This window comes from Tabrizicola thermarum (assembly GCF_003574395.1).
Classification (GTDB): domain Bacteria; phylum Pseudomonadota; class Alphaproteobacteria; order Rhodobacterales; family Rhodobacteraceae; genus Tabrizicola; species Tabrizicola thermarum.
In genome coordinates, this window is the sequence record NZ_QMJY01000018.1 from 1 (window position 1) to 110,168 (window position 110,168).

The 110,168-nt window shown below is 67.2% G+C and carries 111 protein-coding genes, 1 tRNA gene, 2 pseudogenes and 1 riboswitch (1 of these 115 running past the window's edge); of the genes and pseudogenes, 54 read left to right on the forward strand and 60 right to left on the reverse strand.

Translation table 11 applies throughout. From position 1 onward, the window contains the following. Positions 1-360 precede the first annotated feature (360 nt). Both D5084_RS08215 and hemC read right to left on the reverse strand, forming a co-directional pair. On the reverse strand, positions 361-1,065 hold the full coding sequence (locus tag D5084_RS08215; protein WP_128515045.1) for a hypothetical protein: 705 nt from the start codon (positions 1,063-1,065) through the stop codon (positions 361-363). Between the two features lie 166 nt (positions 1,066-1,231). After that, positions 1,232-2,170: a hydroxymethylbilane synthase gene (gene hemC, locus D5084_RS08220; RefSeq protein ID WP_128515046.1), complete on the reverse strand. Its 939-nt coding sequence runs from the start codon at positions 2,168-2,170 to the stop codon at positions 1,232-1,234. 92 nt (positions 2,171-2,262) lie between these two features. On the opposite strand from hemC, the gene hemE reads away from it, so the two are divergent. From hemE to D5084_RS08235, 3 genes are all read left to right on the forward strand, one after another. After that, on the forward strand, positions 2,263-3,306 hold the full coding sequence (hemE, locus tag D5084_RS08225; protein ID WP_128515047.1) for a uroporphyrinogen decarboxylase: 1,044 nt from the start codon (positions 2,263-2,265) through the stop codon (positions 3,304-3,306). Between the two features lie 4 nt (positions 3,307-3,310). Next, entirely contained in the window at positions 3,311-4,204 is an 894-nt protein-coding gene (locus tag D5084_RS08230) for a DMT family transporter (RefSeq protein ID WP_128515048.1), read from the forward strand. A gap of 93 nt (positions 4,205-4,297) precedes the next feature. Next, positions 4,298-5,020 (forward strand): BUD32 family EKC/KEOPS complex subunit, encoded by a 723-nt coding sequence (locus D5084_RS08235; RefSeq protein WP_128515049.1) that lies wholly within the window; start codon positions 4,298-4,300, stop codon positions 5,018-5,020. 87 nt (positions 5,021-5,107) lie between these two features. Here the strand turns inward: D5084_RS08235 and lpdA are convergent, their stop codons facing one another. From lpdA to sucC, 10 genes are all read right to left on the reverse strand, one after another. Next, positions 5,108-6,496 carry a dihydrolipoyl dehydrogenase gene (gene lpdA, locus D5084_RS08240; protein WP_128515050.1) on the reverse strand — a complete coding sequence of 463 codons (1,389 nt, stop codon included), beginning with the start codon at positions 6,494-6,496 and terminating at the stop codon, positions 5,108-5,110. An 85-nt stretch (positions 6,497-6,581) separates the two neighbouring features. Next, positions 6,582-6,977 carry an MAPEG family protein gene (locus D5084_RS08245; protein WP_128515051.1) on the reverse strand — a complete coding sequence of 132 codons (396 nt, stop codon included), beginning with the start codon at positions 6,975-6,977 and terminating at the stop codon, positions 6,582-6,584. Beyond that, positions 6,974-7,933, reverse strand: coding sequence for a glycosyltransferase family 2 protein (locus D5084_RS08250; RefSeq protein WP_128515052.1), 960 nt, complete (start codon positions 7,931-7,933; stop codon positions 6,974-6,976). Before D5084_RS08250 ends, D5084_RS08245 begins: the two co-directional genes overlap by 4 nt. A 3-nt stretch (positions 7,934-7,936) precedes the next feature. Beyond that, entirely contained in the window at positions 7,937-9,505 is a 1,569-nt protein-coding gene (locus D5084_RS08255) for a class I SAM-dependent methyltransferase (protein ID WP_128515053.1), read from the reverse strand. Between the two features lie 91 nt (positions 9,506-9,596). Beyond that, the gene (locus tag D5084_RS08260; RefSeq protein WP_128515054.1) at positions 9,597-10,196 is read right to left on the reverse strand and encodes a hypothetical protein; all 600 of its coding nucleotides are present in this window, start codon (positions 10,194-10,196) and stop codon (positions 9,597-9,599) included. 69 nt (positions 10,197-10,265) lie between these two features. Beyond that, positions 10,266-11,486, reverse strand: coding sequence for a 2-oxoglutarate dehydrogenase complex dihydrolipoyllysine-residue succinyltransferase (gene odhB, locus D5084_RS08265; protein WP_238382574.1), 1,221 nt, complete (start codon positions 11,484-11,486; stop codon positions 10,266-10,268). Positions 11,487-11,502: 16 nt separating this feature from the next. Next, entirely contained in the window at positions 11,503-14,475 is a 2,973-nt protein-coding gene (locus D5084_RS08270; protein ID WP_128515055.1) for a 2-oxoglutarate dehydrogenase E1 component, read from the reverse strand. Positions 14,476-14,538: 63 nt separating this feature from the next. After that, positions 14,539-15,423, reverse strand: a complete 885-nt coding sequence (gene sucD, locus D5084_RS08275) for a succinate--CoA ligase subunit alpha (RefSeq protein WP_128515056.1) — start codon at positions 15,421-15,423, stop codon at positions 14,539-14,541. A 27-nt stretch (positions 15,424-15,450) separates the two neighbouring features. Further along, complete coding sequence (locus tag D5084_RS08280; protein WP_128515057.1) at positions 15,451-15,804, reverse strand: hypothetical protein; 354 nt, start codon at positions 15,802-15,804, stop codon at positions 15,451-15,453. Then, on the reverse strand, positions 15,801-16,994 hold the full coding sequence (sucC, locus tag D5084_RS08285; RefSeq protein ID WP_128515058.1) for an ADP-forming succinate--CoA ligase subunit beta: 1,194 nt from the start codon (positions 16,992-16,994) through the stop codon (positions 15,801-15,803). The genes D5084_RS08280 and sucC overlap by 4 nt, the downstream gene beginning before the upstream one ends. A 266-nt stretch (positions 16,995-17,260) precedes the next feature. Between sucC and D5084_RS08290 the strand changes: the two genes are divergently transcribed. Further along, complete coding sequence (locus tag D5084_RS08290) at positions 17,261-18,586, forward strand: aminotransferase family protein (RefSeq protein WP_162302405.1); 1,326 nt, start codon at positions 17,261-17,263, stop codon at positions 18,584-18,586. Positions 18,587-18,644: 58 nt separating this feature from the next. Here the strand turns inward: D5084_RS08290 and D5084_RS08295 are convergent, their stop codons facing one another. Continuing rightward, the gene (locus tag D5084_RS08295; RefSeq protein ID WP_128515060.1) at positions 18,645-19,826 is read right to left on the reverse strand and encodes a hypothetical protein; all 1,182 of its coding nucleotides are present in this window, start codon (positions 19,824-19,826) and stop codon (positions 18,645-18,647) included. 120 nt (positions 19,827-19,946) lie between these two features. Between D5084_RS08295 and D5084_RS08300 the strand changes: the two genes are divergently transcribed. Then, positions 19,947-20,810 (forward strand): glycosyltransferase family A protein, encoded by an 864-nt coding sequence (locus tag D5084_RS08300; protein ID WP_128515061.1) that lies wholly within the window; start codon positions 19,947-19,949, stop codon positions 20,808-20,810. On the opposite strand, the gene D5084_RS08305 is transcribed toward D5084_RS08300, so the two are convergent. The 3 genes from D5084_RS08305 to mdh all read right to left on the reverse strand — a co-directional run bounded on the left by D5084_RS08305 (position 20,771) and on the right by mdh (position 23,284). Continuing rightward, the gene (locus D5084_RS08305) at positions 20,771-21,322 is read right to left on the reverse strand and encodes a class I SAM-dependent methyltransferase (protein ID WP_238382575.1); all 552 of its coding nucleotides are present in this window, start codon (positions 21,320-21,322) and stop codon (positions 20,771-20,773) included. The genes D5084_RS08300 and D5084_RS08305 overlap by 40 nt on opposite strands. Positions 21,323-21,432: 110 nt before the next feature. Further along, complete coding sequence (locus D5084_RS08310) at positions 21,433-21,666, reverse strand: hypothetical protein (protein WP_128515063.1); 234 nt, start codon at positions 21,664-21,666, stop codon at positions 21,433-21,435. Between the two features lie 655 nt (positions 21,667-22,321). Then, complete coding sequence (gene mdh, locus D5084_RS08315; RefSeq protein ID WP_128515064.1) at positions 22,322-23,284, reverse strand: malate dehydrogenase; 963 nt, start codon at positions 23,282-23,284, stop codon at positions 22,322-22,324. 154 nt (positions 23,285-23,438) lie between these two features. Between mdh and D5084_RS08320 the strand changes: the two genes are divergently transcribed. Both D5084_RS08320 and D5084_RS08325 read left to right on the forward strand, forming a co-directional pair. Further along, a complete protein-coding gene (locus tag D5084_RS08320) occupies positions 23,439-24,188 on the forward strand; it encodes a sulfite exporter TauE/SafE family protein (RefSeq protein ID WP_128515065.1) in 750 nt (249 codons plus the stop codon). A gap of 149 nt (positions 24,189-24,337) precedes the next feature. After that, the gene (locus D5084_RS08325) at positions 24,338-24,595 is read left to right on the forward strand and encodes an Ada metal-binding domain-containing protein (protein ID WP_128515066.1); all 258 of its coding nucleotides are present in this window, start codon (positions 24,338-24,340) and stop codon (positions 24,593-24,595) included. Here the strand turns inward: D5084_RS08325 and D5084_RS08330 are convergent. Continuing rightward, on the reverse strand, positions 24,547-24,858 hold the full coding sequence (locus D5084_RS08330; protein ID WP_128515067.1) for a hypothetical protein: 312 nt from the start codon (positions 24,856-24,858) through the stop codon (positions 24,547-24,549). The genes D5084_RS08325 and D5084_RS08330 overlap by 49 nt on opposite strands. 218 nt (positions 24,859-25,076) lie before the next feature. Between D5084_RS08330 and D5084_RS08335 the strand changes: the two genes are divergently transcribed. From D5084_RS08335 to D5084_RS08400, 14 genes are all read left to right on the forward strand, one after another. Then, positions 25,077-25,949, forward strand: a complete 873-nt coding sequence (locus D5084_RS08335) for an HpcH/HpaI aldolase/citrate lyase family protein (RefSeq protein WP_128515068.1) — start codon at positions 25,077-25,079, stop codon at positions 25,947-25,949. Positions 25,950-25,985: 36 nt separating this feature from the next. Continuing rightward, complete coding sequence (locus D5084_RS08340) at positions 25,986-26,555, forward strand: NnrU family protein (protein WP_128515069.1); 570 nt, start codon at positions 25,986-25,988, stop codon at positions 26,553-26,555. Positions 26,556-26,650: 95 nt separating this feature from the next. Continuing rightward, positions 26,651-26,854, forward strand: a complete 204-nt coding sequence (locus D5084_RS08345) for a DUF1737 domain-containing protein (RefSeq protein ID WP_128515070.1) — start codon at positions 26,651-26,653, stop codon at positions 26,852-26,854. Beyond that, the gene (locus D5084_RS08350) at positions 26,851-27,873 is read left to right on the forward strand and encodes a MaoC family dehydratase (RefSeq protein WP_128515071.1); all 1,023 of its coding nucleotides are present in this window, start codon (positions 26,851-26,853) and stop codon (positions 27,871-27,873) included. The genes D5084_RS08345 and D5084_RS08350 overlap by 4 nt, the downstream gene beginning before the upstream one ends. Before the next feature lie 209 nt (positions 27,874-28,082). Continuing rightward, complete coding sequence (sdhC, locus tag D5084_RS08355; protein WP_128515072.1) at positions 28,083-28,469, forward strand: succinate dehydrogenase, cytochrome b556 subunit; 387 nt, start codon at positions 28,083-28,085, stop codon at positions 28,467-28,469. An 11-nt stretch (positions 28,470-28,480) separates the two neighbouring features. Further along, positions 28,481-28,852, forward strand: a complete 372-nt coding sequence (gene sdhD, locus D5084_RS08360) for a succinate dehydrogenase, hydrophobic membrane anchor protein (protein ID WP_128515073.1) — start codon at positions 28,481-28,483, stop codon at positions 28,850-28,852. A gap of 10 nt (positions 28,853-28,862) precedes the next feature. Continuing rightward, a complete protein-coding gene (gene sdhA / locus D5084_RS08365; protein WP_128515074.1) occupies positions 28,863-30,665 on the forward strand; it encodes a succinate dehydrogenase flavoprotein subunit in 1,803 nt (600 codons plus the stop codon). Further along, positions 30,665-31,501 (forward strand): FkbM family methyltransferase, encoded by an 837-nt coding sequence (locus D5084_RS08370; protein ID WP_128515075.1) that lies wholly within the window; start codon positions 30,665-30,667, stop codon positions 31,499-31,501. Before sdhA ends, D5084_RS08370 begins: the two co-directional genes overlap by 1 nt. Beyond that, positions 31,498-31,821, forward strand: a complete 324-nt coding sequence (locus D5084_RS08375; protein WP_128515076.1) for a hypothetical protein — start codon at positions 31,498-31,500, stop codon at positions 31,819-31,821. Before D5084_RS08370 ends, D5084_RS08375 begins: the two co-directional genes overlap by 4 nt. Before the next feature lie 7 nt (positions 31,822-31,828). Continuing rightward, positions 31,829-32,665 (forward strand): hypothetical protein, encoded by an 837-nt coding sequence (locus D5084_RS08380; protein ID WP_128515077.1) that lies wholly within the window; start codon positions 31,829-31,831, stop codon positions 32,663-32,665. After that, positions 32,665-32,967 (forward strand): hypothetical protein, encoded by a 303-nt coding sequence (locus D5084_RS08385; RefSeq protein ID WP_128515078.1) that lies wholly within the window; start codon positions 32,665-32,667, stop codon positions 32,965-32,967. The genes D5084_RS08380 and D5084_RS08385 overlap by 1 nt, the downstream gene beginning before the upstream one ends. Then, the gene (locus tag D5084_RS08390) at positions 32,967-33,752 is read left to right on the forward strand and encodes a methyltransferase domain-containing protein (RefSeq protein ID WP_128515079.1); all 786 of its coding nucleotides are present in this window, start codon (positions 32,967-32,969) and stop codon (positions 33,750-33,752) included. Before D5084_RS08385 ends, D5084_RS08390 begins: the two co-directional genes overlap by 1 nt. 3 nt (positions 33,753-33,755) lie before the next feature. Continuing rightward, positions 33,756-34,535, forward strand: coding sequence for a succinate dehydrogenase iron-sulfur subunit (locus tag D5084_RS08395; RefSeq protein WP_128515080.1), 780 nt, complete (start codon positions 33,756-33,758; stop codon positions 34,533-34,535). A gap of 3 nt (positions 34,536-34,538) precedes the next feature. Continuing rightward, entirely contained in the window at positions 34,539-34,733 is a 195-nt protein-coding gene (locus tag D5084_RS08400; protein WP_128515081.1) for a hypothetical protein, read from the forward strand. Between the two features lie 44 nt (positions 34,734-34,777). On the opposite strand, the gene D5084_RS08405 is transcribed toward D5084_RS08400, so the two are convergent. From D5084_RS08405 to deoD, 4 genes are all read right to left on the reverse strand, one after another. Continuing rightward, positions 34,778-35,761 (reverse strand): aldo/keto reductase, encoded by a 984-nt coding sequence (locus D5084_RS08405; protein ID WP_128515082.1) that lies wholly within the window; start codon positions 35,759-35,761, stop codon positions 34,778-34,780. After that, positions 35,758-37,077 carry a serine hydroxymethyltransferase gene (gene glyA / locus D5084_RS08410; RefSeq protein WP_128515083.1) on the reverse strand — a complete coding sequence of 440 codons (1,320 nt, stop codon included), beginning with the start codon at positions 37,075-37,077 and terminating at the stop codon, positions 35,758-35,760. Before glyA ends, D5084_RS08405 begins: the two co-directional genes overlap by 4 nt. A gap of 60 nt (positions 37,078-37,137) precedes the next feature. Further along, positions 37,138-38,073: an NADP-dependent oxidoreductase gene (locus tag D5084_RS08415; protein WP_128515084.1), complete on the reverse strand. Its 936-nt coding sequence runs from the start codon at positions 38,071-38,073 to the stop codon at positions 37,138-37,140. 65 nt (positions 38,074-38,138) lie between these two features. Further along, positions 38,139-38,843, reverse strand: coding sequence for a purine-nucleoside phosphorylase (gene deoD / locus D5084_RS08420; protein WP_128515085.1), 705 nt, complete (start codon positions 38,841-38,843; stop codon positions 38,139-38,141). 70 nt (positions 38,844-38,913) lie between these two features. Here deoD and D5084_RS08425 point away from each other — a divergent pair, with 70 nt between their 5' ends. Continuing rightward, positions 38,914-39,717: a glycosyltransferase family protein gene (locus D5084_RS08425; protein WP_128515086.1), complete on the forward strand. Its 804-nt coding sequence runs from the start codon at positions 38,914-38,916 to the stop codon at positions 39,715-39,717. 7 nt (positions 39,718-39,724) lie between these two features. On the opposite strand, the gene D5084_RS08430 is transcribed toward D5084_RS08425, so the two are convergent. The 3 genes from D5084_RS08430 to D5084_RS08440 form a co-directional block, all read right to left on the reverse strand. Continuing rightward, on the reverse strand, positions 39,725-40,183 hold the full coding sequence (locus D5084_RS08430) for a hypothetical protein (protein ID WP_128515087.1): 459 nt from the start codon (positions 40,181-40,183) through the stop codon (positions 39,725-39,727). Next, positions 40,168-40,563, reverse strand: coding sequence for a hypothetical protein (locus D5084_RS08435; RefSeq protein ID WP_128515088.1), 396 nt, complete (start codon positions 40,561-40,563; stop codon positions 40,168-40,170). The genes D5084_RS08430 and D5084_RS08435 overlap by 16 nt, the downstream gene beginning before the upstream one ends. Before the next feature lie 70 nt (positions 40,564-40,633). Further along, positions 40,634-42,589 carry a methylmalonyl-CoA mutase family protein gene (locus D5084_RS08440; RefSeq protein WP_128515089.1) on the reverse strand — a complete coding sequence of 652 codons (1,956 nt, stop codon included), beginning with the start codon at positions 42,587-42,589 and terminating at the stop codon, positions 40,634-40,636. 185 nt (positions 42,590-42,774) lie between these two features. Here D5084_RS08440 and D5084_RS08445 point away from each other — a divergent pair, with 185 nt between their 5' ends. The 5 genes from D5084_RS08445 (at position 42,775) to D5084_RS08465 (ending at position 47,729) form a co-directional block, all read left to right on the forward strand. Beyond that, complete coding sequence (locus D5084_RS08445) at positions 42,775-44,133, forward strand: 1-acyl-sn-glycerol-3-phosphate acyltransferase (protein WP_128515090.1); 1,359 nt, start codon at positions 42,775-42,777, stop codon at positions 44,131-44,133. A gap of 106 nt (positions 44,134-44,239) precedes the next feature. Beyond that, positions 44,240-45,532, forward strand: a complete 1,293-nt coding sequence (gene ccrA / locus D5084_RS08450; protein WP_128515158.1) for a crotonyl-CoA carboxylase/reductase — start codon at positions 44,240-44,242, stop codon at positions 45,530-45,532. A gap of 117 nt (positions 45,533-45,649) precedes the next feature. Further along, positions 45,650-45,859, forward strand: a complete 210-nt coding sequence (locus D5084_RS08455; protein WP_128515091.1) for a hypothetical protein — start codon at positions 45,650-45,652, stop codon at positions 45,857-45,859. Between the two features lie 40 nt (positions 45,860-45,899). Then, complete coding sequence (locus tag D5084_RS08460; RefSeq protein ID WP_128515092.1) at positions 45,900-47,438, forward strand: ATP-dependent DNA helicase; 1,539 nt, start codon at positions 45,900-45,902, stop codon at positions 47,436-47,438. Between the two features lie 54 nt (positions 47,439-47,492). Continuing rightward, a complete protein-coding gene (locus D5084_RS08465; RefSeq protein ID WP_128515093.1) occupies positions 47,493-47,729 on the forward strand; it encodes an Lrp/AsnC ligand binding domain-containing protein in 237 nt (78 codons plus the stop codon). A 102-nt stretch (positions 47,730-47,831) separates the two neighbouring features. Here the strand turns inward: D5084_RS08465 and D5084_RS08470 are convergent, their stop codons facing one another. Then, positions 47,832-48,896, reverse strand: coding sequence for a quinone-dependent dihydroorotate dehydrogenase (locus D5084_RS08470; protein ID WP_435532670.1), 1,065 nt, complete (start codon positions 48,894-48,896; stop codon positions 47,832-47,834). Next, positions 48,890-49,228 (reverse strand): DUF952 domain-containing protein, encoded by a 339-nt coding sequence (locus tag D5084_RS08475; protein WP_128515095.1) that lies wholly within the window; start codon positions 49,226-49,228, stop codon positions 48,890-48,892. The genes D5084_RS08470 and D5084_RS08475 overlap by 7 nt, the downstream gene beginning before the upstream one ends. A 145-nt stretch (positions 49,229-49,373) precedes the next feature. Between D5084_RS08475 and D5084_RS08480 the strand changes: the two genes are divergently transcribed. Further along, entirely contained in the window at positions 49,374-50,873 is a 1,500-nt protein-coding gene (locus D5084_RS08480; RefSeq protein WP_128515096.1) for a bifunctional metallophosphatase/5'-nucleotidase, read from the forward strand. Positions 50,874-50,876: 3 nt separating this feature from the next. Here the strand turns inward: D5084_RS08480 and D5084_RS08485 are convergent, their stop codons facing one another. Continuing rightward, complete coding sequence (locus D5084_RS08485) at positions 50,877-51,476, reverse strand: LuxR C-terminal-related transcriptional regulator (RefSeq protein WP_128515097.1); 600 nt, start codon at positions 51,474-51,476, stop codon at positions 50,877-50,879. An 82-nt stretch (positions 51,477-51,558) separates the two neighbouring features. On the opposite strand from D5084_RS08485, the gene D5084_RS08490 reads away from it, so the two are divergent. Continuing rightward, positions 51,559-52,215 (forward strand): SOS response-associated peptidase, encoded by a 657-nt coding sequence (locus D5084_RS08490; protein WP_128515098.1) that lies wholly within the window; start codon positions 51,559-51,561, stop codon positions 52,213-52,215. 8 nt (positions 52,216-52,223) lie between these two features. Here D5084_RS08490 and D5084_RS08495 read toward each other — a convergent pair whose 3' ends face one another. From D5084_RS08495 to D5084_RS08530, 8 genes are read right to left on the reverse strand one after another with little or no spacing between them, the layout of a single operon-like run. After that, a complete protein-coding gene (locus tag D5084_RS08495) occupies positions 52,224-52,643 on the reverse strand; it encodes a RidA family protein (RefSeq protein WP_128515099.1) in 420 nt (139 codons plus the stop codon). A 10-nt stretch (positions 52,644-52,653) separates the two neighbouring features. Beyond that, positions 52,654-53,874: a flavin-containing monooxygenase gene (locus tag D5084_RS08500; protein WP_128515100.1), complete on the reverse strand. Its 1,221-nt coding sequence runs from the start codon at positions 53,872-53,874 to the stop codon at positions 52,654-52,656. A 13-nt stretch (positions 53,875-53,887) separates the two neighbouring features. Beyond that, positions 53,888-55,981, reverse strand: coding sequence for an oxidoreductase (locus D5084_RS08505; protein ID WP_128515101.1), 2,094 nt, complete (start codon positions 55,979-55,981; stop codon positions 53,888-53,890). A 3-nt stretch (positions 55,982-55,984) separates the two neighbouring features. Then, positions 55,985-56,743 (reverse strand): nitrilase-related carbon-nitrogen hydrolase, encoded by a 759-nt coding sequence (locus D5084_RS08510; RefSeq protein ID WP_354001217.1) that lies wholly within the window; start codon positions 56,741-56,743, stop codon positions 55,985-55,987. A gap of 54 nt (positions 56,744-56,797) precedes the next feature. After that, positions 56,798-57,814 (reverse strand): extracellular solute-binding protein, encoded by a 1,017-nt coding sequence (locus D5084_RS08515; protein WP_128515102.1) that lies wholly within the window; start codon positions 57,812-57,814, stop codon positions 56,798-56,800. A 17-nt stretch (positions 57,815-57,831) separates the two neighbouring features. After that, positions 57,832-58,632 (reverse strand): ABC transporter permease, encoded by an 801-nt coding sequence (locus D5084_RS08520; RefSeq protein ID WP_128515103.1) that lies wholly within the window; start codon positions 58,630-58,632, stop codon positions 57,832-57,834. Beyond that, entirely contained in the window at positions 58,629-59,552 is a 924-nt protein-coding gene (locus D5084_RS08525; RefSeq protein ID WP_128515104.1) for an ABC transporter permease, read from the reverse strand. The genes D5084_RS08520 and D5084_RS08525 overlap by 4 nt, the downstream gene beginning before the upstream one ends. Then, complete coding sequence (locus D5084_RS08530) at positions 59,552-60,610, reverse strand: ABC transporter ATP-binding protein (protein ID WP_128515105.1); 1,059 nt, start codon at positions 60,608-60,610, stop codon at positions 59,552-59,554. The genes D5084_RS08525 and D5084_RS08530 overlap by 1 nt, the downstream gene beginning before the upstream one ends. 78 nt (positions 60,611-60,688) lie before the next feature. On the opposite strand from D5084_RS08530, the gene D5084_RS08535 reads away from it, so the two are divergent. Next, complete coding sequence (locus D5084_RS08535; RefSeq protein ID WP_128515106.1) at positions 60,689-61,501, forward strand: response regulator transcription factor; 813 nt, start codon at positions 60,689-60,691, stop codon at positions 61,499-61,501. 488 nt (positions 61,502-61,989) lie between these two features. After that, positions 61,990-62,346, forward strand: coding sequence for a stage II sporulation protein M (locus tag D5084_RS08540; RefSeq protein ID WP_128515107.1), 357 nt, complete (start codon positions 61,990-61,992; stop codon positions 62,344-62,346). Positions 62,347-62,389: 43 nt separating this feature from the next. On the opposite strand, the gene sucD (D5084_RS08545) is transcribed toward D5084_RS08540, so the two are convergent. From sucD (D5084_RS08545) to D5084_RS08560, 4 genes are all read right to left on the reverse strand, one after another. Next, a complete protein-coding gene (gene sucD / locus D5084_RS08545) occupies positions 62,390-63,289 on the reverse strand; it encodes a succinate--CoA ligase subunit alpha (protein WP_128515108.1) in 900 nt (299 codons plus the stop codon). Between the two features lie 9 nt (positions 63,290-63,298). Beyond that, entirely contained in the window at positions 63,299-64,471 is a 1,173-nt protein-coding gene (locus D5084_RS08550; protein WP_128515109.1) for a malate--CoA ligase subunit beta, read from the reverse strand. 91 nt (positions 64,472-64,562) lie between these two features. Then, positions 64,563-65,501: an HpcH/HpaI aldolase/citrate lyase family protein gene (locus D5084_RS08555; protein WP_128515110.1), complete on the reverse strand. Its 939-nt coding sequence runs from the start codon at positions 65,499-65,501 to the stop codon at positions 64,563-64,565. A 4-nt stretch (positions 65,502-65,505) separates the two neighbouring features. Further along, entirely contained in the window at positions 65,506-66,705 is a 1,200-nt protein-coding gene (locus tag D5084_RS08560) for a pyridoxal-phosphate-dependent aminotransferase family protein (RefSeq protein WP_128515111.1), read from the reverse strand. Positions 66,706-66,858: 153 nt separating this feature from the next. Between D5084_RS08560 and D5084_RS08565 the strand changes: the two genes are divergently transcribed. Further along, positions 66,859-68,253, forward strand: a complete 1,395-nt coding sequence (locus tag D5084_RS08565; RefSeq protein WP_128515112.1) for a helix-turn-helix domain-containing protein — start codon at positions 66,859-66,861, stop codon at positions 68,251-68,253. Positions 68,254-68,457: 204 nt separating this feature from the next. On the opposite strand, the gene D5084_RS08570 is transcribed toward D5084_RS08565, so the two are convergent. Beyond that, complete coding sequence (locus tag D5084_RS08570; RefSeq protein ID WP_128515113.1) at positions 68,458-68,934, reverse strand: RrF2 family transcriptional regulator; 477 nt, start codon at positions 68,932-68,934, stop codon at positions 68,458-68,460. A 131-nt stretch (positions 68,935-69,065) separates the two neighbouring features. Here D5084_RS08570 and cydD point away from each other — a divergent pair, with 131 nt between their 5' ends. The 7 genes from cydD to D5084_RS08605 all read left to right on the forward strand — a co-directional run bounded on the left by cydD (position 69,066) and on the right by D5084_RS08605 (position 76,771). Then, on the forward strand, positions 69,066-70,706 hold the full coding sequence (cydD, locus tag D5084_RS08575) for a thiol reductant ABC exporter subunit CydD (protein ID WP_128515114.1): 1,641 nt from the start codon (positions 69,066-69,068) through the stop codon (positions 70,704-70,706). Then, a complete protein-coding gene (locus tag D5084_RS08580; protein WP_128515115.1) occupies positions 70,703-72,337 on the forward strand; it encodes an amino acid ABC transporter ATP-binding/permease protein in 1,635 nt (544 codons plus the stop codon). Before cydD ends, D5084_RS08580 begins: the two co-directional genes overlap by 4 nt. A 123-nt stretch (positions 72,338-72,460) precedes the next feature. After that, positions 72,461-74,071 (forward strand): cytochrome ubiquinol oxidase subunit I, encoded by a 1,611-nt coding sequence (locus tag D5084_RS08585; RefSeq protein WP_128515116.1) that lies wholly within the window; start codon positions 72,461-72,463, stop codon positions 74,069-74,071. Positions 74,072-74,076: 5 nt separating this feature from the next. After that, on the forward strand, positions 74,077-75,240 hold the full coding sequence (gene cydB, locus D5084_RS08590) for a cytochrome d ubiquinol oxidase subunit II (RefSeq protein ID WP_128515117.1): 1,164 nt from the start codon (positions 74,077-74,079) through the stop codon (positions 75,238-75,240). Positions 75,241-75,255: 15 nt separating this feature from the next. After that, positions 75,256-75,396 carry a cytochrome bd-I oxidase subunit CydX gene (gene cydX, locus D5084_RS08595; RefSeq protein WP_128515118.1) on the forward strand — a complete coding sequence of 47 codons (141 nt, stop codon included), beginning with the start codon at positions 75,256-75,258 and terminating at the stop codon, positions 75,394-75,396. Between the two features lie 76 nt (positions 75,397-75,472). Next, entirely contained in the window at positions 75,473-76,462 is a 990-nt protein-coding gene (locus D5084_RS08600; protein ID WP_238382578.1) for an SLAC1 anion channel family protein, read from the forward strand. A gap of 235 nt (positions 76,463-76,697) precedes the next feature. Then, positions 76,698-76,771: transfer RNA gene (locus tag D5084_RS08605), tRNA-Gly, on the forward strand. A 142-nt stretch (positions 76,772-76,913) separates the two neighbouring features. On the opposite strand, the gene D5084_RS08610 is transcribed toward D5084_RS08605, so the two are convergent. From D5084_RS08610 to fabA, 5 genes are all read right to left on the reverse strand, one after another. Further along, a complete protein-coding gene (locus D5084_RS08610; protein WP_128515119.1) occupies positions 76,914-77,666 on the reverse strand; it encodes a hypothetical protein in 753 nt (250 codons plus the stop codon). Between the two features lie 23 nt (positions 77,667-77,689). After that, positions 77,690-78,478 (reverse strand): enoyl-ACP reductase FabI, encoded by a 789-nt coding sequence (locus D5084_RS08615; RefSeq protein ID WP_128515120.1) that lies wholly within the window; start codon positions 78,476-78,478, stop codon positions 77,690-77,692. 11 nt (positions 78,479-78,489) lie between these two features. Next, positions 78,490-79,719: a beta-ketoacyl-ACP synthase I gene (gene fabB / locus D5084_RS08620; protein ID WP_128515121.1), complete on the reverse strand. Its 1,230-nt coding sequence runs from the start codon at positions 79,717-79,719 to the stop codon at positions 78,490-78,492. A gap of 65 nt (positions 79,720-79,784) precedes the next feature. Then, positions 79,785-80,216, reverse strand: coding sequence for a hypothetical protein (locus tag D5084_RS08625; protein WP_128515122.1), 432 nt, complete (start codon positions 80,214-80,216; stop codon positions 79,785-79,787). Beyond that, the gene (gene fabA, locus D5084_RS08630; RefSeq protein ID WP_128515123.1) at positions 80,213-80,722 is read right to left on the reverse strand and encodes a bifunctional 3-hydroxydecanoyl-ACP dehydratase/trans-2-decenoyl-ACP isomerase; all 510 of its coding nucleotides are present in this window, start codon (positions 80,720-80,722) and stop codon (positions 80,213-80,215) included. The genes D5084_RS08625 and fabA overlap by 4 nt, the downstream gene beginning before the upstream one ends. 89 nt (positions 80,723-80,811) lie before the next feature. Here fabA and D5084_RS08635 point away from each other — a divergent pair, with 89 nt between their 5' ends. Together D5084_RS08635 and irrA are read left to right on the forward strand one after the other, a co-directional pair. Then, positions 80,812-82,062, forward strand: coding sequence for an MFS transporter (locus tag D5084_RS08635; RefSeq protein ID WP_128515124.1), 1,251 nt, complete (start codon positions 80,812-80,814; stop codon positions 82,060-82,062). Between the two features lie 72 nt (positions 82,063-82,134). Continuing rightward, the gene (irrA, locus tag D5084_RS08640) at positions 82,135-82,560 is read left to right on the forward strand and encodes an iron response transcriptional regulator IrrA (protein ID WP_128515125.1); all 426 of its coding nucleotides are present in this window, start codon (positions 82,135-82,137) and stop codon (positions 82,558-82,560) included. 47 nt (positions 82,561-82,607) lie between these two features. Here the strand turns inward: irrA and D5084_RS08645 are convergent. Further along, positions 82,608-83,150, reverse strand: a pseudogene (locus D5084_RS08645) (fasciclin domain-containing protein). Positions 83,151-83,256: 106 nt separating this feature from the next. Further along, entirely contained in the window at positions 83,257-84,126 is an 870-nt protein-coding gene (locus D5084_RS08650; protein ID WP_128515126.1) for a glycosyltransferase family protein, read from the reverse strand. A 148-nt stretch (positions 84,127-84,274) separates the two neighbouring features. Between D5084_RS08650 and miaB the strand changes: the two genes are divergently transcribed. The 10 genes from miaB to aroA all read left to right on the forward strand — a co-directional run bounded on the left by miaB (position 84,275) and on the right by aroA (position 94,677). Further along, entirely contained in the window at positions 84,275-85,594 is a 1,320-nt protein-coding gene (miaB, locus tag D5084_RS08655; RefSeq protein WP_128515127.1) for a tRNA (N6-isopentenyl adenosine(37)-C2)-methylthiotransferase MiaB, read from the forward strand. A 227-nt stretch (positions 85,595-85,821) separates the two neighbouring features. Then, a complete protein-coding gene (locus D5084_RS08660; RefSeq protein ID WP_238382579.1) occupies positions 85,822-86,325 on the forward strand; it encodes an OmpA family protein in 504 nt (167 codons plus the stop codon). 5 nt (positions 86,326-86,330) lie between these two features. Then, positions 86,331-86,747, forward strand: a complete 417-nt coding sequence (locus D5084_RS08665; protein WP_128515129.1) for a hypothetical protein — start codon at positions 86,331-86,333, stop codon at positions 86,745-86,747. Between the two features lie 191 nt (positions 86,748-86,938). After that, positions 86,939-87,940: a PhoH family protein gene (locus D5084_RS08670; protein ID WP_435532671.1), complete on the forward strand. Its 1,002-nt coding sequence runs from the start codon at positions 86,939-86,941 to the stop codon at positions 87,938-87,940. A gap of 253 nt (positions 87,941-88,193) precedes the next feature. Further along, a complete protein-coding gene (gene ybeY, locus D5084_RS08675; protein WP_128515131.1) occupies positions 88,194-88,718 on the forward strand; it encodes an rRNA maturation RNase YbeY in 525 nt (174 codons plus the stop codon). Positions 88,719-88,736: 18 nt separating this feature from the next. Then, on the forward strand, positions 88,737-89,615 hold the full coding sequence (locus tag D5084_RS08680) for a transporter associated domain-containing protein (protein WP_128515132.1): 879 nt from the start codon (positions 88,737-88,739) through the stop codon (positions 89,613-89,615). 3 nt (positions 89,616-89,618) lie between these two features. Beyond that, positions 89,619-91,094, forward strand: a complete 1,476-nt coding sequence (gene lnt, locus D5084_RS08685; protein ID WP_162302406.1) for an apolipoprotein N-acyltransferase — start codon at positions 89,619-89,621, stop codon at positions 91,092-91,094. Positions 91,095-91,130: 36 nt separating this feature from the next. After that, positions 91,131-91,181: riboswitch (SAM-SAH riboswitch) on the forward strand. 6 nt (positions 91,182-91,187) lie between these two features. Further along, positions 91,188-92,354, forward strand: a complete 1,167-nt coding sequence (gene metK / locus D5084_RS08690; protein ID WP_128515133.1) for a methionine adenosyltransferase — start codon at positions 91,188-91,190, stop codon at positions 92,352-92,354. Positions 92,355-92,479: 125 nt separating this feature from the next. Next, positions 92,480-93,166 carry a tRNA (guanine(46)-N(7))-methyltransferase TrmB gene (gene trmB, locus D5084_RS08695; protein ID WP_128515134.1) on the forward strand — a complete coding sequence of 229 codons (687 nt, stop codon included), beginning with the start codon at positions 92,480-92,482 and terminating at the stop codon, positions 93,164-93,166. Between the two features lie 164 nt (positions 93,167-93,330). Then, entirely contained in the window at positions 93,331-94,677 is a 1,347-nt protein-coding gene (aroA, locus tag D5084_RS08700) for a 3-phosphoshikimate 1-carboxyvinyltransferase (protein ID WP_128515135.1), read from the forward strand. A gap of 32 nt (positions 94,678-94,709) precedes the next feature. Here the strand turns inward: aroA and D5084_RS08705 are convergent, their stop codons facing one another. The 7 genes and pseudogenes from D5084_RS08705 to ettA all read right to left on the reverse strand — a co-directional run bounded on the left by D5084_RS08705 (position 94,710) and on the right by ettA (position 101,613). After that, entirely contained in the window at positions 94,710-94,913 is a 204-nt protein-coding gene (locus tag D5084_RS08705; RefSeq protein ID WP_128515136.1) for a hypothetical protein, read from the reverse strand. Between the two features lie 58 nt (positions 94,914-94,971). After that, positions 94,972-95,886: an alpha/beta hydrolase gene (locus D5084_RS08710; protein WP_128515137.1), complete on the reverse strand. Its 915-nt coding sequence runs from the start codon at positions 95,884-95,886 to the stop codon at positions 94,972-94,974. 126 nt (positions 95,887-96,012) lie between these two features. After that, positions 96,013-96,333, reverse strand: coding sequence for a TIGR03792 family protein (locus D5084_RS08715; protein ID WP_128515138.1), 321 nt, complete (start codon positions 96,331-96,333; stop codon positions 96,013-96,015). Positions 96,334-96,602: 269 nt separating this feature from the next. Then, positions 96,603-97,520 carry an alpha/beta fold hydrolase gene (locus D5084_RS08720; protein WP_128515139.1) on the reverse strand — a complete coding sequence of 306 codons (918 nt, stop codon included), beginning with the start codon at positions 97,518-97,520 and terminating at the stop codon, positions 96,603-96,605. A gap of 237 nt (positions 97,521-97,757) precedes the next feature. Further along, a pseudogene (locus D5084_RS18990) lies at positions 97,758-98,833 on the reverse strand (IS30 family transposase). A gap of 253 nt (positions 98,834-99,086) precedes the next feature. Further along, positions 99,087-99,422, reverse strand: a complete 336-nt coding sequence (locus D5084_RS08730; RefSeq protein WP_128515140.1) for a DUF4342 domain-containing protein — start codon at positions 99,420-99,422, stop codon at positions 99,087-99,089. Positions 99,423-99,957: 535 nt separating this feature from the next. Next, positions 99,958-101,613, reverse strand: coding sequence for an energy-dependent translational throttle protein EttA (ettA, locus tag D5084_RS08735; protein WP_128515141.1), 1,656 nt, complete (start codon positions 101,611-101,613; stop codon positions 99,958-99,960). A gap of 127 nt (positions 101,614-101,740) precedes the next feature. On the opposite strand from ettA, the gene D5084_RS08740 reads away from it, so the two are divergent. Next, positions 101,741-102,343 (forward strand): nicotinate-nucleotide adenylyltransferase, encoded by a 603-nt coding sequence (locus D5084_RS08740; RefSeq protein ID WP_128515142.1) that lies wholly within the window; start codon positions 101,741-101,743, stop codon positions 102,341-102,343. A 25-nt stretch (positions 102,344-102,368) separates the two neighbouring features. Here D5084_RS08740 and D5084_RS08745 read toward each other — a convergent pair whose 3' ends face one another. Next, the gene (locus D5084_RS08745; RefSeq protein WP_128515143.1) at positions 102,369-103,244 is read right to left on the reverse strand and encodes a bifunctional helix-turn-helix transcriptional regulator/GNAT family N-acetyltransferase; all 876 of its coding nucleotides are present in this window, start codon (positions 103,242-103,244) and stop codon (positions 102,369-102,371) included. 139 nt (positions 103,245-103,383) lie between these two features. Between D5084_RS08745 and dacB the strand changes: the two genes are divergently transcribed. Then, a complete protein-coding gene (gene dacB / locus D5084_RS08750) occupies positions 103,384-104,865 on the forward strand; it encodes a D-alanyl-D-alanine carboxypeptidase/D-alanyl-D-alanine endopeptidase (RefSeq protein ID WP_238382582.1) in 1,482 nt (493 codons plus the stop codon). A gap of 146 nt (positions 104,866-105,011) precedes the next feature. Here the strand turns inward: dacB and D5084_RS08755 are convergent, their stop codons facing one another. Both D5084_RS08755 and D5084_RS08760 read right to left on the reverse strand, forming a co-directional pair. After that, positions 105,012-106,379, reverse strand: a complete 1,368-nt coding sequence (locus tag D5084_RS08755) for an alpha-glucosidase/alpha-galactosidase (RefSeq protein ID WP_274378880.1) — start codon at positions 106,377-106,379, stop codon at positions 105,012-105,014. Between the two features lie 9 nt (positions 106,380-106,388). Further along, a complete protein-coding gene (locus D5084_RS08760) occupies positions 106,389-106,622 on the reverse strand; it encodes a hypothetical protein (RefSeq protein WP_128515146.1) in 234 nt (77 codons plus the stop codon). A gap of 212 nt (positions 106,623-106,834) precedes the next feature. On the opposite strand from D5084_RS08760, the gene D5084_RS08765 reads away from it, so the two are divergent. Further along, positions 106,835-107,719, forward strand: coding sequence for a helix-turn-helix domain-containing protein (locus D5084_RS08765; protein WP_162302407.1), 885 nt, complete (start codon positions 106,835-106,837; stop codon positions 107,717-107,719). A 97-nt stretch (positions 107,720-107,816) separates the two neighbouring features. Here the strand turns inward: D5084_RS08765 and modC are convergent, their stop codons facing one another. The 3 genes in view from modC to modA are tightly spaced (at most 3 nt apart) and all read right to left on the reverse strand, a layout consistent with a single transcriptional unit that may run on beyond the window. Next, complete coding sequence (gene modC / locus D5084_RS08770) at positions 107,817-108,905, reverse strand: molybdenum ABC transporter ATP-binding protein (RefSeq protein ID WP_128515148.1); 1,089 nt, start codon at positions 108,903-108,905, stop codon at positions 107,817-107,819. Beyond that, entirely contained in the window at positions 108,902-109,570 is a 669-nt protein-coding gene (gene modB / locus D5084_RS08775; RefSeq protein WP_128515149.1) for a molybdate ABC transporter permease subunit, read from the reverse strand. Before modB ends, modC begins: the two co-directional genes overlap by 4 nt. 3 nt (positions 109,571-109,573) lie before the next feature. Next, positions 109,574-110,168, reverse strand: partial view of a molybdate ABC transporter substrate-binding protein gene (gene modA / locus D5084_RS08780; RefSeq protein ID WP_128515150.1) — the 3' portion only. 188 nt of this gene lie beyond the right edge of the window; only the last 595 of its 783 coding nucleotides appear in the window; the start codon falls outside the window, past its right edge — the gene reads right to left on this strand; the stop codon is at positions 109,574-109,576.

Here is a 110,168-nt window from a genome sequence, read left to right on the forward strand (position 1 = left end):
ACCATCCAGATGCAACCCCCGCCGATCCATCCCAAACCCCATCCCAACCTCAACTGTTGCGCTCCATTCTAGAGGTGAAGGATTGGCAAGGATTGCCGCGCGTGCCCCGGCGGCCGCCCCCTGCCCTCGGCGCCTGTCCACTGCGGGGGCCGGGAGGCGCCTCTGGATACGGCTGCGCGTTTTCGGAAAGGCCGCTCCGGGTGGTGAGTGAGGAGCCTCCGGCGGGAGTATTTGGGGAAAAGAGCAAGGGCGGGATAGTGGGGTCCGGTGGCCGCGGGCGGTCATGCCCGGGGCCCGGAAGGGTGGGGCGTGGGCCTTGGTCCCGTTGGATCGGGGCGGGGGCTGGCGATCTGCCCTGGCTCAGAACCCGATGGTCTCGATCAGTCTTGCGGGCTTGACCGGGACGATGCGTCCATCGGGCAGGGTGCGGGTTGCCCCACGCAGCGAGACGCGACGACCCGGCAGGCCGGCCTCGACGGCGAGGCGGTCGGCCTCGCTGACCCGGCGACCGGCGCAGGCGCCGTCCTTTTCCCACAGGGCACGGGTGATGGGACCGGCGACGACACTGGGGATGATCGCTTCGGACACGTCATTCTTCCGGACCATGTTCTGCGCGACAAGGGCCTTGATGGCTTCGGCCATGACGTCAGCGGATTCCGCGAATTTCATCCCCGCGATGTCGCGTTCCCTGTCGGTCGGCGTGCCGTCCTTGTTGCAGTTCCGCGCGATGAACAGCCAGTCATGCACCATGTAGGCCGGCGCATAGCCCCAGGGCGAGAAGCCCTTGAAGGCCTGGGCGATCCGGGGGATCGAGCCGCCGTCGGTATACATCATCTCGGGTCTGATCGACCTGACCGTGGCGGCGGGGTTCTTGCGCGTGAAGGTCAGTTCCTGCCCGGGGACGGGAACGAAGACGAAGGTGCCAGAGCCCAGGGCCCCGCCATCGTCGATCCACATCAGGAAGATGCGGCCGCTGAACTCTCCGGGGTCTGCCTTCTGGTAGATGTTCGGGCCGCAGGCGGTGATGACGGCGGCCGACACGAGAACAAGCAATTTCGCGCGCATGGGCTGAACACCTTTGGGAAACAATAGCCCAAAGCGTGCCAGAATGGCGTCAGTTTGCAAGCAATCAATGCAAGAATAGGGGCGCCCGACCATGCCATCCGGCGCGGAACGGGGGCGAACCGGGCGGCGGGTCTGGCGCGCCTGACCCTGCGGTCGCATTCAGGGGCTAGCCGAAGAACCCCGGTTCGGCGCGGTTGAGGAGGTCTTCGGCAAGGGCCTTGCCGATGGCGGTTCCATTGCTGACCGGGCCGCGTCTTTCCCCCGCGACGGAAGCCGAGCCGTCGGGGCGCAGGATCTCGCCGCGCAGCCAGAGTTGGTCGCCGTCGAGGATTGCAAGGCCCGCGATGGGGGTTTCGCAGGAGCCGTCGAGGGTGAGAAGGAAGCTGCGCTCGGCAGCGAGGCGGAGGCCGGTCGCCCGGTCGTGGATGGCCGACAGGAGGGCTGCGGTGCGGGGATCGTCCAGGCGGCGTTCGATGCCGATCGCTCCTTGCGCGACGGCGGGGAGCATTTCTTCGGGCGCGATGGCGGAGCGGGCGACCTGGGTCATGCCAAGTCGGGTGAGGCCGGCCATGGCGAGGAAGGTGGCATGGGCGACGCCTTCGTCGAGCTTGCGCATGCGCGTCTGCACGTTGCCGCGGAACTCCACCAGCTGCAGGTCGGGGCGGCGCAGGGCAAGCTGGGCGCGGCGGCGCAGCGAGGAGGAGCCGACGGTGGCGCCCTGGGGGAGGTCCGCGATCGAGGCGTAGCGGGGGGAGACGAAGGCATCGCGGACGTCGGCGCGGGGGAGGTAGCAGTCGAGGATCAGGCCCTTGGGCTGGATCGTCGGCATGTCCTTCATCGAATGGACGGCGATGTCGATGGAGGCGTCGAGAAGCGCCTCTTCGATCTCGCGGGTGAAAAGGCCCTTGCCGCCGATCTCGCGGAGCGCCTTGTCCTGGATCTGGTCGCCGGTGACCTTGATGACCACGATCTCGAAGGCGGCTTCGGGCAGCGCGAAGGCCGCCATCAGGCTGCGGCGGGTCTCGTGCGCCTGCCAGAGGGCGAGGGGCGAGCCTCGGGTGCCGATCTTCAGGGGACGTGCGGGGGTGGGCAGATCATCGCTCATGCGAGAAGGCTTAGCCCTGTCAGGCGCGGGTGACAACTCTTGACAAGCCGGGCGGGGCAGCGGACGCATGGGGCAAGACGAAAGGACCCCCGATGACCAAGACGATCCTGCGCGCGCTGAAAGGCGAGGTGCTGCCCACGCCCCCGATCTGGATGATGCGCCAGGCGGGCCGCTATCTGCCGGAATACCGCGAGACGCGTTCCAAGGCGGGGGATTTCCTGAGCCTCTGCTACACGCCGGACCTGGCGGCGGAGGTGAGCTTGCAGCCGATCCGGCGCTATGGGTTCGATGCGGCGATCCTGTTTGCCGACATCCTGCTGTTGCCGCAGGCGCTGGGGCCGAAGCTGTGGTTCGAGACGGGGGAGGGGCCCCGGATGGAGACGACGGATACTCCGGCTCAGGTGGCGAACCTGAAGCCCGTGGAGGCGATCCACGAGACCCTGGCTCCGGTTTATGAAACGGTGCGGATCCTGGCGCGGGAGCTGCCGAAGGAGGTGACGCTGATCGGCTTTGCGGGCGCGCCCTGGACGGTGGCGACCTACATGATCGCGGGGCGGGGGTCGAAGGATCAGGCGGCGGCGCACAGGCTGAAAGCCGAGGACCGGGCGACCTTTCAGGCGCTGATCGACAGGATCACGGAGGCGACGGTGGAATATCTGTCGGCGCAGATCGAGGCGGGGGCCGAGGTGGTCAAGCTGTTCGACAGCTGGGCCGGGTCGCTGAAAGGGCAGGATTTCAGGGACTTCGCCGAGGCCCCGGTGGCGAAGATCATCGCCGCTGTCAAGGCGCGGCATCCGGGCGTGCCGGTCATCGCCTTCCCGCGCGAGGCGGGGCAGGGCTATATCGGCTTTGCGCATCGGACCGGGGCGGATTGCGTGGCGATCGACAATTCGGTCAGCCCGGAATGGGCGGCGGCGAATGTGCAGATCGACGGCTGCGTGCAGGGAAACCTGGCGCCCGAGCATATGGTGACGGGCGGGCAGGCGCTGATCGCGGCGACGCGGCATGTGGTGAAGGCGTTTTCCAAAGGACCGCATATCTTCAACCTGGGGCACGGGATCACGCCGGACGCGCATCCCGACAACGTGCAGCTGATGATCGACACGGTCCGAGGAACGCCGGGCGGCGGGGCCTGAGATCTTGGGCTGGGTTCTGGCGACGCTGATTGCAGCGGCCGCCCAGACCGCACGGAACGCGACGCAGGCGAGCCTGACGCGGGCCATCGGGACCCTTGGGGCGACGCAGGTCCGGTTCCTGTTCGGGCTGCCGTTTGCGGTGCTGTTTCTGGCTCTGGTCGTGGGGTTCGGTGGCGGGGCGGTGCCGCCGCTGACAGTACCTGCCCTGGGCTTCACGCTGCTGGGCGCGCTGTCGCAGATCGCGGCGACGGCGCTGATGCTGGTCACGATGCAGTCGCAGAGCTTTGCGGTCACCACGGCCTGGATCAAGACCGAGCCGGTGCTCGTCGCGCTGATCGGCGCGGCGGTGCTGGGGGACCCTCTGAGCCCGCCGATGCTGATGGCGATCGTGATCGCAACCGCCGGGGTGGTGCTGATGTCGGTGACGCCCGGGACCGGGCGGGCCCTCTGGCGGGACGGCGGGTCTCTGCTTGCCGGGCTGCTGGCGGGAGCGCTGTTCGGGCTGGCGGCGATCGGGTTCCGCGGCGGCATCCTTGCGCTGCCTTCGGGCGAGTTCCTGGTCCGGGCAACGACGATCCTGGTGGTCAGCCTGGCGTTGCAGGCGGGTCTTCTGACGCTGTGGCTGGTGGCCTTTGATCGGGCGGCGCTGGCCGGGTCGCTTCGGGTCTGGCGGACCTCGCTGGGGGCGGGGTTTCTGGGGGCCCTCGCGTCGCAGTTCTGGTTCATCGGGTTTTCGCTGACCTCGGCGGCGAATGTGCGGACTCTGGCGCTGGTCGAGGTGATTATGGCCCTGGGCGTGTCGCGGGTGGTGTTCGGACAGCGGATCGGCGGGCGGAAGATCCTGGGGATGGCGGTCGTCGTGCTGGGCGTGGGGCTGCTGTTGCGCAGTCAGGTCTAGGCGTGGGACGGCGCCGTCACGCGGCCTTTGGCCCGGGATTTTGCAAATCCGTCATGCAGGCGTTACAGGGGGCGTAACCCGCTGGAGCGTCCCGTGTCCGATCCCCTGCTTGAGAAAGGCCTGCGCAAGGCCCTGGCCGAGCCAGCCGCGCGGGTGCGACGGCTGGCGCTTGCCGACGGGCGGGTGTTCTGGCTGAAGCGGGTGGAGCGGCTGCAGGGGCGGTTGCGGCTGCAGAAGGGCGATCCGGTCGAGGCCTTTCAGGCAGAACGCGAGGGGCTGCGGGCGCTGGATGCGGCAGGGCTGCCGGTGGCGACCGTCGCGGCGGAGGGGCCGGACTGGGTGCTGATGCCGGATGCGGGGCCGGTGCTGCCCGAGGTCGTGGCCGATGCGGGCCGGGGCGAGGCCGAGAAGCTGCGCGCCTTCGCCCGGGCGGGGCGCGCACTTGGCCTGTTGCACTGGGCCGGGATGGCGCATGGCCGGCCGGCGGTGCGGGATGTCTGCTGGGACGGGCGCGAGGCGCGGTTCATCGACCTGGAGCGATTCCGGCACGCGCGCCGGGCGGAGTTCTGGCAGGCGGCGGATGTGGTGATGTTCGCGCAGACGGCCTTCACGCTGTGGCCGGAAGAGCCGCGCTGGCTGGAGGCGGCGCTGGCGGACTATGCGGTATCGGCACCCGAGGGGGCGATGGGCGCGGCCCGGCGGCTGGCGCTGTGGCTGCGGCCGCTGGGCTGGCTGGCGGCGGGGCTGGCGCGGCTGAAGCCGGGAAGCCGGGAGTTGCGGGCGGTGGGGCTGACGCTGGCGCGGTTGGCCCGGTAGGGCCGCGCGAGGGCCGCGCTTCGATGACGACGCCACGCCTTGCTGCGGGTGGCGAGGCGTGACGTCGTTGCAGGACGAGCGGTCCGGTCAGGCGTGAATCGCGCCGTCGCCGCAGGCGAGCGCGGCTTCGCGGACGGCTTCGGACCAGGTCGGGTGCGCGTGGCAGGTCAGCGCCAGGTCCTGGGCCGAGGCGCCGAATTCCATCGCCACGCAGACCTCGTGGATCAGGTCGCCAGCGGCGGGGCCGATGATGTGGCAGCCGAGGATGCGGTCGGTGGCGGCATCGGCGATGAGCTTGACGAAGCCCTCGGCCTGGAAGACGGCCTTGGCACGGGCATTGCCCATGAAGGGGAACTTGCCGACCTTGTAGGCGCGGCCTTCGGCCTTGAGTGCTTCCTCGGTAAGGCCTACGTTCGCCACCTCGGGTGTGGTGTAGATCACGCCGGGGATCACGCCATAGTTCACGTGGCCGTGCTTGCCGGCCAGGACCTCGGCCACGGCCATGCCCTCATCCTCGGCCTTGTGGGCGAGCATCGGGCCCGCAATCGCGTCGCCGATGGCGTAGAGACCGGGGATGTTGGTCTGCCAGTGCGCATCGGTCTTGATCGTCCCACGGGGCCCCATTTCGACGCCGAGCGCCTCAAGCCCCAGGCCGGCCGTGTAGGGCTTGCGGCCGGTGGCGACGAGGACGATCTCGGCGTCGAGCGAGGCCTCCTTGTCGTCCTTCTTCAGCCTGTAGGCGACCGTCGCACCGGTTTTCGTTTTCGTCACCGACTGGACGGCGGCGCCGAGGACGAAGGTCAGGCCCTGCTTGGTCAGGATGCGCTGGAAGGTCCTGGCGACCTCGGCGTCCATGCCGGGGGTGATCGCGTCGAGGTATTCGACCACGGTCACCTGTGTGCCAAGCCGGGCATAGACGCTGCCCATCTCCAGCCCGATCACGCCCGCGCCGATGACGACCATGGACTTCGGGATCCTGCCCAGGGTCAGGGCGCCGGTGGAGGTGACAACGGTCGTCTCGTCGATCTCGACGCCGGGGAGGGAGGAGGCTTCGGACCCCGTGGCGATGACGATGTTCCTTGCGGTGTGGGTCTCGTCGCCGACCTTGACCTGACCGGGGGCGGGGATGGTGCCCCAGCCTTTCAGCCAGGTGACCTTGTTCTTCTTGAACAGGAACTCGATCCCCTTGGTGTTGCCGGATACGACATCGTCCTTGTAGGCCTGCATCTTGGCCCAGTCGACCTTGGGCGCGGCGCCGATCAGCCCCATCTTCGCGAAATTCTCGTGCGTCTCGTGCAGGAGGTGCGTGGCGTGGAGGAGCGCCTTCGACGGGATGCAGCCGACGTTCAGGCAGGTGCCGCCCAGCGTCTCGCGCCCTTCGACGCAGGCGACCTTCTGGCCAAGCTGGGCGGCGCGGATCGCGGCGACATAGCCTCCGGGGCCGGCGCCGATGATGATGGTGTCGAAATCTGCCATTTGGTCGGTTCCTTTGGTCTGGCCGGGGAACCGGGGGTTTCACACCCCCGGACCCCCGTGGGATATTTTCGGACAGATGAAACAGTCAGATGAGGCTGGCCAGGATCATCGTCAGGGTTGCGAAGAAGCCTACCGCCCAGATGACAGAGCGCCAAGGGCGCCAGCCGAGGGCATAGGCCGGGACGTAGAGGATGCGGGCGCCGAGGTAGGCCCAGGCGGCGGTCTGGGTGACTTGGGTGGACTGGTTGCCGAGCGTCACGACGACCACGGCGAGGGTGAAGAGGATCAGCCCTTCGAAATGGTTGTTCATCGCGCGTTGCAGGCGGCCGGTCATGACCGACATCTGGCGTGAGGGCGGGCGGTCGCGGGGGCTGGAGGTGTAGCCGGTGCCGAGCTCCAGGTTCGCGGGGATGGCGAAGAGGTGGAACTGCACGGCTTGCAGCAGGCCCGCGAGGGCGAGGGCGGTCAGTTCGGGGGTCATGCGGCGCCCCTTCTGGTCCAGCGGGTGAGGTTCTGTGGGGTCAGGCGGGTGGCTTTCGTGGCGGCGAACCAGTCGCGGCAGCGGGTCTCTGCTTCGGCCACGCCGGGAAGGGCGCGGAGGCGGGCGAGTTCGGCGGCGGTTTCGGGCCAGCGGGCGAGGATGGAGCGGTCCTGCGTGTCGTTCCGGTTGGCGATCCGGTGCCATTTCGAGCCGAGGTGGTATTTGTCGGACGGGGGCCCCATGCCGCGGCCGCGGTCGTTCTTCAACAGGAACACGTCGGTCGAGCGGATGGCGTAGTGGTTGACCTGGGCGCCGCCGCGCAGGGCGGTTTCCACGGGATGAAAGCGGGAGCGGGGCTTGCCGTGCAGGGGAGCGGAGGAGAGGGGCTCTCCGCCCGCGTTGACGGCAAGGGGGGCGTCGATCAGGGGCCGGGTCGGCATGTGGTCGGAGGCGGTGGCGAAGGCGCGGAAGCGGAAGAGCGACTTGAACTTGACGGTGGCGGGGTCGGGGGCGGCCTGGCAGGCGGTGAAGGCGGGGAGCGTCTCACCCGGCCAGTCGGCATGGCCGTTGTCGCCGAACAGATGCCAGGGCAGGGCGATGACATGGGCGTCCCCGGCCCGTTCGGTGATGTGCTGGACGGGGCCTGCGCCGGGGAGGATGTTCAGGAATTCGTCGCTGTCGAGATGGGCCAGCCAGTCGGCATCGGTGCTGGCCAGATGCGCCATGGCGCGGGCGATCCCGGCAGCCTGGGGCGGGGTGCCGGGGGGCAGGGGATTGAGAAGATGGGTGACTGCGCCCGCGTCGGCGAGGCGGTCGAGGAGGCTGTCGGAGCCGTCCGCGCAGTCGTTGGTGCAGACGACCACGGGGCCGAAGCCGATCACGCGGTGATAGGCGAGCCATTCGAGGAGGTGGATCCCCTCGTTCCGCATGCAGCTGACCAGTGCGATGCGGCCCATCCGTCAGCCCGCCTTGCGCACACGGGCGCGGTCGAGGGCGGCTTGCAGGAAGGCCTGGAAGCTGTGCTGGGCAGCGAAGGATGCAAGATTTTCGAAAACCTGCGCTATCTCCTGGGCCGTAAGCTGGGCTTCAAGGTTGAAATAGTGCAAGTCGGATTGCAGCGGAGGAGCGAGCGGCTCCGAGACCACGGGCTTGCCGCGCAGGTAGGCTTTCAGGAAACGGGGGTATTCGGAATAGGTGCCCTCGCGGAAGTGCAGGTTCAGGACGGCACCCTGTTTCGCGATCAGCGCGTCCAGCGGGCGTCCGAAGGTGCCGTGGGGGGCGACCTCGACGGGGCGCCTGGTCTGAAGGTCGGCAAGGAGAGCGCGACGGCGGTCGTTCAGGGCGCCGAAGAAGACCGGCGGGGCGGGTTGGAAATCGGGGGTGATGGGGGCTCCGGGGAAGATGTGCGGGCCGAAGAGGACCTTGGCCCGCAGGTCTTCGGGCAGGAAATCGTAGGCGGGGGCGTTGTCGGCGCTGAAATCCAGGAGCACGTCGTAGAAGGTCGCGTGCCGCAGGCGGAAGCGTTCCTTGGGGATGCGCCACATCGGCTGGCCCTGGCGGTCGAGGTATTGCTCGGTCTGGATACCGATCCTGACGCGACCCGTTTCGATGGGGCGGTCGATCACATGGACGCCGACGTAGACATCGACGGGTTCGGACAGCGGTGCGGTGATGCAGCGGGCGTGGTCGTTGCCGAAGTCGCGCAGCACGCGGTGGCCGGAGTAGAGGTCGACGTTGTGAACGGTGGTCTTCTGGATGTTCACCGGTTCGGCCGGGGGCGGCGGCTCGGGCGCGACGAGGGGTTTTTCGGCCGGGATGAAGTCGCGGGCGGCGGGGCGGAAGGTCTGGAAGCCGTCGTTGGCCAGTTTCACCGGATCGACGTAAGCGAAGCTGGCGTAGAACCTATCGACCCCATAGTCGGCCAGGGTCAGGTCTGTGTAGCGCCGCAGGATTTCGTCGTAGGCCCTGGTCAGCGCCTTGTTCTTCGGGTCGAGGTTCGAGACGATGACCAACCCGGTCGGCGCGCAGTCGAGGACCTGGATCGTCAGGTCGGGGCGATACTCTTGCAGGATCGGGATCAGCTTCCAGACGTCGCCCGTCCAGGCCCCGCGGGGAATGTTGTCGATCTCGCGCGTGGTCATGCCGTGACCGAAGGGGCAGCAATCGTGCATCGCGATGACGGAATTGGGGGTGCCTGCGGCTTCGGTGTTGATGAAGTCACGCAGGAGGTATTCGAAAAGGTGCATCCCGTCGAGGAAGCTGAAGCCGGGCTTGGCCTTCAGGGTCTTCAGGTGGCCGTCGGCGAAGAAATCGTCGCTGGTCTGCTGGTAGAGGTGCAGGTGCGGCTTGTTGCCGACGACGTCGTATCTGATGCGGAACTGGGGGTCGACGGCGATCGAGGGGCTGCGGGATTTCGCCAGGGACCGCCCGGTCTGCGAGCCGATCTCCAGATACCAGTCGAACCGCAGCTGCCGGTGCAGGGCGTCAAGGAAATCGCGGTAGTCGAGGCCCTTGGCAGGGATGAACATCAGGCGGCTCCGGTCCTGTGCCTTGCGGATACCGGAGGGCGGGGCGGGGCCGGTGTCAAGAGCGGGGGGCAGGGGATCGGCGGGGTGCGGGTCACTGGAAGGCCTGCGGGAGTTTGATGTCGAGGAGGGTGAAGTTGAACTCGAAATAGGTTTGCAGCCAGTCCGGGTGCGTGTCGCAGAGGCCCTTGACCTCGGCCCATGGCGTGTCCTCGGCGGGGATCAGGTTTTCGGGCCGTGCGGCGGTGGTGAAGGCGGCGAAGGCCTCGGGCGGGGTGTTGTGGGTTTTCAGGAGGGTGGCGGCGGCGGTGACATCGCGCTGCCAGTTTTCGGTGATCTGCCGGTGGGTGGCGGGGTCGAGGGCGGAGCAGGTGAGGAAGATGCGATGCTCGGCAATGGCCTGGGAGAGGAGGATGTCGGCGGCGGGGGTGCCGGTGGGGATGATCTGGGCCGTGGAGGGGGTGGCGAGGAGGAGAGTGGCGAGGATAAGGGCGACCCCGTCCCGGGCTTGCCCCTGCCTGACCCGGGCCTGACCCGGCGGGACCTGATGGGGTGGTGTCGCGCTGGTGGCGGAACGAGGCCCCGGCTCAGGGCCGGGGCGGGGTTCCGGCGGGTGGCCCGCCGCCCCCATCCCCTCGCCACGGAGGGGGAGGGGAGGCGCTTCGGGTGTGGCGGTGGGGGTGGGGTGGGGCATGTGGGGTCCGGGGTGCCGGGTGGGGGTGGCGTAGGGTGCGCTACAGCGCACCGCACGGCTCGGTGGCCCTCACAGGTCCATCAGCAGGCGACGCGGGTCCTCCAGCGCCTCCTTGACGCGCACGAGGAACGTCACCGCTCCCTTCCCGTCCACGATCCGGTGGTCGTAGCTGAGCGCCAGATACATCATCGGGCGGATGACGATCTGGCCGTTCACCACGACGGGGCGGTCCTGGATCTTGTGCATGCCGAGGATGCCGGACTGCGGGGGGTTGAGGATGGGTGACGACATCAGCGAGCCATAGACGCCGCCGTTCGAGATGGTGAAGCTGCCGCCCTGCATCTCGGCCATCGACAGCTTGCCGTCGCGGGCGCGCTGCCCAAGTTCGGCGATCTTCTTCTCGATCTCGGCAAAGGACATCCGGTCGGCATCGCGCACCACGGGGACGACGAGGCCCGAAGGCGTGCCGACCGCCACGCCCATGTGGACGTAGTTCTTGTAGACGATGTCCTGGCCGTCGATCTCGGCGTTGACCTCGGGGACCTCTTTCAGCGCGTGGCAGCAGGCCTTCACGAAGAAGGACATGAAGCCCATCTTCACGCCGTGCTTCTTCTCGAAGGCGTCCTTGTAGGCGTTGCGCAGGTCCATGATGCCGGACATGTCGACCTCGTTGTAGGTCGTCAGCATCGCGGCGGTGTTCTGCGCGTCCTTGAGCCGCCGGGCGATGGTGGCGCGGAGGCGGGTCATCTTCACCCGTTCCTCACGCGCGGCGTCTTCGGCGGGGACGGGGGCGCGGGGGAGGGCGGCGGGGGCCGGGGCGGGCGCCGCAGCGGCAGCTTGCGCGCCGGCGGCACCCGCGACGGTGCGGGCCACGTCTTCCTTCATGATGCGGCCGTCACGGCCGGTGCCCTGGACCTGATCCGGCGTCAGGCCCGCCTCGGCCATCGCCTTTTTCGCGGCGGGGGCGTCTTCCACGGATTTCGCGGCGGGCTCCTCCTTCCGCTCCTCCTTCGGCGCGGGTGCTTCGGTCTTCGCTGCCGTCGTCGCGGCGGCGGCACCTTCGGTCACGATGGCGAGGCGGGCGTTTGCCGCCACGGTCGTGCCTTCGGGCGCCAGGATCTCGGCCAGGACGCCGGACACGGGCGAGGGGACCTCGACCGAGACCTTGTCGGTTTCCAGCTCGCACAGCATTTCGTCCTGCTTCACCGCATCGCCGGGTTTCTTGAACCAGGTGGATACGGTGGCCTCGGACACGGATTCGCCAAGGGCGGGCACCATCACGTCAGTCATTTGTCTTCTCCGGTCTTCAGGCTGACAGGCCAAGGGCCTGGGCGACGAGGGTTTGCTGTTCTTGCTTGTGGCGGGAGGCGAGGCCCGTGGCGGGCGACGCGCTGGCCTTGCGGCCCGCATAGGACATCCGGGTGGTCTTGCCGCGGATCCTGGTCAGGATCACCTCGATCTCGGGCTCGATGAAGGACCAGGCGCCCTGGTTCTTCGGTTCCTCCTGGCACCAGACGAAATCGGCCTTCGGGAAGCGGGACAGTTCCTGGGTCAGCGAGATGCCGGGCACCGGGTAAAGCTGTTCGACGCGGAGGAGATAGATGTCGTCGAGGCCCTGCGCGTCGCGTTCGGCGAGAAGGTCGTAGTAGACCTTGCCCGAACACAGGATGACGCGCCTGATCTTGTCGTCGGGTTTCAGCTTCAGCGTGGAGTTGCCCTTCTGCGCATCGTCCCAGAGGACGCGGTGGAAGGTCGAGCCGTCGGTGAAATCCTCGGCCCGGCTGATGCACATCGGATGCCGGAGGAGCGACTTCGGCGTCATCAGGATCAGCGGTTTGCGGTAGGTCCGGTGCAGCTGGCGGCGCAGGATGTGGAAGTAGTTCGCCGGCGTCGAGCAGTTCGCCACGATCCAGTTGTCCTCGGCCGAGAGTTGCAGGAAGCGTTCGAGCCGGGCGGAGGAATGTTCCGGGCCCTGGCCTTCGAACCCGTGCGGCAGAAGGACGACGAGGCCCGACATCCGCAGCCATTTCGATTCGCCCGAGTTGATGAACTGGTCGAACATGATCTGCGCGCCGTTGGCGAAATCGCCGAACTGGGCCTCCCAGATCGTCAGCGCGTTCGGTTCGGACAGCGAATAGCCGTACTCAAACCCGAGGACGGCATATTCGGACAGCATCGAATCGATCACCTCATACCGCGCCTGGCCGGGGCGGATGTGGTTCAGGGGGTAGTGGCGTTCCTCGGTCGTCTGGTCGATCCAGCCGGAATGGCGCTGCGAGAAGGTGCCGCGGGTGCAGTCCTGGCCGGACAGACGGACGGGGAAGCCTTCCAGTTGCAGCGAACCGAAAGCCAGTGCTTCGGCCGTGGCCCAGTCGAAGCCCTTGCCGGTGGCGAACATTTCCTTCTTCGCTTCCAGCTGGCGGGCCACGGTCTTGTGCAGGTCGAAGCCTTCGGGCACGCGGGTCAACGCCGCGCCGATCTCGGCCAGGGTCTCGGCCTTGATCCAGGTCTCGCCGCGCTGATAGTTGTTGAGGTCCTTGGTCTGAAGGTTCTTCCAGCGGCCATCCAGCCAGTCGGCCTTGTTCGGCAGGAAGGACTTGCCGGCCTCGAATTCCTCGTTCAGGCGGGCCTGGAAGGCGGCCTTCATGTCCTCGATCTCGCCGGCCGAAATCAGCCCGTCGGCCACCAGACGTTCGGTGTAAAGCTGAAGCGTGGTCTTCTGCTTGCGGATGCGGTTGTACATCGCCGGGTTGGTGAACATCGGCTCGTCGCCTTCGTTGTGACCGAAGCGGCGGTAGCAGAAGATGTCGATGACCACGTCCTTGTGGAACTTCTGGCGGAACTCGGTCGCCACCTTGGCGGCATGGACCACGGCCTCGGGGTCGTCGCCGTTGACGTGGAAGATCGGGGCCTCGACCATGAGCGCGATGTCGGTGGGGTAGGGCGAGGTGCGGCTGAAGGCCGGGGCGGTGGTGAAGCCGATCTGGTTGTTGACGATGATGTGGATGCAGCCGCCGGTGCGGTGGCCCTTGATGCCCGACAGTTGCAGGCATTCCGCCACCACGCCCTGGCCCGCAAAGGCCGCGTCGCCGTGGAGAAGGATCGGCAGCACGGCGATGCGTTCGGCGGTGTCGTTCAGCTGGTCCTGCTTGGCGCGGACCTTGCCAAGGACCACCGGGTTCACCGCCTCGAGGTGGCTGGGGTTGGCGGTCAGCGACAGGTGGACCTTGTTGCCGTCGAATTCCCGGTCGGACGAGGCGCCGAGGTGGTATTTCACGTCGCCGGAGCCGTCCACATCCTCGGGCTTGTAGGAGCCGCCCTGGAATTCGTGGAAGATCGCCCGGTAGGGTTTCTGCATCACGTTGGCGAGGATGTTCAGACGCCCCCGGTGCGGCATGCCGATGATGATTTCCTTCACCCCAAGCGCACCGCCACGCTTGATGATCTGTTCCATCGCCGGGATCAGCGCCTCGCCCCCGTCAAGGCCGAAGCGTTTGGTGCCCATGTATTTGACGTGGAGGAACTTCTCGTAGCCTTCGGCTTCCACGAGCTTGTTCAGGATCGCCTTGCGCCCCTCTCGCGTGAAGGCGATTTCCTTGCCGTAGCCTTCGATCCGTTCCTTGAGCCAGGCGGCCTGTTCGGGGTCGGAAATGTGCATGTATTGCAGCGCGAAGGTGCCGCAATAGGTGCGCTTGAGGATGTCGATGATCTGCCGCATCGAGGCATGGGTCAGGCCCAGCACGTTGTCGATGAAGATCGGGCGGTCCATGTCGGCTTCGGTGAAGCCGTAGGAGGCCGGGTCAAGCTCGGGGTGGGACTTCTTCTCGGCCAGACCCAGCGGGTCGAGGTCGGCGGCGAGGTGGCCGCGAATCCGGTAGGCGCGGATGATCATCAGCGCGCGGATGGAATCGAGCACGGCGCGCTGGATCTGATCCTCGGTCAGCTGCACCCCGGCCTCGGCGGCCTTGGCGGCGATCCTGGCACCGGCGGCTCTCGCCTCCCTGGCGGGCGGCGGGGCGGCCCATTCGCCGGTCAGCGCGGCGGTCAGCTCGTCGGCGGGGGTCGGCGGCCAGTCGGCGCGCGCCCAGGAGGGGCCTTGCGCGGCGCGTTTGGCGTCAAGCTCGGAATCGCCGAGGGCACGGAAGAATTCGGCCCATTGCGGATCGACGGAGTTGGGGTCTGCCGCGTGGCGGGCAGCCAGCTGGTCGACGTAATCGGCATTGGCCCCGTCCAGGAAGGACGAGGCGGCAAAGGCGGCAGTGGGGGATTGGTCGGTCATGACGGGCTTCCTTGTGGGGCGGGGCGTCCCCCGCCGGGAAAGTGAGTCGGGGAGACCCCCGACCTACGCCTTGATTGCTTTCAGAACGGCTTCGCCAAGGCCCGCGGGGCTGTCGGCCACCACGATCCCGGCGGATTTCATCGCCTCGATCTTCGAGCCCGCGTCGCCCTTGCCGCCCGCGACGATGGCACCGGCATGGCCCATGCGGCGGCCGGGGGGGGCGGTGCGGCCGGCGATGAAGCCGGCGGTGGGCTTCCAGCGGCCGCGTTTTTTCTCGTCGGCAAGGAACTGGGCGGCGTCCTCTTCGGCCGAACCGCCGATCTCGCCGATCATGATGATCGAGTGGGTGTCGGGGTCGGCGAGGAACATCTCCAGCACGTCGATGTGCTCGGTGCCCTTGATCGGGTCGCCGCCGATGCCGACGGCGGTGGACTGGCCTAGCCCGACGTCGGTGGTCTGCTTCACGGCCTCGTAGGTGAGCGTGCCGGAGCGGGAGACGACACCGACCGAGCCCTTGGAGAAGATGGAGCCCGGCATGATGCCGATCTTGCATTCGCCGGGGGTCAGGACGCCGGGGCAGTTCGGGCCGATCAGGCGCGACTTCGAGTTGATGAGGGCGCGCTTGACCTTCATCATGTCGAGGACCGGGATGCCTTCGGTGATGCAGACGATCAGCGGGATCTCGGCGTCGATGGCCTCGAGGATCGAGTCGGCGGCGAAGGGCGGCGGGACGTAGATCGCGGTGGCGTTGGCGCCGGTCCTGGCGACGGCTTCGTGCACGCTGTCGAAGACGGGGAGACCGAGGTGTTCGGTCCCGCCCTTGCCGGGGGTCACGCCGCCGACCATCTGCGTGCCGTAGGCGATGGCCTGTTCGGAGTGGAACGTGCCCTGCGAGCCGGTGAAGCCCTGGCAGATGACGCGGGTGGATTTGTTGACGAGGACGGACATGGTTGTGTTTCCCAACTCAGAGCTGTTTCAGGGGGCTATAGTCAGTTCGACGCCAAGCCTTTCGGCGCGAGCGACGAGAACCATCGCCTGGACTGAATGAAGCCAATTCTTCCGATAAACGGCTAGCGCGTCAGGAGCATTCAACGCTCCGGAAGCCTCTAGCATTGCATCTCTTTCAGTGTGGCAGGCTGCAGAGAAAACCATTTCTGCCAGATCGAGCATGTTATCTTGTAACGGCTCTAGCTGCGTTGCCCAGTGAGCCAGGCATTGCGTCAGACTTTGGGTGGTTTCTTCAACTCGCAAGTCATCAGCTTGCACCGCCGGAGCCAACAAGCCCGCCAGAAGAGCACAAACCACAAGGCTGAACGGAAGGAGTCTCACCCCCGCACCGCCTTGACGATCTTCTGGGCCGCATCCGACAGGTCGTCGGCGGCGATGACGTTCAGGCCGGACTTGTTGATGATGTCCTTGCCAAGCTCGACGTTGGTGCCTTCCAGCCGGACGACCAGCGGGACCTTGAGGCCGACTTCCTTCACCGCGGCGATCACGCCCTCGGCGATGATGTCGCAGCGCATGATGCCGCCGAAGATGTTGACGAGGATGCCTTTGACGTTGGGGTCGGAGGTGATGATCTTGAAGGCCTCGGTCACCTTTTCCTTGGTGGCACCCCCGCCCACGTCGAGGAAGTTGGCGGGCTCGGCGCCGTAAAGCTTGATGATGTCCATCGTGGCCATCGCGAGGCCCGCGCCGTTCACCATGCAGCCGATCTCGCCATCCAAGGCGATGTAGTTCAGGTCGAATTTCGAGGCGGCGAGTTCCTTGGGGTCCTCCTCGGTCTCGTCGCGCAGGGCGGCGATGTCGGGGTGGCGGTAGATCGCGTTGCCATCAAAGCCCATCTTGGCGTCAAGAAGGCGCAAGGAGCCGTCCTTCAGCACGCAGAAGGGGTTGATCTCCAGCATGTCCATGTCCTTGTCCAGGAACAGCTGGTAGAGCTTCTTCACGATCTGGACGCATTGCTTGACCTGCGCTCCGGTCAGCCCCAGCGCAAAGGCCACGCGGCGGCCGTGGAAGTCCTGGATGCCCGTGGCGGGGTCGATGGTGAAGGTGTGGATCTTTTCCGGCGTGTCGTGGGCGACGTCCTCGATGCTCATCCCGCCTTCGGTCGAGGCGACGATCGAGATGCGGCTGGTCTGACGGTCGATCAGGAGGGCAAGGTAGAACTCGCGCTCAATGTCGGAACCGTCCTCGATGTAGATGCGGTTGACCTGCTTGCCGGCGGGGCCGGTCTGGACGGTGACAAGCGTGCGGCCCAGCATCTGACGGGCGAATTCGGCGGCCTCGCCGACCGAGCGGGCAAGGCGGACGCCGCCCTTTTCCCCGGCCTCGGGTTCCTTGAAATGGCCCTTGCCGCGGCCGCCCGCGTGGATCTGGGCCTTCACCACCCAGAGCGGGCCGTCCAGTTCGCCCGCGGCGGTCTTGGCGTCTTCGGCCTTCAGGACGACGCGGCCGTCAGAGACCGGGATGCCGTAGCTGCGCAGAAGGTCCTTGGCCTGGTATTCGTGGATGTTCATCGGGCGCCTCTTCTCGGCCGGGATTGTCAGGGGCGTTCTGGCACGGGTCGGGGCCGGTTCCAAACGGCAAATGCCTGTAATGCGGGGGAAATGCCGGGAAAATGATGGATGTGATCACGAGGTGGAAACGTGTGATCACGTGAGCGAAACGTGTGATCACATGATGGCGGTAACGCCAGATGCGGGGGCGAATCACCCCGGGCGTGGTCAGATTGACAAGGATCGGGCGGATTGCGAAGGCTGGGCGGCACTCAGAGGAGCCCGCCATGCCACGCCCAAGCGCCAACGACATCACGCAAGACCGGTTGCCGAAGATCAGCCACGGGCGCGGGGTCTATCTGTGGGATGTGGAGGGGCGGCAGTACATCGACGGTTCGGGCGGGCCGGCGGTGTTTTCCATCGGGCATGGCGACCCGCGCGTGAACGCGGCGGTGGCGGCGCAGATGGAGAAGGTGGCCTATGGCTACCGCTATCTGTTTTCCAGCGATCCGCTGGAGGAGATGAGCGACATGCTGCGCCGCTCTACCGGGCTGGCGGAGATGGTCTACACGACCTCGGGGTCCGAGGCAGTGGAAAGTGCCGTGAAGATCGCGTTGCAGTATCATTACGACCGGGGCGATCCGGCGCGGGTCAAATTCATCGCTCGGCGGCGGTCCTGGCACGGCAATACGCTGATGGCGACGGCGCTGTCGGGGTTCGAGGAGCGGCAGCGCGCCTTTGCCGGGGCCTTGCCGGTGGTCGGGCGGGTGAGTGCGGCCAATGCCTACCGGCTGCCGGAAGGGGTAAGCCGCGAGGGACTGGTTGCCCATCTGGCGGCCGAGCTGGAGGCAGAGATCCTGCGGCTGGGGCCGGAGACGGTGGCGGGCTTCATCTTCGAGCCGGTGGTGGGGGCTGCGGGCGGGGCCTTGCCTGCGCCCGAGGGTTACGCGAAGGCGGTGGCCGAGGTCTGCCGCCGCCACGGGGTGCTGGTGATCTGCGACGAGGTGATGTGCGGCTCGGGCCGGACCGGGGTCTGGCGGGCGTCGGAAGAGGACGGGATCGCGGCGGACATCATCACCGTGGCGAAGTCGCTGTCGGGGGGCTATCTGCCGCTGGGTGCTGCGATCTACAGCCGCGAGATCGCAGAGGTGATGGCGGCGGGGCATGGCGGGCCTCTGACCGGGCACACCTATACCGGGCATACCGCCTGTCTTGCGGCGGGTGTGGCGGTGCAGAAGATCGTGGCGGAAGAGGGGCTGCTGGCGCGCATCCGAGACAAGGGGCCGCGCTGGCAGGCGGAATTGCGGGCGCGGCTGGCGCATCTGCCGCAGGTGGGCGACGTGCGGGGGCGGGGGTATTTCATCGGGGTGGAAGTGGTGGCGGACCCGGCGACGAAGGCTCCGTTCGAGGCAAGCCTGGGGGTGAACGGGCGCATCCGGGCGGAAGGCCTGCGGCGGGGGCTGATCTGCTATCCCTCGGGCGGGAATGCGGACGGGGTGGCGGGGGATACGGTGATCCTGGCCCCGCCGTTCAATGCCAGCGATGCCGAACTGGACGAGATCGCGGACAAGCTGGTCGCTACGCTGGAGACGGTGCTGAACGGGTTGGCCTAGGAGCCGGAATTCGTGCGAATTCCGGTCCGATTTCCGCAGGAAATCGGCGCCCGGACGATCAGTTCAGGAAGACGGCAAACAGCATCGCATCGCCCTGGACGATGTCACTGAAGTCGCGCCAGGCCTGGCCGGACATCAGCGGGCCTTTCTCGGCATAGGGCAGCAGGCCCTCGCCCTGGATCCAGGTGATGAGGTCAACGGCGGGCGGGGTCTCGAAAGCCTTTTTCAGGTTGATCCCGGCCTCGGCCCCGAAGCGCCAGTGCGGGATGAGAAGCTCTCCCTTCAGCGCCTTTTCGGCGTTGGCCAGCACCGCCTGCCAGCGCGCGCCGGTGCCGGGCGGCATCCGCAGGCCAAGGCCGGAGGTGTGGGTATCGTTCGGCACCCATTCGCCGGTGTTGTCGGTTTCCAGCGTGACGAGCGACCAGAAGCGGCGGTTCTCCTGGATCATCGACAGGAAGTGGCCGTAGGCATCCTGGGCGAGGGCCTTGTCCGGGGTGTTCGAGAGGGCGCCCAAGACCATCGCGGCGCGGTCGACCTGGCGGCCGAACATCATGTCCATCGCGTTGTTCGGCGGCGTGGTGCCCCAAAGGGCATAGATCTGTTTCGACGAATCGAGGACGCGCTGGATCGCGGGTTCGGGGTCGTAGGCAAGCGCGGTGGAGGCGAAGCCGGAGAGGAAATGGGTGTAGGCGGCCAGCCAGGCGGCATCGGCGGTGTCGAAGGTGATGACCGGGTCTTCGACCGCGACGCCCATGCCCCGGCGGCCGCCGAGGGCCATGTCGGTGACTTCGGCGAGGTCTTCTCCCGCATCACGGGTGCCGTTGGCGTTGATGTCGAACCAGAGGTCGCTGACGCGGATCGGCAGGGCGAAGGGCTTGTCGCCCAATCGGGCCAGTGCCGCGCGTGAGGCCTCCATGTCGGCGTCGAGATTGCGGATCAGCGCGGTGAAATCGGCGGCCTGGAAGGGGATGGCGTCGGGGTTTTCCGGGATCGGCAGGCGCAGGATCGGCAGTTCCGACCAGTCGGCCTTGACCCCGGTCTTCCAGCGAAGTTGCAGGGCCTGTTCGATCCCGCCGAGGAAGTGGAGCCCGGCCAGGGCGAAGAGGTCCTCGTTGGTGGGCGAGGGCAGGGCTGCGAGGCGCGTCTCGGTCGCGGAAAGGCCGGTGCGAGCGATTTCCTCGGAGAGGGTCTCGGCGGCGGCGGGGGTGGCGAGGAGCAGGGCGAGGGCAAGCGTACGCATGGGGGGCCTCCTGTATCGGCGGGGGCGAGTGTGAAGTCGCTTGCGGATGGGCGCAAGTCGGGTTGCCCGGAACCTTCGGGTGATCTTTACCGGTTCGGGACGGCTGGCTAAAGGTCGGGGATGCGCCATGTCATCACACTGTCGACGATCCCGCCGCGCTTTGGCAGCCTTGGACCCACGCTGCTTTCGCTGCGAGCGCAATCTTCGCGGCCCGAGGCGATCGAGGTTTACATTCCGAAAGGCTATCGCCGATTTCCCGACTGGGGCGGCGGGTTGCCGGAGGTGCCCGAGGGGGTGAGGATCGTCCGCTCGGACGAGGATCATGGGCCTGCCACGAAGATCCTGCCGGCGGCGCAGGCCTATCGCGGGCAGGAGGTCGAGCTTCTGTATGTCGATGACGACCACGTCTACGGGCGGGACTGGGCGGCGAAGTCGCTTGCGCTGCGAAAGGCGCATCCCGAGGCTGTCATCTGCGCCGGGGCCACGACGGTCGACAGGTTGGGGGTGCGCTGGAAGGCGAAGGAGCCGCTGCCCCGAGCGGTCCTTGCGCCACCCCATGCGCTGCAACTCGGGTTCCAGCTGCGGCTTGCCCTGTTCCGGCTTCGCGGCGGCAAGGTGACGGCCAGGGCGCTTTTCCCGCGGTTCCGCAAGGTCGAAAGCTCGGGCTATGCCGACATCGCCGAGGGCTATGCGGGGGTCGGCATCCGGCCGGACTTCCTGGATGACGCGGCCTATGCGATCCCGGCCGTCGTCTGGGCGGTCGATGACGTCTGGCTGTCGGGTCACTATGCGCGGCGGGGCATACCGGTCTGGGCGGACAGGGAGCTGAACCTGGCGCGGGCGGTGCTGCAGTCGTCGCGGGCCGAGGCGTTGAACCGGGCGGTGATCGACGGGGCGGGGCGGGATGCGGCGAACCGGGCCTGCATCGACCACATGCGGCGGACCTACGGGATCTGGGGCGGGGTTGCGACCCAGAGCACCTGACCGCGCGGCAAGAGCATCGGGCTGCGGGTCGGGGTGAAGCCGGCGGACCGGATGGTACCGAGGACGCTGCTTTCCGGAACATGGTAGGGCGGGCGGTCGGGGTGGGTGACGACGCCGTCGGGTTGTCGCGCCGGGCCGGAGGCGTCGGAGAGGAACACAGTGAAGAGCACGCTTCGCATCAGCGGGAAGCGGCGGAGGTTCGTCAGCGCGGTGGCGAGGTCGGCGTGGGGGAGGTGGGTGAAGACGCCGAAGGCGATGGCGAGCGTGATCGTGTCGGGGATGCCGGGAAAGGCGAACCGGGCGTCCTCGATCAGGTGGTCTTCGGGGAGGCGCGCGGGGTCGGGGAGTTCGGTGAGCCGCCCGTGGCGCATCAGGGCGAGGGAGGCGTCGGTGCCCCAGTAGTGGCCGGGTCTGAGGTATGGGACGGCCTTGTGCCCCAGACGCAGCGCGCCGCAACCGATGTCGAGGAGGTGGTCCTCGGGGGTCATGCCCTGGCTGAGGAGGGCCTGCATCTGGACACGGGCGGTCTCGTCCCAGCGGCCACCGACGATGTCGCGGTGGCGGCCCCTGGCGATGGCCTCGTCATAGAAGCCGGGGGCGAGGTAGGGGGACTTAAGGCGGGTCAGGCCTTGTCGCCCTTCTTCGCGGCGGCGGCGGCCTTCATGCGGGCGAGGAGCTGTTCCTGGGTCTCGCGCGGGGGCTTGACCGCCTTGGGCGCGCCTTTCTGGGCGTGGTCGGGGCCGCGAAGGGTGCTGCGGGCACCCTTGGGGTTGCCGGATTTCGAGTAGTCCATGGGGTGGGTCCCTTCGGGGGTGGTCTGGCCCCTGGGGATGCCGGATTCGGGGGGCGGGGGCAAGGGGGCTTGTCGCGCGCCGCGCGCGGCGCGGTCAATGGGGCTAGGGAAATCAAGGGTTTGGGCGTGGGCATTTACCGGCTGTTAGGATTTCGACGGGCGCCTCCCACCCCCCTCCCCTCCCCACCGGGGGGGGACGCGCCTTGCCGTGCGGTTGGTTCCGGCGGTCAGGGGGTGCGCCTGGGCCCGGGGGAGGATGCCTCCGGCGGGAGTATTTGGGAAAAGAGCAAGAGCCGGTACGACGCGCCAGGGTTTTCCGAGGGCGCCGGGCGCCGCACCGGGCCCTGCACCGGGCATCAGCGGACCCGCATTGCGGCCTCCCCGCGACCTTCCCCTCCCCACCGGGGGAGGGGATTTGCCGTCCGGGTCTTCCTGGCGGTCATCTGGCGCGCCTGGCGCGTCGGCGGGATGCCTCCGGCGGGAGTATTTGGGAAAGGGCAAGGGCAGGCAGGGCGCAGCAGGGTGTTCCGAGGGCATCGGGAACCGCACCGGGCCTGTGGGGCAAGTCTTCGATGAGGGCCGGATCTGCGGGTCGGGTGGGGCGATCCGGTCGCGGCGCATCCGGGGGCGGCTGGTCGAGATGCCAGAGGATGCCGGGCATGAAAAAGGGCGCGCCGAGGCGCACCCTTGGGAGCCGGTCTGAAGTCCGACCTACAGATCAGGCGAGCGAGGGATCGATGCCCTTGCAGGCGGCGACGAGGCCCTTCACCGCATCGACCGACTTGTCGAACATGGCCTTTTCGGTGGCGTCGAGATTCACCTCGACCACACGCTCGACCCCGCCCGCGCCGAGGATGACGGGAACGCCGACGTAAAGACCGTCAAGCCCGTAGGCGCCCTTCACATGGGCGGCGCAGGGCAGGAGGCGTTTCTGGTCCTTGAGATAGGCTTCGGCCATTTCGACGGCCGAGGCCGCGGGGGCGTAGAAGGCCGAGCCGGTTTTCAGGAGGCCGACGATCTCGGCCCCGCCGTCACGGGTGCGCTGGACGATGGCGTCGAGTTTTTCCTGTGTGGTCCAGCCCATCGCCACGAGGTCGGGCAGCGGGATGCCGCCGACGGTGGAGTAGCGGACGGACGGCACCATCGTGTCGCCGTGGCCGCCGAGGACGAAGGCGGTCACGTCCTTCATCGAGACGTTGAATTCCAGCGACAGGAAGTGGCGGAAGCGCGCCGAGTCGAGGACCCCGGCCATGCCGACCACCTTGTTGTGCGGCAGGCCCGAAAACTCGCGCAGCGCCCAGACCATCGCGTCGAGCGGGTTGGTGATGCAGATCACGAAGGCATCGGGGCAGTTGGCCTTGATGCCCTCGCCCACCGCCTTCATCACCTTGAGGTTGATGCCGAGGAGGTCGTCGCGGCTCATCCCCGGTTTGCGGGGGACCCCGGCGGTCACGATGCAGACATCGGCGCCCTTGAGGTCGGCATAGGCATTGGTGCCGGTGAGGGAGGCGTCGAAGCCTTCGACCGGGCCGGACTGCGCGATGTCGAGCGCCTTGCCCTGCGGCGTGCCCTCGGCGATGTCGAACAGGACGACGTCGCCCAGTTCCTTGAGCGCGACGAGATGCGCAAGCGTGCCGCCGATCTGACCGGCGCCGATGAGGGCGATCTTGGGTCTGGCCATGGGTGCCTCCTATGGGGTGAATCGGGGGTTGGGTAGCCGCTTATCGGGCGTGAGTCCAGCACCGGAATGGGGTTCAGTATACCATGGTATGCGAAATTTTGCAGCTTTCGGTCGTCGGGTGGAGGCGTTAGCGGTAACGCCAGCGGAGGGCGGCATGGCGGATATCTGGTTCTGGCTGGCGGCGGTGGTTGCGGCGGCGATGGTGGGGTTGGGCAAGGGCGGGGTCCCGATCGTGGGGATGCTGGCGGTGCCGGTGATGGCGCTGGTGATGAACCCGATCGTCGCGGCGGGGATGCTGTTGCCGGTCTTCGTGGTGTCGGACGCCTTCGGGCTTTACGCCTATCGCCGGGAGTTCGACCGGCGGGTGCTGGCGATCGTGGTGCCGGGGGCGATCCTGGGCATCGGGATCGGCTGGGCCACGGCCTCGGTGGTGCCGGAGGCGGCGGTGACGTTGCTGGTGGGCGTGATCGGGCTGGCCTTTGCGCTGACCCTGATCCTGCGGCGTCCGGTCGGGGGCGCGCGGAAGCGGGCGGAGGTGGTGCCGGGTCTGTTCTGGGGCGCCGTGACGGGGTTCACGAGCTTCGTCAGCCACGCGGGCGCCCCGCCCTATCAGGTCTATACCCTGCCGCTGGGGATGCCGAAGGCGGTATTTGCCGGGACCTCGACGATTGCCTTCGCGATCATCAATGCGGTGAAGCTGGTGCCCTATTACGCGCTGGGCCAGCTGAACCCCGGCAATCTGAAGATGGCGGCGGTGCTGGCGGTACCGGCGGTGGTTGCGGTGTTCGCGGGCGTGCGGCTGGTCCGGCGGATGCCGGAAAAGCTGTTCTTTCAGGCCGTGACCTGGGCGCTTTTGCTGATCTCGCTGAAGCTGATCCGGGACGGGGTTTCGGGGCTGATCTGACCCGGATCCTGCGGGATCGGTGCTGGCCGGGCTGTGTCCGGTCGTCGGCCGTGCAATGCTGCCGGGGAGGGCCCGCCCCCCACCCTCTCCCTCCCCCACGGAGGGGGGAGGGGATCGAGATGCGCCGGGGCCTGGTCAGGAGTTTGCCGATGCTGCCCGATGCCGATGTGCTTTACGCATTGCTTGCCGCCCGGGACGGGCGCTTTGCCGGGCAGGCGTTCGTCTGCGTCATGACGACCGGGATCTTCTGCCGGATGACCTGCCCGGCGCGGACGCCGTTGCGGAAGAACGTGGCGTTCCGCGCGACGGTTGCGGAGTGCGAGGCGGCGGGTTTTCGCGCCTGCAGACGGTGCCGGCCTCAGGCGGGGTCGCCCCCGGCCGGGAGGTCTTCGGTCAGCGCCTCGTAGTTCGAGCCCGAGGCCATCAGGCACATCCGTCCGTCCGGCAGGGTCAGCGTGATGGACCAGGTGCCGGTGGCGTCGGAGGCGAAAAGCTCCATCACCGCGGCCTGACCGGCGATTCCGATCGAGCGGCGGGTTTCGCCGTAGCGGTCGGCGAGGAGGGCGGTCACCGCCTCGCGGCTGTCGCATTGCGGGGCGCCATGGGCGATGTCGGCGGCGGCGAGCATCGCGGCGAGGCCGAAGGAGAGGGCGAACATCTGCTGGGTCATGCGCGGGCCTTTCTGGCTTTGGGACGGCTCACAGGCTGCCGGGGGCCGGCTGACAGGCGGTTAACGGAGCGGACGGAGAGGGCGGCGGGACAGCGGCCGGGGAGGGCGGAACGGCCCTTCCTGCGGGGCAGGAATTTCTGCGCTGCGGCGAAAATGGGCTTGCCGTTTGTGTCCGATCCGTGCTTTCAAGCGCAAGAATGTTGCGCAGAGGTGAGTCGATGGCCAAGAGCCTTGCCCGTCCCTATCGGTCAGTCCTGTATATCCCGGCCTCGAAGGAGCGGGCGCTGGAGAAGGCGCGGGACCTGGCCGCGGATGCGATCATCTTCGATCTGGAGGATGCGGTGGCGCCGGAAGAGAAGGTCCGGGCGCGGGAGCTGCTGAGCGAGGTCCTGGCGGGCACGGACTATGGGCGGCGGGTGCGACTCGTGCGGGTGAATGGCCTTGGGACCGAGTGGGTGGACGGCGACCTTGCGGCGTTCCGGGCGCATCCGGGGGTGGATGCGGTGCTGCTGCCCAAGGTGAATGGTCCGGCGGATCTGGACGCGGTGGCGGGTCGGGTGCAGGCGCCTCTTTGGGCGATGATGGAGACGGCGAAGGGCTGCCTGAACGCGGGCGCGATTGCGGCGCATCCCCGGCTGGAGGGGATGGTGATGGGAACGAACGACCTGGCGAAGGAGCTGGGCGCGCGGCACCGCAGCGACCGGCTGCCGCTGATGGCGTCGCTGGGGGCCTGTGTGATGGCGGCGCGGGCGGAGAGCAAGGTCATCGTGGACGGGGTGTTCAACGCCTTCAGGGACGAGGCGGGCCTGCGGGTGGAATGCGAGCAGGGCCGCGACATGGGGTTCGACGGCAAGACGCTGATCCATCCCGCACAGCTGGACATCGCAAACGCGGTCTTTGCGCCGTCCGAGGAGGAGGTGGCCCTGGCCCGGCGGATGATCTCGGCCTATCGCGAGGCGCGGGCGCGGGGCGAGGGGGTGGCGGTGCTGGACGGGCGGATCGTCGAGAACCTGCATGTGGCCAGCGCCGAGGCGCTGATCGGCAAGGCCGAGACAATTGCGGCGCAGTCGATTGCGGCGGCGGCGGAATGACGGCAGTGTGGCGCCCGCAACCGATGGAGGGCAGCAATGACACTGATCGTTCTGGGACTGGCGCTGTGGTGGGGCGCGCATCTGTGGAAGCGGGTGGCCCCGGGGTCTCGGGCGCGGATGGGCGATCCGGGCAAGGGGCTGGTCGCGGTGCTGGTGCTGGCCGGCGTGGTGCTGATGGTCATCGGCTGGCGCGGCAGCGCCTGGCTGGGGATCGAGCCGGTGGAGACCGTCTTTGTCTGGGACCCGCCGCGGTTCCTGATCCACGTCAACAACCTGCTGATGCTGTTCGCTTTCTATCTGTATGCGGCCAGCGGCATGAAGACGCGGATCACCCGCGTCATCCGGCATCCGCAGCTGACGGCGGTGAAGACCTGGGCGGTGGCGCATCTTCTGGTGAACGGCGATCTGGCGGCGATCGTGCTGTTCGGCGGGCTTCTGGCCTGGGCGGTGGTCGAGGTGATCCTGATCAACCGGGCCGAGCCGCGCGGGCGGGTGCCGGAGCCTGCGCCGATGGGCAAGGAGATCGGGGCCGTCGTGGGCGCTGTCGTGGTGATGGGGGCGGTGATGCTGATCCACAACTGGCTGGGTGTGGCGCCCTGGGGCTGAGGTCGGACCGGGGGTTTCACACCCCCGGACCCCCGTGGGATATTTTTGGACAGATGAAAGACAATCCTGGTCGAATTGTCTGAGGTTTGGGGAAGATGAAGCTCTATCGGTTCCTGAGTGCGGATGACACGTCGGCCTTCTGTCACAAGGTGACGGCGGCCCTGAACAAGGGGTGGGAGCTGCATGGGTCGCCCGCTTACGCCTTCGATGCGGCCCACGGCGTGATGCGCTGCGGGCAGGCGGTGGTGAAGGAGGTGGCGGGAGACTATCACCCCGAGCTGAAGCTGGGCGAGCTATGAAGACCAATCCGGGGCGTTTCTTCGAGGATTACCGGCTGGGCGAGGTGATCCGGCACGCGGTGCCCCGAACAGTGGGTCAGGGCGAGCGGGCGCTGTATCATGCGCTGTATCCGGCGCGGGGGGCCCTGTATTCCTCGGACGAATTTGCGCGGTCGGTGGGGCTGAAGGCCAGCCCGCTGGATGATCTGGTGGCGTTTCACACGGTTTTCGGCAAGACGGTGCCGGATGTTTCGCTGAACGCGGTGGCGAATCTCGGCTATGCCGAAGGGCGCTGGCTGAAGCCGGTCTGGCCCGGGGATACGCTGCGGTCCGAGTCCGAGGTGATCGGGCTGAAGGAGACCTCCAGCGGCGCGACGGGGGTCGTCTGGGTGCGGACGAAGGGGCTGAACCAGCACGGGGACGTGGTGCTGGAGTACGTGCGCTGGGTGATGGTGCGGAAGCGGCGGCGCGAGGTGGTGATGCCGGTCGCGGTGCCGGAGCTGGCGCCGGTGGTGGACCCGGGGGCGCTGGTGGTGCCGGAGGGGCTGGACTTCAGCCGCTATGACTTTGACCTGGCGGGGGAGCCGCACCGCTGGGGGGATTACGCGGTGGGCGAGGTCATCGACCATGTCGATGCGGTGACGGTCGAGGAAGCCGAGCACATGCTGGCGACGCGGTTGTGGCAGAACACCTCGAAGGTGCATTTCGACGTGGGCCAGCGCGAGGACGGGCGGCGGCTGATCTATGGCGGGCATGTGATCAGCCTGGCGCGGGCCCTGTCGTTCAACGGCCTGGCCAATGCGCAGATGATCGTGGCGCTGAACGCAGGCGCCCATGCGAACCCGTGCTTTGCCGGGGATACGGTGCGGGCCTGGTCGGAGGTGCTGGACAAGGCCGAGACCCCGGTGCCCTCGGTGGGGGCCCTGCGGCTGCGGCTGGTGGCGACGAAGGGTGCGGCGGGGGCCTTGCGGGGGCCGGAGGGCAGGTATCTGCCCGAAGTGCTGCTGGACCTGGACTACTGGGCGCTGGTGCCGGTCTGAGTCGCGCAGCGGCGGCGAGCGGCGTATTCTGTGATCACGGATTTTCAAGGCGTGATCACAAAGCGCGGAAATCGTGCTCCGCTAGCGGCAACATGCTGCAATCGCGGCATTCGCTGCGTGACACGGGCGAAATCCGCGCTATTCAGAAGAATGAACGACAGCCAGGTGCTGCCCCGGGGGGGCCGCGCCGCCAGACGTGAGGACCGACCATGGCAGACGTGAAGCAGGCGGCGCGACCCCTGTCGCCCCATCTTCAGATCTATCGCTGGCAAGTGCCGATGCTGACCTCGATCCTGACGCGGATCACCGGGCACGCGCTGATCGCGGGCGTGGTGCTGGGGGTCTGGTGGCTGCTGGCGGCGGCGACATCGGACGCCTATTTCGCGGTGGCGAACGCGGTGGCGACGAGCTGGTTCGGCGATCTGGTGTTCACCGGGTCCTTGTGGGCGGTGTGGTATCACTATCTCGCCGGGCTTCGGCACCTTTACTATGACGCGGGCCGGGGCCTCGATATTCCGACGGCGGAAAAGCTGGGCTGGGCCGTCATCATCGGGTCGGTCGTGCTGACTGTGATCACAATTCTTCTGGTGCAGTGAGGGAGGCCGTCATGCGCTATATCACCCCCCGCAAGCGGGCCGAGGGCCGGGGTGCTGCCCATCACGGGACGGAGCATCATTGGTCGATGACGGTGTCCTCGGTCGGCCTCGCCTTCCTGGTGCCGGTCTGGCTGTATGTCTTCGGGCGCGCGCTGGGCCAAAGCCGGGAGGCGGTGGTCGCCACCTTCGGCAGCCCCTTCCCGGCGATCCTGACGGCGCTGCTGCTGGTCGTCGGGATGCGGCATTTCGCCATGGGTGCGACCACGATGATCGAGGATTATTCCAGGGGCTCGGCGCGGAAGATGCTGATCATCTTCGTGACCTGTCTTGCCTGGGTGATCGCCGCGACGGGGCTGTTCGCCCTGGCCCGCATGGCTCTGTAAGGATCTGATGATGACCGCCTATCCGTATGAGACGCATGAATATGACGTGGTCGTGGTGGGGGCCGGCGGCGCCGGTCTGCGCGCGACCCTGGGCATGGCCGAGCAGGGGCTGCGCACGGCCTGCGTGACCAAGGTCTTCCCGACCCGGTCGCACACTGTGGCGGCGCAGGGGGGGATTGCGGCGAGCCTTGGCAACATGGGGCCGGACCACTGGCAATGGCACATGTACGACACGGTGAAGGGGTCGGACTGGCTGGGCGATACGGACGCGATGGAGTATCTGGCGCGCGAGGCCCCGAAGGCTGTTTACGAGCTGGAGCATTACGGGGTGCCCTTCAGCCGCACCGAAGAGGGCAAGATCTATCAGCGGCCCTTTGGCGGGCACACGACCGAGTTCGGCAACGGGCCTCCGGTGCAGCGGACCTGCGCGGCGGCGGACCGGACGGGGCATGCGATTCTGCATACTCTGTACGGGCAGAGCCTGAAGAACAACGCGGAGTTCTACATCGAGTATTTCGCCATCGACCTCATCATCACCGACGGGGCCTGCACCGGCGTTGTTGCCTGGAAGCTGGATGATGGCACGATCCATGTCTTCAACGCGAAGATGGTGGTGCTGGCGACGGGCGGCTATGGCCGGGCCTATTTCAGCGCGACCTCGGCGCATACCTGCACCGGGGACGGCGGCGGGATGGTGGCGCGGGCCGGTCTGCCCTTGCAGGACATGGAGTTCGTGCAGTTCCACCCGACCGGCATCTATGGCTCGGGGTGCCTCATCACCGAAGGCGCGCGCGGCGAGGGCGGCTATCTGACCAACAGCGAGGGCGAGCGGTTCATGGAACGCTATGCGCCGCATTACAAGGACCTCGCGCCGCGCGACTATGTCAGCCGCTGCATGACGATCGAAATCCGGGAAGGCCGGGGGGTGGGGCCGAACAAGGACCATATCCACCTGAACCTGTCGCACCTGCCGAAGGAATCGCTGGAGCAGCGCCTGCCGGGGATCACCGAGAGCGCGCGCATCTTCGCGGGCGTGGACCTGCACAAGGAGCCGATCCCGGTGCTGCCCACGGTGCATTACAACATGGGCGGCATCCCCACGAACTATTGGGGCGAGGTGCTGAACCCGACGAAGGACAACCCCGATGCGGTGTTCCCCGGGCTGATGGCGGTGGGCGAGGCGGGCTGTGCATCCGTGCATGGCGCGAACCGGCTGGGATCGAACAGCCTGATCGACCTGGTGGTCTTCGGCCGCGCTGCCGCGATCCGCGCCGGGCAGGTGGTGGACCGGGGCGCCTCGGTCCCCGCGACCAACAAGGCCGAGGTGGACAAGGCCCTGGCCCGGTTCGACGCGCTGCGCCATGCGAACGGGGCGGTGCCGACGGCCGAGTTGCGGCTGGAGATGCAGCGCACGATGCAGGCCGATGCGGCGGTGTTCCGGGCCGAGGAGACCCTGGCGGAGGGCGAGAAGAAGATGACGGCGATCGCGGGCAAGATGGGCGACCTGCATGTCACCGACCGCAGCCTGATCTGGAACAGCGACCTGATGGAGACGCTGGAGCTGACCAACCTGATGCCGAACGCGCTGGCGACGATCTACGCGGCGCATGCCCGGACCGAAAGCCGCGGCGCCCATGCGCACGAGGACTATCCGGCCCGTGACGATGTCAACTGGCGCAAACATTCGCTGGCCTGGGTGGCTGGCAACAAGGTGACGCTTGACTACCGCCCGGTGCACGGAGACCCTCTGACCAGCGAGGCAGAGGGCGGGATCCCCCTGGCCAAGATCGCCCCGGCGGAAAGGAAGTTCTGATGGCAGTCACGCTGCCGAGCCCGGAAGAAGCGCCGTTCGGGACCTTTTCGCCCGATACGGTGGCCCGTCTGGTGCTGGGCAAGCGTGACTTCAACCGCCCGCGCCGGGCTTGGCCCCTTTGGCGCAAGCTGGGGCGCGCGTGGTTGCACCGGTCGCGGCGGATTTTCGACGTGACCTATCATGGCTTTCGACTGCGACTGCACCCGGCTACCAACGCCGGGGACGAAGGCATAGTTCTGAACGGCATCCATGGCGAGGAGGATGAATTTGCCCGCGTGGCTGAGCGTGTGGCGGCCTATGAGAACTTCATCGACATTGGGGCCAACATCGGACTTTACAGCCTGATCGCGGCGCGGTTCCTGCCGGAAGGTCGGTCGATCATTGCCTTCGAGCCGGATCCCGGCACCGCGCGGCGGTTGCGGATCAACCTGGCGCTGAACGGCGTGACGCGGGTCGAGATCGTGCAGGCGGCGGTGTCGCCCGAACGGGGCGAGATGACGATCTACCGGGCACCGCACAGCATCGGGCTGACCAGTGCCAACAAACGGTTCGACGACTGGATCGAAGAGAGGGTGCCGACTGTGCCCTTGGCCGAGCGGGGTATCACCCGGATCGGGATGCTGAAGATCGACATCGAGGGGTTCGAGGACCAGGAGCTGCTGCCCTATTTCGACACGATGCCGCCCGAGGCATGGCCGCGCTATATCCTGATCGAGGTCTGCCACCACAAGTACTGGAAGCGCGACGTGGTGGCCGAACTGCGCGCAAAGGGCTACCGCGAAGTCTTCAGCAACATCCGCAACCTGCATTTCGAACGGGAAGGAGACCGGGCGTGACACGACTTCTGGGTTTTGTGGCCTTGCTGGGAACGCTGGCCGCCTGCGACCCGGCGGAACTGGTGCAGGACACGCTGAAGCGCACGGCGCATACGGTGGTGTTCCCGGTGGTGAACATCGACATGCCGGCGGAACCGGCGCGGAAGGCGACGAAATGCATCCTCGACGCGGCAAGCGAGGAGGAGTTGCGGCTTCTGGCGCGGGATGTGGGGGTGGAGGCCGGCACTTCGACCAAGGCCACCATCCGCGAGATCGCCGGGCGTCCGGCGGCGCGGGCCTGTTATGCGGCGAACGGCGTGCCGCCTCTGGTGGGCGGCTGACCGCGGGATGGCAGAGCGGGCGGCATCGAAGGGGCGCATCAAGCCGGACCTGAGGGTCGCGGTCGTCTTCTTCGGCATCACGCGCGCCTTGCGGCTGACCCTGCCCGCGATCGAGGCCAACATCATCGCCCCGGCCCGCGCCATCGCGCAAGAGGTGCGGCTGTTCGGGCATTTCTTCCGGCAGACGGAAATCAGCAATCCCCGCTCGGGCGAAAGCGGCGCGCTGGACCCCGAGGAATACCGGCTTCTGGCGCTGGACGCGGTGGAGATCGAGGAGCCGGGCGCCTGTCTGGACCTGTATCCGGTGGCCGAGATGCAGGCGAAGGGCGACATCTGGCGCGACGATTTCGCGTCGTTCAGGAACCTCGTGCACCAGCTGCATTCGTTGAAACGGGCAACTCTGCTGGCCGAAGGGGTCCGGCCCGACATCGTGATCTTCGCCCGGCCGGACCTGCTTTACCATGACAGCATGGCCGAGGCTCTGGACTTTCTGGCGCGCGTGCATCGGCAGTTCGTGCTGGTGCCGGACTGGTCGCAGTGGTTCGGGCTGAACGACCGCTTTGCGCTGGTGAAGGGGGCGGAGGCGATCGCGGCCTATGGCAGGCGGGCCGAGCGGATGGGCGAATATTGTGCGCGGGGCAAGCGGCTTCATGCCGAACGCTTCCTGAAATACGCGCTGGAGGGTCAGCGGGTGCGCCCGGTGCATCTGCGCGCCTCGCGCGTGAGGTCGAACGGGTTGCAGGTGCTGGAAGATTTCACCCCCGGTCGCGGGCCGATGGGCAAGCCGGACCTCGTGCCGCTGGGGACGATCCGGGCCGAGACGCCTGTGGCGAGGAGTGCATGATGAAACAGGGGATCGCGGCAGGGCTGCTTCTGGCGTCGCTGGTTCTGGGTGCCTGCGGGCCGATGTCGCTGGCCGAGGCCGAGCGGCAGTGCTTTGAGCGCGCGCGGCTGGCCAAGCAGCCCCGGGGCGAGGTGTCGGTCGGCGTGGGCTCGGGCGGGCGGACTTCGGCGGGGCTGGAGCTGAACGTGAGTTCGGATTTCCTGCTGGGCCGCGACCCCTCGGCGGTCTATGAGTCCTGCGTGATGCAGAAGGCGGGCGAGCCGCCGAGCAGACCCCTGTATGCAAGGCCGGACTGGCGGTGATGGCCCAGGATGTGATCCCCACGCCCGACCCGAAGGCCGTGCGCTTCGCCAGAGGTGCGCTGGAGCGCATCCGGCGGCGGCGTGTGCGCGAGTTCGAGGCGATGGTGGCGACCGGCTTCACCCGGACCTGTCCGGTCTGCGGCTATGTGGGCGAGTTTGCCCCGGTCGGCGAGCCGCCGCGTCTGGACGGGTTGTGCCCCCTGTGCCGGTCGCGGGAACGCCATCGCCTGTTCAAGCTGTGGATCGACCGGCGGGGGGGCATCGGCAAGGAGATGTCGGTGCTGCATTTCGCGCCGGAACCGATGTTCGAGCCGATCCTGCGGGGGTTGGCGGGCACCTATGTCACCGCCGATTTCATGCGCAGGAAGGTCGACCGCAAGCTGAACATCGAGGCTCTGGAGCTGGAGGATGCCAGTTTCGACCTGATCGTCGCACATCAGATCCTGGAACATGTGGATCATCACAAGGCGCTGGCCGAGTGTTTCCGGTGCCTGAGGCCCGGCGGTCGGCTGGTGGTGACGACCCCCGTGATCGAGGCCTGGGCGACGACCTATGTCAATCCGGCCATCACCACCCCGCGCGAGCGGATGCTGCATTTCGGCCAGAAGGATCACAGCCGCTATTTCGGCCGCGACCTGAAGGATCACATGCGCGCGGCCGGGTTCGAGCTTTACGAATTCGTCTCGGTCGAGCCGGACGTTTCCACCTATTCCCTCATGCGCGGCGAGACCTTGTACGAGCTGACGAAACCCGCCGCACCGAACCCCAAGACCAGGAAAGGCTGAGACATGGTTCAGTTCTCGCTCCCCAAGAATTCCAGGATCCGCACCGGCAAGACCTGGCCGAAGCCAGAGGGCGCAAAGAACGTGCGGAAGTTCCAGATCTACCGCTGGAACCCCGATGACGGCGAAAATCCGCGGGTGGACACCTATTTCGTCGACATGGACAGCTGCGGCCCGATGGTTCTTGACGCGCTGATCAAGATCAAGACCGAGATCGACCCGACGCTGACGTTCCGGCGGTCCTGCCGCGAAGGCATCTGCGGGTCCTGTGCGATGAACATCGACGGGATCAACACGCTGGCCTGCATCTACGGGCTGGACGAGATCAAGGGGGATGTGAAGATCTACCCCCTGCCGCATATGGCGGTCATCAAGGACCTGATCCCGGATCTTACGCATTTCTACGCCCAGCACGCCAGTATCATGCCCTGGCTGGAGACCAAGACCAACCGCCCGGCGAAGGAGTGGCGGCAGTCGATCGAGGACCGGAAGAAGCTGGACGGGCTTTATGAATGCGTGATGTGCGCGTCGTGCTCGACGTCGTGCCCGTCCTATTGGTGGAACAGCGACCGCTATCTGGGTCCGGCGGCTTTGTTGCATGCCTATCGCTGGATCATTGACTCACGGGACGAGGCGACGGGGGAGCGGCTGGATCAGCTGGAGGACCCGTTCAAGCTGTATCGCTGCCACACGATCATGAACTGCGCCAAGACCTGCCCCAAGGGGCTGAACCCGGCGAAGGCGATCGCCGAGATCAAGAAGATGATGGTCGAGCGGGTGGTGTAACCCTTGCCGCTGCTGCTGCTGGTTCTGGGGGTCGGGGTTTACCTGTTCCTCTGGCACCAGTGGCGGACGACGACGCTGACGCGCGACTGCCGCTGGCGGCTGGACCGGCGCGAGGCGCCGGACTTCTGGCGCTGTGCGGTCTGCGGGGCCGAGGCGCGGGGGGCAGAGCCCAGGGATTGTCTGCGGGCGCGGCGGTAGGGCTGGTTTCCGCTTTTCCCGCGCGAGGTGATGGTGCCTCCGGGTCAGGAATAGCGTTCCACCGTCGCGGCCATGTGGTCATCGTAGCGGTCGCCCCAGGCCCAGCCGACGGGGAGGAGGCGGTCGATCTCCTGCCGGTCGTCGTCGGTCAGGTCGATCTCGGGCGCCATGGCCCAGGCGCGCAGGTGATCGGCCGTGCGGGTGCCGGGGATGGGGATGATGTGGGGCGCGCGGTCGAGAAGCCAGGCCAGGGCAAGCGCGGCGGGGGTGAAGCCGCGTTGCCGCGCGAAGGCGTGGAAGGCGTCAAGCCGCGTCTTGTTGTGCGGCCAGTTTTCGGGCGCAAAGCGGGGGATGCGGCTGCGAAACTCGTTCGGGGCGAAGGTGGCGGGGTCGGCCATGGGCGTTCCGAAGGCACCGCGGGCGAGGGGGGAGAAGGGGACGAAGGCCACGCCAAGCTGCGCGCAACGCTGGATCAGGCCAAGTTCCGGCGTGCGGGTCCAGAGCGAGTATTCGCTTTGCACAGCCATCACCGGATGGACGGCGTGGCAGCGTTCCAGCGTATAGGGGCCGACTTCGGAAAGGCCGTAGCCGAGGATTTTCCCTTCCTCATGCAGGCGTTGCATGGTGCCGGCAAGGTCCTCGGCCGGGATCCGGGGGTCGTGGCGGTGGGCGTAGAACAGGGTCACGTGGTCCAGGCCGAGGCGTTTCAGCGAGCCTTCCAGTTCGGTACGCATGTGCTCGGGCCGGTTGTCGATGCGGCGGGCGGGGTCGTCGGTGAAGGCGGCCTTGGTGGCGATGTGGGGGCGGTGGCCTGACCGTTTCAGCCAGGTGCCGATGAAGGTTTCGCTGACGCCCTTGCCATAGCCGTTGGCGGTGTCGAGGAAGGTGATCCCGGCCTCCCAGGCGGCGTCGAGAGTGCGCAGGGTTTCGGCCTCGGTCGTAGGACCGAACATGCCGCCGAAGGAGAGGCAGCCAAGGCCGAGGGCGGAAACGTCAGGGCCGGAGCGGCCGAGTTTGCGGGTTCTCATGGCGTAACATAATGCAGGCCCTGAAACCGGGCGCGCAGGGCGCGGGTGCGGGGCGCGATTGTTTCGGGGGCGTTGGAGCGCAGGGCCTCGGCGATGAGCGCGGCGAGGGCAGGGGCGTCGGCGGGGGTGACGCCGCGGCGGACGAGTTCCGGCGTGCCGATGCGGAGGCCGTTCATGTCGCCCGGCACGTCGGGGAGGGGCAGGCCGATGCCGCAGGCGAGGAAGCCCGCCTTGCGGAGCGTCTTGGAGGCGGCCTGGCCCCCGCCGAAGGGGGCGGCCTCGATGGCGAACTGGTGCGAGGTGGTGGCGCCCCGGTCGGCGGCAAAGACGGGCAGGCCGAGTTGGGTGAGTTCGCGGGCGAGGGCCTTTGCGAGCTCCACCATGGCCCTGGCATAGGCCGCGCCGTGGTCGCGCCAGTCGAGGAGGGTATAGGCCAGCGCCGCCGATTTCGCGGCGTCGAAGTTGGCGGTGAGGCCGGGGAAGGCGATGGCGTCGAGACGTTCGGCGATGGTGGCGTCGTTGGTGACGATCAGGCCGCCGGCGGGGCCGCCGAGGGACTTGTAGGTGGACATCGTCATCAGATGCGCGCCCTCGGTGAGCGGGTTGGCCCAGACCCCGCCCGCGATGATGCCGCATTGATGGGCGGCGTCGAAGAGGACCTTGGCGCCGACCTGATCGGCGATCTTGCGAACCTCGGCGACCGGGTGGGAGAACAGGTTCAGGCTGCCGCCAACTGTGATGATCTTGGGGCGGACGGCGTGGGCGAGGTCGTGAAGTGCTGCAAGATCAAGCGTGTAGCCGTCGGCGTCGATGGGGGCGGCGTGGGTGGTCAGCCCGTAAAGCCCCGCGCAACCGGCGGCGTGGTGGGTGACGTGGCCGCCGATGGTGGCGGGGGGCGCGATGATGCTGTCCCCGGGCTTGGCCAGCGCCATAAAGCCGTAGAGGTTGGCCAAGGCGCCAGAGCCGACGCGAATCTCGGCGTAACGCGCCTGGAAGATTTCGGCGGCGAGTTCGGCGGCGATGACCTCGATCTCCTCGATCGCCTCCAGCCCCATTTCATACTTGTCGCCGGGGTAGCCCAGCGAGGGGCGCGAGCCGAGGCCGGAGGCCAGCGCCGCCTCGGCCCGGGGGTTCATCACGTTGGTCGCGGGGTTGAGGTTGAAGCAGTCCTGATCGTGGATCTGCAGGTTCGCCTGGATCAGCGCCTCGATCCGGTCGGCCACGTGGGGAGAGGGCCGGGAAGCGGTGGCGGCAAGGATCTGGACTTGCGCCTCGCAGGCGGGGGGCACCCAGGGGCGGGGGGAGAGGTGGGGCATGGGGCGGGCTCCTTCACCCCCTCATGGATACAGAGGGGGGAAGGTTCCGCAAGGGCGGCCCTAGGGATGCCCGACGTAGATCACGATCTTGCCGGTGGCGCGGCCCGTCTCGCTGAGTTCCTGGGCCTTGGCCGTGTCGTTCAGGCCGAATTCGGCGCCGATCACGGGGCGGACCTGACCCGCGTCGACCATCCGGGCGAGTTCGGTCAGGATCGCGGCGTTGGGGTCGATGAAGACGTAACCGGCGCGCTTGCCTTCGGCTTTGGCGCGCTCCTCGGACGGGCGGTCGGTGATGGAAACGAGCATCCCGCCGGGTTTGAGGACGCTCCAGGATTTCTCCTGCACCTCGCCGCCGAGGGTGTCGAAGACGACGTCCATGTCCTTGGCAACACTTGCGAAATCCTGGCAGCGGTAATCGATCACCTCATCCGCGCCCAAAGACTTCACCAGCGCAAGCTTGGCGGCGGAGGCGGTGGCGGTGACATGCGCGCCCCTGGCTTTCGCAAGTTGCACGGCGATGGAGCCAACGCCCCCGGCCCCGGCGTGGATCAGCACCCTTTGCCCAGAGGTCAGGTTGGCGGTGGTGAAGAGCGATTCCCACGCGGTGATCGAGACGAGGGGGAGGCTCGCCGCCTCGATATGGCTGATGGTGGCGGGCTTGAATGCGATCTCGCTTTCGCGGACGGCAATGAACTCGGCATAGGCGCCGTTGCGGCGGATGTCGGGGCGGGAATAGACTGCGTCGCCGGGCTTGAACTTGGTGACCGCCGCGCCGGTTTTCTCAACGATGCCAGAGACATCCCAGCCCATGATGAGTGGCATCTCATAGGGGATGTACGACTTCAGGTAGCCCTTGCGGATCTTCCAGTCGACCGGGTTGACGCTGGTGGCCACAGTGCGGATCAGCACGTCGTCGTCATTGAGGGTGGGGAGGGGGGCGTCCTCGATCCGGATTTCGGAGGGGTCGCCATAGGCGTGGATGCGGGCGGCTTTCATAGGGGGACCAATCGGTTGGGGAGCTTTGCCCGGACATAGGGCGCTCCGCTCCGCTGCTCAAGGGGTCAGGCGAAAGCCGCCTCCAGCGCGATTTCCACCATCGCGCCGAAGCTGCGTTCGCGCTGGTCGGCGGGCAGGGCTTCTCCGGTCGTGATGTGGTCGGAGACGGTGAGGATCGCCAGCGCCCGTGCGCCGTGGCGGGCGGCGACCATGTACAGCTCGGCGGCCTCCATCTCGACCCCCAGGCAGCCGTGGCGGACAAGTTGTTCCGACAGGTCGGGGCGTTCGTCGTAGAAGGTGTCCGAGGAATAGATGCCCCCGACATGGACGGGCGTGCCCTTGGCGGTGGCGGCAGCGTAGGCCTTTGAAAGCAGGTGGAAATCAGCGCAGGGGGCGAAGTTGAGTTCGCGGAAGATCGTGCGCGAGGGCGAGCCGACGGTCGAGGCGGTCTGGGCCAGGATCACGTCGCGGACCTTGACGCTTTCAGGCAGGGCACCGGCCGAGCCGATGCGAATCAGGGTCTTCGCGCCATAGTCGCGGATCAGTTCGTTGGCATAGATCGACAGCGACGGCATTCCCATGCCCGAGCCGTGGATCGTCACGCGGTGGCCGTTCCAGTTGCCGGTATAGCCCAGCATCCCCCGCACCTCGTTCACCAGAACCGCGTCCTTCAGGAAGGTCTGCGCGGCCCAGCGGGCGCGGTAGGGGTCGCCGGGCAGAAGAACGGTTTCGGCGATGTCGCCCGGCTTGGCTCCGATGTGGAAGGTCATGAACGCGCTCTCCAGGGCAGATGTGACGACATGCTATGAAGCGTCGCGCAGGCGCAGACAAGCAAATCGGTTGGCCAGCCGCGATCTGGCGCGGTATTCGGGGGCCGGGGGCAACGGACGGGGGCCGGGCTTGGACTATGACGTGACGCTGATTGCCGGTCACCGCGAGGCGCTGCTGGCGCGGACGCTGGAGTCGTTTTCGCGCGACGTCTTTCCGAACTTCCCGATCCGCCGCCTGATCGCAAATATCGACCGATTCATGGGCGACGATGCCGAAGGCGACCGCTGCGAGGCGCTGATCCGGCGGCATTTCCCGGAGGCGCTGATCTTCCGGCCGGCGACGCCCGATTTCGCCTCGGCGGTGAAGCGGACCTGGGAGGCGACAACAGCGCCGCGCGTGTTGCATCTGGAGGACGACTGGATCGCGCTGGAGCCGTTCGGGCCGGAAAGGATCGAGCCTCTGTTCGAGCCGGATGTCGGGGCGGTGACCTTCATGTGCGTGACCAAGCATACGCGGGGGCTGCGCCACCAGACCGCGCGCCGGGTGGTCAGGAAGGGGCGGCGGATCGTCGAGGATGTTCTGGTGAACGCCTTTTCCACCTCGCCCGGGGTGTTCGACGGCGCGTTCCTGCGCGAGGCGGCGCGGCGGATGCGGCCGGGGCTGGACCCGGAAAAGCAGTTCTACCGGCAGATCAACCCGGAGCTGGAGGCCCATGCGCTGCCCAGGCGATGCATGTTCCTGCGCGGCAGCACGCGCCGAGAGCTGGTGGCGGACATCGGGCGCCAGGCGCGGGCGGATGTGGGGCTGGTCAAGCTGTACGAGAACGGCGCTTCGGTCTGGCGCAAGGCCGAAGTGCCGCCCGATGCCGGGTGAGTCGGGATCAGCTTTCCGGGATCGTCGTCAGCGACTGCGTCGCCGGGTCCCAGGTCATGCGGAAGGTGCCGGGCTCGGGCCTGTTGAGCAGTTCGCCCGCGATGGTGACCTGAAGAAGCTGCCGGTCGTCGTCCGGGATCAGCGACCAGTCGAGGACGACGAGGCTGTGCTGCGCTTCGCCCACGAAGACGTTGATCTCGCGCCCGATGCCCTCGGCGGTGAACATGCGCGGGGCGGTCGAGCAGGAGAGTTTGCCCGAGTCGAGGATCAATGCGGGGTCCTCGGGGCCGAGGAGGAAAGCCGGCAAGACGGCGTCGTCGGGGAGGCTGAGCGTGCCGCCCTGCGCGGAACAGGCGGCCTGGTGGTAGTCGAGCAGCGATTGGAGCGCCTGGGGACGGTCCTGCGCGGCCGCGGGGCTGGCCAGCGCCAGAAGCAGGGCGGCGCGGATCCTCATTGCAACTGCCATTCGCTGCCGGTCCAGAGGAAGCGGACGGTTTCGCCCCGGTCGTTCGGGGCGATGAGATAGGTGATGCCACCTTCGGTCACGGTGTCCCAGGAGTGCAGCAGGAGCGAGCCGCGGGTGCCGTCGATGACAGTATCGACGCCGCAGCCGGCGGTGCCGCAGTAGAGGCTGGTCGAGGTCGAGCACCGGAACGCCCCGCTGTCGACGACCCAGTCGAGCGTGCCGTCGCCATTCAGGTCCACTGGCGTAATGGCTTCGGGGGCGGCGGTGAAGGTGCCGTCGCAGATGCCCTTGGCCTCTTCGACGATGGCGGCGACTTCGGGCGGTGGGTCCTGCGCAAGGGCGGGAGAGGCGAGGAGGATCAGGGCAAGCGCGACGCGCATGGAGGGGCCTTTCGGTTGCAGACGCGCCCTTGGTAGGGCGCGGCAAACCGGTGCGAAAGGCAGGAAAACCCTATTCGGCGGCGACCTTGGCAGGATCGGCCAGGGCCACGAGGTCCAGCATGATCCGGTTCAGCTGGAAGTCCTTGGGCGTGTAGACCTGGGCGACGCCCATCGCCTTGAGCGTCCTGGCATCATCGTCGGGGATGATGCCGCCGACGACGAGCGGTTGGGTCAGGCCGTGCTGGCGCATGAGGTCGAGCGTTTCGCGGATCAGGGGGATGTGGCTGCCGGACAGGATCGACAGGCCGATCACGTCGGGCTGTTTCTCGGCGGCGGCGGCGACGATTTCCTGCGGGGTCAGGCGGATGCCGTCATAGGTGATCTCGATCCCGCAGTCGCGGGCGCGGGCGGCGATCTGCTCGGCCCCGTTGGAATGACCGTCGAGGCCGGGCTTGCCGAGGAGGAGGCGAAGGGGGCGGCCGAGTTTGGTGGCCACGGCGGCGACGGCGTCGCGGACGGGTTCAAGGCCCTCGGTCCGGTTGGACGGGTTCCGGCTGACGCCGGTGGGCGCGCGGTATTCGCCGTAAAGCGCGCGCATCGCCCCGCCCCATTCGCCGGTTGTGACCCCGGCCCTGGCGCAGAGGATCGAGGCGGGCATGATGTTCTCGCCCGATTGCGCGGCCTGGCGGAGGGCGGCGAGGGCTTCGGCGACCTTCTGCGGGTCACGGGCTTCGCGCCAGGCGGCCAGGCGGGCGCATTGGTCGGCCTCGGCCTGCGGGTCGGCCTGCATGATCGCGCCTTCGCCGGTGGCGAGGGGGGATGGTTCGGTGGTGGTGAAGCGGTTGACGCCGACCACGGTGGTCGCGCCGGATTCGATGCGGGCGAGACGTTCGGCGTTCGCTTCGACCAGGCGGCCCTTCATGTAGGCGATGGCGGCGACGGCCCCACCCATCGCGTCGATACGGGCGAGTTCTTCCAGAGCCCCGGCCTTCAGTTCGTTGACTTTGCGCTCGATCGCGGGGTTGCCGTCGAAGAGGTCGTCATATTCCAGCAGGTCGGTCTCGTAGGCCAGGATCTGCTGCATGCGCAGCGACCATTGCTGATCCCAGGGGCGGGGCAGGCCCAGCGCCTCGTTCCAGGCGGGCAGCTGGACGGCGCGGGCGCGGGCGTTCTTCGAGAGCGTGACGGCCAGCATTTCCAGCAGGATGCGGTAGACGTTGTTTTCCGGCTGCTGTTCGGTCAGGCCGAGAGAGTTGACCTGCACCCCATAGCGGAAGCGGCGGAACTTCGGGTCGGCGATGCCGTAGCGGGATTCCAGCAGCTCGTCCCAAAGCGCGGTGAAGGCGCGCATCTTGCACAGCTCGGTCACGAAGCGGATGCCGGCATTGACAAAAAACGACATTCTGCCCGCCATTGCCGGGAAATCTGCCGCCGGGACTTTCACTTTCAGATCATCCAGCACCGCGCAGGCGGTGGCCAGCGCGAAGGCCAGTTCCTGTTCCGGCGTGGCCCCGGCCTCTTGCAGGTGGTAGGAACAGACGTTCATCGGGTTCCACTTCGGCAAGTGTCTGCCGGTGTAGGCCGCGACATCGGTGATGAGGCGGAGCGAGGGCTCGGGCGGCAGGATGTAGGTGCCGCGGGAGAGGTATTCCTTGATGATGTCGTTCTGCACCGTGCCCTGGAGTCTGGACACGTCCGCGCCCTGTTCCTCGGCCACGGCGATGTAGAGCGCCAGAAGCCAGGGGGCGGTGGCGTTGATCGTCATCGAGGTGTTCATCTGTTCGAGCGGGATGTCCGCGAACAGCGCGCGCATGTCGCCGAGATGGGCGACGGGCACGCCGACCTTGCCGACCTCGCCCCGCGCGCGGGGGTCGTCGCTGTCATAGCCGGTCTGGGTCGGCAGGTCGAAGGCCACCGAGAGGCCGGTCTGACCCTTGGCGAGGTTGGTGCGATACAGCGCGTTCGAGGCCGCGGCGGTGGAATGGCCGGCATAGGTGCGGAAGAGCCAGGGTTTTTCTGCGGTCATCGGAGCCTCGCGAGTCGCGTCGGTAATTTTATTGCGTCAAGGATGGAATATGGGAAAGATCATGCCGTTGTCAATCGCTGCGCTGCGGCGATGCTCCTCGTCCGCCTTCGGCGTCTCGTCGCGGGACGGGGCCGAGGCGTGACGAAGTCATCGACGCGGGGGCCGGTTTGGGGCAGGCTTTGCCGATGTTCGGCACGGTTGCGGTTCCCGTCTGGTTGCTGGTTCTGATCCTGGGGTTTGCCGCGATCAGCTTTGCCACGCATTTCCTGTTCCCCAGCGTGCGCTGGTTCTTCCGGCGGCGGGCAGAGAAGGCGCTGTCGCAGCTGAACGCGCGGCTGGACCGCAAGATCGACCTGTTCAAGCTGGCCCGGCGGGCGGACATGGTGGCGCGGCTGGCCTATGACCAGAAGGTGGTCGAGGCCGCAATGGCCCATGCGGCCGAGACGGGCGTGCCGGGGGAAGTCGCCTTCGAGGAGGCCCGGCGCTATGCCCGCGAGATCGTGCCGGGCTTTTCGGCGACGGTCTACTTCGGCTTTGGCACTCGGGCGGCGAAATGGCTGAGTCGGCTGCTGTTCCGGGTGCGGGTCGGCAAGGTGGATCAGGCGCTTCAGACCATCGACCCGAAGGCGACGGTGATCTTCGTGATGAACCATCGCAGCAACATGGACTATGTGCTGGTGACCTGGCTGGTCTCGGACCGGTCGGCCATCAGTTACGCGGTGGGCGAATGGGCGCGGGTCTGGCCCCTGTCGGCGCTGATCCGGTCGATGGGGGCCTATTTCATCCGGCGCGGCAGCCGGAACGCTTTGTATCGCCGCGTGCTGGCGCGCTATGTGCAGATGGCGACCGAGGAGGGGACGACGCAGGCGATCTTCCCCGAAGGCGGGCTGTCGCTGGACGGGCGCGTGGGGCCGGCAAAGCTGGGGCTGCTGAGCTATATCGTGGAGGGCTGGGAGCCGGGGGACCGCGATGTGGTCTTTGTCCCGGTGGGCCTGGCCTATGACCGGGTGCTGGAGGACCGGGTGCTGATCGAGGCGGCGCGGTCGGAGACGCGGCGGTTCCGCAACCGGCCTCTCTGGGTCGCCTGGCACGCGATCGGGTTCCTGTGGGCGCGGTTCCGGGGCCGGACGAAGGGGTTCGGGACGGCCGCGGCGGGGTTCGGCGCGCCGGTCAGCCTGCGTGAGCATCTGGCAGGCGGCGGGACCGTCGATACTTTGGGTGAGCGGCTTATGTCCTCGATTGCCTCCGTCGTGCCGGTTCTGCCTGTCCCCCTTGTCGCCAAGGCGCTGGGCGAGGGTGCGGCGAGCCGCGACGAGCTGCTGGCCCGGGTAGAGGCCCTGACCCGGCGGTTGCAGGCTGCGGGGGCCGTTCTGAGACTGCCACCGCAGGGCCCGGCAGTCGTGCTGGAAGAGGGTCTTCAGCCGCTGATCCGGCGCGGCGTGGTCGACGCGGCCTTGCAGCCGGTGGCTTCCGAGCGTGCCTTGCTGGCATTCTACGCGGCATCGGTGCCGGAAACCGATCTTGCTGCAACGCCGCAGACATAAAATTTCAAGATAGGCCGTTAAGACTATTGCAAAATTGCGCGCAGGAAGTTTACCTGCTGCCAAGGGCGCGGCGATTCTGCGGCGCGGCATAAGGTTGGAGGCTATGTTGGCTTTGGATACGCAAAACGCTGCTGTGATCTACGACGCGCCGAAGAAGGACCTTTACGAGCTGGGTGAGATGCCGCCCCTGGGCCATGTGCCGGCCAAGATGTATGCCTGGGCGATCCGGCGCGAGCGGCACGGGGCCCCTGACCAGTCGTTCCAGGTCGAGGTGGTGGATACCTGGAAGATCGACAGCCATGAAGTGCTGGTCATGGTGATGGCGGCGGGCGTCAACTACAACGGGGTCTGGGCGGGCCTGGGCCAGCCGATCAGCCCGTTCGACGGGCACAAGGCGGCCTATCACATCGCGGGGTCGGACGCGGCGGGGATCGTCTGGGCGGTGGGAGACAAGGTCAAGCGCTGGAAGGTCGGCGACGAGGTGGTGATCCACTGCAACCAGGACGACGGCGACGACGAGGAATGCAACGGCGGCGACCCGATGTTCAGCCCCAGCCAGCGGATCTGGGGCTACGAGACGCCGGACGGCAGCTTCGCCCAGTTCACCCGGGTGCAGGCCCAGCAGCTGATGCCGCGCCCGAAGCATCTGACCTGGGAGGAATCGGCCTGCTACACGCTGACGCTGGCCACCGCCTACCGGATGCTGTTCGGGCATGAGCCACATGATCTGAAACCGGGGCAGAACGTGCTGGTCTGGGGCGCCTCGGGCGGCCTCGGGTCCTATGCGATCCAGCTGATCAACACGGCGGGGGCCAATGCGATCGGGGTCATCAGCGACGAATCGAAGCGCGATTTCGTGCTGGGCCTGGGCGCAAAGGGTGTCATCAATCGCAACGAGTTCAAATGCTGGGGGCAGCTGCCCAAGGTCAACAGCCCCGAATACAACGAGTGGCTGAAGGAGGCGCGGCGCTTCGGCAAGGCGATCTGGGACATCACCGGCAAGGGCGTGAACGTCGACATGGTGTTCGAGCATCCGGGCGAGGCGACTTTCCCGGTCTCGAGCCTCGTCTGCAAGAAGGGCGGCATGGTGGTGATCTGCGCAGGCACCAGCGGGTTCAACTGCACCTTCGACGTGCGCTACATGTGGATGCACCAGAAACGCCTGCAAGGCAGCCACTTCGCGCATCTGAAGCAGGCGTCCTCGGCCAACAAGCTGATGATCGAGCGGCGGCTGGACCCCTGCATGTCCGAGGTCTTCCCCTGGGCCGACATCCCCAAGGCGCATATGCTGATGTGGAAGAACCAGCACAAGCCGGGCAACATGGCGGTGCTGGTGCAGGCGCCACGGACCGGCCTGCGCACCTTCGAGGACACGCTGGAGGCGAGTCGCTTGAATTAGAGTCAACCTTTAACTACCTATTCACCCCTCGACCTTCGAACTGTGCTTTACTGGCCTGGTCCTGCGCGCCTTCGTAACGGGCCGCGCAGGGGGCGAGCGCTGGCGGCCGGGGGATTGATGCATCACGAATGGGTCTTCGATGTGTTGCAGGACATGCTGTCCTACGCGACATTGAACGGGCTGCCCCGACTGGCGGAACAGGTCGCAGAGGCGTTGGAAGTGGCGCGCGAAGAGATTGCGGCGCTGGACGGTCCCTGCGATCCGACGGACGGGCCAGCGGACGGGGCGCCGAAAACGGTGCGCGGGACGAACCGGCAGACGCATTGACGCCTTACGCCCGGCCGCGACTGGCGCTAGGATTGCCGTCATGCAGGCCCCCGCGCTGATCTTTTCCGACGACCAGGCCGAGGCCTATGATCGCCTGACCGCAGGGTTTCTGGGGGCCGGCATCGACCTGACCGAGGGCAGTCTGACCCCGCTGGCCGAGGGTCGGACCAGTGTTCTGGCGGTTGTCGGCAAGGCGGGATCGGGCAAGACGATGCTGCTGGCCGAGCTGTATCGCGGGCTGAAGGCGGCCGGCGTCGAGGTGATCTCGGGCGATTATGAAGGGCGCAAGCGCAAGGACCGGCGGACGCTGGCGATCCTTGCACCGACGAACAAGGCGGCGTCGGTGCTGCGGCTGCGAGGGGTGCCGGCGACGACGATCCACCGGATCCTTTACACTCCGGTCTATGACCCGGAATACGAGAAGATCGCCGAATGGCTGGCGGGGACAGGCTCGCGGCCGGCGGCGGGCAACCTGGCGATTGCGGGGCTGACCGATCTGGCGCTTGACCGGGCGCAGGCGTTCTACAGCCAGGTGGCCTCGATTCCCGGCGCGCTGGCGGCGGCGGGGCTGAAGGGCAGCGATTTCATCAAGGGCTGGAAGCGGCGGGAGGAGCCGCTGGACGTGGGCTTCGTCGACGAATCCTCGATGCTGGACGAACGCCAGTTCGAGGACCTGCGGGAAATCTTTCCGACGCTGGTCCTGTTCGGCGATCCCGCGCAGCTGGCCCCTGTCGGGCAGTCCGGCGAGATGGTGTTCGACAAGCTGTCCGAGGGCCAGAAGCTGATCCTCCACCGCATCCATCGGCAGACGCAGGACAACCCGATCCTGGACCTGGCCCATGCGCTGGGCGATGACCGGCTGGGGTTCGAGGACTTCGAGGCGCTGGTGCAGGAGAAGGCGCGGGACGACGACCGGGTGGTCTGGGCCGAGCGGGTCGAGTCCGGGCTGATGGCGCGGTCCCCCGTCCTGGTCTGGCGCAACGCGACGCGGGTGCGGCTGATCCAGGCCTTCCGGGGCGCCTTCGGCGCGCCCGAGGATGCGCTTTTACCGGGCGAGCCGCTGATCTGCGACGGGATCGAGCTGCCCCTCAAGCACCGCAAGAAACGGATCGACCTCGAGGCGCGGGGCCTGATTAAGGGCGCGCAGGTGATCTACCTGGGCGAAGGCAATCGCGAGGGGTTTGCCAGGCTGCACGTGGTGGGGGCAGAGGAGCCGCAGTTATCGGCGGCAAGCATCATCAAGATCGAGAAGCCTGACGAGGAAGAGCCCTTCATCCCGCACGCCGCGCGGATGGGCGCGACCTTCCTGCACGGCGCGGCGGTGACGATCCACAAGGCGCAAGGCAGCCAGTGGGACGAGGTCCAGGTCTTCGCGCCCGACCTTTATGCGGCGGCACAGTCCGGGCGGTCCGAGGCAGGGGTGCCCTTGTGGAAGCGGCTTGCCTATGTGGCCATCACCCGGGCGCAGACGCGGCTATACTGGGTGGTGCGGAACCGTCTGGCGCGGCCTTCGGGGCCATTGACGGTAGACGACCTGCGGCGCGAGCCCTCTCTCCTGGCGCTGGATCAGGCCGAGTGAGGCTTTCCCTTCGCCGCGCGGCGGGCTAGATTCGACGCAAGACAGGAGGCCCCGATGGCATTGGTATTCGTCCAGTTCCGCTGCACGCCCGGCATGACCTATGCGGTCGCCAATGCGATCTGGGACCGGGAAGTGGTCAGCGAGCTTTATTCGACCAGCGGCGACTACGACCTGATCGCCAAGGTCTACATCCCCGACGATCAGGATGTCGGGCATTATCTGTCGTCGAAGCTGTTCGACATCCCCGGCATCCAGCGGACGCTGACAACGATGACGTTCAAGGCGTTCTGATCGGCTTCGAGATCGGGCAAGACGTTCGGATAGGTGACACCGACCGGGGTTCCACCCCGGACCCCGGAGTATTTGGGAAAAGAGCAAATCCCGTTGGGCAGGTCAAAGCCAGGCGGCGCGGCCGGTTCCCACGGCAAGCGAGACATTGGCGTAGCCGTCACGCGCGAGGAGCGCGTCGAGGCCGGTGGCGACCTTCGGGACCATCGAGATGCCCTGATAGACCATCGCCGTATACAGCTGCACAGCCGTCGCCCCGGCGCGGATCTTTTCATAGGCCTGTTCCGCCGACCCGACGCCTCCGACCCCGATCAAGGGCAGGAGGCCATGGGTGAGTTGCGACAGCCGCGCCAGCACTCGCGTGGACTTTTCGAACAACGGCGCACCGGAAAGGCCGCCGATTTCGCCACGATTTGCAGATTTCAAACCTTCTCGCTGCAAGGTGGTGTTGGTTGCGATGATCCCGGCCACCTTGGCGGCAAGGGCCACATCGACGATATCCTCCAGTTCGCCGGTCGAAAGATCCGGGGCGATCTTCAGAAAGACCGGGATCGGCCGGGCAAGCCGGAGCCGCGCCTCCATCACCTGGGCCAGGAGCCCGGCCAGCAAGGTCCGGCCTTGCAGGTTGCGCAGGCCCTCGGTGTTGGGAGAGCTGACGTTGACGGTGGCAAAGTCGACATGAGGGCCGCAGTGAGCCAGGACCTTGGCGAAGTCGGCGGCGCGGTTGTCCGAGGTCTTGTTGGCGCCCAGGTTCAGACCGACCGGAACCGGGCCCCGGGTGCGGGCGGCAAGTCGGGCGCCGATCGCCTGCATGCCGTGGTTGTTGAAGCCGAAGCGGTTGATCGCCGCACGGTCCTCGGTCAGCCGGAAGAGGCGCGGGCGGTCGTTGCCTGGCTGCGGCAGCGGCGTCGCGGCGCCGACTTCCAGAAAGCCGAACCCCGCGCGGGACAGGGCGGCGATGGCCTGCGCGTTCTTGTCATAGCCGGCGGCCAGACCGACCGGATTGAGCAGCGGCAGACCGGCAAGGGTGACATGCAGGCGCGGCAGGTCCACGGGGCCAGGCAGCGGTGCAAGGCCCATCCGCAGGGCGAGGAGCGACAGTCCATGCGCGCGCTCGGGGTCCAGACGGTGCAGCGCGGCAAGGCTGAGACGCTCGATCGCTGTCACCATAGCCCCTCGGGGAAGATGTGACCGGTCGCACCAAGGGGAAGGGACTTGTCCCAGACGACCTCATCCAGCCGCAGGGGGCGGTAGAGATGCGGGAAGAGCTGGCCGCCCCGCGAGGGTTCCCATTTCAGCGCCGGCCCCAGCCGGTCGGGGTCGAAGGCCACAAGGACCAGATCGCTTTCGGTGGCGAACCACTTCGCCGCGGTCTCGGCGACCTGGGCGGGGGTGGAGAAATGGATATAGCCGTCGGCAAGATCGACCGGCGCGCCAAGGGTTTCCCCGGCGGCCTTGAACGCATCCCATTCGGGGCGGCGGAAGATCTTGAGGATCAGCATGCTGGCCGAATAGCGAAGGTTGACGCGGCTGGCAATGGGATGCCCATCATCACCTGTCTGTCACGATTTCGGGCGATCAGTTTGACAGCCGCGTCATGTCAGGCGCAAGTTGGGGCGTGGCGGTTCAATCACGGGGAGAGTTCCAATGAAACGGTTTTCGAGGCTAGCCATCCTTGCGGCGCTGGTTGCCGGACCTGCCGGGGCGGAGACGGTCAAGCTGACGCTTCTGGGCGTGGGCGACGTCTACAACTTCGAGGAAGAGGACGGGCGCGGCGGCTTTGCCCGTTTGAACGCGGTGGCCAAGGCCGAGCGCGCGGCCAACCCGAACACGCTGTACCTGTTCAACGGGGACATGCTGTCGCCCTCGCTCGCCTCGGGGTTCGACAAGGGGCAGAACACCATCGACTTCACCAACCTGGTGCCCTTCGATCTGGCTGTGCCGGGGAACCACGAGTTCGACTTCGGGCCCGAGAATTTCATGGAGAAGATGAAGGCGTCGAAATACCCCTGGGCGGCGATCAACATCACCAATGGCGACGGGTCGGCGATCGAAGGCCTGGGCGGGGTGATGGTGAAAGAGGTTGCCGGCCTGAAGGTCGCGCTGATCCCGGTGGCGCAGGATACCTCGCCCGAAGTGTCGTCCACGGGCAGCCTGAAGTTCCTGCCGACGGTGGAAACCGGGGTCGCAGCGGCCAAGGCGGCGCGGGACGAGGGCGCCGACCTTGTCGTCGGCGTGGTGCAGACCAACATGGAGAACGACCGCGCGCTGATGGCGAGCGGGGCTTTCGATGTGATCCTGTCGGGGGACGACCATTCCTATGCCACGGCCTATGACGGGCGGACGGCCTATGTGGAGACAAGCATCGACGGGCAGTTCCTGTCTCCGGTTGACCTGACGGTCGAGATCAAGGTGGCCGAGGATGGCAAGCGGTCGATCAGCTGGGTGCCCGCTTTCCGCTTCATCGACACGGCCACGGTGACGCCGGACCCGGACTCGGTGGCGATGGCAGATGCCTTGCGGGCGCAGATGGACGAGACACTGAACGTCGAGATCGGCACGGTCGAGGCGCCGCTGGACAGCCGCCGCAACGTGGTGCGGGGCGAGGAGGCGACGATGGGCAACCTGATCGCTGATGCGATGCGGGATGCGACGGGGGCCGACATCGCGATCATGAACGGCGGCGGCATCCGCGGTGACACGACCTATGAGGCGGGCCGAAAGCTGACGCGGCGCGACATCCTGACGGAACTGCCCTTCGGCAATGTCACGGTGGTGACGGAACTGCCGGGGTCGCAGGTGTTGCTGGCGCTGGAGAACGGGGTCAGCCAGGTCGAGAAGGGCTCGGGACGGTTCCCGCAGGTTTCCGGCCTGACCTTTGCCTTCGATGCCTCGGCCCCGGCGGGGTCGCGGGTCAGCGAGGTGATGGTGGGCGGCGCGCCTCTGGAGGCGGACAAGCTGTACAAGGTGGCGGTGAACGATTACATCCTGGGCGGCGGCGACGGTTATGCGGCGCTGGGCGGCGGGCGGATCGTCACGGATGGGCCAACCGGGCAGCTGGTTGCCAATGACGTGATGGCCTATGTCGAGAAGCTGGGCAGCGTGAAGGTCGCGGTCGAGGGCCGGATCAGGAAGCTGGGGCAGTAGGGATCAAGGCCGCACCACGCTGTGCAAGGCTAGGTCGCGGCTTTCGTCGTCCTTGAAGAAGGCCATCCATTCTTCGGCCCCGTCCGGGTGCCTGTGGATCATGTGCGGGGCGCCGGTCATCTCGGCGCCCTTTGCCATGAGGCTGGCATGGGCCGTGGCGATGTCGGGAGTGGAGAGGTAAAGGATGTCGGCTTCGTCCCGCGCGCCGGTTTCGCGGAGCATGAGCCGAGTGCCGCCAAGGTCGAAGAAGGCGAGGCCGGGAAAGGCGTAGAGCTCGGGGATCTGCAGCGTGTCGCGCCAGAAAGTGCGGGCGCGGTCCAGGTTTTCGACTCGGCGGGCGATTTGCGAGAGCAGGGGCATGGCGATCCCTTCGGAGTGTTGGCGGGCGGACCCGGCGCGGATGCCGGGCCAATAGCGGAGGTCGTGGCGCGAGGTGAGGCCCAGCTTGTCGCGGGCGGCGCGGGCCTGAGCCTTGACGGCATCGGGGCTGATGCCAAGGAGCCGGGCGATGGCCGCCGTGGACTGGCCGTGGCGGACAAGCTCGACCACGCGCCATTCGGCGGGGGTGAGCTGGTCGGGGTGGGGCGGGCGTCCGCGGGCCATGGCGCAAGGCTAGCGTGGATGGGGTCGAATTTCACTCCCCCAGCGGCTTGGCCGGGGCGCGGCTTGAGCCTATCTTCGGAGCATGTGCGGACGCTTCACCATAACCCATCCGAACGAAGCCTTGGCGGCGCTGTTCGATGCCGTGCCGGGCAACGACCTGCCGCCGGTGCCGAATTACAACGTCTGCCCGACGAACACGGTGGCGGTGGTCACCTCGGAGGGCGGGGTGCGGCGTCTGCGGGCGATGCGCTGGGGGTTCATCCCGACCTGGTACAAGGCGCCGAACGATGGGCCTCTCATCATCAACGCCCGGTCCGATACGGTGGCGACGAAACCCGCCTTCAGGTCTGCCATCCGCGAGCGGCGTTGCATCGTTCCGGCCAGCGGGTTCTACGAATGGAGCGAGGGGGAGAACAAGGCGCGGTTGCCCTGGTATTTCACCCGGGCGGACGGTCTGCCGATGGCGCTGGCCGGGGTCTGGCAACGCTGGGGTGACATGGACACGGTGGCGATCGTGTCAACCGAGGCGGGGCCCGGGATGGCAGCGATCCACCACCGCGAGCCGGTGATCCTGGAGCGCGAGGACTGGCCCTTGTGGCTGGGCGAGGCGGGGCACGGGGCGGCCGTCCTGATGAAGGCCACCGCCGAAGGGGTGATGACAAAGCCCTACCGCGTGGGCGTCGCGGTCAATTCCAACCGCGCCTCCGGGGCGCAGTTGATCGAGCCCATCGCGGCCTGAAAGCGCCGTCAGTCCGGGATGACGGCGGTCGCGTCGATTTCCACCAGCCATTCGGGGCGGGCCAGCGCCACGACGGTCAGCCCGGTGCAGACGGGATGCACGCCCCTGATGTATTCGCCCATCACCCGATAGACGGGTTCACGGTGGCGGACATCGGTCAGATAGACCACCAGCTTGACGAGGTGCTCCATCTTCCCGCCGGCTTCCTCGATCAGCTGCCTGATGTTCTGCATGACCTTGTGCGTCTGGGCGGCGGGGTCGGTGGTCATCAGGCTTTCCGAGGTGTCGAGGTCCTGCGGGCAGGCGCCCCGGAACCAGAGCGTGGTGCCGCCCCGGGTGGCGACCAGGTGGCAGAGGTCGTTGTCGAGGTTCTGCTCGGGGTAGGTCACCCTGGTGTTGAACTTGCGGTAGCGGGTGTGGGTGGTCATCTGGTTTGCCTCATCCTCTGGCTGCGACCTGGGTCGCGATGTGTTCGCCGTCCTTCCAGCAGCCCCAGATGAAACTGGAGCCGCGCCGTGTCAGCCAGGGCAGGCCGACGAAGTAGAAGCCCGGAACGCGCGTCACGCCCCGGGAATGGTCGGGTCGGCCTTCCGGGGTCAGCACCGGAAGGTCGAGCCAGCCGTAGTCATAGGCAAAGCCCGTGGCCCAGATGATCGTGCCGATGCCTTCGGCCTTCAGGTCCAGCGACCGGGTCGGGTCGGTCAGGCAGGGGGGATCGGGGTAGGTCCGGCGGGCTTCGGGGTCCTCGGGCAGGTCGAGGCCATGGGCACGGACATGGGCGTCGCATTCGTCCAGAAGGCTCGCCAGATAGCGGTCGCCGTTGGCGATGTTGGTCAGCAGATCGTCGGCGATGGTCAGGATGCCGTTCTGGCAGGCGCTTGTCCGGCCAAGCAGCCGCAGACCCTCGCCCGCGAGGCGGCGGAAGTCGATGGTCTGCCCGCCATAGGCGCCCGAGACGGCGATGGTCACATGTTCGGTGCCGGGGGAGGGGGCTTCAAGGTCCCATTTCCCAAGCGCGCCCAGCCACCAGACGAAATCCTTGCCGCGATAGCGGCGGGGCGGGCGGTCGTGGGGGCCGAGCGACAGCCAGGTCGGGCGGCCGGCGCGGTTCAACTCATCGGCGATCTGGGTGCCGGAGGAGCCGCCGCCGACGACCAGAACGCCTCCGGGCGGCAGTTGCGCGGGGTTGCGGTAGTGGGTGGAATGGATCTGCATCAGGCCGAGGTCGTCGGGGACCAGCGGCGGGATCATCGGCTTCTGGAACGACCCGGTGGCCGAGATCACATTGCGGGCGGTGATCGTCCCGGCGGGGGTCGTGGCGTGGAAGAGGCCGTCGGGTCCATGCGTGAGCCGCGTCACCTCCACCCCTTCCCGGATCGGGCAGCGGTTGCTGCGGGCGAAGGCGCGGAGGTAGTCGGCCACGTCCTCTTTCCCTGGGAAGGCGTCGGGGTCGGTTGCAAACTCCATCTCGGGAAAGCGGTCGTGCCAGGCCGGACCATTGGCGACCAGCGAGTCCCAGCGTTCGGCGCGCCAGCGGTGGGCGATCTGGTGGCGTTCAAGGACGAGGTGCGGCACGCCCTTGCGCCCGAGATGGACCGAGGTGGCGATCCCGGCCTGCCCGGCCCCGATCACCAGCGTATCGACATGTTCGGCGGTCATGGTCGGGGTCCTTTCAGGCGGGCAGGCGGGAGGGAAGGGGGTCAAGGGCCGCCACCTCGCGGCGGAAGGCAGGGGTGTCGCCGCGGTCGTCGGGCTGGTCCAGCTCCTCGGCAAAGCGGCGGCCGGCGTAGGTGGCCCAGGCGATGGGGCCGGGGGCTGCGGCGTCGCCGATCAGCTTGACGGAGCGGATCCCGGCGGCTTCCCACTCGCCCTGCCGGGCGCGGAGGTCTTGGTAGAGCGTATCATGCGGCGTGCGCGAAGTGACCATCACCACGGCATCGGCGGGCAGGGTTTCGGTGCGGCCGGTCCAGGTGCAGGCCAGCGTGACCTCGCCCGCGCCGATGGTTTCGGGGGCCTTGTTGACGATGACGTTGACCCCGATGTCCAGCATCCGGCGCATGATGATGCCCTGTTCCAGGGTGTTCGTCGTCCATTCGGCGATCTTCGTCGCAGGGCAGACCAGATCGACCGTGCAGCCACGGGAGATCAGAAGCTCGGCCAGGACCGAGCCCATGTAGAAATGGTCGTCGTCGTAGATCGTCACGCGCCCGGCCGAGGGGCCGGCGCCCGCCATCAGGTCGTCGGGGGTGAAGACGGGCATGGCGGGGTCGGTCGGGATCGGATGCAGGTGAAGCCGCGCCACGGTGTCCCGCCGCCAGCTGGCCCCGGTGGCGATGGCCACGTGTTCGGCACCCATGGCCAGGACGTCATCGGCGGTCAGACGGCTGTCGCGATAGACGTCGAGATTGGTCATCGGGGCGATCTGGCCGGTGCGGTAGTCGGCGACCCGGCCCCAGGCGGAAAGGCCGGGGAGGAGGCGTTCCCTGGCCACGCGACCGCCGAGGGTGGTCGTCGCCTCGGCGAGCGTCACCTGATAGCCGCGCCGGGCGGATTGCAGCGCGGCCTCAAGCCCCGCTGGCCCGGCGCCGACCACCAGCACGCTGGTTGACGGCCCCTTGGGGCGCGGCCGTTCCGGGTGCCAGCCCTTGCGCCATTCCTCCATGAAGGCGGTGTTCTGGGTGCAGCGGCTGATCGCGCCGGTCATGTCGCCTGACACGCAGATGTTGCAGCCGATGCATTCGCGGATGTCCGCGATCCGGCCTTCCTCGATCTTCTTCGGCAGGAAGGGGTCGGCGATCGAGGGGCGGGCGGCGCCGATGAAATCGAGGATGCCGGAGCGGATCTGCCGCACCATGGCATCGGCGCTGGTGAAGCGTCCGACGCCGACCACGGGGCGCGAGGTGAGCGCCTTGATCCCGCGCACGAGGTCTTCCTGAGCGCCTTCGTCCTTGAAGCGGGACGTGCCCGAGCAGGCCTCCCATGTGCCATGGGCGAGGTCCCAGAGATCGGGCAGGTCGCCGTGCATCTCGACGAAGTCGCGGACCTCGGCGTTGGAAAAGCCATAGGGGCCGTCTTCATGCAGGCTCATCCGGTAGGTGATGGCCAGTTCGCCCCTGGTTTCCTCCCGGGCGTCCTCGATCACTTCGCGGAGGAAGCGGGCGCGGTTTTCCAGGGACCCGCCGTAGTCGTCGGTCCGCTGGTTGGTGGCGCGGGACAGGAAATGCTGGAAGATGCCGAAGCCGTGGGCGCCGTAGAGGCAGATCAGGTCGAAGCCAGCGGTCTGGGCGCGGCGGAAGGCGTTGCGGAACCAGCGGCGCAGGTCACGGATATCCTCGCGGTCCAGGGTGCGGGCCTGGACGGGGTCGGAGGTGAAGGTCAGGATCGGCCCGCCGGTCACCGCAAGCGGCACGTCGCGGGAATAGAGGTTCGGGCCGTTGATCCCGGAATAGGCCAGCTGGATGCCCGCGAGCGCGCCATGGGATTTCATCGCCTCGGCCATGCGGGCGAGGGCGGGGATGTCCTTGTCCTCCCACAGGTGCTGTTCGATGAAGGGGGTGATCTCGGACGAAGGGTGGATTTCCGTCTGTTCGGTGAAGATCACGCCCCATCCGCCCTCGGCCTTGGTGCGCCGCATCTCGGCCACGGCGGAAGGGTCGCGGTAGCCGCCACCGTTGCAGTGCGGGACCTGATAGAAGCGGTTCTTCGCGGTCTTCGGCCCGATCCGGACGGGGTCGAACAGGATGTCGTAGCGGCTGTCCAGGGTCATGGGTCAGATGGTCCTCAAGTCCTGCCGTTGGGTGCTGATCCGCTGCGGATCGACCGGGGGGATGTCGGCGATCAGGAGGGCCGGGTGTTCGCCCGCCTGGGCCAGCACCTCGCCATGCGGCCCGGCGATCAGGCTGCCGCCGACATAGGTCAGGTCGCCCTCGGTGCCGCAGAAGTTGGCATAGGCGATGGCGAGGCCGTGGTTCGCGGCCATGGCCGGGACGGTGTGCCGGACCACATGGGTGAAGGGCTGCATGTTGGCGGTCGGGACCAGGATCGCCTCGACCCCCCGCGCGGCAAGAGAGGCGACATGGGGGGCGAATTCGACGTCGTAGCAGATGAGAAGCGCGAGTTTGCGGCCTGCAAGGTCGAAGGTCACATGCCGGTCGCCGGGCCGGTAGATCGCCTTTTCGCGCGGCCCGTAGAGCTGGATCTTGCGGTAGCGGGCGAGGTCGCGCCCATCGGGGCCGATACAAAGCGCCGTATTCCAGATCGCGCCTTCCGCTGCTTCGGCAAAGCCAAGGACGAGGGCGGAGCCGGACCGACCCGCCGCCGCGCGCAGGCGGTTCAGCGCCGGGGCGTCATCGGGCAGCGCAAGACCCGCGACATCGGGCTGGTTGTAGCCAGGCAGAAAGACCTCGGGCACGACAAGGGCTGTGGCGCCTGCGGCACCGGCAGCGGCGAGCGCGCGTTCGATCACGGCGCAGGCAGCGTCAAGGTCACCGCCGGGGGAGGGCGCTTGGAGGACGGCGAGGCGCATCATGTCACCATTCGGGAAAGGGCCCTGCCGGATCGGCCCGGCAGGGCGGTGCGGGAATCACTTCTTCAGGTTGGTCCAGATAGCGTCGTACATCGCCTGGGTTTCGGCATCGCAGGCCTGGATGAATTCGCCCTTCTGGCCCGCCGGCGTGTTGTTTTCCGGCGAATCCTTGATTGCGGCATCCAGGAATTCGGTCGCGCCCAGAACCCCGGGGCTGTAGGCGGCGTAATTGGTCACGGCAGCCGCGTTCTGCGGATCAAGCAGGAAGTTCATGAACTTGAGCGCATTGTCGCGGTTCGGCGCGTCCTTCAGCAGGACCACGTTGTCCATCCAGACGACATAGCCTTCCTTGGGAAAGCCGTATTCGACGTTGGCACCTTCGGCCCGGGCCTTGGCGGCAAAGCCGTTGTAGATCATCCCCGCCGCCGCATCGCCCGAGACCAGCACGTCCTTGGCGATGTCCGATCCGAACGAGGCCCAGTTTTCCTTGGCCGCAAGCAGCATGTCGTTCAGCGCCTTCAGCTGCGCGCGGTCGCTGCTGCACTGGGGGATACCCATGTAAAGCGAGGCGAGCGCAAGGACTTCGCCCTGGCTGTCGAGGACGTTGATCCTGCCCTTCAGCTCTTCCGGCGGGTCGAAGATGATGGACAGCGAGCCGATGTCGCCCTTGTACACATCGCGGTTCACCGCATAGGCGGTGGAGCCCCACTGGTACGGGATCGAATGCTTGCGGCCGGGGTCGAAGGGGACGTCGAGCCACTGCGGGTCGATGTTGGCGAAGTTCGGCATCTCTTCGGGCGCGAATTCGCCCAGGATGCCTTCGCCGCGCATGATTTCCACCATGTAGTCGCCGGGAACCGCCACGTCGTACTGGCCGAGTTTCCCGGCTTTCAGCGAGGCCAGCATCGCCTCGTTGCTGTCGTAGGTGTCGATTGTCACCTTGATCCCGGTCTCGGCGGTGAACTTGTCCACCAGTTCCTGCGGGATGTATTCGAACCAGTGGTAGACCTTCAGTTCCCCTTCAGCGAAGGCCGGGGTGGCGAGAAGGGTGGTGAGGGCCAGAAGTCGTTTCATGCGGTGTCTCCCTGTGCTTATCGGGCCGGGCGGCCCCTGCGGTTGATGAGGTAGCTGAGGCTGACGAACAGGACCGAGACCCCCAGCATCAGGGTCGAGATCGCCATGATGTTCGGCTTGATCCCCTGTTTCACCGACCCGAAGATCGCGGTGGGCAGGGTCTCCATCCCGGCACCCTTGACGAAGTTGGTGATGATGAAGTCGTCGAGGCTGATGATGAAGGCCAGCAGGTAGCCCGAAAGGATGCCGGGGCCGAGCAGCGGCAGAAGGATCAGGCGGAAGGCCTGCCAGGGGCTGGCGTAAAGGTCGCGGGCGGCCTGTTCGTAGAAGCCCTCGATCCCCGACAGCCGGGCCGCGATGGGCAGGTAGGCGAAGGGGATGCAGAAGGTGATGTGGGCGATGAGGATGGTCAGGTAGCCGGTGGTCAGCCCGATGGTGGTGAAGAAGATGAGGCTGGCCACGGCGACCACGATTTCCGGGACCAGCAGCGGCAGGTTGATCAGCGCATAGCTGGCCGTCTTGCCCCGGAACCTGCCGCCGCGGATCATCGCCAGGGCTGCGGCCGTGGCGATCACGGTCGAGACGGTCGCGGCGATGATGGCGATGGTCAGCGAGTTCCACGCGGCCTGACCGAAGCGCGCTGCCTCGGGCCCGGTGAAGACATCGGCATACCAGCGCAAGGAAAAGCCGCCCCAGCTGGTGATCGAGGTCGAGCCGTTGAAGGAATAGACGGCAACCACGGTCAGCGGCAGGTAGAGGACCAGAAGGCAGAGAAGGGTGATGGCCAGAAAGCCGGGATAGTGACGGACGCCCTTCATCGCTCGGCCCTCGTCGCGGCGCGGGCCTGGATCATCAGGACGATCAGGACCAGCGTCATCAGGATCACCGACACCGCCGCGCCGAAGGGCCAGTTGCCCTGGCTGCCCCGGAACTGCTCGTCGATCAACGAGCCGATCATGAAGGTCTTGGCCCCGCCCAGAAGGTCGGGCGCAAGGAAGGCGCCAAGGGCGGGGACGAAGACCAGGATGCATCCCGCGACGATGCCGGGCCGGACGACGGGCAGCACCACCTCGACCAGCGTGCGCCAGCGGTTGGCGCCAAGGTCGGCTGCGGCTTCGGAGAGGGCGAAGTTGTAGCGTTCCACGGCGGCGTAGATCGGCAGGACCATGAAGGGCAGGTAGCTGTAGAACAAGCCAAGCTGCACGGCGAGGTTGGTGTTCAGGAGGGCGAGGGGCTGGTCGATCAGGCCCATTCCGATCAGCGCGTCGTTCATCGGCCCCTGGTCGCGCAGGATGAAGCGCAGCGAGACGGTGCGGATCAGGAGGTTGACCCAGTAGGGGATGGTAATCAGGAACAGCCACACCGGGCGCGAGGTTTCCGGCCTTGTGGCGATGAACCAGGCCGTCGGAAAGCCGATGAGGAGACAGAAGAGCGTGGCCAGCCCCGCCTGCCAGATCGATCGCCAGAAGATCATGATGTAGGTCCATTCGATCCGGGCGGGTTCGTCCCCGAACAGGCCGCGGTCGAAAAAGAACTGGTCGTAGGCGGCAAGGGTGAAATCCCAGATGACGCCGCCGCGAAACTCCTTGGTCAGGAAGGAATAGACGACCATCAGAAGGACGGGGAGCAGAAGGAAGGTGCCGATCACCGCCCAGGTCGGCGCGAGGAGCGGCCGGCGCAGGCGGGCATAGGTCGCGTCGCTGCCGCCGGTTTCGGGGATGGGTGCCGCCCCGGCCATCAGTCGGCCAGAAGACGCGCCGCGCCTTCCTCCAGCTTCAGCCCGATGCGCGCGCCGGGGTCCGGCAGGGCCGTCCGCGATGCGTTCTGCAGGCGGAGCGCGAACGGCTCACCCCCATCCAGCCGGGTGATGAGGTGCAGGTCGGTGCCAAGGTAGATCACCCGTTCGACGGTGGCGTGCAGGTCTGGCGCATCGGCCGCAAGCGCAACCCGCTCAGGCCGGATCGAGAGGGCATGGCGTCCGCCAGAGTTCGTGGCGGCTGCGCAGACCACCCGGTGGCCGCCCGGCAAGGTGACTGTCGCACGACCGTCCGAGACGCTGTCCACCTCGACCTCGATCAGGTTCGTCTCGCCGATGAAGTCAGCGACAAAGCGGTTGACGGGGGCTTCGTAGATTTCGCGCGGGGTGCCGATCTGCTGGACCCGGCCCGCCGACATCACCGCGATCCGGTCGGACATGGCCAGGGCTTCCTCCTGGTCGTGGGTGACGAAGATGAAGGTGATCCCGGTTTCCTCTTGCAGGGCCTTGAGTTCCACCCGCATCGCCTGGCGCAGCTTCAGGTCCAGTGCCGACAGCGGCTCGTCCAGGAGCAGGACCTTCGGCTGCGGCGCCAATGCCCGGGCCAGCGCCACGCGCTGCTGCTGGCCGCCCGACAGTTGCGCGGGCTTGCGGTCGGCGAAGCCCGACAGATGGACAAGCTCCAGCATCTTCGCCGCTCGGGCGTTGCGTTCGGCCAGGCCCATGCCCTTCATCTTCAGGCCGAAGGCCACGTTCTCCAGCACGGTCAGGTGCGGGAACAGGGCATATTGCTGGAAGACCGTGTTGACCGGGCGCTTTTCCGGCGGCAGGGACGCGATCCTTTCGCCGAAGAGGAGGATCTCGCCCTCGGTGACATCCTCGAACCCGGCCAGCATCCGCAGAAGGGTGGTCTTGCCGCAGCCCGAGGGGCCGAGGAGCGTGAAGAATTCGTTGTCGGCGATGTCCATCGACACGTCCTGAAGCGCGGTCACGGGGCCGTATCGCTTTACGGCCCGGCGGATCGAGATCGCCGTCTGCATCCTTGGTATACCCCTTGATTCGGGGGTAAAGGGTATGCTCGGCGGTTTTGGGTTGTATATACCCCCGCAGAGGTATCGATGCGATCAGAGCCCTTTTCCGTCGAGCAGAAGCTGGCCGCGGCCATCCGTGCCAACGGAACGGGCGATTTTCCGGCTGCCCTGTTCGACTATCTGGTCGAGGCGACCGAAGCCGACAATCTGGTCATTCTTGCCTTTCCCAGGGGCGGTGCGCCGCAGGTCCTGTTCCACAAGGCCGAGGACCAGCGAGTCTTTGCGCAGATCGAGACGACCTATGTGGACGGTGCCTATCTTCTGGATCCGATCTACGAGCTGCAACGGTCCGGCGCGCCGCCGGGGGCGTATCGTCTGCTGGACATCGCGCCCGACGCCTTTCACCGCAGCCGGTATTTCCAGGAATACTACCGGCAGACCACGATCCAGGATGAGGTGGCCTTCCTTCTGTATCCGCGGCCGGGGGTCGGGCTGACGCTGTGCATCGCGCGGGACGGCAGTTCCGGCCGGCCATTTTCGCCTCGGGCGCTGGAGACCTGCCAGCGCATCGCCCCCGTCGTCGTGGCCCTTGCCGAAAAGCACTGGCCCGATCTTGCTGGCGAGCCGCAGGAAGGGCCGGATGCTGTGGCGCGGATGACCAGGGCGCTGGAGCGGGACAGGGGCATCGTCCTTTCGGCCCGGCAAAGCGAAGTCGCGCTGTTGATCCTGCGCGGACACTCGACCGCGTCGATCGCGCAGCGGCTGGGGCTTTCGCCGTTGACGGTAAAGGTGTTCCGCCGCCAGATCTACCAACGCTGCGCGATCTCGTCCCAGGCTGAACTCTTCGCCCTCATGATCCCGCATCTGGATATCGCCCGGACAAGCCCGACCAAGCCATAGGTCACTGCAAGGTTGATCCGCGTGTTCTGCCGTTCCGGCCGATGAGGGATGGAACGGGCTCGGCTAGCCCTGCTGGCATGTGGTCTTTTCACCATGCGTGTCTTGTTCCGTGCCTTTTCCCGTTTCCCTTCGGGGCGAGAGCGCAGGAGGTGGCCGCTACACCTCTGGAAATCCAGCCGTCCGGCAAGGCCTATCCGAGATCCCGGGCTATTGCGGCATCCAGACCGATGTCGGATATCATGATCCGACTGGCGCCTTGCCGGCACCGGACAGGCGGCAGCAAGCTGCAAGGCCGCCGCAGCCTGACGAAGCCGTGCCGGACATCGCCCCGACCGCCCGTCTGTTGACGGCAACGCCGGCAGCGGCAGCCCTGGCGCGGACGGTGAAGACGAACGGCGTGATCCTGCAACCCGGCTGAGCCATGCGCGACACCTTGTGCCGCATCCCGCACGGACAGGCTGCTGATTCCGGGAAGCATCGGCCTTCTGATGCGGTCGGCAGCCCGCCTGCGCGCCGAACGCGAGGCTGACTGGTGGCTTCCGGTCGCTGCCCACCCGGGCCGAACGTCGGGGCGGCGCCGGATGGACCATGCGGATGCCCGCGATCTGGCGGCCGGCCATCGTCGGGCCACCACCTCTCTGGCGATTGCCGGGGAAATCTCTCTCGACCGGGCGCTGCTTGACTATACCAAGGCGCTCACGGCCCGGGCCCATCCGTGTGTCTGTGTCCCGCAGGCGCGGCTTGGCGGGCCGGTGCGCAGGTTCTTCACCGCATCGGCCCCGCAGGCGCTGCGGCGATCCCGGCCATTCATCCTGATCGGGTTACTCTCCAGGGGGCTGATCTGAATGCACTCGCCCCGGCAGCGCGCGTTGCCGGGACGTCGTACTATCAGGCCGCTGCGCGGTGCTGGCTCAGGACCCTCGCCATCGTTTCGCCCATCGCCGAAGGGTTCGGCGCGACGGTGATGCCGGCGGCGGTCAGGATTTCCACCTTCTCTTGCGCGCTTTCGCCGAAGGCCGAAATGATCGCCCCGGCATGGCCCATCTTCCGGCCCTTGGGGGCCGATAGCCCGGCAATATAGGCCACGATCGGCTTGGTCATGTGCTTCGCTGCCCAGGCCGCAGCCTCGGCCTCCTGCGGGCCGCCGATCTCGCCGATCATCATCACGGCGTCGGTCTCCGGATCCTGCTGGAACAGCTCCAGAATGTCGCGGAAGGACGAACCGTTGATCGGATCGCCCCCGATGCCGACGCTGGTCGAGACGCCGATCCCAAGCTCTTTCATCTGCGAGGCGGCCTCATAGCCCAGCGTCCCCGACCGGCCGATGATGCCGACGCGGCCCGGCATGTAGATGTGCGGCGGCATGATCCCCATGAAGCCCTTGCCGGGCGAGATGATGCCCGCGCAGTTCGGCCCGATCAGACGCATCTTGCGGCTTTCCGGATAGCGGCGCAGGAAGCGTTTGACCCGCATCATGTCCTGCGCGGGGATGCCGTCGGTGACGCAGACGGCGGTGCGGATGCCGGCATCCGCAGCCTCCATGATCGCGTCGGCGGCAAAGGGTGGGGGCACGAAGACAAGCGAGGCTTCGGCTCCGGTCGCCTCGACCGCTTCGCGGACGGTGTTGAACAGCGGGCGATCCAGCAGACGCTCGCCGCCCTTGCCGGGGGTCACGCCGCCGACGACGTTGGTGCCGTGCCGTATCATGTCGGCGGCATGGAACTGGCCGATGCGGCCGGACATGCCCTGGACGATGACGCGGGTCTTTTCGGTGATCAGGATGGCCATGCTGTCCTCCTATGCAGCCAGTTTCGGACGGGCGGCCACGGCCTTGGCGGCGGCCTCGGCCAGAGTATCGGCGGTGATGAGCGGCAGCCCCGAGCTTTCGAGGATCGCCTTGCCTTCCTCGACATTGGTGCCCGCCAGGCGGACGACGACGGGGATGGTCATGCCGACCTCGCGGTAGGCCTTCACGACGCCCTCGGCCACCCAGTCGCAGCGGTTGATCCCGGCGAAGATGTTCACAAGGATCACGCTGACATTGCGGTCGGCCAGCACGGTGCGGAAGGCGCGGACCACGCGGTCGGGGCTGGCGCCGCCGCCGATGTCGAGGAAGTTGGCAGGTTCGCCGCCAGCCAGCTTTATCATGTCCATCGTGGCCATGGCGAGGCCCGCGCCGTTGATGATGCAGCCGATGTCCCCGGTCAGGCCCACATAGGCGAGGCCATGGTCCCCGGCGGTGGATTCACGCGGGTCCTCCTGGCTGCGGTCGCGCAGTTCGGCGATCTCGGGGCGGCGGAAGAGGGCCTTGGTGTCGAAGCTCATCTTCGCATCGACCGCCAGAAGGTCGCCCGCCCCGGTGATGACCAGGGGGTTGATCTCGACCATCATCGCGTCAAGGTCGCGGTAGGCGCGGTAGCAGGCCTGAAGGATGGTCACCATCTGGGTGATCTGCGTGCCCGACAGGCCAAGCCCGAAGGCGAGTTCGCGGGCCTGGAATTCCACCAGTCCGGCGGCCGGGTCGATGGTCATCCGGCGCAAGGAGTCCGGGTCGGTTTCGGCCAGATCCTCGATTTCCATCCCGCCATGGGCGGAGGCGACGATCATGATCCGCTCGGATTTCCGGTCGAGGACGAAGCCAAGATAAAGTTCCCTGGCGATGTCGCAGGCCGGTTCGACCCAGAGGCGGTAGACGCCCTTGCCGGTCTGGTCGGTCTGCCTGGTCACCAGCTGGCGGCCGAAAAGGGTGGCGGCATAGTCCTGGACCTCGTCCACCGACCGGCACAATCTGACGCCGCCCGCCGCCCCCCGGCCCCCGGCATGAACCTGGGCCTTCACGACCCAGGCCGAGCCGCCGAGTTCGCGCGCCCGGTAAGCCGCCTGTTCGGGGCTGTAGGCCAGCCCGCCCTTCGGCACCGGCACGCCGAAGCGGCCGAGGATTTCCTTCGCCTGGTATTCATGGATGTCCATGTGCGTCCTCCTTAGGCATGGGCGGGCCTGTCACGGTCTGCCCGCATTGCAGGTCCCTGGTCGGGCAGGGGGCCGTGATGGCCCGCCGGTGCTATTTCGCGCTGATCGCTTCGGCGACGACCAGCACGTTCCGGGCCATCTTCTCGCTGGCCGCGTCGATCATCTTGCCGTCGAGGCTGGCCGCGCCCTTGCCCTGGGCTTCGGCAGCGCGCAGTTCCTCGATGATGCGCCGGGCCTTCGTCACTTCGGCCTCGGTGGGCGAAAAGACCTCGTTCGCCATGGCCACCTGCGACGGGTGGATCGCCCATTTCCCCTCGCACCCCAGCGCTGCCGCGCGGCGCGCACCCGCCTTGTAGCCTTCGGGGTCGGAGAAATCACCGAACGGCCCGTCGATCGGGCGCAGGCCATAGGCGCGGCAGGCGGTGACCATGCGGGCGATGGCGGCGTGCCACTGGTCGCCCGGATAATCGGGGTTCAGCCCGCCGATGTTCACCGTCCGCGCCCGCATCGAGGCGGCGAAGTCGGCGACGCCGAAGTGCAGCGCCTCAAGCCGGCCGCCGAACTGCGCGATGGCCTCGACATTGGCCATGCCAAGCGCGGTTTCGATCAGCGCCTCCAGCCCGACGCGGGTAGAGAAGCCCTTGGCCATCTCGATCTGGTTGACCATGGCCTCGACCATGTAGAGGTCGCCCGGCACGCCGACCTTGGGCACGAGCAGCGTATGCACCCGGCTGCCGGCCTGTTCCATCACATCCACCACATCGCGATACATGTAATGCGTATCAAGCCCGTTGATGCGGACCGAAACGGTCTTGCCCTTCGCGGCCCAGTCGATGTCGTTCAGCGCTTGGATCGCGTTCTTGCGGGCGATTTCCTTTTCCGGCGGGGCGACGGCGTCCTCGAGATCAAGGAAGACATAGTCGGCGGGGCCGTTGGCGGCCTTGTCGATCATCGTCGGGTTGCTTGCCGGAACCGCCAGTTCCGACCGCTGCAGGCGCTGTTTCTTCAGGGGGTAAAGGGTATGGCTCATCGTCTTACTCCGCTGCCAGGGCGACGACCCGGGTGTCCTGTTCGTACACGCTTTGGGCGGCGGCGACCCCCGAACCCAGTTCGACCCTCGCCCCCGCTGCGCGCAGGGACAGTTCGGCGACGGCAAGCGCGGTCAGGCACATTCCCTCGTTCAGGTCGCCCAGGTGGCCGATGCGGAACACCTTGCCCGCCAGCTGGGCAAGGCCCGAGCCGAACGAGGTGTTGTAGCGGCTCAGGCCGATCCGGATCACCTCACGCGCGTCGATGCCTGCGGGCGTGCGGATCGCGGTGACGGTGTTCGAAGCCAGCGAATGATGCTCGGCACAGGTCTCCAGGCCCCAGGCCGCGACCCCGGCGCGGATACCGGCCGCCAGGCGGGCGTGGCGGGCAAAGACGGCGTGCAGACCTTCGCGGTTGATGCGGTTCAGCGCCTCGCGCAGCCCGTGCAGCACCGGGGTCGGGGGCGTGTGGGGGAAGTAGCCGGTTTCGGTCTGAAGCGCGTAGTCCTCGAACTTGAGGAAGCTGCGCACCATTCCATTGCCCCTGGAGGCGGCCATCGCCTTTTCGCTGACGCCCAGGATGCCAAGGCCGGCAGGCGCCATCAGGCCCTTCTGGCTGCCGGTGACGGCGAGGTCGACGCCCCAGTCGTCCATCAGGAAGGGAATCGACCCGATGGAGGAGACGCCATCGACAAAGAGCAGCGCATCGTGGAATGCGGTGTCGAGTGCCCGGCGCACGGCCGCCACATCGGAAGTCACGCCGGTCGCGGTTTCGTTATGGGTGACGAAGACCGCCTTGATCCTGCCCTCGCGGTCCGCGCCCAGGCGGCGGGCGAATTCGTTCGCGGGGGTTCCCGCGCCCCAGGCCAGATCGACAAGTTCCACATCCAGGCCGAGGTCCATCGCCATCCTGGCCCAGAGGGTCGAGAAATGGCCGTGCCTTGCCATCAGCACCCGGTCTCCGGGCGACAGGGTGTTCACGATCGCCGCTTCCCAGGCAGATGTCCCCGAGCCGGGGAACAACATGACGCGCCCCCTTGTGGTGCCGAAGATGGGCTTCAGGTCCGACAGGATCGACAGCACGAAGGTGCCGAATTCGGGCCCGCGCTGGTCCTGCTGGGGCACGTTCATCGCCATGCGCACCGTGTCGGGAACGTTCGTCGGACCAGGGATGTAAAGGTGATTCAGGCCGGGGCGGAAAGTCATCGCGAGTCCTCTGGCGGCTACGTCAGCCGCGACCATGCGATCTGCCCGCAATTTCAGCAAATGCTCTCGGGTTCTGCTGTGAATGCATCAATTTACAGTTTCCATATTTTGTAATATTGTAAACACCACAACACCAGATTTGTGTGCGACGGTATGCAGAAGACCTTCATCGGCCCGCAACTCCGGCGCCTGCGGCAAGAGCGGCGCGAAACTCAGGCGGCGATGGCGCGCACGCTGGGTATCTCGGCGTCCTACGTCAACCTATTGGAAAACAACGAGAGATCCGTCTCGGTGCAGATCCTCTTGCGGCTGATGGAGGAATATGGCGTCGACTGGCGCGATCTGGCCGACGATCAGACAGGGTCGATGCTGGCCGACCTCAGGGCCTGTCTGCAGGACCCGATCTTTGCCGGAAGCCAGCCCGACCTTGCCCAGTTGCGCGCGGCTCTGGTGCATTCGCCCGACCTTGCCGCCGCATTGCTGCGCCTGCATCGTGCCTATGGTTCGGCTATCGACCGCCTGTCGGCGCTGTCGCAGTCGGCGGCGGACCCGGTCGGCAGCCCCGAGGCATCGGTGCACCTGATCTTCCGGCGCAACCGCAACCATTTCCGCGAGCTGGAGACGGCAGCGGAGGGGTTCTGGAATGGCGCTCAGCCGGACCGGGACGACATCTATGCCAGCCTGAAGGCCCGGCTGCGCGACCGGCTGGGCGTAACCGTGCGTCTGGCCCGGGTCGAGGACATGCCGGGCGCGCTGCGCACCTATGACGAGGCGCGTCGGGAGATCCTGTTGTCCGAGGCGCTGGACCATCCCAACCGCAGCTTCCAGCTGGTCCACATGTGCGCCCTGCTGGAATGGCGCGATCTTCTGGACGGGTTGATCGAGCGGGCGGCCCTGGGTGATCCCACAGCGGACAGCCGCCTGAGGGTGGAACTGGCCAATTACTTCGCTGCGGCGGTGCTGATGCCGTACAACGCCTTTCTGGCCGAGGCGCGCGCCACCAAATACGACTTCGACCTGATGGCGACGCGGTTTGGCGTCAGCTTTGAACAGGCCTGCCACCGCGCGACGACCCTGCAACGTGAGGGCGCGCAGGGGGTGCCGTTCTTCTTTCTGCGCATCGACAAGGGCGGCAACGTGACCAAACGGTTCAACGCGACCGAGTTTCCCCTGGCCGAATATGGCGGCGCCTGCCCGCGGCTGGACGTGCACACCTCGTTCCGCACGCCGGGGCGGATCGTGCCGCAGTTCGTGGAAATGCCCGATGGCAGCCGGTTCTTCGTGGTCTCGCGCACGGTGGACCGTCCGACCTGGTTCCGCCATGCGCAGGACAACCGCCTTGCGGTCGCCATGGGCTGCGCGATCGAACATGCCGGGCAGATCGGCTATGCCGAGGGCTTGTCGGTGACCACCGCGCGACTGACCCCCATCGGCATCAACTGCCGCATCTGCCCGCGCACCGGCTGCGACCAGCGGGCGCATCAGGCGGTGATCGACACGCGCCCGGTGGATGAGCGGCGGCGCGGGGCCACAAGGTTCGACGGATGAGGGTCTGTCGGGGCCGGATCAGGTGTGAAATCGCAGGAGGTTGTCCCCCCGGACCGAGGTCAGGCTGCAATCGCCAAACCTCAACCGAAGCCCGCCAAGGATGAACCCCCCGCATCAGAAGGGCCGTCCTGCAGTTCGGCGTCGAGAGCAGATCGTCGCCCGTGTGATGGCCGACAAGGCGGGTTCACGAGGCTGTCCTCGCGCTCATGCGCTTGCCATGGCCCCCCGGCAGGCGTCGGCCAGCGCGTCGGGCAGGGTCAGCAGCGCGGCCAGACCGCAGTTGCCGCGCGTCAGGTCCTCCAGCGTCACCATGTCCAGCTCGTGATAGAAGGCCTCGACCGCACGCGCGATATAGCCGCGCAGGCGGCAGTCGCTGGACAGCGGGCAGGTGTTGCTTTCTGCGTCGAAGCATTCGGCGAAAGGGTAGCCGGCCTCGAACACGCGAAAGACCGATCCCATGGAAATCTGCCGGGGCGCCCGCGCCAGACGCAACCCACCATGCCGTCCGCGCAGGGTCTCGATGAAGCCATGGGCCTGCAACCCGTTCACCACCTGAAGAAGATGGTTCAGCGAGGCATTGCTGAGCCGGGCGATCTCGGCCGTGCGCAGGGTCTTGTCCTGGTTCAGGGCGCAAGCCATCAGCACCCGGGCCGCCAGATTGGTCTTGGTCGTAAGGCGCATTGAAGTCCTGTTCCCGATGCAACTTATTCCATCTTACCCCGCGATGACAGGATGCAACTTGATCCAGATCACATGCGCCGGCATTCGGGTGCGATAAGTCACGACGCAGACTCAAGTTATCGGTAGACCGTTTGGCCCGCTCTGGAACATCATCGCAAGCCCTTCTTGCCCCCGGAAGCCGGGACAGCAGGAAAGCCGCCGCGCTTTCGGTGCTGGCCGGCTTGCTGTGGGTCGGACAGGCCGCTGTGGTGGCGCAGGCGCTGGGTGCGCTGCTCGCCCACGAGGCGGCCCGTCCGGTCCTTTCGGCGGCGGTCTTTGCGGGGCTTGGCGCGCTGCGGGCCGTGCTGAGCCATCTGGCGGAAGCCCTTGCCCAGGACGCTGCCGATGCCGTCATCCGGCAGGCGCGGCTGGCGATTGTCGCCGCCGAGGCGCAGAGGACCGACGACAACCCCTTCGGCGGGGCCGGAGCCATCGCAGCCCTTGCGGGCGAGAAGCTGGAGCTGCTGGGTCCCTTCCTCACGCGCTATGGCCTTGCGCGGGCGCGGGTGATGGTGCTGCCTCTGGTGATCCTGGTGCTGGCCTTCTGGCAGTCCTGGGCGGTGGGCGTGATCTTCCTTGTCGCGGGACCGCTGATCCCGGTCTTCATGGCGCTGATCGGCCTTGCCGCGAAAGAGGCCAGCGCCCGGCAGATGGCCGAGATCGGGACGATGAACGATTTCCTTGTCGAACGGCTGTCCGCGCTGGTCGACATCCGGCTTCTGGGCGCGGGCGAGGCGGTCAAGGCGGGCTTTGCAGCGCAGGCAAGCGACCTGCGGACCCGCACCATGGCCGTGCTGCGGGTGGCGTTCCTGTCCTCGACCGTGCTGGAGCTTTTCGCGGCCATCGGGGTTGCCATGGTGGCGGTCTATGTCGGCTTTTCCCTGCTGGGTGCCCTCGCGTTCGGCTCATGGGGCGCGGCCCTGTCGCCCAAGGCCGGGATCTTTCTTCTGCTGCTCGCCCCCGAGTTCTTTCAGCCGCTGCGCGATCTGGCAGCGGCCTGGCACGACAAGGCCGCCGCCGATGCCGTGCTGGATGAGGTGGCCGCACATGCCGCCGACCCCGGCACACCCTTGCCGGGAGCAGGCGCACAGGCCAGGCCGCTTGCAGGCCCGGCGCGCGTCGTGCTCTCCGGCTGCCAGGTGCCCTCTGGCAAGTCCTTGCCGGATATCGTCATTCAACCCGGGGAACGCGTAGCCATCACCGGGCCAAGCGGTGCAGGCAAGACCAGCGTCCTGCGCCTGATTGCCGGGTTGAGGTTGCCTGAAACGGGCGAGGTGCAGGTTGCGGGACAGGTGCTGAGCGCCGCCAATGCCGACGCCTGGCGGGCGCGCCTTGGCTGGATGCCGCAGGCCCCGCATTTCCTGAACGGAAGTCTGCGCGCAAACCTGACGCTTGGACGGGCGGGCGATCTGCCCCGCGCGCTGCGCACCGCCGCCGTTGCCGATGTGGCGCAGGCCCTGCCGCGCGGCCTGAACACCCGGCTGGGAGAAACCGGAGGCGGCCTTTCGGGGGGCGAGGCGCGGCGGATGACGCTTGCCCGCGCCATCCTTGCCTCGCCCGACCTCATCCTTGCAGATGAACCGACCGCCGATCTGGACCCCGTTACTGCTGCACTGGTCGCCGATGGGCTTCTGGCCGAGGCGGCCCGGGGCGCAACCCTGATCGTCGCCACCCATGATCCGGCGCTTGCGGCGCGCATGGATCGGGTCATCGACCTGGGGGCCGCGGGATGAGGCATCTCTGGCCGATCCTGCGTCTGATGTGGCGCGACCAGCGCAGCGCCCTGCTGCGCGGGGCGGGGCTCAGCGCGGTTGTGCTGGCGATGGGGGCAGCCCTGCTGGGCCTGTCCGGCTGGTTCATCACGGCCGCCGCCGCGGCCGGTCTGGCGGGGGCCGGGGCGAGCTTCGATGTCTTTCGCCCCTCGGCCCTGGTCCGCTTTCTGGCGCTTGGCCGGGCGGCGGCGCGCTATGGCGAGCGCGTTCTGACCCATGACGCCACACTTCGCGCGCTGGAGAGCCTGCGGCTGCGCGTGCTGGAGGCACATCTGGCGGCCCCCCATGACCGGATGCTGCGCATTCGCGGTGCGCAGGCGTTGAACCGGTTGACGGCAGATATCGACGCGCTGGACAGCCTGCCCCTGCGGCTGGCCTTGCCGGTTCTGGCCGGGGCCGGAGTTCTGCTGCTTGCTCTGGCGGTTCTCTGGTGGCTTGTCGGGCCAATGCTGGCGCTGTGGATCACCCTGGGCTACGCGCTCGGTGTCCTTGGGGTGGCGCAGTCTGCGGTGCGGCGGATGCTGCCCTTGTCACGGCGGGCCGAAATGGCGGCGCAGGCCTTTCGCGCGCGGCTCATCGACATGATCCGTGCCAGGGGCGATCTGGCCGTCTACGGCCAGCTTCAGGCGCAGCTTCAGGCCGTCAAGTCCGCCGAGGAAAGACGGTTCGCGCTGCGCACGGCGCTGAACCGGACAGAACGCGGGGCCGGCCTGGCTTTGTCCCTGCTGGCCACGTTCGTCGCCTCTGGCGCCTTGGCGCTGGGACTTTCCGCCGCAGAGGACGGAGCCGTCGAGCCTGCTCTTGCCGCCATGGCCTTCTTCGCCGCCCTGGCGCTGGCCGAAGTGTTGGCCCCCCTGCGCCGCGGCTTGTCGGACCTTGGGCGCATGGCGGATGCCGCGCGCAGGATCGGGCGCGATCTGACCGTTGTGCCGGTGACGACGGGGCCGGATCCGCATGGATCGGGCGATCTTGTCGTGCAAGGTCTGCGCCTCACCCGTCCGGGCGGAGGCACCCTGGTGGATGGCCTGTCGCTGACCTTGCGCCCCGGAGAGACCGTCGCGCTGACCGGACCCAGCGGGTCGGGGAAATCGACGCTGCTTCTGGCCCTGGCGGGTCTGCATCCTGTGGCTGCTGGTCAAGTCATCTTGGGCGGTCTTGCCCTTGATGCCTGGCCCGAAACCGCGCTGCGTGGGGTTCTGACCCTTCTGCCGCAGCGCAGCGTGCTGATGGCAGGATCCGTGGCCGAGGCTCTGATGCTGGCGGGCCCGGCGGCCGAGGCGGAACTTTGGGCCGCGCTGCGCGCTGTGCACCTGGACAAGGTGATTGCACAGAGGGGCGGGCTGTCGACAAGGATCGGTCCCCGTGGCACCGGCCTGTCCGGCGGTGAGGCGCGGCGTCTTGTCCTTGCCCGCGCCCTCTTGCGCCGTCCGAAGGTGCTGCTGCTGGACGAGCCGACCGAGGGCCTCGACGACCCGACCGCCCGCGCGGTTCTGGCCGGTATTCGCGCTTTCCTGCCCGAGGCCGCCATCCTGATTGCCGCCCATCGCCCGGCCGAGATCGACGCGGCCAGCCGGATCATCACGCTGCAATAATTTGCGGTGAAGATGCGACTTATTGATCTGGATCAAGACAAGCAGAACGGTTCATCTATATATCTTCGCATACGACAAGTCTTTGCGGCCGGAGTCTCCGACCGATAACTGGAGCAAAGAGCAATGGAATTCGGGATCGTCGAGCTGTCACGGCTGCAATTCGCCATGACGGCCATGTATCACTTCCTCTTCGTGCCGCTGACGCTGGGTCTGTCGATCCTGGTCGCGATCATGGAGACGGTCTATGTCATGACCAACCGCCCCATCTGGCGGCAGATGACCAAGTTCTGGGGTACGCTGTTCGGGATCAACTTCGTCCTGGGCGTGGCCACCGGCATCACCATGGAATTCCAGTTCGGCATGAACTGGAGCTACTACAGCCACTACGTCGGCGACATCTTCGGCGCGCCGCTGGCGATCGAAGGGCTGATGGCCTTCTTCCTCGAGGCGACCTTCGTCGGGCTGTTCTTCTTCGGTTGGGACAAGCTGTCGAAGGTGCAGCATCTGGTGGTGGCCTGGCTGGTGGCCATCGGGTCGAACTTCTCGGCGCTGTGGATCCTGATCGCCAACGGCTGGATGCAGAACCCCGTCGGCGCCGCGTTCAACCCGCAGACCATGCGGATGGAGATGACCGACTTCTACGCCGTCCTCTTCAACGAGGTGGCGCAGGCGAAATTCGTGCATACCGTGTCGGCGGGCTATGTGACTGCCGCCGTCTTCGTGCTGGGTGTTTCGGCCTGGTATCTGCTGCGCGGGCGGCATGTGGAGCTTGCCCGGCGGTCGATCACGGTGGCGGCGGCCTTCGGCCTCGCCTCGGCCTTCTCTGTCGTCCTTCTGGGCGACGAGTCGGGCTACAACGCCACCCACAGCCAGAAGATGAAACTCGCCGCGATCGAGGCGATGTGGGAGACGCATCCCGCGCCTGCGCCCTTCAACCTGATCGGCTTCCCCGACCAGGAAGCGCGCGAGACGCATTATGCCATCACCATTCCCTGGGCGATGGGCCTGATCGGGACGCGCTCGCTGACCACGGAAATCCCCGGGATCAACGATCTGGTGGCGCAGGCCCAGGATCGCATCCGGTCGGGGATCATCGCCTATGACGCGCTGATGCAGATCCGCGAGCAGCGCGACGCGGTGGATCCTGCGGTCACGGCGACTTTCGAGGCACATTCGGCCGATCTGGGCTTTGCCTTCCTGCTGAAGAAATACGTCGATGACCCGCGCCAGGCGACCGAAGCGCAGATCGTTGCCGCCGCGAACGACACGGTTCCGCAAGTGGCGCCGCTGTTCTGGGCCTTCCGGATCATGGTGGCCCTCGGCTTCGGCTTCATCGCCACGATGGCCTATTTCTTCTGGCGCGCCTCGTTCCGGCAGATGCGCTATCCCCGCTGGGCGCTGCACCTTGCGGTGTGGATGATCCCCGCGCCCTGGATCGCCGCCGAGATGGGCTGGTTCGTGGCCGAATTCGGTCGCCAGCCCTGGACGGTGGACGGCGTGCTGCCCACCGCGATGTCGGTCAGCGCGCTGTCGATCACCGAGGTTGCGCTGACGCTGGCGGGCTTCATCGCCTTCTACACCGTCCTCTTCATCATCGAGATGGGCCTGATGCTGAAATACATCCGCAAGGGCCCCTTCCAGGACGTCTCGGAAACCGAGGCCTGGGTGCAACGCCACAATGACCGGCTGGCCGGGCGGCGCAATGCCGACGCCATCGCCATGCCTGCGGAGTAACGGCCATGATCCTGCATGAACTTGTCAGCTACGAATTCCTTCGTGTCGTCTGGTGGGGGCTTCTGGGCGTCCTTCTGATCGGGTTTGCCCTGACCGACGGCTTCGACATGGGCGTGGGCGCGCTGATCCCCTTCGTCGGCAAGACCGATGTGGAACGGCGCATCGCGATCAACACCGTGGGGCCGGTCTGGGAAGGCAACCAGGTCTGGTTCATCCTTGGGGGCGGGGCGATCTTCGCCGCCTGGCCGCCGCTTTACGCCGTCAGCTTCTCGGGCTTCTACCTTGCGATGTTCGTGGTCCTTGCCGCCTTCATCGTGCGGCCCGTGGCGTTCAAGTATCGGTCGAAGCGCGAGGATGCGCGCTGGCGCAATGCCTGGGACTGGGCGCTGTTCGCCAGCGGGGCCGTCCCGGCGCTGCTGTTCGGCGTGGCGGTCGGCAACGTGATCCAGGGCGTGCCCTTCCACTTCACCGATGACCTGCACGCGATCTACGAGGGCGCGTGGTATGCCAAGTTCATCGGCCTTCTCGACCCGTTCTCGATCCTTGCCGGGGTGGTGTCGCTGGCGATGCTGGTGATGCACGGCGGGGCCTGGCTGACGCTGAAGGCCGACGGTGCGGTGCAGGCGCGCGCCCGTGCCATCGGTTCGGTGGCCGCCCTTGTCGCGGTCGGGGCCTATGTCCTGGCCGGTCTGTGGCTCGCCTTCGGGATCGAGGGCTACCGGATCGTCGGCGACTATACGACCTCCGGCCCGTCGAACCCGCTGCATTTCGAGGTGGAACGTACCGGAAGCTGGCTTGCCGCCTACAGCGACCGCCCGTGGATCGTGATCGCCCCGGTCATGGGCATCCTTGGGCCGCTGCTGACCTTCCTGGGCCTGCGGGCGGGCCGCGAAGTCTCGACGCTGCTCTTCTCCAAGATGGCGATCCTGGGCGTGATCTCGTCGGTCGGGCTGACGATGTTCCCCTTCATCATGCCGTCGTCCAGCGATCCGCAATCCTCGCTGACCGTCTGGAACAGCTCGTCCTCGCACCTCACGCTCTTCATCATGCTGGTGGTGACGGTGATCTTCATGCCGCTGATCCTGGCCTACACCGCCTGGGTCTACCGTGTCCTCTGGGGCAAGGTCCGGGCGGAGGATGTCACCGAAAACTCCCATTCCGTCTACTGAGAAAGGACTGAAATCATGTGGTATTTCGCCTGGATTCTGGGCCTTCCGCTGGCCGCGATCTTCGCCGTGATGAACGCGATGTGGCTGGAGCTGAAGGAAGACGAAAGGATGCTGAGCCGCGACGACCCCGCCCGCCCGCGTCCCGCGCGGGGCTGACGCGCCGCGCGACACGACCGGCAGGGCGGCACGTCCCGTTGCCCTGCCGGACCCTCTCCATTCCTGGACCAAACCCGTGACCTCTGCCAGCCCCGTTGCCCCCGACCACCCTGCCCAGACCGCGCGGATCGCGCATTACCCGGTCACCTTCTTTGCCATCGGCATGGGGATGATGGGCCTGACCCTGGCCATCCGTTCGGCCGAGCGCGCCTTCGCCCTGCCTGCGCAGGTCTCGGTCTGGGCGCTGGCGCTGTCGGCCTTCCTGCTGGCCGCCGTCGCCCTGGGCTATGCCGCCAAGGCGCTGGCTCATCCCGCCGAGGTGAGGGCCGAATGGAACCACCCGGTGCGCATCGCCTTCTTTCCGGCCATTTCCATTTCGCTCCTCCTGCTGGCGGCAGCCCTCATGGAACCCATGCCGGCACTTGCCCATGGAGTCTGGCTGGTCGGAACAGTGTTGCAAGGCCTGCTGGCCCTGTCGGTCATCAGCGCCTGGATCGGGCACCGATCCTTCCAGCAGGGGCAGCTCACCCCGGCCTGGTTCATCCCGGCGGTCGGCAACGTGATCGTGCCGCTGGCGGGCGCGCGGCTGGGCTATACCGAGATCTCGTGGCTGTTCTTTTCCGGCGGGCTGATCTTCTGGATCGTCCTCCTGACACTGGTGATGAACCGGCTGATGTTCCACGACCCCCTGCCGGGCAAGATGCTGCCGACGCTGATGATCCTGGTGGCCCCGCCCGCCGTGGCCTTCACGGCATGGCTTCGGCTGTCGGGCGAGGTCGGCCCCTTCGGCCATTTCCTTCTGTCGGTGGCCTATGTCTTTGCCCTGCTCGTGGCAACGCAGGTGGCCAAGTTCCGCACCATGCCCTTTGCGCTGTCGTGGTGGGCACTGTCCTTTCCGCTGGCGGCGCTGACCATCGCCAGCTTCGGCTTTGCCGAGGCGGCAAGCTCGGCCGCCCACAGGGCGATCGGCGCGGGCCTCCTGGCCCTCCTGCTGGCGGTCGTTGCGGTGCTGATCCTGCGCACCGCCCTGGCGATCCGCGCCGGCACGATCTGCGTGCCGGAGTGACCCGCTTCAGCGCCGGTTCCTGCGCCGGTCCTGCAAGACCTGCCCTGGGAAACCTGCGCGACACCGTTACCCCACCAGGTCCCGCCCCGACAGCCTGGTCTTTGGCGGGCCGGGGCAGGCCCCGCCAGCCCCTTTACCAGTCGCTCGATTGTGGCCCGGGCAGGGCGCCACAGTGCTTGCTTTCGTTCTCTTGCCTTGACGAACGGATCATGTCCGAATACCTGTCCCAGACAACGCGGGCGTTGTGTAATGGTAAGACCTTAGCCTTCCAAGCTAAAGACGCGGGTTCGATTCCCGCCGCCCGCTCCATCCTTCCTCCCGACCCCCGCCTTCGCGCTTTGCGCGCCAGTTTAGGGTCAACCCCTGCTCCGTCCCGGTCCGGTTGCCTTCGACGGACGGTCCGGTGTCCGTCGTATCAGTCGCGAAAGGCAGGTCGGCTGCGAAGCCTGACCTACGCGGTCTTGGGTGGTTCCGCTTCGGGGAAGGTGACCACTCCGGTCGTGCAGTGAAGCGACCGGCCGGGGAAGACCGCGCGGTATTTCGCGATGAAGGCCTCGCGCGCCTGCTCGAACGTTGCGTCCTTGGTGCCGCCGCCATGATGACGCAGGTGGAAGTCGATCACATGGGCGGACCCGCCCAGAAGCTCGGCTTGCAGGCAAAGGTCGGCGCCATAGAAATGGAACCCCCGCAGGTCGTAAGAGCCGATGACCGGCCGCGTCCTGCGCATCAGGATGAAGCATTCGTCCAGCGTTTCCACCCGCCCCGGGACCTCGCCCATCTGCCGGTCCTCACCCCAGGGGTCCGAGATGCGCATCCGCAGAAAGCGGCGGTGGTGCTTCTGGGGACGGTAGCGCCCGCCCGCCACCCCGGCCAGAAGCCAGTCGGGCTGCCTCCCGTCAAGGTCGTCCAGCGCGGCAAGAAGATCGGTGTATCCGGCATCCAGAAGCTCGATGTCGTCGTGACAGAAGACGACAAACCGCCCCCGCGCCTCGGCCAGAAGGGCCTTCTGCCAGCCATAACCGTCAAAGCGATTGAAGGCGCGGTTGTCGGCGGCAAGGAACTCGCTGTTTTCCGCCGTGAAGCCACCGCGCAGGAACGAGGCAAGAAGACGGTCGTACTTCTCCTGGCTGCGGACCAGCGCGCAGATGCTGAAATCGGGCCCGTCACGGCTGTCCGGTGTCACGAACCGGGGGGTGAGTGCCATGACCCTCTCACCCCTGCGCGGCGTCACAGATTCTCGGCCTGCGGCATGCCCAGGACGTGGTAGCCGCCGTCGACATGGATGATCTCGCCCGTGGTGCAGGCGCCGTAGTCCGAGCAGAGCCAGACGGCGGTGCCACCGATCGCCTCAAGCGTGGCGTTTGATCTTAGCGGGGTATTGTCCTCGGTATGGCGGTATGTCGCCCGAGCCCCGCCGATGGCCGATCCGGCAAGGGTTTTCATCGGACCGGGGGAAATGGCGTTCACGCGGATCTTCTGCGGCCCAAGATCGTTGGCCAGATAGCGCGTGGCCGACTCCAGCGCCGCCTTGGCCACGCCCATCACGTTATAGTTCGGCACCACCCGGTTCGAGCCCTGGAAGGTCAGCGTGATGAGCGTGCCGCCGTTCGGCATCAGGCTTTCGGCGCGGCGGGCAACATCGATGAAGCTGAAGCAAGAGATGTTCAGCGAATTCAGGAAGTTGCCTTTGGTCGTGTTGATGAAGCGGCCGGTCAGTTCGGTCTTGTCGGAAAAGGCGATGGCGTGAATGACAAAGTCGAGTGAGCCCCAGCGCTGGCCGATGGCGGCGAAGAGGGCATCAAGGCTGGCCTCGTTCGTCACATCGACGTCGATCAGGAAATCCGAGCCCACGCTTGCAGCCAGCGGTTCGACGCGTTTGCCGAACGCCTCGCCCTGATAGCTGAAGGCAAGACTTGCGCCCTCTGCCGCCAGCGCCGAGGCGATGCCCCAGGCGATGGAGCGTTCGTTTGCCACCCCCATCACCAGCCCGCGCTTGCCCTTCATCAGATCGGCCATGCTGTGGCTCCTCAGGAGAGATATTTCGACATGACGAGTGTGGCATTGGTGCCGCCGAAGCCGAAGCTGTTGGATAGCACCGAGTCCAGCTGAACGTTGTCGCGCATCGTGGTGACGATTTCCGCCGGGTCCAGTGCGGGGTCCAGCGTTTCGACATTGGCCGAGGCCGCGATGAAGTTGCCGTTCAGCATGATGAGCGAAAAGATCGCCTCCCACACGCCAGCGCCGCCAAGACAGTGGCCGGTCAGCGATTTCGTGGACGCGATGGGTGGGGTCTGGCCTTTGCCGAAGACGCGGCGGATCGCCTCGACCTCGGTCACGTCGCCGACCTGAGTCGAGGTTCCGTGGCTGTTGATATAGTCGATGCGGCGGTCTTTCGGCAGCGTGGAAAGGGCAAGCCGCATCGCCCGTTCGCCGCCCTCGCCACTGGGGGCGACCATGTCGTAGCCGTCCGAGGTGGCACCGTAGCCGGTGACCTCGGCATAGATCTTCGCGCCGCGGGCTTTCGCGTGTTCCAGCTCTTCCAGCACCACGATGCCGCCGCCGCCTGCGATGACAAAGCCGTCGCGGTTGGCGTCATAGGTGCGCGAGGCGCGCTCGGGCGTGTCGTTGTATTTGGACGACATCGCCCCCATCGCGTCGAAGAGGCAGGAGAGCGTCCAGTCCAGCTCCTCGCCCCCGCCGGCAAAGACGATGTCCTGCTTGCCCATCTGGATCAGTTCGGTCCCGTTGCCGATGCAATGCGCGGATGTCGAGCAGGCCGAAGTGATGGAATAGTTCACGCCCTTGATCCTGAACGGAGTGGCGAGGCAGGCGGACACGGTCGAGGACATGCCCTTGGTCACGCCGAAGGGACCGATGCGTTTCGGCGCGCCGGTTTCGCGCACGATGTTGTGCGCCTTGAAGAAGGATTTGGTCGAGGGCCCGCCCGAGCCGACGATGATCCCGGTCCGTTCGTTCGAGATGTCGGATTCCGACAGGCCGCTGTCCTTCACCGCCTGGTCCATCGCGATGAAGGTATAGGCAGCCCCATCGCCCATGAAGCGAAGGTCGCGCTTGTCGATGTGGTCTTCCAGCACGATGTTCGGCTGGCCGTGGACGCGGCAGCGGAAGCCGTGCTCGGCATAGTCGGGGGCGAAGACGATGCCGGACTTGCCGGCGCGCAAGGACGCCTCGACCTCGGCGGCGGAATTGCCGATGGAGGATACGATCCCGATCCCGGTGATGACGACGCGGCGCATGGGGCCTCCCTTGGTGACTTATGGCCTGTTTAGGGCAGAGGGGGGGAGGGGGCAAGGTGGTTGGGTCAGCTCGAAGCCCGGGCCGCCGCAATCGCCGCGACAAGCTCGGCTTCCTTCCGGTCGGCCATGGCAGTGCGGCCGAAGGTCAGGCTGACGGCGATCAGGTACCAGCGGAAGAACCAAGCTGCCACGATGAACATGACCACGAACGCAAGGATCGCGTGGATCACATAGACCAAGATCCCAAGCACGGCGCCCGTCGGGCCTCCAAATGCGACCAGCCCTTGGCTGAGAAGGAACAGCATGAGGCTGGGCAGGCCAGCCAGCAGAAAGAACCAGAATCCAACAGCAAAGAGGATCGGGAAGATGGCCAGGGGCCCCATGCTTCGTGCGGCATTCAGCGCGCGCAGTTCACTCCTGTATCGGCGAAGTGTGATCTTCTGCCACCACGGCAAGAGTTCGGCCTTCATCCATAGCCAGGACAGGACCGTGCTCACGCCGCGCTCAGCGCGACCTTCATGTCCTTGACGAGGTAGATCACCTCGCCATCCGCCTCGACGCGCCCGTCGGCCACGCCCATGGTCAGGCGGCGGGTCTGCACCGCCTTGGTGAAATCGACGTAGTAGGTCAGCCGCTTGCGGTCCGGGCGGACCATGCCGGTCAGCTTGACCTCGCCCACGCCAAGCGCATAGCCGCGCCCCTGCCAGCCGCGCCAGCCGAGGTTGAAGCCGGTCAGCTGCCAGAGCCCGTCAAGGCCCAGACAGCCGGGCATGATCGGGTTGCCGGGGAAGTGACACTCGAAGAACCACAGGTCCGGGGTGATGTCGAACTCGGCCACCACATGGCCCTTGCCGTGTTCGCCCCGGTCTTCCGAGATGTCGGTGATCCGGTCCATCATCAGCATCGGCGGGGCGGGAAGCTGGGCATTGCCGGGGCCGAAAAGCTCGCCCCGCGAACAGGCCAGAAGTGCTTCCTTGTCGAAACTGGTCGGATACGACGCCATCCGTGGTGGTCCCTCGTTTGCCCCTTCACCCTCCCTAGCATTCGCGGGCGAAGACTGGCAAGTCTGGCCGGACTTGATGGAGAGCGGGCATGACGGCGTTGCAGCGGTTCATCATGGCCAGCGGGATGACGAACCTGGCGGACGGGATCGCGGTGGTGGCCTGGGGGTGGATCGCCTCGCTTCTGACGCGGGACGCGCTGCTGGTTGCGCTGCTGCCAGTGGCGCTGCGCACCCCTTGGGCGCTGCTGGCATTGCCTGCGGGGCTGGTCACCGACCGGGTCGACCGCCGGCAGCTGATCCTGGGGATGGATGCGCTGCGGGCGCTGGCCTTCCTCGGCGCGGCGCTGGCCTTGTGGCTGGCCCTGCCGCTTGCCCCGGCGCCTTCTACGGGCGTCTCGTCCCCGGGTCTCTATGTGGCGCTGATGCTGGCGGCGCTGGTCGTCGGCGGGGCCGAGGTCTTTCGCGACAATGCCGCGCAGACCGTGCTGCCCGCGCTGGTCCCGCCTGAGAGACTGGAGCGGGCGAACGGCCAGCTCTGGAGCGTGGAGCTTCTGACCAACGCGCTGATCGGCCCGGCGCTGGGGGCGTATCTGATCGGGCTGTGGCTGCCCCTGGCCTTCGGGGTGAACGCGGCGGCATACGGGCTGGCGATGCTGCTGGTGGCGGGGCTGGCCGGGCCGTTCAAGGCCGTGCGGACGGACCGGCGCGGCTGGAGGGCCGAGATCGGCGAGGGGATCGCCTTCCTGCGCGGCGTGCCGCTGCTGAAGACCCTGGCCTGGACCACGGGGTTCTGGAACCTGTTCCACCAGATGATCGTGATCGGCGTCGTGCTGCATGCGCAGGAAAACCTGGGACTTTCGGCGCAGGCCTATGGGCTTACACTGGCGGGGGGTGCGGTCGGGGGCATTGCCGGCAGTCTCATGGGCGAAAGGATCGGGCAGGCCCTGGGGCCGACGCGGACGATGCAGTGGATGCTTCTGGCCTCCGGCCCGTGCTTCTTCGGCATGGCGCTGGCGCCGGGTGCCTGGACGCTTGGCACCTGCTTTGCGGCGATGGAGTTTTCGGGCTTTGTCTGGAACGTCGTCTCGGTCAGCACCCGGCAACGCTTGATCCCGGACGCATTGCTTGGCCGGGTGAACAGCGTCTACCGGCTTCTGACCTGGGGCATGATGCCGGTAGGACTGGTCCTGTCGGGGGTGGTGGTGTCGCTGGGAGAGTTGGTTGCGTCGCGCGGGACGGCGCTTGCGCTGCCATTCTGGGCGGCGGGACTGGGGTCCGTGGTGGTCACGATCCTTGTCTGGAGGGCTATCGCACGCGGATTTGTCGGGATTTCCCGGTAATCCGGTCGATTCCGCATTGAAACGGTCGGGATTGAGGCCCTATATCGGACACAGGATGTAGCGAGGCGGCCATTGACCGGCACGGAACGCAGCGTGGAATGGTTGAGGGCGGGGGGCTTGCGTCCCACGCGCCAACGGCTTGCGCTGGCGGAACTTCTGGTCGGCGACGGGATGAACCGGCATGTGACGGCGGAAAGCCTTTATGCGCTGTCCGCTGACGCGGGCGAAAAGGTCAGCCTGGCCACCGTCTACAACACGCTGCGCGCCTTCTGCGAGGCGGGCTTGATGAACGAGGTCGTGGTGGATGGCTCGAAGTCCTATTTCGACACCCGCACTGACGATCACCCGCATTTCTACTGGGAAGACACCCACGCGCTGACCGATGCCCCGGCCGAAGAGCTGGAGATCGCGTCGCTGCCGCAGGTGCCCGAGGGCATGACCGTGTCCCGCGTCGATGTGGTGATCCGCCTGCGCCGCGCCGAGGAGGGCGCAGCATAAAAAGGGCGGGGTTGCCCCCGCCCGCACTGGTCACGAAACCTGTCGGCTCACTTCGGAACCAGCACCGTGTCGATGACGTGGATCACGCCGTTCGACTGGTCCACATCGGCGATGGTGATCGTGCCGATGTTGCGCGATTCCGACTAGACCATCGCCTTGTCGCCCTTGAACTTCACCGACAGCGCGTCGCCCGACAGGGTGCGCAGATTGGCAAAGCCGTCCTTGCCGACCTTGCGGCGCAGATCGGCCAGCTTCAGGTCTCCGGCCACGACATGGGCGGTCAGGACCTTGGTCAGCATCGCCTTGTTCTCGGGCTTGAGCAGCGTCTCCACCGTGCCGGCAGGCAGGGCGGCGAAGGCGTCGTTCACGGGCGCGAAGACAGTGAAGGGGCCGGGGCCCATCAGCGCGTCGACCAGGCCTGCGGCCTTCACGGCGGCAACCAGCGTGGTGTGATCCTTCGAGTTCACGGCATTTTCGACGATGTTCTTCGTCTCGAACATCGGGGCGCCGCCCACATCGGGATTGGCGGCGAAAGCAGAGGCGGCAAAGGCAGACAGCGCGACGGCGCCAAGAAGCGATTTCAGCGACATGGGACACTCCATTCCAGGACCAGCCGGATCATCCAGCTGTCACATCCCAAGGAACGGAGGCGTCAGAGCAGAAGTTTCGGCAAGCCGATCACGGATGCGTGAAGGGTCAGAACCATTGCCCCGGCTCCATCAGGCCAAGGTCCATCAGCTGCTGGCTGTGCCACTCGAACTTGACAGAGTTCGGCCAGCGGAAGCTGTGGATCGCATGGCGCGAGCCGGGATTGGTCCGCAGCGCCTTGGCGGTGCGAAAGGAACAGACCGCTGCGGTCAGGTTGTTGTGCCAGCGGCAGGAATGGGTGTTCATCTCTTCGTCAGAGAGTGTGAAGTCCGGCAGAAGCCTCAGCCCCGGCCTGGCGCGGAACAGCGAGATCCGGTCGATCCGGCGCCGCGCATAGGGGATATGTTCCTCGAACCGCCAACGAAGGCCGCCATAGAAATCCAGCTGGCGTTCCTTGGGCTGCCATTCGTTCGCCGGGTCCTTGCGAGCCAGCGCGTAATAGCCCGAGCGGTCAAGCCAGGCATCGTCCAGCGCCACCGCGTCGGGGTGCAAGGCCAGGTCCCCGGCATAAAGGTCGATGACATAGGTCAGCATCGCCTGCCGCCGTTCCTCGGCATGAAAGGCAAGCATCTCGCCCACGCTGCGCGTCTCGCAGAACGGGTAGAACAGGTATTCGGCGTTGTGGCAGTAGTGAATCCACGTCCCCGGAACGCGCGCGATCGTCGCGTTCACCGCCGAGACCAGCGCCCCTTCCCTGTAGACGTCGTACTGAACGACATGGACCGTGTTCTCGTGCCCGGGCAGGGCCCGCAGCGCTTCGGGGGCCAGAAGGATGACGTCACGAAAGCCGCGGGCCAGATGATGCGCGATGGTCGATGCGACCTCGACCCCGTCCTCGGCCAGGATCAGCGACAGCGGCCCCTTGCCAAAACCGGGGGGGGGTCGTTCCAGAAAGGCATCGAGGCTGGGGTAACGCATGACGGGTCCATTGGTGGCGGCCCAAAGTCTGCGATCCGGCGGGCCGACGCAAGAGAGGTTCGGGGACGGGCGGCGGGTCGCCTGAACGCGGCGGTTGAGGCGGGGCCGGGGTTGCGATAGAAGCCCGACAGTTCCGAGGGCCCCGCCGATGACCGACGCGAAGAAGCTATTCGTCAAGACCTATGGCTGTCAGATGAACGTCTACGACAGCGAGCGCATGGCGGAAGCCCTGGGTGCGAAGGGCTATGTCACGACCGACACGGTCGAAGACGCCGACATGGTGCTGCTGAACACCTGCCACATCCGGGAAAAGGCGTCGGAAAAGCTCTACTCCGACCTGGGCCGGCTGCGCGCGCTGAAACTGGCCAGGCCGGGGCTGAAGGTGGGCGTCGCGGGCTGCGTGGCCCAGGCCGAGGGCGAGGAAATCCTGCGCCGGTCGCCGGTCGTGGATCTGGTCGTCGGCCCGCAGGCCTATCACCGCCTGCCCGCGATGGTCGAGGCCGAAGGGCGCGTGGTGGACACGGATTTCCCCGTCGAGGACAAGTTCACCCATCTGCCCGAACGCAGGTCCTTGCGCGGACCCACGGCCTTCCTGACCGTGCAGGAAGGCTGCGACAAGTTCTGCGCCTTCTGCGTGGTGCCCTATACGCGCGGGGCGGAAATCAGCCGTCCGGTGGCGCGGCTTCTGGACGAAGCCCGGGGTCTGGTGGCGCAAGGCGCGCGCGAGATCACGCTCTTGGGCCAGAACGTCAACGCCTATCACGGCGCGGGGCCGGACGGCATCTGGGGCCTCGCGCGTCTGGTGCGCGAGTTGGCCGGGATCGCCGGGCTGGAGCGCATCCGCTATACCACCAGCCATCCGAACGACATGGACGACGACCTGATCGCCGCCCATGGCGAGGTGGCGCAGCTGATGCCCTATCTGCATCTGCCGGTGCAGTCCGGCTCGGACCGGATCCTGAAGGCGATGAACCGCAAGCACACGGCGGAACAGTATCTGCGTCTGGTGGAACGCATCCGGGCGGCGCGGCCCGACATTCTTCTGTCCTCGGATTTCATCGTGGGTTTCCCGGGCGAGACGGATGCCGATTTCCAGGCCACGCTCGACCTGATCCGCGCCGTGGGCTTCGGCGCGGCGTTCAGCTTCAGGTATTCCGCCCGTCCCGGCACTCCGGCTGCCGAAAAATCCGCGGTTGCGGCCGAGATCGCGGACGCGCGGCTGCAGGAGTTGCAGGCGCTCATCACCGCCCAGCAACAGGCTGCACAACAGGCGATGGTCGGCCGCGAGGTCGAGGTCCTGTACGAGAAACCCGGCCGGCTGCCCGATCAGATGGTCGGGAAATCGGGTCACCTTCATGCCGTGCACATCCTGGACCCTGACGGAAGGGTCGGAAACCTGGTGCGCGCGCGCGTTTCAGCCTCGGCACCCAACTCACTGGCGGCAAACCTGATTTCCCGGATCGCTTGACCGGATCGAACCTTTCCACAATGGCAAGAAAGCCGCAGGTGGGCGCGGCGATCGGCGGAATTTCCGGTCTTTTCCGACGAACACCTTCTCACTGTCGGCTTTCCTCGGCATGATCGCGCGACCGCCGGGTCGCTGACTCGGCCAATGCTGCTGCGAGGGAGTGGGGGATGAGACGGGAAAGCATGCTTCGGCAGGCGCTTTCGGTTATGGCCGCGGGACTGTGCCTGATGTCCGCGCCCATGGCCTTGGCGCAGGACGAGGCCGTGACCGGCAAGATCGAATGGGGACTCTGGATCGATGCGGACGGTTGCCAGCACTGGTGGGCCGATGGCGGAACCGAAGGCTACATGGTGCCGCGCCGCGATCCGAAAACCGGCAAGCCGGTCTGTCTGAAGCAGGTCAGCTGCCTGACCGAAAGCACCGATGCCTATTTTGCCACCGCCAGCGCCACGCTGACCGCAGCCGGCCGGGCGAAGCTGGAGACCTATTTCCGCCAGACCGGGGCCTTTTCCTACACCATCGCCGGGCATACCGACAGCCGCGGCTCCGAGGACTACAACCAGGGCCTCAGCGAGGCACGGGCGGCCTCGGTGGCCGCAGTTGCACAGTCGGTCGGCGCCGTGGTGGACAGCGTGGTGGGCTATGGCGAAAGCAAGCCCGCCGCGTCGAACGCCACCGCCAAGGGCATGGCGAAGAACCGGCGCGTCGAAATTCTCTGCAAGAAGGGCTGACGATCATGACGCTTGCAGGAAAATCCGAACGGCTGCGGTCCGGTGCGGTTGCGCGCGCGGGTCTGGTGTTGGGGCTCGGCACGCTTCTGTCGGGCTGTGGCGGGTTCTTCGAAGGGGTCGAGGGCACGCAGCCCTATTCCGGCCCGGATTCGGTGATCGCCACGGCCGAAGACTACGGCCACGACAAGGTGGCGCTGAAGGATGGCGAGGCCGCCATCGCCTATGATCCCGATGGCTGTCAGGTCTGGATCATCGACGACGGGATCGAGGGCTATTCCAGCCCCCGCTTCGATCCCAGGACCGGCCTGCCGGTCTGCGATGGCAAGTATCCGCCCGGCACCGTCATCGGCGTCTACGAGACCAGCGATGCGGGCATTCCCGACCGCGTCTCGGGGCCGGCATCGGGACATATCCGCCAGTAAGGCGAAAGGGACTTCGGATCGTTGCAGGGGCCTCGGCGTTGCCGGGGCCCCTTTCTTGGGCTGCTCTGCCGCGTTTGTCATGAAATCGGCATGTTCTCCCACAACAGTTAGTGTCGGCAGCGAGTTTCGCTTGCCAGATCGCGTATCCGGTAGCAGACTTTTCGATGTGGTCCTGTTGGAAGGAGACCCCTTTGGGCATCAGCGCGCTGTCCCCCCCGTCCGCCGAGGATATCGTGGAGACTGTCCTCGAATTTCCCGACAACCGATTGCTGATCGACCTCTGCGGCGAATTCGACCGCAATCTCGCGCAGATCGAGCACCAGATGGGGGTTCACATCCTGCGGCGCGGCAACCGGCTGGCGGTGGTGGGCGACAAGGTCGCGCGAGAGCCGGCGGCGGCAGTGCTGCGCTCGCTCTATGCCCGGCTGGAATCGGGGCGCAACGTGGCGGCGGGCGACATCGACGGTGCGATGCGGATGGGCCGTCCCGTGGATGCCGAAAGCGCCGAACAGATCGAGCTTTTCTCGACCGGGATGGAACTGCGGACCCGCAAGAAGCCGATCGAACCCAGAACCGAGGCGCAAAAGGCCTATGTGGCCAATCTGTTCCAGCACGAACTGGGCTTCGGCATTGGCCCCGCCGGGACGGGCAAGACCTATCTGGCCGTGGCCGTGGGCGTCACGATGTTCATCAGCGGGGCGGTGGAAAAGATCATCCTGTCCCGCCCGGCGGTGGAGGCGGGCGAACGGCTGGGCTTCCTGCCCGGCGACATGAAGGAAAAGGTCGATCCCTACATGCAGCCGCTCTACGACGCGCTGAACGATTTCCTGCCGTCGAAACAGGTGGAAAAACTGCTGCAGGAAAAGCGGATCGAGATCGCGCCTCTGGCCTTCATGCGGGGCCGGACGCTGTCGAATGCCTTCATCGTGCTGGACGAGGCGCAGAATGCGACCTCGATGCAGATGAAGATGTTCCTGACCCGCCTGGGCGAGGGCAGCCGCATGGTCATCACCGGCGACCGGACCCAGGTCGACCTGCCGCGCGGTACCGCCTCGGGCCTGGCCGAGGCCGAGCGGATCCTGAAGGGCCTCCGCGGGGTCAGTTTCAACTACTTCACCTCGAAGGACGTGGTGCGTCATCCGCTGGTCGGTCGCATCATCGAGGCCTACGAGGCCGACGAAGCGCAGGGGTAAGGACGGTTTTCGAATCGAGCGCTGACGCGCGAGGCTCTTGTCTCGTCGTCGGCCTTCGCCTCCTCCTCGGGATGGGGGCTTCACCCCCAAACCCCCAGAGTATTTGGAAAAGGGCAAAGATCTCTTGCCCTTTTCCCGAATACTCCTGCCGGAAGCACGACGTTTGGGTGGCGCAGGCCTCCGAGAAGACAAATGGTCTTCGCGCGTCAGCGGTCGATTTGACGGGCGGGCGGGTTCGGACTAGAGGCTGCGCATGGATCTGGTCGAGACAGTGATCGAGGACGCGCGCTGGGAGACGTTCGGGCTGGCGGCTCTGGCCGAACGCGCCGGACGTGCGGCTCTGGCGGGGCTGGGCCTGTCGGGGACAGGCTTTGCGATCAGCGTGCTGGGCTGCGACGATGCCCGGATCGCGGCGTTGAACGCCGACTTCCGGGACAAGCCGGTGCCGACCAATGTGCTCAGCTGGCCCTCGGAGGATCGCGCCGCCGCGCAGATCGGTGCGGCGCCGGACCTGCCCGAGCCGGGCGATGCCGAGGACCCGGTCGAACTGGGCGACATCGCCATTGCCTGGGAGACCTGCACCCGCGAGGCGGAAGCGCAGGGCAAGCCGATGGCCGACCATGTCACTCATCTTCTGGTGCACGGCATCCTGCATCTTCTGGGCTACGACCATGTCGAGGATGTGGATGCGGCGCTGATGGAGGCGCTGGAAGTGCGCATACTTGCAAGCCTTGGGGTTTCTGACCCATATTGGGAGTCGCACCCGCTGGACGGGTGATGCACGGACAAAGGACCGATGGGCAGTAGCACCGACGGGTCTCCCGCAGCGCAGGGCGCGCTGAACGAGACCGATGATCCCGCCTCAGACCACGGCCAACGCGGCTTTCTGGGTCGGCTCTTTTCTGCCTTCAGCCACTCGGGCGATGCCGTCGCCCCCAGCACCTCGCCGGGTGCGGCAAGCGGGCCGCAGGGTCTGCACGCGCTGCGGCGGATGCGGGTGGACGATGTGGCGATCCCCAAGGCCGAGATCGTGGCGGTGCCGCTGGACATCGGCAAGGACGACCTGGTCGAGACCTTCCGCGAACATGGCTTCAGCCGCTTGCCGGTCTACAAGGGCACGCTGGACCATCCGCAGGGTCTGGTCCTGTTGAAGGACCTCGCGCTTCAGCATGGGTTCGGCGCCTCGGGCCGGTTCAACCTCAAGCGCCTGCTGCGCCCGATCCTTTACGCGCCGCCGTCGATGCCCACGGGGGTCCTGTTGCAGAAGATGCAGAAGGACCGCGTCCACATGGCCTTGGTCATCGACGAATACGGCGGGGTCGACGGCCTTGTCACCATCGAGGACCTGATCGAAACCGTGATCGGCGAGATCGAGGACGAGCATGACGAGGACGAGGGCGCGCTGTGGAAGGAAGAGAAGCCCGGCGTGATCCTGGCGCAGTCGACAGCCCCGCTGGAAGAACTCGAGGCGGCGTTGGGCCTGGCCCTGCGCACCGGCGAGGAGGACGAGGAGATCGACACGCTGGGCGGGCTGGTGTTCCTGCGTTCGGGCCGGGTTCCGGCGCGCGGCGAGGTGATCGATCACGAAAGCGGCGTCCAGTTCGAGATCGTCGATGCCGATCCGCGCCGGATCAAGCGTCTGCGGGTGCGGATGCCTGCCGCGGCAGCGGAGTGAGCGGTGCCTGAGATCCGGCTGGTTGCAAAGCGCCGCCTGGGGCTGGCCTTCGCCCTTGGCGCGGTCGCGGCTCTGGGGCAGGCACCGCTGGGCTTCTGGTGGGCCACGCTGCCGGCTCTGGCGGGGCTGACCTGGCTCCTGCAGCAAGAGACGGATGGGCGCGGGGCGTTTCTGGCCGGGCTGTTCGCGGGGGCTGGTCACTTTGGTGTGGCGCTGAACTGGATTGTCGAGCCCTTCCTGATCGACATCGCCCGCCATGGCTGGATGGCGCCTTTCGCGGTGGTGCTGCTGTCCTTCGGTCTTGGCCTCTTCTGGGCCGGGGCGGCGGTTCTGGCGCGTCTCTTTGCCCATCCGGTCCTTGGCTTTGTCGTGGCCTTCACCGCGCTTGAAGCCCTGCGCGGGGTGATCTTCACCGGCTTTCCCTGGGCGATGGTCGGTCACATCTGGATCGGCACGCCGCTGGACCAGTTGGCCGCACTGGGCGGGGCCTCGGTCTTGTCTCTGCTGACCGTGCTGGCCGCTGCCCTGCCGATCCTCTGGCGCTGGCGCGGAGCGGCGGGGTCGGCTGCCATACTCGCCGCCGCGCTGGTCTTTGGCCTGTGGCGTCTGTCGCAGCCGCTGCCTGCGGCGGGGGACCTGACCCTGCGCCTGGTGCAGCCCAATGCCGAGCAGTCGGCGAAATGGGAGGCCGCGCGCGCGCAGGATTTCCTGGACCGCCTTCTGGCGCTGACCGCCAGGGACACCCCCGCCGATCTGACGATCTGGCCAGAGACGGCCGTGCCCTACATGCTGGAATATGCCCCCGAGGTGGCCGACATGGTGGTTGCAGCCTCGAACGGGCGCCCTGTTGCGGTCGGCATCCAGCGCGAAGAGGGCCAGCGGTTCTACAACTCGCTGCGCGTGCTGGAGGGCGAGGGGGAGGAGACCGCGCGCTATGACAAGGCGCATCTGGTGCCGTTCGGCGAGTATATTCCCTTCGGTGATCTGGCCTACCGGTGGTTCGGCCTGCGCGCCTTTGCGGCCCAGGCGGGCAACACCTATTCTGCCGGTCCGGGGCCGCAGGTGCTGGATCTCGGGCGGTTCGGCAAGGTGCTGCCGTTGATCTGCTACGAGGCGATCTTCCCGCGCGACGTGAACGCGATGCCGGAACGCGCCGACTGGATGTTGCAGATCACCAATGACGCCTGGTTCGGCACGCTGACCGGCCCGTTTCAGCATTTCGCCCAGGCGCGCCTGCGGGCGGTAGAGCAGGGCCTGCCGCTGATAAGGGTGGCGAACACCGGGGTCACGGCGGTGGTCGATGCGCATGGGCGGGTGGTCAAGGCGCTGCCCTTCGGCGAGATGGCCGCGCTGGACACGACGATCCCCGGTGCCCTGCCGCCGACGCCCTACAGCCGCTGGGGCGATGGTCCTTTGGCCTTGTTGCTGGCGGGCCTCGGGCTTGGTGCAATGGCGCGGCGGCGACGTGCAGCCCATTGACGGCCCACGCCCGCCCGTCTAGTCAGGCGCGACCTGACCCCTCCACAACGGCTTCCTGGCGTGGTGGGCTTACCCTTTAACGGAGCACTTCCCATGAGCCGCCAAGACTATGTCTTCACGTCCGAGTCCGTCTCGGAGGGCCACCCCGACAAGGTCTGCGACCGCATCTCGGATGCCGTTCTGGATGCCTTCCTGACGGAAGAACCGAACGCCCGCGTCGCCTGCGAGACCTTTGCCACGACAAACCGGGTGGTGGTCGGCGGCGAGGTCGGCCTGTCCTCGAAAGAGGCGACCCATGCGATGATGGACCGGATCGACGGCATCGTGCGCGACTGCGTGCGCGACATCGGCTATGAACAGAAGAAGTTCCACTGGGAAAAGATCAAGGTTCACAACTACATCCACGAACAAAGCGCCCATATCGCGCAGGGCGTGGACCGCGACGGGGCGGGCGACCAGGGGATCATGTTCGGCTATGCCACGACCGAGACGCCCGAGTTCATGCCGGCGCCGATCCTGTATGCCCATGCGATCCTGCGCCGTCTGGCCGAAGCGCGGAAGTCGGGTGCCGAGCCGACGCTCGGGCCGGATGCGAAAAGCCAGCTGACGCTGCGCTATGCGAACGGGAAGCCCGTGGAGGTGACCTCGATCGTGCTGTCCACCCAGCACACGTCCAAGCGCCAGACTTCGAAGGTCATCCGCAGGATCGTAGAGCCCTATATCCGCGAAGTCCTGCCCGAGGGCTGGATCACCCGCAAGACCGAATGGCACGTCAACCCGACGGGAACTTTCGTCATCGGTGGGCCCGATGGCGACGCAGGGCTCACGGGCCGCAAGATCATCGTTGATACCTACGGTGGCGCGGCCCCCCACGGCGGCGGCGCGTTCTCCGGCAAGGACCCGACCAAGGTCGACCGCTCGGCGGCCTATGCCGCGCGCTATCTGGCGAAGAACGTGGTGGCCGCGGGCCTGGCCGAACGCTGCACCTTGCAGGTGAGCTACGCCATCGGCGTTGCAAAACCCCTGTCGATCTATGTGGACACCCACGGCACCGGCCAGGTCGAGGCCAGCCGCATCGAAAAAGCCGTGGCCGAGGTCATGGACCTGACCCCGCGCGGCATCCGCACGCATCTGGACCTGAACAGGCCGGTCTATCAGCGCACCGCGGCCTACGGCCATTTCGGCCGCGCGCCCGAAGCCGACGGCGGCTTCTCGTGGGAGCGGACCGATCTGGTGGAGGCGCTGAAGAAAGCCGTGTGAGACGGGGAGCCGTCCTTGTGGCATCGAGCCACGCGGACGGCGTCGCCACTTCGGGCTCCGGTCGCGCTTGACCCTGTCGCCTGGCTCTGTTTGAAGGCCCCGGATCAGTTCCGGGGCTTTTTCACATGACCGACGCGGGCCAACGCCGCAACTTCTACGGCCGGATCAAGGGCAAGACCCTGCGGGCAAGCCAGAAGGGCTATCTGGCCGAGGACCTTGGCCCGCTGACGCTGCGCGGGGTGACGCGGGAGGAAAACCCGTCCCGGTCTGTCCTGGACATGGGCTTCGTCAAGGGGCCCTTATGGCTTGAAGTGGGCTTCGGCGGGGGCGAGCATCTGGTGCATATGGCAGCGCGCTACCCGGAGGTGACGCTGATCGGGGCGGAGCCTTTCGTGAACGGCATCGCAATGCTTCTGGGCAAGATCCGGGGGGCGGGGGTGAAGAACCTCTGGCTGCATCCGGGCGACGTGCGCGACCTCTTTGACGTCCTGCCCGACGCCTGCCTGCAAAAGGTGTTCCTCAACTACCCCGACCCCTGGCCCAAGGCCCGCCACCACCGCCGCCGCTTCGTGACCCCGGAATACCTGCTGCCCCTGGCCCGGATCACCGCCCCGGGGGCCGAGTTCCGCGTCGCCACCGACATCCCCGACTATGTCCGCCAGACACTCGAGGAAGTTCCGCCCGCCGGGTTCACCCTTGTCGCCCAGACGGGGGAGGGCGGGGCCTGGGAAGACTGGCTGTCGACGCGCTACGAGCAGAAGGCGCTGCGCGAAGGCCGCGCGCCGCATTACCTGACGTTTCGCAGGCTCTAGCCGTGGCATGAGTATTTGGGAAAAGAGCAAGCTGCCGTGATTTGCTCTTTTCAGAAATACTCCCCCCGGAGGGTCCGACGCCGCGTCATGCGATCCGGTTCAGGTGATGGACCGCGCGGCAAGGTTGCGCTATCAGCCATGCCGGAACGCAAGGAGAGACCAAGATGTCCGGCCATGGTGACGCGCAACCGATGAAATCCCGCAAGTCCGGGCCCTTGCGGGGCGTGGCCGACGTGCCGGGGGACAAGTCGATCTCGCACCGGTCGCTGATCTTCGGCGCGCTGGCGGTGGGCGAGACGAAGATTTCCGGCCTGCTGGAAGGCCAGGATGTGCTGGACACGGCCAAGGCGATGCGGGCGTTCGGGGCGACGGTCACGCGGCACGGCGCGGGCGTCTGGACGGTGAACGGCGTGGGTGTCGGCGGGTTGCAGGAACCGGCGGATGTGATCGACTGCGGCAACTCCGGCACTGGCGTCCGGCTGATCATGGGCACCATGGCGACAACCCCGATCACCGCGACCTTCACCGGCGACGCCAGTCTGCGCAAACGTCCGATGGGTCGCGTCACCGATCCGCTGAGCCTCTTCGGCGCCCGCGCCTATGGCCGTCAGGGCGGCCGCCTGCCGATGACCATCGTCGGCGCCGCCAACCCCGTCCCGGTGCGCTATGCGCTGCCCGTGGCCTCGGCCCAGGTGAAGTCGGCGGTGCTGCTTGCCGGTCTGAACGCGCCGGGCGAGACCGTGGTGATCGAGAAGGAACCGACCCGTGACCATTCCGAGCGGATGCTGCTGGGCTTCGGGGCGCAGCTTCACGTCGACAAGACCGCCGAGGGCCATGTCATCACCCTGAAAGGCCAGCCCGAGCTGCGGCCGCAGACCGTGGCGGTGCCACGCGACCCGTCAAGCGCGGCCTTCCCGGTCTGCGCGGCGCTGATCGTCGAGGGCTCGGAGATCCTGGTCCCCGGCGTCAGCCAGAACCTGACCCGCAACGGGCTTTACCTGACCCTGGTCGAGATGGGCGCGGACATCGAGTTCCGGAACCCCCGCGAAGAGGGTGGCGAGCCGGTGGCCGACTTGCGCGTCCGGTTCTCGGGCGGGATGAAGGGGATCGAGGTGCCCCCGGACCGCGCGCCCTCGATGATCGACGAATATCCGGTCCTGTCGGTCGTCGCGGCCTTCGCCACCGGCCGCACGGTGATGCGCGGCGTCAGGGAGCTGCGGGTCAAGGAAAGCGACCGGATCGACGCGATGGCCCGGGGGCTGGAGGCCTGCGGCGTCCGCGTGGAAGAGGACGAGGATACCCTGATCGTCCATGGGATGGGGCCTGGCGGCGTTCCGGGCGGGGCGACCTGCGCCACCCACATCGACCACCGGATCGCGATGAGCTTCCTCGTCTGCGGCCTGGCGGCGAAGGCTCCGGTCGCGGTGGATGATGGCTCGCCGATCCAGACCTCGTTTCCCGTCTTCGAGGACCTGATGCGTGGCCTTGGGGCCGAGATCGAGCGGGGCTGACCTCGGCCCCCGACGCGCGCGAGGCGACGGCGTCAGAAGACGTCGATCAGGTAGAGAATGATGATGATCGGGATCGGAATGCCGATCAGCCAGGCAAGGGCGCCTTTCATGGGGTGACTCCTGTGGTTGCTCGCCCGGACAACGCCGGGCCGACGGCTGCGGTTCCCTGCGGCGTGTCCACGCGCGGGCAGGTTCCCTGGCTCAGGCAGACCCCTGACCTGGCCGCTGGCGTTCATGGATCGGCAAGGCTTGCCCTGGTCGCGAAGCCCTTCCGGATTGTGCCTGGTCAGCGCCTCAGAAGGGCCAGCGATCTTCGGCCATGGCCGTGATGGCCCGGGTGATCCTGGCAAAGCTTTCCCTTGCACGGGGGACCGTGGTCCGTGCGCGGAGGTAGCCGTGGACGAGGCCGGGTTCGGTGATCGCATGGGCGCGGCCCCCGGCCTGCACGATCTTCGCGGCATAGGCCGGGGCGTCGTCGGCGAGGGGGTCGCATTCCGCGGCGATGGCGAGGGTCGGCGGCAGGCCTGAGAAATCGGTGTCCTTCAGCGGGCTGACGGTGGGGTTTGCGTCCGGCGCGGGGCCCGCGTGGCGGATGTCCCGGTAGAAAAGGACGTCGTCGCGGGTCAGCATCGGGGCGTTCGCATGGGTGATGTAGCTGCCCGTGTTCAGATCGCCGCCGAGGCCGGGGTAGATCAGGACCTGGCCCCTGATCCTCGGATCGCCCCTCAGGGCATGGCAGGCTGCGGCGGCGAGGTTGGCCCCGGCGCTGTCGCCGACGAGGATCAGGGGGCCTTGGGCGGCAAGGGCGCGGGCCACCGCGCAAGCGTCGTCGAAGGCGGCGGGGTGGGGATGTTCCGGGGAAAGCCGGTAGTCGGCCGAGACGACGGTCAGGCCGGTCGCCCCCCGGATGTCGGCGCAGACCCCGTCGTGGGAGTGGAGGCCGCCCACCACGAAGCCGCCGCCGTGGAGGTAGAGGACGGTCGGCTGCGCGCCCGGGTAGATGCGGCAGGGGACGCCGGCGATGGGCGCGTCGTGGGAGGTCACTCCAGCCGGGTAGGGGGTGTCGAAGGCGGCGCACATCCGGTCATAGATCGCCCGCTGCTCGGCGATGGAGAGGGTGGCAGTGTCGGGTGGGTAGGTGGCGTTCGTCTGCCGAATGAAGGCCCAGGTGGGGGCGTCGACAAGGGTCTGGTAGTCGGGTTCGGTCATGGGCTCCCCCTTTGGCCGAGTGTAGGGGTGGGCGTGGCAGAGGGGAAGGGCCTTCGCCTGTCCACGCGCGGACAGGTGAGCGAGGTGAGGGATTTCAGGGGCCTGGCTGTGGGCGTCAGGCTGGTGTCAAGCAATGGCGGACGCGTCCGGGAGGTCCAGGACCTCTTGATCCAGACAGCGCAGCACCGGAACCTTCTGCCCCAGCGCGGCGGTGAAACGGTCATCGGTTCGGGCCAGCAGCTCCTCTGGAACTGCGCGCCAGGCGGTCCGCGTCTGCCAGCGGATGACGAGATGCAGCATTTCGGGGTCGGCGGCCTCGACCCAGCACTCCTTGCCGAGGAAACCGGGCTGTGCGGAAAGCGTCGCTGTCCAGATCTCGGCGTCCAGTGCCAGAAAGCGCGGACGAAGCGAGAGAGGAACGCGGAAGGTCAGTTGCTCGATCACCATGGCACGAGTGTAGGGCCGCGGGACGGATCGGGAAAGGGGGCTGGCCGCGCAGCGTAGGTCTCAGGGTGCCCGGCGGCAGGGGATGTGCCGGACGGCGCGCCCTCCGGTCGCCCGGGGTGGTGGGCCGTAGTGCTCAGCTTGCGCGCGGGTGGGGATCGGAAAGCTGCCGCGGGTGGTCGGCCCGTGCCCTTTACCCCTCCTCTGCCCACGGGCGGGCGATCGAGTGGCGTCGCCACAGCCTGCGCTGCCCTGCCGTGGTCGAGCCCGCGTCAGCCGCAGGGGCCGCCGGTGCCCGCGAGCACCCGTTCCACCCTTTCCATCAGGTCCGGCCGGGACAGGAGGGGCATATGGCCATCCTCGGGCAGGACGCAGAGAGTGGCGTTCAGCCGCGTGGCAAGGCGGCGGACTCGGGGCAGGGGGAAGATCGGGTCGTTCTGCCCGTGGAAGAACGTGATCCGGGCCCGCGAGGCCAGCGCCTCGCGCGAGAGGGTCCACAGCAGGAGGCTTGCGGATTGCGAGCGGCCCCGCCCCTCGCCCGGAGTGTTGATCTGGCCTGCGAAGGCCCGGCGCAGCCTTTCGGCCATGGCGCGTTTCTCGGGAGAGCTGCGCCAGCCGGAGCCGATGTAGAGGGTGATGAAGTAGTCCTCCCAGACGGTTTTCGCGTCAAGGCTGCCGGTGGCAAGGGCCGATCCGACGATCCCGGCGACCCCGTTCACCAGGCCCATGGCCGCGCCGGGGAAGGGAGTGGCGCTGGAAATGGCGACGACCCGCACGCGCTGACTGTCGTCGATGCGGCCTGCGGCCTCGATGGCGATGGCGGCGCCGGTGGAATAGCCCAGCAGGTTGATCCGGGCCTGGGGGTGGCGGTTGGCGAAGCCCGCTACCCAGTCAGCGGCGCGGAGGATGTCGAGGGGGGGCGAGAGGGGTTCGCCGCGCATCCCTGGCAGTCGGTATTCGACGACGAGGTGGCGGTCGGTGGTCCAGTCGTTCGCGGGGCCGAAGATGCGCGCGGTGGTCAGCGCGCCGGGGAGGAGGAAGGTGATCTCCTCGGGCGCGGCGACCTCGCGGGCGGTGTAGAGCGGCGGTTTCGCGGCCTCGGGTCGCGGGGCGCAGGCGGCGAGCATCACGGCCGCTGAGAGCACCAGCCAGGGGCGGGGTGTCACCGCATGGCCCGCCGAGGGGCGCACCCTTGTCCGGTCAGGGGGTGGGTCGGGGCGTGGGGGGCGTTCGTCCTCTCCAGGGGGGCCGGGGTGGGGGCGTCGGTGAGGGTCTGGTGGTGGTCTTGGGTCATGGGGGCCTCCCTTTGGCGGGAGTGTAGGGGCGAGGGTCGGGGAGGGGAAGGCCCCTGGCCGCGCCGCGCGCGGCGCTTGCGGCGGGGTGAGGGATTTCAAGGAGTTGGCTGTGGGCGTTAGGGACTGGTTAACTCAAGTTCCAAGTGCAACGGTTGTTGTTGTTTTTTCGAGTTCCTCGGCGAGGGCCTGTGCTGGTGTTTTCCAGCCCAGTGTCTTTCTGGGGCGGTTGTTCATGAGCTTGGCGATATGGTCGAGATCGCGCTGAGAGAACTGGCGGAGGTCAGCGCCTTTGGGCAGGAACTGGCGCAGAAGCCCGTTGGTGTTCTCGTTCGACCCGCGCTGCCATGTATGAGGCGGATCAGAAAACAGTCCGGGGGACTGTTTTCCCGCCGATTGGTGGGGATCGCAGAACCAGATGTCGATCTTCAGGCGGCGGGCGAGCTCGGGGTGGCAGGCCATCTCCGGACCCCGGTCGTAGGTCAGGCTCCGCCGCAGGAAGGCGGGCAAACGGCGCATCTGCCGGGTGAAGCCCGCCAGCGCGGCCTCGGCGCCGTTGCCCTCCATCCGCGCCAGTGTCACGAAGCGGGTCTTGCGTTCCACCAGCGTGCCGACGGACGAGCGGTTGAAGGCCCCCTTTAAGCAGATCTCCTTCCCAATGGCCGGGGACCAGGCGGGCCTCCACCTCTTCGGGCCGGTGGATAATCTTCAAGGTTTCCGGGACGATGGAACTGCCGCCCCCAGGCTTGCGCCCGATCCCCCGACCGACACCGCGCCGCAGCTTGCCCTGGCGCAGGGCTTCCACCATCGCCGCCTTCAGCCCGCCGCGCGCCTGGGCATAGATCATGGCGTAGATCGTCTCATGGCTCACGCGGGCATCGGGGATCGTCGGGGTGCATGGAACGGAGTGTCGCGGCGATCTGCTCGGGCGACCAGCGGAATGTGACGAGGTGATGCCAGACGAAGCGCCAGAGCGCCCCGCCCGGCCGGAGCTTGCGCCGGGGCCGGCAGCGTTGCCGCCGACGCGCATGCTCCTCTGCGCTCTGCTGCGGGCAATAGCCGCCCTCCGGCAGCCAACCTCGGCGCAACTCCCGACAGACCGTGCTCGCCGACCGACCGAGACACCGCGCAATCTCGCGCTGACTGCTTCCCCGACGAGCTTCGGAAAAGACGACCGCTCGCTCCGCGCAACTCAGGTGACGAAACCTCATGAAACCCGGACCCCTCAATGCCATGAGCACATGCTGCTCCGCTTCATCCTGGAGTCCGCCTAATGTTAAGGATTGGGGACGGGGCGGATCGTGACCATGCGACCCGCGGGCGACGGATCGCCCCGGACCCAGTCCGCAAGCTGTGCCGGTGGCTGGCAGACGCCTGCCGTCCCGCCGTCTGCCAGCCGTGCTGACAGATTTCACCAGTGCCTGGCCGTGCCGGGGACGACCGGGACGGCGCAGCCTGACGTGCTCAGGTCCTGGGCTTGTCGGCCGGGTCGCCGCTGCGGATGACCTCGATCTTGACCTTGGTCACGAAGGCGGCGATGGCGCCGATCACGGCCAGAAACGGGGCCGCGAGGACAACGGCACCGCCCGCAATCGCCCCGACGGTCAGGGGCAGTTCCACGATCAGATCGCCGTCCGGTTCCGTGATGCGGATCCGCTTGACCTGACCTTCGGCAGCCAGGCGCTTGACCTCGGCCACCAGCTTGTCGCCGGCGACCTCGATCTCTTCGGTCCAGGTGCGCTTCTTCGGCGGTTCCGTCGCGGCTTTGGATTTCTGGGGAATGGTTTTCCGGTCGGTCATGGGACGTCCTCCGATGGGGTTGGAAGTGCAGTATCACCGGGAATCGCAAAGGCGGCATTGATGTGGATCAGCCGGGCAGTTGTGCGGGGATGCGGCGCGTCAGGAGATGGTGCAGGCGTCGATGAGGGTCTGGCAGGCGGGCTGGATCATGGGGCCTCCCTCTGGCGGGGAGAGCAGGGGCGGGGGTGGGGGACAAAGCGCTTCGCTCGGCGGTTGGTGCGCCCGCCCGAGGGAGGGGCGGCCCTGTGTTGCCAGGGGTGGTGGGCAGATTGCCCACCTTACGGGCGGTGTCCTTGGGGAGGCGGCGGGTGGTGCGCTGCAGAGCGCCAAACGATGGGCGGGTGTGCGGTGAGCTGCGCAATGAATGCGCACCCTACGGGTTGGGGTTCGGTCGGATCATCTCCGCGCAGGCGGGGAGCCATACCCGCAAAGGAAGATGGGTCCCCGCTTTCGCGGGGATGACAGGGGGGAGGGGAGTCGGTCTGAAGCCCGACCTACGGGGCCGCACGGGGGTCGGGGCGGGCCCCGACCTGCGTCAGCGGGCGAACCGCTTGTACTTCACCCGCTTCGGCTCCAGCGCGTCGGGGCCGAGGCGGCGGACCTTGTCTTCCTCGTAGGCCTGGAAGTTGCCCTCGAACCATTCCACATGGGCGTCGCCCTCGAAGGCGAGGATGTGGGTGCAGAGGCGGTCGAGGAAGAAGCGGTCGTGGCTGATGATGATCGCGCAGCCGGCGAAATCCTCGATGGCGGCTTCCAGGGCCTGAAGCGTCTCCACGTCGAGGTCGTTGGTCGGTTCGTCAAGGAGAAGGACGTTGCCCCCGGATTTCAACAGCTTGGCCATGTGGACGCGGTTGCGTTCGCCGCCCGACAGCAACCCGACCTTCTTCTGCTGGTCGGTGCCCCTGAAGTTGAACGCGCCCGTATAGACGCGCGAGTTCATCGCGAGGTCGCCCAGATGGATGACCTCGGCCCCGCCGGAGATTTCCTCCCATACGGTCTTGTCAGGGTCGAGCGCGTCGCGCGACTGGTCGACATAGGCGAGCTTCACCGTCTCGCCCAGCTTGATCGTGCCCTCGTCGGGTTGTTCCTGGCCGGTGATCATGCGGAACAAGGTCGACTTGCCCGCGCCGTTCGGGCCGATGACGCCGACGATGGCGCCGGGGGGGACGGTGAAGGACAGGTCCTCGATCAGAAGCTTGTCGCCCATGGCCTTCTTCAGGCCCTCGACCTCGATCACCTTGTTGCCCAGGCGTTCGCCGTTCGGGATGATGATCTGGGCGGTGGTGGCGCGTTCGGTGACGGTTTGGCTGGCCATCTCGTTGTAGCGGTTGAGACGCGCCTTGCCCTTGGCCTGCCGCGCCTTGGCCCCGGAACGGATCCATTCCAGTTCCTTTTCCAGCGCTTTCTGGCGCGACTTGTCCTCGCGCGCTTCCTGCGCCATGCGCTTGGCCTTCTGTTCCAGCCAGGAGGAATAGTTGCCCTCGTAGGGAATGCCGCGGCCGCGGTCGAGTTCCAGGATCCAGCCGGTGATGTCGTCCAGGAAATAGCGGTCGTGGGTGACGATCAGGATCGTGCCCTTGTAGTCGATCAGGTGCTTCTGCAGCCAGGCGATCGACTCGGCGTCGAGGTGGTTGGTAGGTTCGTCCAGAAGCAGCATGTCGGGCTTTTCGAGGAGGAGCTTGCAGAGCGCCACCCGACGGCGTTCCCCGCCCGACAGCGTGGTCACGTCGGCATCGTCCGGCGGGCAGCGGAGCGCGTCCATCGCGACGCCCACGGTCGCGTCCAGTTCCCACAGGTTCTGGGCGTCGATCTGGTCCTGCAACTGGGCCATCTCGTCCGCCGTCTCGTCCGAGTAGTTCATGGCGAGTTCATTGTAGCGGTCGAGGATCGCCTGCTGCTTGGCCACGCCCAGCATGACGTTTTCCTTCACCGTCAGCGCGGGGTCGAGGTATGGCTCCTGTGCGAGATAGCCGACGGTGGCGCCCTTGGCGGCCCAGGCCTCGCCTTTGAAATCCTTGTCGATCCCGGCCATGATCTTGAGCAGCGTGGATTTCCCCGCGCCGTTCACGCCGACGACGCCGATCTTCACGCCGGGCAGGAAGTTCAGGTGGATGTTTTCAAAGCAGGTCTTGCCGCCGGGATAGGTCTTGGAGACGTTCTCCATGTGATAGACGTATTGATAGCTGGCCATGGCTCCGGGTTCCTGACATCTGGGGTTGGCGCACATGTAGCGGTGAAGGGGCGGGGCTGCAACGGTCGGCGGGCTTGTGCGGGTCGGGCGGTTCGGCTTTTCTCGGCCGCGTGGGAGGACGGGTCCGATGCGGCAGGGGTTTCCGGTGGCGACCAGGGGGATGGTCGTGGGGCTGCTTGGCGGGTCGTTCGATCCGGCGCATGAGGGGCATGTGCACATCACGCGTGAGGCGCTGAAGCGGATGGGGCTGGATCAGGTCTGGTGGCTGGTGACGCCTGCGAACCCGTTGAAGGCGCGCCAGCCGGCGCCGCTGGCGGACCGGATCGCGCGGGCGCGGGCGGTGATGCGGCATCCGCGCGTGAAGATCACGGCGCTGGAGGCGCGGCTGGGGACGCGGGCGACGGCGGATACGATCGACCGGCTGCGGGCCGTTTATCCCGGTGTGACCTTCGTCTGGCTGATGGGGGCGGACAATCTGGTGCAGTTCCATCGCTGGGGCCGCTGGCGCGACATCCTGCGCAGCGTGGCCGTGGGCGTGCTGGCCCGGCCGGGGTCGGGGGTGCAGGCGCGGCTGTCCGTAGCGGCGCGGGCGTTCCGGGTGCATCAGGTGGCGCGCGGCGAGAACCTGCGCGGCCACAGGCCTCCGGTCTGGGCTTTCGTGAACCTGCCGATGAACGATGCCTCCTCCAGCGAAATCCGGGCGCGGGGCGGGTGGCGGGCAGGGCGGTGACGGCGCGCGCGCGGGGCGGGTCCGGTCAGAGCCGCTTTTCCATCCAGGTATCGGCCGGCGCGCCGGTGTAGGGGGCGCAGTCGCGCCAGCCCGTTGCGCGGTAGAGCGCGACTGCCTCGGACAGGGCGGAGTTGGTGTCGAGCTTCAGCGCGACCAGACCCATGGCCCGCGCCTCGTCCTCGATGGCGGTCATAAGCCGGCGGGCGAGGCCCTGGCCGCGCGCTGTCGCATCGACCCAGAGCCGCTTGACCTCGGCGGTTGCGCCGTCAAGCGGGCGCAGCGCGACGCAGCCCACCGGCAGATCGTCGGACCAGGCCACGAGGCAGCGGCCCTGCGGCGGGCGGTAGCGGTCGGCCCCGGGGTCGGGGAGCGGGAAGAGATCGGGCGTGGCATCCGGGACGCGGGCGACCAGTTCGGCGACATAGGCCTGCCAGCAGGCCAGCACCTCGGGGCTGTCGGGATCGGCGGGGCGGATCTCCATCTGGTCGCGGTTCAGCACCGTGGCGATCAGGTCCATCGCGGCCACCAGTTCGGCCGCGCGCGACCCGGCGCGGGCGAGAAGCCGGGCCGCCCGGGCATGGCCGATGGCATCATAGGCCGCAACTTCGGCCTCACCCGCCGGTGTCAGCCGGGCGATGCGGCGGCGGCGGTCGGCGGGGTCGGCCGCAGTCTGGATCAGCCCCTCGCGTTCCAGGCTGCGCAGGAAGCGGCTCATCAGCCCCGAATCCAGCCCCAGCCGATCCCGGATCAGCGCCACATCCGTCCCTTCGGGACGCACCATGACCAGAACCCGGACCGCGCCGAGTGGACGCCCCCGGCCCAGAAACGACGTATCCAGTGCCCCCACCTCGCGGGTGACGGCACGGTTGAAGCGGCGCAGGCGCGCGACGGCATCCAGCATGATGGCAGACCCCGGTCAGGTATTTCGTCTGACTGTAGTCAGGCAATCTTGTCACGCAAGTGCGAACTGCCCGGCTGCAGCCCGGACTGGCGGAATCGGCCGGGAAGGCGTTATGACCGGAAAAAAGGGAGGAAGAGGCGTGATTTCGCGGCGGATGATGCTGGCCGGGCTTCTGGCGGGCGCGGCCTTCCCGGCGGTGGCCGAGGTGATGGACAGCTCGCCCCGGCCGGTGACGCGCGGCGGCAAGTCGGCGGCCCCCGCACCCGGTGCCGCGCGCGGCCCCGTCGATGCCGAGGCGCTGATCGAGAAGGCCAGGCTGGGCGGGTCGGTCGCCTTCGTGGTGATGGACGCAAGGACCGGCGCGGTGCTGGAGAGCCGCGCGCCGACCCTGCCGATGCCGCCAGCAAGCGTGGCCAAGACAGTGACCTCGCTGTTCGCGCTGGAGAAGCTGGGGCCATCCCACCGCTTTGCGACGCGGGTTCTGGCCACGGGGCCGGTGCAGGGCGGGGTGGTGCAGGGCGATCTGGTGCTGGCGGGCGGGGGCGATCCGACCTTGCAGACCGATCAGCTGGGCGATCTGGTGGCGCGGCTGGCCAAGGCCGGGCTGAAGGGGGCGACGGGGCGGTTCCTCTACTGGGAGGGCGCGCTGCCGACGCTGCGCGGGATTGCCGCCGACCAGCCCGAGCATGTCGGCTACAACGCGGCGATCTCGGGGCTGAACCTGAACTTCAACCGGGCCTATTTCGAATGGAAGAAGGTGGACGGCCAGTGGCGCACCACGGTCGATGCGCGGGGCGAACGCTTTGTGCCCGCCGTCGGCATGGTCCGGGTCGACGTGGCAGAGCGGGATGCGCCCTTGTTCACCTACGCGCCGGGTCGGGTCGAGGCATGGACGGTGGCCTCGGCCGCGCTGGGCAAGGGGGGCAGCCGCTGGCTGCCGGTCCGCGACCCCGGCGCCTATGTGGCCGAGGTGTTCCGCACGCTGGCGCGCGCGCAGGGCATCCGGCTGGAGCCGGGCGAGCGGGTCGCGGCGCTGCCGGCGGGGGCAGAGCTGGGCCGGGTGGACAGCGCGCCGCTGACCGAGGTTCTGCGCGACATGCTGAGGTTTTCCACCAACCTGACGGCGGAATGCGTGGGGCTGACCGCCTCGGGCCTGACGACGCTGGAGGCTTCGGGGCGGGCGATGTCCGACTGGGTCGCGGCGCGGTTCGGGGTGCGCTTCGACCTGCACGATCACTCCGGGCTGGGGGGGCAGTCGCGCGTGACGGCGGCGGGCATGGCGCAGATGCTGCAACAGGCTGAGGCCGGGGGGCGGGGTCTGAAGGCGATCCTGCGGGACGTCGGCCTGAAGGACGACAAGGGCGAGGTCATCAAGGGCAGCAAGGTCAAGGTGCTGGCCAAGTCGGGGACGCTGAATTTCGTCTCGGGACTGGCGGGCCATGTGGTGCCGCCCGCGCCGGGGCGGGAACTGGTCTTTGCCATCTTCACGGGCGATCCCGGGCGGCGCGATGCCGTGCCGGTCGCGCTGCGCGAGGAGCCCGAGGGCGGCAAGGCCTGGACCACCCGCGCGCGGCGGTTGCAGGGGCAGCTCATCAACCGCTGGGCCGGGGCCTACGCCTGACCTTTGCAAGGCGGCGCGCGCCCGGCCTTGCGGCGCGGGCTCTTGCCATCTTGCCCCCCGCGCCGGGCGCGATTGCCCGGCGCCCTGGCGACAAGGCACCCCGCGGTGCCGCCCCCGCACCGCAGATGCGCCGGGGCCACAGCGGTTCAGCCCGCCTTGCGCACCGGCACCCGCGCCCAGTCCGGCAGCCAGTCGCCATGCGCGGCCAGAAGGTCGGTGGTCATCGCCCAGATCTGGTCGAGGTCCAGCTCGGCCCCGGTGTGGGGGTCAAGCATGGCGGCGTGGTAGATGTGCTCGGGGTTTTCCGTCAGCAGCGCCTGCACCGTCAGGTCCTGGACGTTGATGTTCGTGCGCATCAGGGCGATCAGTTGCGGCGGGATGTCATGCACCACGGTGGGTTGCAGGCCCGAGGCATCCACCAGAACCGGCACCTCCACTGCGCAGCCCTCGGGTAGTTGCGGGATGTAGCCGCGGTTGCCGATGTTGCCGTAGATCACCGAGGGCTCGCCGGTGACGACCGAGTTCACGATTTCCGAGGCGTATTCGTGGCTTTCCTTCACCTCGACGGTGGTGGCGGATTTCAGCGCCTCGGCTTCCTTCTTCCAGCGGGCGATCTGTTCGACGCAGCGCTTGGGGTATTCGTCCAGCGGGATGCCGAATTTCTCGATCAGGTCCGGGCGGTCGCGCTTGATGAACCACGGCGTGTATTCGGCGAAATGCTCCGAGCTTTCGGTGACGAAGTAGCCCAGCCGCGTCAGCATCTCATACCGCACCTTGTTCGGGCAGCGCGGGTTCCAGTGCGACGGCTTGGGGAAACGCCCCTCGCGGTAGCCCTGGATGAGGTCGGGGTAGAGGTTGCGGTAGGTCCCATCCGGCTGGCGGTGTTCGAAGGTGAGGTAGAAGGCCATGTGGTTGATGCCGCCCGCGCGGTAGCGGATCTCCTCGACCGGGATGTCGAGGTCTCGCGCCAGTTCCCACGCGGTGCCCTGGACCGAATGGCACAGGCCCACTTGTTTGATTTTCGGATATTTCGCAGCGATCGCCCAGGTGTTGATCGCCATCGGATTGACATATTGCAACATCATGGCCTGAGGGGCGACTTCCAGCATGTCCTCACAGATGGACCACAGGTGCGGGACGGTGCGCAGGCCGCGCATGATGCCGCCGATGCCCAGCGTGTCGGCGATGGTCTGGCGCAGGCCGAACTTCTTCGGCACTTCGAAGTCGGTGATCGTGCAGGGGTCGTAGCCGCCGATCTGGAAGCAGACGACGACGAAATCGGCCCCGGTCAGGGCGCGCTTCTGGTCGGTGTAGGTCTTGACCGATGCCTTGCCGCCAAGGGTCTGGGCCAGCTTGCCGACGATGATCTCGGATTCCTCCAGCCGTTCGGGGTTGATGTCCATCAGGCGGATTTCGGCCTGGGCCAGGGCGGGACGCGACAGGATGTCGCCGGCGATGTTCTTGGTGAACACGGTGGAACCGGCGCCGATGAACGTGATGACGGGTTTGGGCATGATGCTCCTTCAGGCTGCAATCTCGAAGGCCGCCTTGACCGGGCGGCGGGTGTGGACGGTTGCGGGGTTCTCCGGCACGGCGTCAACCGGGCTCTGTTCGCGCTGGAGTTTGCGCAAGGGCGCGATGATCCGGCGGACCGGCATGCGGCGGTCCGGCGGGGTGGTCGGCGCGGACACCGCCGCCCCGGAAGACACCCCCGGAAGCAGCGCCGCAGGAGCGACGCGCTGGATACGGATCGTCATCTTGCTTCCCTTGATCTGCGCTAGCGCCAGGCCGATCGACGTTGACAGGGCCGCCGGTCGCGGACTCCCTCCGCCCCGTCCGGCAGGCAGAGGTTGCGGAAGATGAGGGCTTTCAACAATATCACTTTGTCAGATAGTTTTCCGGTTTTCTAAGATCGGCAGGGGCAGGCATGGATGGCAGCCGCAGCAGGGGTCAGAGACGGCGCAACCCGATGCCGGTGCCGAACCACGACCGGCATTTCTATTCGCGCAACCGCGCCTTCGGGCGGTTCGGCATCCGCATCTTCGAGCCCCAGCTGATGCCGCAGCCGCACTGGCACGGCCATGTCGAGCTGAACTTCGCGACGCATGTCCGCATGGGCTATGACTTCGACGGCACGAGGCTTGAGGTGCCGGACCGCCGGCTGGTCCTGTTCTGGGCCGGTGTGCCGCACCAGCTGACCGGGCTTCAGCCCCTGGGCGACGCCCCGCCGCGGCTGGCCAACATCTACCTACCCCTGGACAGCTTTCTGCAGATGCGTCACATCATGCCCTTGCAGGCGGCACTGATCGGGCGGGGGATGGTGGCGCTGCCGGAACCGCTTTGCGACGGCGACCTCGTGCAGCGCTGGTATCAGGACTACCGCTCGGGCGATTTCGAACGGGCCGAGATCGTGAAGATGGAGCTGAACGCCCTGTTCCGCCGCGCGCTGGTGTCGGGCTTCGACTATCTTCGCCCGCCGCAGCACGAGATCGGCAGCGACCGCAGTCTCAGTTCGGCCCATGTGCGCCATGTCATCGCGATGGTGCGTCATGTGCTTGAAAACCTGGACAAACCCTTGCTGAACGCCCAGGTGACAGCGGTGACGGGGCTGCATGAAAACTATGCGGTATCGCTGTTTTCCAGGACCATGCAGGTGCCGCTGAAGCAGTTCATCAACCGGATGCGGCTGATGCGGGCGCGGGCGCTTCTGGTGGAAAGCTCGACCGCGATTTCTGCGGTGGCCGAACAATGCGGCTTCACCTCCATGACCCAGTTCTACGCCCAGTTCCGCGCCGGTTACGGCATCTCGCCGGCCGCGCTGCGCCAGCACTATATCCGGATGGACCTGCGGTAGGGCGCAGGCGGCGCGCCTTCCCGTGTGCTGCATCCGGGGGGCCCGCATCGAGAGGGCCTGGCCGCGTCAGAGACGGCCAGCGGGCGAGCCTTGGGTGTCAGACGTGCCGTGACGCCGGGGCGATATGGTCGCGGGCCACCGACATCGCCTTCAGCACGGCATGAACCCTGTCGCCCGGCGCCAGCGCCAGGTCCCTGGCCGCGCGACGCGTGATGCGCGCAAGCAGTTCGGCCTCGCCGACCGACAGGTGAACCGTCACGGCGGGGCCGTCGCCTTGGGTGAGTTTCGTCACGCGCGCGGGCAGGATGTTCTGTGCGGAAAGCCCGGTGGGCCGCGCGCGCGACAGGATGATTTCGTGGGCCATGATCCGCACGCGCAGTCGCGTGCCCGGGTCTCCCTGCACGCCGGGCAGGAAGATCGGCCCCGTCGCCGTGTCAAGCCGGGTCAGGCCGTCCTCCTCGATGCCCGCGATGACGGCGGGCAGCAGGGCTGCGACCTCGCGGATGCCCATGGCGCGCAGGGCGTCGGCGTCGGCCATGACCTGTGCCGTCGTGCCTTCGCGGACAAGCCGTCCGTTCTGGATGACCAGCATCCGGTCGGCCAGAAGCTGCGCCTCGTTCATGTCATGCGTGACCAGCACGACCGGCATCGCCAGATGCGACCGCAGCGCGATGATCTCGGCATGAAGTCTTTCGCGGGTGGCGCGGTCCACGGCAGAGAAGGGTTCGTCCAGAAGCAGCACCGATGGCTTTCGCGCCAGGGCGCGGGCCAGGGCCACGCGCTGTTGCTGCCCGCCCGAAAGCTGCGCCGGTTTGCGGTCGGCCAGACCGTGCAGATTGACCAGATCGAGAAGCCGCGCCGCCTCGGCCCGGTCGGGCGTGGCCATCGCGGTCAGCACGTTTCCCAGCGCCGTCATGTGCGGAAACAGCGCATAGGACTGGAACACGAAGCCGATGGAGCGTCGGTGCACGGCCAGGTCGATCCCGGCCCCCGTATCCAGCCAGACCGTCCCACCCGCCCGCACCTGGCCGGAAGAGGGCGTCCACAGCCCCGCGATGCTGCGCAGGATCGTGGTCTTGCCCGACCCGGAATGTCCCACCAGGGCCAGCAGTTCGCCCGGAGCCACTTCGAAGGCCACCTCGAGCGGGACCGGTCTGTCGGCCCGCAGCGATACCGACAGCGTCATGACAGCCGCCGTCCGAGGCGGGCCGACAGCGCATAGGTGGCGGTGATCGTGGCCAGGCTGATCGCGACCAGCGTGGCCGCCATGATCCCTGCCCCCCTGTCGTCGAAGGCCTGCACCCGGTCGTAGATGGCAATCGCGACGGTCTTCGTCTCTCCCGGGATGGAGCCGCCAACCATCAGCACGATGCCGAATTCCCCAAGGGTATGGGCGAAGGTCAGCACCATGGCCGTCATCACCCCCGGCCAGGCCAGGGGCAGTTCGACCTTCCGCAGCGACCGCCAGGGCGACAGGCCGCAGCAGCGGGCCGCCTCGCGCACGGCGACGGGAACGGCTTCGAACCCGCGCTGCGCGGGCTGGATCGCGAAGGGCAGGTTGAAGATGACCGAGGCAAGAACCAGACCCTCGAAGCTGAAGACCAGCTGATGGCCGAAAAGCTCCTGCCAGAGCGACCCCAGGGGCGAGTTCCGGCCAAAGGCGACCAGCATGTAGAAGCCGAACACCGTGGGCGGCAGGACAAGCGGCAGCATCACCAGGGCTTCGACCAAACCCTTGCCGCCAAACTGCCGGAAGGCCAGGAACCGGCCGGTCAGAACCGAGACCGGCAGCAGGATCGCCACCGTCCAGGCGGCAAGTTCAAGCGACAGGAAAAGGGCGGTCCAGTCCAAGCGTCAGTCCTGCGGCAGGGTGAAGCCGTAACGCGCCATGATCTCGCGCGCAGGCGGGGTCTGGATGTAGGCGAAGAAGGCCTCGGCCACCGGCCCGGCCCCGTTCAGCAGCGCCATGCGTTGACGCAGGGGTTCATGCCAGTCCTCGGGGATCAGCGCATGGCTGCCCCGCGCCGCGACCTCCGGGGCAAGCGCCACCGAATAGGCGATGATCCCGCCCTCGGCATTGCCCGACAGCGTGAACTGCGCTGCCTGAGCGACATTTTCACCCAGCACCAGATAGGGCTGAATGGCCTCCCACAGTCCTGCGTGGCGCAGCGCCTCTTCGGCGCGCATCCCGTAGGGAGCGTGGTCGGGGTTGGCGATGGCAAAGCGGGTGATCCGACCCGCCGCCAATGCTTGCCGCAGCGTTTCCAACGTGCCGTCGGCGACCAGGGAGGACCCTTCCGGCACCTTCAGCACGATCCGACCGACGCCATACAGCGTGCCTTCGTCGCGGGCAAAGCCATCGCGGTGCAGGTCCAGGATGAACGACTCATCCGCCGCCATGAACATCTGGAACGGCGCACCTTCGCGGATCTGGCGGGCGAAGTTGCCG

Bases quoted from the DNA above. Each gene is read 5' to 3' on its own strand.
- D5084_RS08515 (WP_128515102.1), bottom strand. From the start codon at position 57,814: ATGAAACGACTTCTGGCCCTCACCACCCTTCTCGCCACCCCGGCCTTC.
- D5084_RS08480 (WP_128515096.1), top strand. From the start codon at position 49,374: ATGAAACGGTTTTCGAGGCTAGCCATCCTTGCGGCGCTGGTTGCCGGA.
- modC (WP_128515148.1), bottom strand. From the start codon at position 108,905: ATGACGCTGTCGGTATCGCTGCGGGCCGACAGACCGGTCCCGCTCGAG.
- D5084_RS08490 (WP_128515098.1), top strand. From the start codon at position 51,559: ATGTGCGGACGCTTCACCATAACCCATCCGAACGAAGCCTTGGCGGCG.
- D5084_RS08390 (WP_128515079.1), top strand. From the start codon at position 32,967: ATGGCCCAGGATGTGATCCCCACGCCCGACCCGAAGGCCGTGCGCTTC.
- D5084_RS08295 (WP_128515060.1), bottom strand. From the start codon at position 19,826: ATGCGTACGCTTGCCCTCGCCCTGCTCCTCGCCACCCCCGCCGCCGCC.
- D5084_RS08740 (WP_128515142.1), top strand. From the start codon at position 101,741: ATGCGGCAGGGGTTTCCGGTGGCGACCAGGGGGATGGTCGTGGGGCTG.
- D5084_RS08455 (WP_128515091.1), top strand. From the start codon at position 45,650: ATGCATCACGAATGGGTCTTCGATGTGTTGCAGGACATGCTGTCCTAC.
- miaB (WP_128515127.1), top strand. From the start codon at position 84,275: ATGACCGACGCGAAGAAGCTATTCGTCAAGACCTATGGCTGTCAGATG.
- D5084_RS08500 (WP_128515100.1), bottom strand. From the start codon at position 53,874: ATGACCGCCGAACATGTCGATACGCTGGTGATCGGGGCCGGGCAGGCC.
- D5084_RS08665 (WP_128515129.1), top strand. From the start codon at position 86,331: ATGACGCTTGCAGGAAAATCCGAACGGCTGCGGTCCGGTGCGGTTGCG.
- D5084_RS08485 (WP_128515097.1), bottom strand. From the start codon at position 51,476: ATGGCCCGCGGACGCCCGCCCCACCCCGACCAGCTCACCCCCGCCGAA.
- fabA (WP_128515123.1), bottom strand. From the start codon at position 80,722: ATGGCGTCGTATCCGACCAGTTTCGACAAGGAAGCACTTCTGGCCTGT.
- sucC (WP_128515058.1), bottom strand. From the start codon at position 16,994: ATGAACATCCACGAATACCAGGCCAAGGACCTTCTGCGCAGCTACGGC.
- odhB (WP_238382574.1), bottom strand. From the start codon at position 11,486: ATGACTGACGTGATGGTGCCCGCCCTTGGCGAATCCGTGTCCGAGGCC.
- D5084_RS08395 (WP_128515080.1), top strand. From the start codon at position 33,756: ATGGTTCAGTTCTCGCTCCCCAAGAATTCCAGGATCCGCACCGGCAAG.
- D5084_RS08730 (WP_128515140.1), bottom strand. From the start codon at position 99,422: ATGACCGACCGGAAAACCATTCCCCAGAAATCCAAAGCCGCGACGGAA.
- D5084_RS08635 (WP_128515124.1), top strand. From the start codon at position 80,812: ATGACGGCGTTGCAGCGGTTCATCATGGCCAGCGGGATGACGAACCTG.
- D5084_RS08405 (WP_128515082.1), bottom strand. From the start codon at position 35,761: ATGAGAACCCGCAAACTCGGCCGCTCCGGCCCTGACGTTTCCGCCCTC.
- D5084_RS08555 (WP_128515110.1), bottom strand. From the start codon at position 65,501: ATGAGCCATACCCTTTACCCCCTGAAGAAACAGCGCCTGCAGCGGTCG.
- D5084_RS08330 (WP_128515067.1), bottom strand. From the start codon at position 24,858: ATGACCCAGCAGATGTTCGCCCTCTCCTTCGGCCTCGCCGCGATGCTC.
- D5084_RS08660 (WP_238382579.1), top strand. From the start codon at position 85,822: ATGTCCGCGCCCATGGCCTTGGCGCAGGACGAGGCCGTGACCGGCAAG.
- D5084_RS08260 (WP_128515054.1), bottom strand. From the start codon at position 10,196: ATGCCCCACCCCACCCCCACCGCCACACCCGAAGCGCCTCCCCTCCCC.
- D5084_RS08440 (WP_128515089.1), bottom strand. From the start codon at position 42,589: ATGACCGCAGAAAAACCCTGGCTCTTCCGCACCTATGCCGGCCATTCC.
- fabB (WP_128515121.1), bottom strand. From the start codon at position 79,719: ATGCGCCGCGTCGTCATCACCGGGATCGGGATCGTATCCTCCATCGGC.
- D5084_RS08370 (WP_128515075.1), top strand. From the start codon at position 30,665: ATGGCAGTCACGCTGCCGAGCCCGGAAGAAGCGCCGTTCGGGACCTTT.
- D5084_RS08540 (WP_128515107.1), top strand. From the start codon at position 61,990: ATGCGGTCGGCAGCCCGCCTGCGCGCCGAACGCGAGGCTGACTGGTGG.
- D5084_RS08615 (WP_128515120.1), bottom strand. From the start codon at position 78,478: ATGGCCGATCTGATGAAGGGCAAGCGCGGGCTGGTGATGGGGGTGGCA.
- D5084_RS08580 (WP_128515115.1), top strand. From the start codon at position 70,703: ATGAGGCATCTCTGGCCGATCCTGCGTCTGATGTGGCGCGACCAGCGC.
- D5084_RS08325 (WP_128515066.1), top strand. From the start codon at position 24,338: ATGCTGCCCGATGCCGATGTGCTTTACGCATTGCTTGCCGCCCGGGAC.
- D5084_RS08270 (WP_128515055.1), bottom strand. From the start codon at position 14,475: ATGACCGACCAATCCCCCACTGCCGCCTTTGCCGCCTCGTCCTTCCTG.
- D5084_RS08525 (WP_128515104.1), bottom strand. From the start codon at position 59,552: ATGGCCGGGGCGGCACCCATCCCCGAAACCGGCGGCAGCGACGCGACC.
- D5084_RS08445 (WP_128515090.1), top strand. From the start codon at position 42,775: ATGTTCGGCACGGTTGCGGTTCCCGTCTGGTTGCTGGTTCTGATCCTG.
- D5084_RS08510 (WP_354001217.1), bottom strand. From the start codon at position 56,743: ATGATGCGCCTCGCCGTCCTCCAAGCGCCCTCCCCCGGCGGTGACCTT.
- hemC (WP_128515046.1), bottom strand. From the start codon at position 2,170: ATGAGCGATGATCTGCCCACCCCCGCACGTCCCCTGAAGATCGGCACC.
- sucD (WP_128515108.1), bottom strand. From the start codon at position 63,289: ATGGCCATCCTGATCACCGAAAAGACCCGCGTCATCGTCCAGGGCATG.
- aroA (WP_128515135.1), top strand. From the start codon at position 93,331: ATGTCCGGCCATGGTGACGCGCAACCGATGAAATCCCGCAAGTCCGGG.
- D5084_RS08505 (WP_128515101.1), bottom strand. From the start codon at position 55,981: ATGACCCTGGACAGCCGCTACGACATCCTGTTCGACCCCGTCCGGATC.
- D5084_RS08435 (WP_128515088.1), bottom strand. From the start codon at position 40,563: ATGCGCGTCGCGCTTGCCCTGATCCTCCTCGCCTCTCCCGCCCTTGCG.
- D5084_RS08570 (WP_128515113.1), bottom strand. From the start codon at position 68,934: ATGCGCCTTACGACCAAGACCAATCTGGCGGCCCGGGTGCTGATGGCT.
- D5084_RS08340 (WP_128515069.1), top strand. From the start codon at position 25,986: ATGACACTGATCGTTCTGGGACTGGCGCTGTGGTGGGGCGCGCATCTG.
- D5084_RS08335 (WP_128515068.1), top strand. From the start codon at position 25,077: ATGGCCAAGAGCCTTGCCCGTCCCTATCGGTCAGTCCTGTATATCCCG.
- D5084_RS08345 (WP_128515070.1), top strand. From the start codon at position 26,651: ATGAAGCTCTATCGGTTCCTGAGTGCGGATGACACGTCGGCCTTCTGT.
- D5084_RS08565 (WP_128515112.1), top strand. From the start codon at position 66,859: ATGCAGAAGACCTTCATCGGCCCGCAACTCCGGCGCCTGCGGCAAGAG.
- D5084_RS08650 (WP_128515126.1), bottom strand. From the start codon at position 84,126: ATGCGTTACCCCAGCCTCGATGCCTTTCTGGAACGACCCCCCCCCGGT.
- D5084_RS08470 (WP_435532670.1), bottom strand. From the start codon at position 48,896: ATGGTGACAGCGATCGAGCGTCTCAGCCTTGCCGCGCTGCACCGTCTG.
- D5084_RS08585 (WP_128515116.1), top strand. From the start codon at position 72,461: ATGGAATTCGGGATCGTCGAGCTGTCACGGCTGCAATTCGCCATGACG.
- hemE (WP_128515047.1), top strand. From the start codon at position 2,263: ATGACCAAGACGATCCTGCGCGCGCTGAAAGGCGAGGTGCTGCCCACG.
- D5084_RS08530 (WP_128515105.1), bottom strand. From the start codon at position 60,610: ATGCAGACGGCGATCTCGATCCGCCGGGCCGTAAAGCGATACGGCCCC.
- D5084_RS08535 (WP_128515106.1), top strand. From the start codon at position 60,689: ATGCGATCAGAGCCCTTTTCCGTCGAGCAGAAGCTGGCCGCGGCCATC.
- D5084_RS08550 (WP_128515109.1), bottom strand. From the start codon at position 64,471: ATGGACATCCATGAATACCAGGCGAAGGAAATCCTCGGCCGCTTCGGC.
- D5084_RS08380 (WP_128515077.1), top strand. From the start codon at position 31,829: ATGGCAGAGCGGGCGGCATCGAAGGGGCGCATCAAGCCGGACCTGAGG.
- D5084_RS08255 (WP_128515053.1), bottom strand. From the start codon at position 9,505: ATGTTCATCCCTGCCAAGGGCCTCGACTACCGCGATTTCCTTGACGCC.
- D5084_RS08745 (WP_128515143.1), bottom strand. From the start codon at position 103,244: ATGCTGGATGCCGTCGCGCGCCTGCGCCGCTTCAACCGTGCCGTCACC.
- cydX (WP_128515118.1), top strand. From the start codon at position 75,256: ATGTGGTATTTCGCCTGGATTCTGGGCCTTCCGCTGGCCGCGATCTTC.
- D5084_RS08560 (WP_128515111.1), bottom strand. From the start codon at position 66,705: ATGACTTTCCGCCCCGGCCTGAATCACCTTTACATCCCTGGTCCGACG.
- sdhC (WP_128515072.1), top strand. From the start codon at position 28,083: ATGGCAGACGTGAAGCAGGCGGCGCGACCCCTGTCGCCCCATCTTCAG.
- deoD (WP_128515085.1), bottom strand. From the start codon at position 38,843: ATGACCTTCCACATCGGAGCCAAGCCGGGCGACATCGCCGAAACCGTT.
- D5084_RS08715 (WP_128515138.1), bottom strand. From the start codon at position 96,333: ATGGTGATCGAGCAACTGACCTTCCGCGTTCCTCTCTCGCTTCGTCCG.
- D5084_RS08760 (WP_128515146.1), bottom strand. From the start codon at position 106,622: ATGACGATCCGTATCCAGCGCGTCGCTCCTGCGGCGCTGCTTCCGGGG.
- D5084_RS08290 (WP_162302405.1), top strand. From the start codon at position 17,261: ATGCCACGCCCAAGCGCCAACGACATCACGCAAGACCGGTTGCCGAAG.
- D5084_RS08705 (WP_128515136.1), bottom strand. From the start codon at position 94,913: ATGAACGCCAGCGGCCAGGTCAGGGGTCTGCCTGAGCCAGGGAACCTG.
- D5084_RS08320 (WP_128515065.1), top strand. From the start codon at position 23,439: ATGGCGGATATCTGGTTCTGGCTGGCGGCGGTGGTTGCGGCGGCGATG.
- trmB (WP_128515134.1), top strand. From the start codon at position 92,480: ATGACCGACGCGGGCCAACGCCGCAACTTCTACGGCCGGATCAAGGGC.
- D5084_RS08465 (WP_128515093.1), top strand. From the start codon at position 47,493: ATGGCATTGGTATTCGTCCAGTTCCGCTGCACGCCCGGCATGACCTAT.
- metK (WP_128515133.1), top strand. From the start codon at position 91,188: ATGAGCCGCCAAGACTATGTCTTCACGTCCGAGTCCGTCTCGGAGGGC.
- cydB (WP_128515117.1), top strand. From the start codon at position 74,077: ATGATCCTGCATGAACTTGTCAGCTACGAATTCCTTCGTGTCGTCTGG.
- D5084_RS08710 (WP_128515137.1), bottom strand. From the start codon at position 95,886: ATGACCGAACCCGACTACCAGACCCTTGTCGACGCCCCCACCTGGGCC.
- D5084_RS08460 (WP_128515092.1), top strand. From the start codon at position 45,900: ATGCAGGCCCCCGCGCTGATCTTTTCCGACGACCAGGCCGAGGCCTAT.
- sdhD (WP_128515073.1), top strand. From the start codon at position 28,481: ATGCGCTATATCACCCCCCGCAAGCGGGCCGAGGGCCGGGGTGCTGCC.
- mdh (WP_128515064.1), bottom strand. From the start codon at position 23,284: ATGGCCAGACCCAAGATCGCCCTCATCGGCGCCGGTCAGATCGGCGGC.
- D5084_RS08755 (WP_274378880.1), bottom strand. From the start codon at position 106,379: ATGCCCAAACCCGTCATCACGTTCATCGGCGCCGGTTCCACCGTGTTC.
- D5084_RS08385 (WP_128515078.1), top strand. From the start codon at position 32,665: ATGAAACAGGGGATCGCGGCAGGGCTGCTTCTGGCGTCGCTGGTTCTG.
- D5084_RS08250 (WP_128515052.1), bottom strand. From the start codon at position 7,933: ATGGGCCGCATCGCACTGGTCAGCTGCATGCGGAACGAGGGGATCCAC.
- sdhA (WP_128515074.1), top strand. From the start codon at position 28,863: ATGACCGCCTATCCGTATGAGACGCATGAATATGACGTGGTCGTGGTG.
- D5084_RS08350 (WP_128515071.1), top strand. From the start codon at position 26,851: ATGAAGACCAATCCGGGGCGTTTCTTCGAGGATTACCGGCTGGGCGAG.
- sucD (WP_128515056.1), bottom strand. From the start codon at position 15,423: ATGTCCGTCCTCGTCAACAAATCCACCCGCGTCATCTGCCAGGGCTTC.
- D5084_RS08610 (WP_128515119.1), bottom strand. From the start codon at position 77,666: ATGGCACTCACCCCCCGGTTCGTGACACCGGACAGCCGTGACGGGCCC.
- D5084_RS08680 (WP_128515132.1), top strand. From the start codon at position 88,737: ATGGGCAGTAGCACCGACGGGTCTCCCGCAGCGCAGGGCGCGCTGAAC.
- lpdA (WP_128515050.1), bottom strand. From the start codon at position 6,496: ATGGCAGATTTCGACACCATCATCATCGGCGCCGGCCCCGGAGGCTAT.
- ybeY (WP_128515131.1), top strand. From the start codon at position 88,194: ATGGATCTGGTCGAGACAGTGATCGAGGACGCGCGCTGGGAGACGTTC.
- D5084_RS08215 (WP_128515045.1), bottom strand. From the start codon at position 1,065: ATGCGCGCGAAATTGCTTGTTCTCGTGTCGGCCGCCGTCATCACCGCC.
- D5084_RS08300 (WP_128515061.1), top strand. From the start codon at position 19,947: ATGCGCCATGTCATCACACTGTCGACGATCCCGCCGCGCTTTGGCAGC.
- ettA (WP_128515141.1), bottom strand. From the start codon at position 101,613: ATGGCCAGCTATCAATACGTCTATCACATGGAGAACGTCTCCAAGACC.
- D5084_RS08245 (WP_128515051.1), bottom strand. From the start codon at position 6,977: ATGACCCCCGAACTGACCGCCCTCGCCCTCGCGGGCCTGCTGCAAGCC.
- D5084_RS08430 (WP_128515087.1), bottom strand. From the start codon at position 40,183: ATGGCAGTTGCAATGAGGATCCGCGCCGCCCTGCTTCTGGCGCTGGCC.
- D5084_RS08495 (WP_128515099.1), bottom strand. From the start codon at position 52,643: ATGACCACCCACACCCGCTACCGCAAGTTCAACACCAGGGTGACCTAC.
- D5084_RS08520 (WP_128515103.1), bottom strand. From the start codon at position 58,632: ATGAAGGGCGTCCGTCACTATCCCGGCTTTCTGGCCATCACCCTTCTC.
- D5084_RS08415 (WP_128515084.1), bottom strand. From the start codon at position 38,073: ATGAAAGCCGCCCGCATCCACGCCTATGGCGACCCCTCCGAAATCCGG.
- D5084_RS08475 (WP_128515095.1), bottom strand. From the start codon at position 49,228: ATGCTGATCCTCAAGATCTTCCGCCGCCCCGAATGGGATGCGTTCAAG.
- D5084_RS08305 (WP_238382575.1), bottom strand. From the start codon at position 21,322: ATGCAGGCCCTCCTCAGCCAGGGCATGACCCCCGAGGACCACCTCCTC.
- glyA (WP_128515083.1), bottom strand. From the start codon at position 37,077: ATGCCCCACCTCTCCCCCCGCCCCTGGGTGCCCCCCGCCTGCGAGGCG.
- D5084_RS08765 (WP_162302407.1), top strand. From the start codon at position 106,835: ATGCCGGTGCCGAACCACGACCGGCATTTCTATTCGCGCAACCGCGCC.